The 115,343-nt window shown below is 38.0% G+C and carries 97 protein-coding genes, 4 tRNA genes and 1 riboswitch (1 of these 102 running past the window's edge); of the genes, 54 read left to right on the top strand and 47 right to left on the bottom strand.

Going from position 1 to position 115,343, the window contains the following annotated elements:
- The 7 genes from DXB63_RS07725 to DXB63_RS07695 form a co-directional block, all read left to right on the top strand.
- Positions 1–229: the 3' end of a S41 family peptidase gene (locus tag DXB63_RS07725; RefSeq protein ID WP_122125828.1), read on the top strand. 2,045 nt of this gene lie to the left of the window's left edge; the window shows 229 of its 2,274 coding nt (coding positions 2,046–2,274); its start codon lies beyond the left edge, outside the window; it ends in the stop codon at positions 227–229.
- Positions 230–376: 147 nt separating this feature from the next.
- A complete protein-coding gene (locus tag DXB63_RS07720; RefSeq protein WP_122125827.1) occupies positions 377–1,216 on the top strand; it encodes a hypothetical protein in 840 nt (279 codons plus the stop codon).
- A 625-nt stretch (positions 1,217–1,841) separates the two neighbouring features.
- Positions 1,842–5,264, top strand: a complete 3,423-nt coding sequence (gene ileS / locus DXB63_RS07715; protein WP_122125826.1) for an isoleucine--tRNA ligase — start codon at positions 1,842–1,844, stop codon at positions 5,262–5,264.
- Between the two features lie 24 nt (positions 5,265–5,288).
- Positions 5,289–5,669, top strand: a complete 381-nt coding sequence (locus DXB63_RS07710; protein WP_122125825.1) for a TraR/DksA C4-type zinc finger protein — start codon at positions 5,289–5,291, stop codon at positions 5,667–5,669.
- A 79-nt stretch (positions 5,670–5,748) separates the two neighbouring features.
- Positions 5,749–6,396, top strand: a complete 648-nt coding sequence (locus DXB63_RS07705) for a lipoprotein signal peptidase (protein WP_122125824.1) — start codon at positions 5,749–5,751, stop codon at positions 6,394–6,396.
- Positions 6,389–7,294: a DUF4296 domain-containing protein gene (locus DXB63_RS07700; RefSeq protein WP_158563653.1), complete on the top strand. Its 906-nt coding sequence runs from the start codon at positions 6,389–6,391 to the stop codon at positions 7,292–7,294. Before DXB63_RS07705 ends, DXB63_RS07700 begins: the two co-directional genes overlap by 8 nt.
- A gap of 4 nt (positions 7,295–7,298) precedes the next feature.
- Positions 7,299–7,613, top strand: coding sequence for a hypothetical protein (locus tag DXB63_RS07695; RefSeq protein ID WP_122125822.1), 315 nt, complete (start codon positions 7,299–7,301; stop codon positions 7,611–7,613).
- Here the strand turns inward: DXB63_RS07695 and DXB63_RS07690 are convergent.
- Complete coding sequence (locus DXB63_RS07690; protein WP_122125821.1) at positions 7,608–8,360, bottom strand: RNA methyltransferase; 753 nt, start codon at positions 8,358–8,360, stop codon at positions 7,608–7,610. The genes DXB63_RS07695 and DXB63_RS07690 overlap by 6 nt on opposite strands.
- A 103-nt stretch (positions 8,361–8,463) precedes the next feature.
- On the opposite strand from DXB63_RS07690, the gene DXB63_RS07685 reads away from it, so the two are divergent.
- Entirely contained in the window at positions 8,464–10,776 is a 2,313-nt protein-coding gene (locus DXB63_RS07685) for a BamA/TamA family outer membrane protein (RefSeq protein WP_122125820.1), read from the top strand.
- A 60-nt stretch (positions 10,777–10,836) separates the two neighbouring features.
- Here DXB63_RS07685 and DXB63_RS07680 read toward each other — a convergent pair whose 3' ends face one another.
- Together DXB63_RS07680 and DXB63_RS07675 are read right to left on the bottom strand one after the other, a co-directional pair.
- The gene (locus tag DXB63_RS07680; RefSeq protein WP_122125819.1) at positions 10,837–11,253 is read right to left on the bottom strand and encodes a hypothetical protein; all 417 of its coding nucleotides are present in this window, start codon (positions 11,251–11,253) and stop codon (positions 10,837–10,839) included.
- Positions 11,254–11,257: 4 nt separating this feature from the next.
- Positions 11,258–11,809: a DUF3332 domain-containing protein gene (locus tag DXB63_RS07675; protein ID WP_122125880.1), complete on the bottom strand. Its 552-nt coding sequence runs from the start codon at positions 11,807–11,809 to the stop codon at positions 11,258–11,260.
- A gap of 169 nt (positions 11,810–11,978) precedes the next feature.
- Between DXB63_RS07675 and cls the strand changes: the two genes are divergently transcribed.
- The 3 genes from cls (at position 11,979) to DXB63_RS07660 (ending at position 13,645) form a co-directional block, all read left to right on the top strand.
- Positions 11,979–13,244: a cardiolipin synthase gene (gene cls, locus DXB63_RS07670; protein ID WP_122125818.1), complete on the top strand. Its 1,266-nt coding sequence runs from the start codon at positions 11,979–11,981 to the stop codon at positions 13,242–13,244.
- 27 nt (positions 13,245–13,271) lie between these two features.
- A complete protein-coding gene (locus DXB63_RS07665; RefSeq protein ID WP_122125817.1) occupies positions 13,272–13,499 on the top strand; it encodes a hypothetical protein in 228 nt (75 codons plus the stop codon).
- 73 nt (positions 13,500–13,572) lie between these two features.
- Positions 13,573–13,645: transfer RNA gene (locus DXB63_RS07660), tRNA-Lys, on the top strand.
- 85 nt (positions 13,646–13,730) lie between these two features.
- Here DXB63_RS07660 and DXB63_RS07655 read toward each other — a convergent pair.
- Positions 13,731–14,327 (bottom strand): hypothetical protein, encoded by a 597-nt coding sequence (locus tag DXB63_RS07655; protein WP_233522819.1) that lies wholly within the window; start codon positions 14,325–14,327, stop codon positions 13,731–13,733.
- 172 nt (positions 14,328–14,499) lie between these two features.
- On the opposite strand from DXB63_RS07655, the gene DXB63_RS07650 reads away from it, so the two are divergent.
- Entirely contained in the window at positions 14,500–15,132 is a 633-nt protein-coding gene (locus DXB63_RS07650; RefSeq protein WP_122125816.1) for a lactate utilization protein, read from the top strand.
- Here DXB63_RS07650 and DXB63_RS07645 read toward each other — a convergent pair whose 3' ends face one another.
- The 6 genes from DXB63_RS07645 to mgtE form a co-directional block, all read right to left on the bottom strand.
- Positions 15,133–15,516: a DUF3037 domain-containing protein gene (locus DXB63_RS07645; protein WP_122125815.1), complete on the bottom strand. Its 384-nt coding sequence runs from the start codon at positions 15,514–15,516 to the stop codon at positions 15,133–15,135.
- Positions 15,494–16,276, bottom strand: a complete 783-nt coding sequence (locus tag DXB63_RS07640; RefSeq protein WP_122125814.1) for a HipA family kinase — start codon at positions 16,274–16,276, stop codon at positions 15,494–15,496. The genes DXB63_RS07645 and DXB63_RS07640 overlap by 23 nt, the downstream gene beginning before the upstream one ends.
- A 123-nt stretch (positions 16,277–16,399) precedes the next feature.
- The gene (locus DXB63_RS07635) at positions 16,400–19,525 is read right to left on the bottom strand and encodes an efflux RND transporter permease subunit (protein WP_122125813.1); all 3,126 of its coding nucleotides are present in this window, start codon (positions 19,523–19,525) and stop codon (positions 16,400–16,402) included.
- Positions 19,526–19,530: 5 nt separating this feature from the next.
- Positions 19,531–20,649 carry an efflux RND transporter periplasmic adaptor subunit gene (locus tag DXB63_RS07630; RefSeq protein ID WP_122125812.1) on the bottom strand — a complete coding sequence of 373 codons (1,119 nt, stop codon included), beginning with the start codon at positions 20,647–20,649 and terminating at the stop codon, positions 19,531–19,533.
- A gap of 27 nt (positions 20,650–20,676) precedes the next feature.
- The gene (locus tag DXB63_RS07625; RefSeq protein WP_122125811.1) at positions 20,677–22,071 is read right to left on the bottom strand and encodes an efflux transporter outer membrane subunit; all 1,395 of its coding nucleotides are present in this window, start codon (positions 22,069–22,071) and stop codon (positions 20,677–20,679) included.
- Positions 22,072–22,267: 196 nt separating this feature from the next.
- Positions 22,268–23,653: a magnesium transporter gene (gene mgtE / locus DXB63_RS07620; protein ID WP_122125810.1), complete on the bottom strand. Its 1,386-nt coding sequence runs from the start codon at positions 23,651–23,653 to the stop codon at positions 22,268–22,270.
- 456 nt (positions 23,654–24,109) lie between these two features.
- Here mgtE and DXB63_RS07615 point away from each other — a divergent pair, with 456 nt between their 5' ends.
- From DXB63_RS07615 to DXB63_RS07595, 5 genes are all read left to right on the top strand, one after another.
- Positions 24,110–25,537 carry a site-specific integrase gene (locus tag DXB63_RS07615; protein WP_122125809.1) on the top strand — a complete coding sequence of 476 codons (1,428 nt, stop codon included), beginning with the start codon at positions 24,110–24,112 and terminating at the stop codon, positions 25,535–25,537.
- A gap of 230 nt (positions 25,538–25,767) precedes the next feature.
- Entirely contained in the window at positions 25,768–26,073 is a 306-nt protein-coding gene (locus DXB63_RS07610) for a DUF3853 family protein (RefSeq protein WP_122125808.1), read from the top strand.
- A 505-nt stretch (positions 26,074–26,578) separates the two neighbouring features.
- Positions 26,579–27,085 (top strand): hypothetical protein, encoded by a 507-nt coding sequence (locus tag DXB63_RS07605; RefSeq protein ID WP_122125807.1) that lies wholly within the window; start codon positions 26,579–26,581, stop codon positions 27,083–27,085.
- Between the two features lie 100 nt (positions 27,086–27,185).
- The gene (locus tag DXB63_RS07600; protein WP_122125806.1) at positions 27,186–27,602 is read left to right on the top strand and encodes a lipocalin family protein; all 417 of its coding nucleotides are present in this window, start codon (positions 27,186–27,188) and stop codon (positions 27,600–27,602) included.
- A 666-nt stretch (positions 27,603–28,268) separates the two neighbouring features.
- Positions 28,269–29,300: a DUF3871 family protein gene (locus tag DXB63_RS07595; RefSeq protein WP_122125805.1), complete on the top strand. Its 1,032-nt coding sequence runs from the start codon at positions 28,269–28,271 to the stop codon at positions 29,298–29,300.
- A gap of 254 nt (positions 29,301–29,554) precedes the next feature.
- Here DXB63_RS07595 and DXB63_RS07590 read toward each other — a convergent pair whose 3' ends face one another.
- The 4 genes from DXB63_RS07590 to DXB63_RS07575 all read right to left on the bottom strand — a co-directional run bounded on the left by DXB63_RS07590 (position 29,555) and on the right by DXB63_RS07575 (position 33,302).
- On the bottom strand, positions 29,555–30,553 hold the full coding sequence (locus DXB63_RS07590; RefSeq protein ID WP_122125804.1) for a phage/plasmid replication protein: 999 nt from the start codon (positions 30,551–30,553) through the stop codon (positions 29,555–29,557).
- 311 nt (positions 30,554–30,864) lie between these two features.
- Positions 30,865–30,937 (bottom strand) — tRNA-Lys (locus DXB63_RS07585).
- 90 nt (positions 30,938–31,027) lie between these two features.
- The gene (locus tag DXB63_RS07580) at positions 31,028–31,831 is read right to left on the bottom strand and encodes an MBL fold metallo-hydrolase (protein ID WP_122125803.1); all 804 of its coding nucleotides are present in this window, start codon (positions 31,829–31,831) and stop codon (positions 31,028–31,030) included.
- An 82-nt stretch (positions 31,832–31,913) separates the two neighbouring features.
- Positions 31,914–33,302, bottom strand: coding sequence for an MFS transporter (locus DXB63_RS07575; protein ID WP_122125802.1), 1,389 nt, complete (start codon positions 33,300–33,302; stop codon positions 31,914–31,916).
- A 112-nt stretch (positions 33,303–33,414) separates the two neighbouring features.
- Between DXB63_RS07575 and coaW the strand changes: the two genes are divergently transcribed.
- Positions 33,415–34,275, top strand: a complete 861-nt coding sequence (gene coaW / locus DXB63_RS07570) for a type II pantothenate kinase (protein WP_122125801.1) — start codon at positions 33,415–33,417, stop codon at positions 34,273–34,275.
- A 63-nt stretch (positions 34,276–34,338) separates the two neighbouring features.
- On the opposite strand, the gene DXB63_RS07565 is transcribed toward coaW, so the two are convergent.
- The 4 genes from DXB63_RS07565 to DXB63_RS07550 form a co-directional block, all read right to left on the bottom strand.
- Entirely contained in the window at positions 34,339–34,932 is a 594-nt protein-coding gene (locus DXB63_RS07565; protein ID WP_122125878.1) for a DUF4251 domain-containing protein, read from the bottom strand.
- Positions 34,933–35,607: 675 nt separating this feature from the next.
- Positions 35,608–36,492 carry a carbon-nitrogen hydrolase gene (locus DXB63_RS07560; RefSeq protein WP_122125800.1) on the bottom strand — a complete coding sequence of 295 codons (885 nt, stop codon included), beginning with the start codon at positions 36,490–36,492 and terminating at the stop codon, positions 35,608–35,610.
- Positions 36,492–37,607, bottom strand: a complete 1,116-nt coding sequence (locus DXB63_RS07555) for an agmatine deiminase family protein (protein WP_122125799.1) — start codon at positions 37,605–37,607, stop codon at positions 36,492–36,494. The genes DXB63_RS07560 and DXB63_RS07555 overlap by 1 nt, the downstream gene beginning before the upstream one ends.
- Position 37,608: 1 nt before the next feature.
- On the bottom strand, positions 37,609–38,145 hold the full coding sequence (locus DXB63_RS07550; protein WP_122125798.1) for a ferredoxin domain-containing protein: 537 nt from the start codon (positions 38,143–38,145) through the stop codon (positions 37,609–37,611).
- A gap of 272 nt (positions 38,146–38,417) precedes the next feature.
- Here DXB63_RS07550 and DXB63_RS07545 point away from each other — a divergent pair, with 272 nt between their 5' ends.
- On the top strand, positions 38,418–38,636 hold the full coding sequence (locus DXB63_RS07545; protein WP_122125797.1) for a winged helix-turn-helix domain-containing protein: 219 nt from the start codon (positions 38,418–38,420) through the stop codon (positions 38,634–38,636).
- Positions 38,637–38,678: 42 nt separating this feature from the next.
- Here DXB63_RS07545 and DXB63_RS07540 read toward each other — a convergent pair whose 3' ends face one another.
- From DXB63_RS07540 to DXB63_RS07530, 3 genes are all read right to left on the bottom strand, one after another.
- Positions 38,679–39,911 carry a DEAD/DEAH box helicase gene (locus DXB63_RS07540; RefSeq protein WP_122125796.1) on the bottom strand — a complete coding sequence of 411 codons (1,233 nt, stop codon included), beginning with the start codon at positions 39,909–39,911 and terminating at the stop codon, positions 38,679–38,681.
- A 283-nt stretch (positions 39,912–40,194) separates the two neighbouring features.
- The gene (locus tag DXB63_RS07535; RefSeq protein ID WP_122125795.1) at positions 40,195–42,918 is read right to left on the bottom strand and encodes a response regulator; all 2,724 of its coding nucleotides are present in this window, start codon (positions 42,916–42,918) and stop codon (positions 40,195–40,197) included.
- Positions 42,919–42,956: 38 nt separating this feature from the next.
- The gene (locus DXB63_RS07530; RefSeq protein WP_122125794.1) at positions 42,957–43,778 is read right to left on the bottom strand and encodes an AraC family transcriptional regulator; all 822 of its coding nucleotides are present in this window, start codon (positions 43,776–43,778) and stop codon (positions 42,957–42,959) included.
- A gap of 522 nt (positions 43,779–44,300) precedes the next feature.
- On the opposite strand from DXB63_RS07530, the gene DXB63_RS07520 reads away from it, so the two are divergent.
- Positions 44,301–44,795 (top strand): thioredoxin family protein, encoded by a 495-nt coding sequence (locus DXB63_RS07520; protein ID WP_122125793.1) that lies wholly within the window; start codon positions 44,301–44,303, stop codon positions 44,793–44,795.
- Between the two features lie 122 nt (positions 44,796–44,917).
- Here DXB63_RS07520 and DXB63_RS07515 read toward each other — a convergent pair whose 3' ends face one another.
- The 4 genes from DXB63_RS07515 to lon form a co-directional block, all read right to left on the bottom strand.
- Positions 44,918–46,567 (bottom strand): choice-of-anchor J domain-containing protein, encoded by a 1,650-nt coding sequence (locus DXB63_RS07515; protein WP_122125792.1) that lies wholly within the window; start codon positions 46,565–46,567, stop codon positions 44,918–44,920.
- A gap of 168 nt (positions 46,568–46,735) precedes the next feature.
- Positions 46,736–47,842, bottom strand: a complete 1,107-nt coding sequence (locus DXB63_RS07510; protein WP_122125791.1) for an LptF/LptG family permease — start codon at positions 47,840–47,842, stop codon at positions 46,736–46,738.
- A 10-nt stretch (positions 47,843–47,852) separates the two neighbouring features.
- Positions 47,853–48,983 carry a tRNA guanosine(34) transglycosylase Tgt gene (gene tgt / locus DXB63_RS07505; RefSeq protein ID WP_122125790.1) on the bottom strand — a complete coding sequence of 377 codons (1,131 nt, stop codon included), beginning with the start codon at positions 48,981–48,983 and terminating at the stop codon, positions 47,853–47,855.
- A 19-nt stretch (positions 48,984–49,002) separates the two neighbouring features.
- Positions 49,003–51,453: an endopeptidase La gene (gene lon, locus DXB63_RS07500; protein ID WP_122125877.1), complete on the bottom strand. Its 2,451-nt coding sequence runs from the start codon at positions 51,451–51,453 to the stop codon at positions 49,003–49,005.
- Between the two features lie 192 nt (positions 51,454–51,645).
- On the opposite strand from lon, the gene DXB63_RS07495 reads away from it, so the two are divergent.
- Entirely contained in the window at positions 51,646–52,353 is a 708-nt protein-coding gene (locus tag DXB63_RS07495; protein WP_122125789.1) for a tRNA1(Val) (adenine(37)-N6)-methyltransferase, read from the top strand.
- A gap of 239 nt (positions 52,354–52,592) precedes the next feature.
- On the opposite strand, the gene DXB63_RS07490 is transcribed toward DXB63_RS07495, so the two are convergent.
- Positions 52,593–53,642, bottom strand: a complete 1,050-nt coding sequence (locus DXB63_RS07490) for a diacylglycerol kinase family protein (RefSeq protein WP_122125788.1) — start codon at positions 53,640–53,642, stop codon at positions 52,593–52,595.
- Positions 53,643–53,871: 229 nt separating this feature from the next.
- On the opposite strand from DXB63_RS07490, the gene DXB63_RS07480 reads away from it, so the two are divergent.
- The 6 genes from DXB63_RS07480 to DXB63_RS07455 all read left to right on the top strand — a co-directional run bounded on the left by DXB63_RS07480 (position 53,872) and on the right by DXB63_RS07455 (position 58,318).
- Complete coding sequence (locus DXB63_RS07480) at positions 53,872–55,059, top strand: aminotransferase class I/II-fold pyridoxal phosphate-dependent enzyme (RefSeq protein WP_122125786.1); 1,188 nt, start codon at positions 53,872–53,874, stop codon at positions 55,057–55,059.
- 172 nt (positions 55,060–55,231) lie between these two features.
- Positions 55,232–55,306: transfer RNA gene (locus DXB63_RS07475), tRNA-Pro, on the top strand.
- Between the two features lie 32 nt (positions 55,307–55,338).
- Positions 55,339–55,413: transfer RNA gene (locus DXB63_RS07470), tRNA-Pro, on the top strand.
- 301 nt (positions 55,414–55,714) lie between these two features.
- Positions 55,715–55,960: an RNA-binding protein gene (locus tag DXB63_RS07465; RefSeq protein ID WP_122125785.1), complete on the top strand. Its 246-nt coding sequence runs from the start codon at positions 55,715–55,717 to the stop codon at positions 55,958–55,960.
- 164 nt (positions 55,961–56,124) lie between these two features.
- Positions 56,125–57,888 carry an aspartate--tRNA ligase gene (aspS, locus tag DXB63_RS07460; RefSeq protein WP_122125784.1) on the top strand — a complete coding sequence of 588 codons (1,764 nt, stop codon included), beginning with the start codon at positions 56,125–56,127 and terminating at the stop codon, positions 57,886–57,888.
- A 46-nt stretch (positions 57,889–57,934) separates the two neighbouring features.
- On the top strand, positions 57,935–58,318 hold the full coding sequence (locus tag DXB63_RS07455; RefSeq protein ID WP_122125783.1) for a GtrA family protein: 384 nt from the start codon (positions 57,935–57,937) through the stop codon (positions 58,316–58,318).
- A 69-nt stretch (positions 58,319–58,387) separates the two neighbouring features.
- On the opposite strand, the gene uxaC is transcribed toward DXB63_RS07455, so the two are convergent.
- Positions 58,388–59,794, bottom strand: a complete 1,407-nt coding sequence (uxaC, locus tag DXB63_RS07450) for a glucuronate isomerase (protein WP_122125782.1) — start codon at positions 59,792–59,794, stop codon at positions 58,388–58,390.
- A 228-nt stretch (positions 59,795–60,022) separates the two neighbouring features.
- On the opposite strand from uxaC, the gene DXB63_RS07445 reads away from it, so the two are divergent.
- On the top strand, positions 60,023–61,084 hold the full coding sequence (locus DXB63_RS07445; protein ID WP_122125781.1) for a substrate-binding domain-containing protein: 1,062 nt from the start codon (positions 60,023–60,025) through the stop codon (positions 61,082–61,084).
- Positions 61,085–61,102: 18 nt separating this feature from the next.
- A complete protein-coding gene (locus tag DXB63_RS07440; protein WP_122125780.1) occupies positions 61,103–62,542 on the top strand; it encodes a tagaturonate reductase in 1,440 nt (479 codons plus the stop codon).
- Positions 62,543–62,630: 88 nt separating this feature from the next.
- On the opposite strand, the gene DXB63_RS07435 is transcribed toward DXB63_RS07440, so the two are convergent.
- On the bottom strand, positions 62,631–63,305 hold the full coding sequence (locus DXB63_RS07435) for a DUF4396 domain-containing protein (RefSeq protein WP_122125779.1): 675 nt from the start codon (positions 63,303–63,305) through the stop codon (positions 62,631–62,633).
- 180 nt (positions 63,306–63,485) lie between these two features.
- On the opposite strand from DXB63_RS07435, the gene DXB63_RS07430 reads away from it, so the two are divergent.
- The 4 genes from DXB63_RS07430 (at position 63,486) to DXB63_RS07415 (ending at position 66,369) form a co-directional block, all read left to right on the top strand.
- Positions 63,486–63,965 carry a DUF456 domain-containing protein gene (locus tag DXB63_RS07430; RefSeq protein WP_122125778.1) on the top strand — a complete coding sequence of 160 codons (480 nt, stop codon included), beginning with the start codon at positions 63,486–63,488 and terminating at the stop codon, positions 63,963–63,965.
- A gap of 124 nt (positions 63,966–64,089) precedes the next feature.
- A complete protein-coding gene (locus tag DXB63_RS07425) occupies positions 64,090–65,343 on the top strand; it encodes an Nramp family divalent metal transporter (RefSeq protein WP_122125777.1) in 1,254 nt (417 codons plus the stop codon).
- A gap of 214 nt (positions 65,344–65,557) precedes the next feature.
- A complete protein-coding gene (locus DXB63_RS07420) occupies positions 65,558–66,019 on the top strand; it encodes a C-GCAxxG-C-C family protein (RefSeq protein ID WP_122125776.1) in 462 nt (153 codons plus the stop codon).
- 149 nt (positions 66,020–66,168) lie between these two features.
- Positions 66,169–66,369: a winged helix-turn-helix domain-containing protein gene (locus tag DXB63_RS07415; RefSeq protein WP_122125775.1), complete on the top strand. Its 201-nt coding sequence runs from the start codon at positions 66,169–66,171 to the stop codon at positions 66,367–66,369.
- Between the two features lie 64 nt (positions 66,370–66,433).
- On the opposite strand, the gene DXB63_RS07410 is transcribed toward DXB63_RS07415, so the two are convergent.
- Positions 66,434–67,864 carry a hypothetical protein gene (locus DXB63_RS07410; protein WP_178300756.1) on the bottom strand — a complete coding sequence of 477 codons (1,431 nt, stop codon included), beginning with the start codon at positions 67,862–67,864 and terminating at the stop codon, positions 66,434–66,436.
- Between the two features lie 329 nt (positions 67,865–68,193).
- On the opposite strand from DXB63_RS07410, the gene lepA reads away from it, so the two are divergent.
- The 3 genes from lepA to nhaA all read left to right on the top strand — a co-directional run bounded on the left by lepA (position 68,194) and on the right by nhaA (position 72,644).
- Positions 68,194–69,975, top strand: coding sequence for a translation elongation factor 4 (gene lepA / locus DXB63_RS07405; RefSeq protein WP_122125774.1), 1,782 nt, complete (start codon positions 68,194–68,196; stop codon positions 69,973–69,975).
- Between the two features lie 129 nt (positions 69,976–70,104).
- Entirely contained in the window at positions 70,105–71,286 is a 1,182-nt protein-coding gene (locus DXB63_RS07400) for a sodium:proton antiporter (RefSeq protein WP_122125773.1), read from the top strand.
- 29 nt (positions 71,287–71,315) lie between these two features.
- A complete protein-coding gene (nhaA, locus tag DXB63_RS07395; RefSeq protein WP_122125875.1) occupies positions 71,316–72,644 on the top strand; it encodes a Na+/H+ antiporter NhaA in 1,329 nt (442 codons plus the stop codon).
- Between the two features lie 35 nt (positions 72,645–72,679).
- Here the strand turns inward: nhaA and DXB63_RS07390 are convergent, their stop codons facing one another.
- Complete coding sequence (locus DXB63_RS07390; protein WP_122125772.1) at positions 72,680–73,939, bottom strand: DNA recombination protein RmuC; 1,260 nt, start codon at positions 73,937–73,939, stop codon at positions 72,680–72,682.
- A gap of 122 nt (positions 73,940–74,061) precedes the next feature.
- Here DXB63_RS07390 and DXB63_RS07385 point away from each other — a divergent pair, with 122 nt between their 5' ends.
- Positions 74,062–74,445 carry a hypothetical protein gene (locus tag DXB63_RS07385; RefSeq protein WP_122348298.1) on the top strand — a complete coding sequence of 128 codons (384 nt, stop codon included), beginning with the start codon at positions 74,062–74,064 and terminating at the stop codon, positions 74,443–74,445.
- 537 nt (positions 74,446–74,982) lie between these two features.
- Here the strand turns inward: DXB63_RS07385 and DXB63_RS07380 are convergent.
- The 5 genes from DXB63_RS07380 to rlmD form a co-directional block, all read right to left on the bottom strand.
- Positions 74,983–75,873, bottom strand: coding sequence for a PHP domain-containing protein (locus DXB63_RS07380; protein WP_122125770.1), 891 nt, complete (start codon positions 75,871–75,873; stop codon positions 74,983–74,985).
- Between the two features lie 90 nt (positions 75,874–75,963).
- Positions 75,964–76,815: a DUF3078 domain-containing protein gene (locus DXB63_RS07375; RefSeq protein WP_233522822.1), complete on the bottom strand. Its 852-nt coding sequence runs from the start codon at positions 76,813–76,815 to the stop codon at positions 75,964–75,966.
- Between the two features lie 141 nt (positions 76,816–76,956).
- On the bottom strand, positions 76,957–77,493 hold the full coding sequence (locus DXB63_RS07370) for a porin family protein (protein ID WP_122125874.1): 537 nt from the start codon (positions 77,491–77,493) through the stop codon (positions 76,957–76,959).
- Positions 77,494–77,580: 87 nt separating this feature from the next.
- A complete protein-coding gene (locus tag DXB63_RS07365; protein ID WP_122125768.1) occupies positions 77,581–78,519 on the bottom strand; it encodes an RluA family pseudouridine synthase in 939 nt (312 codons plus the stop codon).
- A 9-nt stretch (positions 78,520–78,528) separates the two neighbouring features.
- On the bottom strand, positions 78,529–79,947 hold the full coding sequence (gene rlmD, locus DXB63_RS07360; RefSeq protein WP_122125767.1) for a 23S rRNA (uracil(1939)-C(5))-methyltransferase RlmD: 1,419 nt from the start codon (positions 79,945–79,947) through the stop codon (positions 78,529–78,531).
- A gap of 195 nt (positions 79,948–80,142) precedes the next feature.
- On the opposite strand from rlmD, the gene ppdK reads away from it, so the two are divergent.
- The 4 genes from ppdK (at position 80,143) to DXB63_RS07345 (ending at position 84,370) form a co-directional block, all read left to right on the top strand.
- On the top strand, positions 80,143–82,863 hold the full coding sequence (gene ppdK, locus DXB63_RS07355) for a pyruvate, phosphate dikinase (RefSeq protein ID WP_122125766.1): 2,721 nt from the start codon (positions 80,143–80,145) through the stop codon (positions 82,861–82,863).
- An 86-nt stretch (positions 82,864–82,949) separates the two neighbouring features.
- Positions 82,950–83,543 carry a hypothetical protein gene (locus tag DXB63_RS07350; RefSeq protein ID WP_122125765.1) on the top strand — a complete coding sequence of 198 codons (594 nt, stop codon included), beginning with the start codon at positions 82,950–82,952 and terminating at the stop codon, positions 83,541–83,543.
- Positions 83,544–83,959: 416 nt separating this feature from the next.
- The gene (locus DXB63_RS18105; RefSeq protein WP_178300583.1) at positions 83,960–84,133 is read left to right on the top strand and encodes a hypothetical protein; all 174 of its coding nucleotides are present in this window, start codon (positions 83,960–83,962) and stop codon (positions 84,131–84,133) included.
- A gap of 12 nt (positions 84,134–84,145) precedes the next feature.
- Positions 84,146–84,370, top strand: coding sequence for a hypothetical protein (locus DXB63_RS07345; protein ID WP_122125764.1), 225 nt, complete (start codon positions 84,146–84,148; stop codon positions 84,368–84,370).
- A gap of 109 nt (positions 84,371–84,479) precedes the next feature.
- On the opposite strand, the gene DXB63_RS07340 is transcribed toward DXB63_RS07345, so the two are convergent.
- The 3 genes from DXB63_RS07340 to DXB63_RS07330 all read right to left on the bottom strand — a co-directional run bounded on the left by DXB63_RS07340 (position 84,480) and on the right by DXB63_RS07330 (position 87,530).
- On the bottom strand, positions 84,480–85,073 hold the full coding sequence (locus DXB63_RS07340) for a lipocalin family protein (RefSeq protein WP_122125763.1): 594 nt from the start codon (positions 85,071–85,073) through the stop codon (positions 84,480–84,482).
- Positions 85,074–85,096: 23 nt separating this feature from the next.
- Entirely contained in the window at positions 85,097–85,753 is a 657-nt protein-coding gene (gene fsa / locus DXB63_RS07335) for a fructose-6-phosphate aldolase (RefSeq protein ID WP_122125762.1), read from the bottom strand.
- Positions 85,754–85,838: 85 nt separating this feature from the next.
- Complete coding sequence (locus tag DXB63_RS07330; protein ID WP_122125761.1) at positions 85,839–87,530, bottom strand: response regulator transcription factor; 1,692 nt, start codon at positions 87,528–87,530, stop codon at positions 85,839–85,841.
- A gap of 179 nt (positions 87,531–87,709) precedes the next feature.
- Between DXB63_RS07330 and DXB63_RS07325 the strand changes: the two genes are divergently transcribed.
- Complete coding sequence (locus DXB63_RS07325; protein ID WP_122125760.1) at positions 87,710–89,488, top strand: T9SS type A sorting domain-containing protein; 1,779 nt, start codon at positions 87,710–87,712, stop codon at positions 89,486–89,488.
- Positions 89,489–89,658: 170 nt separating this feature from the next.
- Positions 89,659–90,171, top strand: coding sequence for a ferritin-like domain-containing protein (locus tag DXB63_RS07320; RefSeq protein ID WP_122125759.1), 513 nt, complete (start codon positions 89,659–89,661; stop codon positions 90,169–90,171).
- Positions 90,172–90,252: 81 nt separating this feature from the next.
- On the opposite strand, the gene DXB63_RS07315 is transcribed toward DXB63_RS07320, so the two are convergent.
- The 9 genes from DXB63_RS07315 to thiS all read right to left on the bottom strand — a co-directional run bounded on the left by DXB63_RS07315 (position 90,253) and on the right by thiS (position 103,031).
- Complete coding sequence (locus DXB63_RS07315; protein WP_147332269.1) at positions 90,253–96,243, bottom strand: hypothetical protein; 5,991 nt, start codon at positions 96,241–96,243, stop codon at positions 90,253–90,255.
- A gap of 350 nt (positions 96,244–96,593) precedes the next feature.
- On the bottom strand, positions 96,594–97,202 hold the full coding sequence (locus DXB63_RS07310; RefSeq protein ID WP_122125757.1) for a thiamine phosphate synthase: 609 nt from the start codon (positions 97,200–97,202) through the stop codon (positions 96,594–96,596).
- A 61-nt stretch (positions 97,203–97,263) separates the two neighbouring features.
- Positions 97,264–97,953, bottom strand: a complete 690-nt coding sequence (locus tag DXB63_RS07305; protein WP_122125756.1) for a HesA/MoeB/ThiF family protein — start codon at positions 97,951–97,953, stop codon at positions 97,264–97,266.
- A gap of 1 nt (position 97,954) precedes the next feature.
- Positions 97,955–99,085, bottom strand: a complete 1,131-nt coding sequence (thiH, locus tag DXB63_RS07300; protein ID WP_122125755.1) for a 2-iminoacetate synthase ThiH — start codon at positions 99,083–99,085, stop codon at positions 97,955–97,957.
- Between the two features lie 13 nt (positions 99,086–99,098).
- Positions 99,099–99,650, bottom strand: coding sequence for a hypothetical protein (locus DXB63_RS07295; RefSeq protein WP_122125754.1), 552 nt, complete (start codon positions 99,648–99,650; stop codon positions 99,099–99,101).
- A gap of 1 nt (position 99,651) precedes the next feature.
- Positions 99,652–101,352, bottom strand: a complete 1,701-nt coding sequence (thiC, locus tag DXB63_RS07290; RefSeq protein ID WP_122125753.1) for a phosphomethylpyrimidine synthase ThiC — start codon at positions 101,350–101,352, stop codon at positions 99,652–99,654.
- Positions 101,353–101,364: 12 nt separating this feature from the next.
- The gene (locus DXB63_RS07285) at positions 101,365–102,132 is read right to left on the bottom strand and encodes a thiazole synthase (RefSeq protein ID WP_122125752.1); all 768 of its coding nucleotides are present in this window, start codon (positions 102,130–102,132) and stop codon (positions 101,365–101,367) included.
- 11 nt (positions 102,133–102,143) lie between these two features.
- Positions 102,144–102,824, bottom strand: coding sequence for a thiamine phosphate synthase (locus DXB63_RS07280; protein WP_122125751.1), 681 nt, complete (start codon positions 102,822–102,824; stop codon positions 102,144–102,146).
- A 6-nt stretch (positions 102,825–102,830) separates the two neighbouring features.
- Positions 102,831–103,031: a sulfur carrier protein ThiS gene (gene thiS, locus DXB63_RS07275; protein WP_122125750.1), complete on the bottom strand. Its 201-nt coding sequence runs from the start codon at positions 103,029–103,031 to the stop codon at positions 102,831–102,833.
- A gap of 62 nt (positions 103,032–103,093) precedes the next feature.
- A riboswitch (TPP riboswitch) is annotated at positions 103,094–103,185 on the bottom strand.
- A 479-nt stretch (positions 103,186–103,664) separates the two neighbouring features.
- Here thiS and DXB63_RS07270 point away from each other — a divergent pair.
- The 11 genes from DXB63_RS07270 to DXB63_RS07220 all read left to right on the top strand — a co-directional run bounded on the left by DXB63_RS07270 (position 103,665) and on the right by DXB63_RS07220 (position 115,048).
- Positions 103,665–104,216: a UpxY family transcription antiterminator gene (locus DXB63_RS07270; RefSeq protein WP_122125749.1), complete on the top strand. Its 552-nt coding sequence runs from the start codon at positions 103,665–103,667 to the stop codon at positions 104,214–104,216.
- A 12-nt stretch (positions 104,217–104,228) separates the two neighbouring features.
- On the top strand, positions 104,229–104,693 hold the full coding sequence (locus DXB63_RS07265) for a UpxZ family transcription anti-terminator antagonist (protein ID WP_122125748.1): 465 nt from the start codon (positions 104,229–104,231) through the stop codon (positions 104,691–104,693).
- Entirely contained in the window at positions 104,668–106,203 is a 1,536-nt protein-coding gene (locus tag DXB63_RS07260; protein ID WP_122125747.1) for an MATE family efflux transporter, read from the top strand. Before DXB63_RS07265 ends, DXB63_RS07260 begins: the two co-directional genes overlap by 26 nt.
- On the top strand, positions 106,190–107,215 hold the full coding sequence (locus DXB63_RS07255) for an acyltransferase family protein (protein ID WP_122125746.1): 1,026 nt from the start codon (positions 106,190–106,192) through the stop codon (positions 107,213–107,215). Before DXB63_RS07260 ends, DXB63_RS07255 begins: the two co-directional genes overlap by 14 nt.
- Positions 107,212–108,342 carry a UDP-galactopyranose mutase gene (glf, locus tag DXB63_RS07250; RefSeq protein ID WP_122125745.1) on the top strand — a complete coding sequence of 377 codons (1,131 nt, stop codon included), beginning with the start codon at positions 107,212–107,214 and terminating at the stop codon, positions 108,340–108,342. The genes DXB63_RS07255 and glf overlap by 4 nt, the downstream gene beginning before the upstream one ends.
- 407 nt (positions 108,343–108,749) lie before the next feature.
- Positions 108,750–109,352 (top strand): hypothetical protein, encoded by a 603-nt coding sequence (locus DXB63_RS17785; RefSeq protein ID WP_147332268.1) that lies wholly within the window; start codon positions 108,750–108,752, stop codon positions 109,350–109,352.
- Positions 109,353–109,425: 73 nt separating this feature from the next.
- The gene (locus tag DXB63_RS07240; protein WP_147332267.1) at positions 109,426–110,223 is read left to right on the top strand and encodes a hypothetical protein; all 798 of its coding nucleotides are present in this window, start codon (positions 109,426–109,428) and stop codon (positions 110,221–110,223) included.
- Positions 110,224–110,459: 236 nt separating this feature from the next.
- Positions 110,460–111,494 carry a hypothetical protein gene (locus DXB63_RS07235; RefSeq protein ID WP_233522818.1) on the top strand — a complete coding sequence of 345 codons (1,035 nt, stop codon included), beginning with the start codon at positions 110,460–110,462 and terminating at the stop codon, positions 111,492–111,494.
- Between the two features lie 15 nt (positions 111,495–111,509).
- Positions 111,510–112,823 (top strand): UDP-glucose/GDP-mannose dehydrogenase family protein, encoded by a 1,314-nt coding sequence (locus DXB63_RS07230; protein ID WP_122125741.1) that lies wholly within the window; start codon positions 111,510–111,512, stop codon positions 112,821–112,823.
- Complete coding sequence (locus DXB63_RS07225; protein ID WP_122125740.1) at positions 112,820–114,007, top strand: glycosyltransferase family 4 protein; 1,188 nt, start codon at positions 112,820–112,822, stop codon at positions 114,005–114,007. The genes DXB63_RS07230 and DXB63_RS07225 overlap by 4 nt, the downstream gene beginning before the upstream one ends.
- A 210-nt stretch (positions 114,008–114,217) precedes the next feature.
- Complete coding sequence (locus DXB63_RS07220; RefSeq protein ID WP_122125739.1) at positions 114,218–115,048, top strand: glycosyltransferase family 2 protein; 831 nt, start codon at positions 114,218–114,220, stop codon at positions 115,046–115,048.
- The last annotated feature ends 295 nt before the right edge of the window (positions 115,049–115,343 follow it).

Here is a 115,343-nt window from a genome sequence, read left to right as displayed (position 1 = left end):
AGTTGTGGGCACTATGACACGTGGTGTATTGGGGAATGTTTGTTACATTCCTTTTATCGGTGGATATGGTACTCGCATGACCGGTATTGGAGTTTATTACCCTGATGGAGAATGTACTTATCCAAATGGAGTCAGATTAGATTATCCCGTTCAGATTATGCCTGAAGATATATACAATAAACAGGACTATATATTGAATAAAGCTCTTGAATTAATAAATACTCATTAGTTCAATTTTAATGTTTATTTATAATAGGTCACACTGGAAAGATTCTTCTCTTTTTTATTAAATAAAAAGATGCAATAATTTGTTTATATATTTAAATAAACTACATTTGTATCGATATTACTGATTATTAATCTAAATATTCTATTTATGAAAAATCTCACATTAGTTCTCACTGCAGCTGCATTAATTGCAGTAAGTTCCTCTTCTTTTGGACAAATTAAACCCGAAGCCGGCTCATTCGGTACGGAAGTTCAGTTTAATCCTTTTGACCAAAAAGGTCATACTTTTCAGTTGGATGGCTTGAAATTTCGCTATTTTATTACGAAGAATGATGCCTTGAGATTGAAATTGGGATTTGGTATGAACAGTACTAAGTTTACGGATGAAGATGAAAAAGAAGTGCCTTTGACTGGAACAACAGGGTCTAGTTTAGGTACCGGTAAATATAAATATAAAGATGAATATAGCTCTAAATCCGGAGATTTCTCATTCGAATTGGGCTATGAACGTCATTTTGATATTGCAAAAAGATTGAATTTATATGTAGGAGGTGCTTTGGGCATCAGTAAACATTTTGTTTCAACCGATATTGAAGGAAGTGCTACAACTTATAGAAATGGTAATAAAGCTTCGTCTAATTCTTATTCAGGAAAAATAACCAATGGCGGATTTTCTTCAATAGATGATATTGATGATGATATATATCCGTCAGATGATCCGCTTGATTATGTCAATGATAGAGCTAATCTGGGTTTTAATGCTTCGGTTTTCACTGGATTGGACTTCTATGTATATAAAGGATTATATGTTGGTACGGAATTAGGTCTACGTTTCAAAACTTATAAGACCAATAAAATGAAATATACTTATGAAACTGTTGAAGACCATGATATAACGAAAGAGGAAAGCGAATCAACCAATAATGTGCGTTATAGCAATGCCGGTTTCTATATCGAACCGGTTCTCCGTCTAGGATGGACATTTTAGAGTAATAGTTTCTCAGATTTAAAGGTACGGTCGTTTGTTTGCAATCAAGTATCGTTTGCAAACAAACGACCGTATCTTTGAAGCCAAACTCCTATCTGTTTTTTATCCAACCAAAGCTGCATTTTACTGCCGATAAACTCCTATTTAAATAGAGTTGCTTGAAAATATCTTTCAATCCTTCATTATAGCCATACTCTATTTGATTATCAGACTATTAACCTGAAACAGACAGATAAAAAAGATTCAGTATAGAAAAAAGCAAATGAAGCTTTCTTTTCTTTTTCTGAAACATTCATGGAATTTATATCATTCAGCCTAAATAATTGATTATCAAATACGAATTAATTAAACTGAAGGATGAATCCATTCGCGTTGATTGGGTTTGTAAGTGAATTGCAGTACCTTTTTAATCACCTCGGTGATTTTAAAAAACATCAGGTTGATTGCAGACAAACATCAAGGTGTTTTTTTAAATCATCTCGATGTTTGTCGCAATTCCGGGAAAGTCCATTTTAAAGCAATAACCACTAATTTCTCAAAAAAGACTATACAATAGTTTCCATCTACTTATTTTTTTGTAAATTTGCATCTTATTTTTAGGAAGTAAGAAAAAACACATAATAATATGAGTAAGAAGTTTGCTGAACACTCTCAGTTTGACCTCTCACAGATAAACAAAGAGGTACTAAAGAAATGGGACGAAAACAATGTTTTCGCCAAGAGTATGACGGAACGTGAAGGCTGTCCATCGTTTGTATTTTATGAAGGTCCTCCTTCTGCAAACGGTATGCCGGGTATTCACCATGTGATGGCACGTTCTATTAAAGACATATTCTGCCGTTATAAGACCATGAAAGGCTATCAGGTGAAGCGTAAAGCCGGATGGGATACGCATGGACTTCCCGTAGAATTGGGTGTAGAAAAATCTTTAGGAATTACTAAGGAAGATATCGGCAAGACTATCTCCGTTGCTGAATACAATGCTGCCTGCCGTAAGGATGTGATGAAATATACACAGGAATGGGTTGATCTTACTCATAAGATGGGATACTGGGTGGATATGGAAAATCCTTATATCACTTATGACAACCGTTATATCGAAACACTTTGGTGGCTTCTTAAACAATTGTATAATAAAGGATTACTATATAAAGGATATACTATCCAACCTTATTCGCCGGCTGCCGGAACAGGATTGAGTTCACATGAGCTTAACCAACCGGGATGTTATCGGGATGTAAAGGATACCACGGTCGTAGCACAGTTTAAGATGAAGAATCCTAAACCGGAGATGGCAGAGTGGGGGACTCCTTATTTTATAGCATGGACAACCACTCCCTGGACATTGCCTTCCAACACAGCTCTTTGTGTTGGTCCTAAAATAGATTATGTAGCCGTACAATCATACAATGCCTACACGGGTGAACCGATTACGGTGGTATTGGCAAAAGCGTTGCTTAATGCTCACTTTAATCCGAAAGCAGCAGAACTGAAATTGGAAGATTACAAGCCAGGAGATAAGTTGGTTCCTTTCAAAGTTATTGCCGAATATAAAGGTACCGATCTTGTGGGTATGGAATACGAACAGTTGATTCCTTGGGTAAATCCGGGTGAAGGTGCTTTCCGTGTAATTCTGGGAGATTATGTTACTACAGAAGATGGTACGGGTATCGTACACATTGCCCCGACTTTCGGTGCGGATGATGCATTGGTTGCGAAAGCTGCCGGTGTGCCTCCTTTGCAGTTGGTTAATAAGAAAGGTGAACTTCGTCCGATGGTTGATTTGACCGGTAAATTCTATACATTAGATGAATTGGATGAAGAATTTGTAAAAGAGCGTGTTAATGTAGAATTATATAAGGAATATGCAGGACGTTTTGTGAAGAATGACTATGATCCGAATCTCACCGACAAGGATGAGTCTTTGGACGTTAGCATCTGTATGATGATGAAGGCTTCCAACAAGGCGTTTAAGATAGAAAAGCACGTTCACAACTATCCGCACTGCTGGCGTACGGACAAACCGGTACTGTACTATCCATTGGATAGCTGGTTTATCAGATCGACGGCTGCTAAAGATGAAATGATTAAGTTGAACAAAACGATTAACTGGAAACCGGAGTCTACCGGAACCGGGCGTTTTGGTAAATGGTTGGAAAATCTGAATGACTGGAACCTAAGCCGTTCCCGTTATTGGGGAACTCCACTTCCTATTTGGCGCAGTGAAGACGGAGCGGAGAAGTGTATCGGTTCTGTGGAAGAGCTTTATAATGAAATAGAGAAATCCGTTGCTGCGGGCTTCATGACGTCCAATCCTTATAAGGAAAGAGGTTTTGTTCCCGGTGAATATAATGGGGAGAATTACGAAAAGATTGATTTACACCGTCCATACGTGGATGATATTATCCTTGTATCGGAAGATGGCAAACCGATGAAACGTGAAACAGACCTTATCGACGTTTGGTTCGATTCCGGTGCAATGCCTTATGCACAAATCCATTATCCGTTTGAGAACAAAGAATTACTGGATTCACGTGAGGTATATCCGGCCGATTTCATTGCAGAAGGTGTAGACCAGACTCGTGGTTGGTTCTTTACTTTGCACGCCATTGCTACGATGGTATTTGATAGTGTGGCCTATAAAGCGGTTATTTCCAACGGATTGGTATTGGATAAGAACGGAAATAAGATGTCCAAGCGTTTGGGCAATGCAGTCGATCCGTTTGGAGCTATTGAAAAATATGGTTCAGACCCTCTGCGTTGGTATATGATTACCAATTCATCCCCTTGGGATAATTTGAAATTTGATACGGATGGAGTAGAAGAGGTGCGTCGTAAATTCTTCGGTACGCTTTACAATACATATTCATTCTTTGCATTATATGCTAATGTAGATGGATTTACATATAAAGAAGCAGATATTCCGGTGAATGAACGTCCGGAGATCGATCGCTGGATTTTATCTGTACTTAATACCTTGATTAAAGAAGTAGATACTTGTTATAATGAATACGAGCCAACGAAGGCCGGACGTTTGATTTCTGATTTTGTGAACGATAACTTATCTAACTGGTATGTTCGTTTAAATCGTAAACGTTTCTGGGGTGGCGGTTATACACAAGATAAGTTATCTGCTTATCAGACACTTTATACTTGTTTGGAAACAGTCGCTAAATTGATGGCTCCGATAGCTCCGTTCTATTCAGACCGTTTATATACTGACCTGATTTCAACGACCGGACGTGACAATGTGGTATCCATCCATCTTGCTAAATTCCCGGTAAGTAATGAGACACTGGTTGACAAAGAGCTGGAAGCGCAGATGCAAATGGCACAAGACGTTACGTCCATGGTACTTGCATTGCGTCGTAAAGTGAATATAAAAGTACGTCAGCCATTGCAGTGTATCATGATTCCTGTGGCTGACGAAGAACAACGCGCGCACATAGAAGCAGTGAAGTCGCTTATCATGAATGAAGTGAATGTAAAAGAAGTCAGGTTTGTGGATGGTGCAGCCGGAGTGCTGGTAAAGAAAGTAAAATGTGATTTCAAGAAACTTGGTCCGAAGTTTGGCAAGCAGATGAAAGCCGTAGCTGCCGCTGTATCCGAAATGTCGCAAGATGCTATTGCAGAACTGGAAAAGAACGGTAAGTACACATTAAACTTGGATGGCGCAGAAGCTGTCATCGAATCCGGTGATGTAGAAATATTCAGTGAAGATATTCCGGGATGGTTGGTTGCCAATGAAGGAAAACTTACTGTTGCATTGGAAGTGACTGTTACGGAAGAACTTCGTCGTGAAGGTATTGCACGTGAGTTAGTAAACCGTATTCAAAATATCCGTAAGTCAAATGGTTTTGAAATAACAGATAAAATAAAGATTACTTTATCTAAAAATCCTCAGACAGATGATGCGGTAAATGAATATAATGCTTATATTCGCAACCAAGTTTTAGCTAATTCTCTTGATTTAGCAGATGAAGTGAAGGAAGGAACCGAACTTGATTTCGATGACTTTACTTTACAGATAAATGTAGTAAAAGAATAATAATAACCTCTAAAAACAATAGTTATGGCAGAAAAGACGAGATATTCGGATGCGGAACTTGAAGAATTCCGTGCCATTATTATGGAGAAACTGGAAAAAGCGCAACGTGATTATGATCAGTTGAAGTTGAGTATCATGAACCAGGATGGCAATGATACAGATGATACATCTCCTACATATAAAGTATTGGAAGAAGGCGCCAGCACATTATCAAAGGAAGAAACAACAAGATTGGCACAGCGTCAATTAAAATTCATCCAAAGTTTGCAAGCTGCATTAGTGCGTATTGAAAACAAAACTTATGGCATTTGCCGTGAGACAGGTAAACTGATTCCGGCAGAACGCCTTCGTGCTGTTCCTCATGCTACATTGAGTATCGAAGCAAAAGAAGGTTCAAAACGATAATCTTATTATTTAATTGAGAATTGAAAGTTCGGAATCTGTAGGCTTCCGGATTTTCAGTTCTCAATTCTTAATTACTAAAATGAAGAAACTACTCTCCAAAGGTCAATTGGCCATCTTAATTATTTTCTCGGTATTAATAATCGATCAAGTCATAAAAATTTTGGTAAAGACCAAGATGTATTGGCATGAAAGTATTCGTGTTACGGATTGGTTCTACATTTATTTCACGGAAAACAACGGAATGGCATTCGGCATGGAAATATTTGGAAAACTGTTTTTGACAACTTTCCGTATTGTTGCCGTAGCTCTGATTATTTACTATTTGGTGAAAATTATTAAGAAAGGGTATAAGACCGGTTATATCGTATGTATGTCCATGATATTGGCCGGTGCTGTGGGAAATATTATAGATAGTGTGTTTTATGGCGTATTCTTTAATGAAAGCACTACATCCACACTTGCCACATTTATGCCTGAAGGCGGAGGTTATTCCACTTGGTTTTATGGAAAGGTAGTGGATATGTTTTATTTCCCGATTATAGACACGACATGGCCGCATTGGATGCCGTTTGTGGGAGGAGAACATTTTATATTCTTCAGTCCGATATTTAATTTTGCGGATGCATCCATCAGTTGTGGCATTATCGCCTTACTGCTTTTTTATAGTAAATATATGAATGAGAGTTTACATCATTCGGAACATAAGTCAGATAAAAAAGATGCTTAATAGGTTCTTCATAGGTGGAATTATCTTTTCATGTCTGCTTTTGGGTGGATGCAAGAAAGGGATTCCTAAAGATATTATCAAACCGGCAAAGATGGAGCAATTGTTGTATGACTATCATATGGCAAAAGCTATGGCGGATGAATTATCTTATGAAGAAAAATACAAGCAACCTCTATACATTAATTATGTATTAGAGAAACATCATACTACTCAAGCGGAATTTGATTCTTCAATGGTGTGGTATACCCGCCATACGGATGAACTGTCTAAAATCTATGAGAATATCAATAAGCGTTATAAAAAAGAGCAGGAGACTATCAATCATTTAATTGCTATCCGAGATAATAAACCTAAAGAAACCCAGCCGGGAGATTCGATCAATGTGTGGTATGGCAACCCACTGAATATGCTTACCAATTACATTACATCCAACAAACTGAAGTTTGACATACCTGCCGATACTAATTTCAAGCAGCATGATGAACTGGTATGGAAGATGCGCTATACTTTCCTGTCTAATAAACATATACCGGATACGGCAGTAATGGCAATGTATATGAGATATGAAAACGATTCGTTGATACAGGTTGTTAAGAAAGTAGTACGGCCAAGAGTTGATTCGTTAGTCCTTAAATCGGATTCCGCATATCAGATGAAAGAGCTGAAAGGTTTCATTTATTATCCAGGTAATGATGAGAAGAAAGTATTATTGATAGACAATGTTACTTTGATGCGTTATCATCACCCGCAAACAGACAGTATTTCTGTTTCAAAGTCTGACTCTATCAAAGACGATAACGATTTGAAGCAGCTGGAAATATCTGTAAACAATCGTCATCGTTCTGCTGCTGCAAAAGATATACAGAAAAAGGATGAAATTCAATTGCAACAGCGCTAGATTTATGAAACGATATGCGGCTCCACTTTTATATTTATCGCCGGAACGGTCTTATAAACAATACGTCGTTGAATTAGCAGGGGGGAAGGTTACCAATTTTTTCCCGTTGACAGAAGAAATCGAATCTACTGTTTGGTTGAACGGGATTATCATATTATCCTCTATACCACAATATACACTATCAAAAGATACTTCTTTTGAAATCATCATAGCAGATCTATGTTGTAAATCTACTGATGGAAATATTGCTTATTATCTTTCCGGCATTGATTTGACAACAAAGACATTACTGCCTGATGCTTCGTTAGTGCGATTATAATGCTTGCCTGCGGAATTCGGAACAGACGATAGCAGTGGCTATCGCAACGTTTAGAGATTCGGATGTTTCTCTGCTTTGAGGATAATTAGGTATATATAATCGTTTGTTGATTAATTGTTCCACTTCCTGACTTATTCCGTTGCCTTCATTTCCCATGATAATTAGACCATTGGAAGATAGTTTTTGTGTATAAATATCTTCCCCATCCAAAAAAGTTCCATAAACAGGAACGTCCTTTAAATTAGATATCAATTCGTAAAGAGAACAATAATGCAACTTTACCCTTGCAATAGCTCCCATCGTCGCTTGAATTGTTTTAGGATTAAAAGCATCCACCGTATTATTAGAACAAAAGATATGTTCGATGCCAAACCAGTCTGCAAGGCGGATTATTGTTCCCAAATTACCCGGATCTTGTACATCATCCAATGCCAAGCAAAGTGATTGGGAAACCACTGTGGCATCTGTCGTATATTCAGGTTGTTCAAAAACCGCAAGTACTTCTTGAGGCGTTTTTAAGAAACTGGCTTTAAATAAATCATCATTATTTACTTCTATTATCTCGTCTGCTTGGAATGAAAGTTTTTTATCAAACCATTCTTTCGTAGCAATCAAAAGTTTACAAGGGAAGTGTCCCAGTAAATCACCGACAGTCTTGTGCCCTTCAGCAACAAAGACATGTTCTGCTTTTCTGTTTTTTTTAAGTTCTAACGAATGAATATATTTGATTTTATTCTTGCTCAGCATATTTATATCCTTAAAAAACTGAATAATTTGCAGGCAAAGCTAAAAAGATATTTTTAATAAAGCTATATTTGTAGGCGCATTTTTGCCATTTAGACGGATTTGTATGAAAAGAGACTTTCTCAAATATATATATATAACCTTATCACTCACCCTTGCCTCTTGTTCGGTATCCAAATTCATACCGGAGGATCATTATTTATTGGATGAGGTAAAGCTCGTATCTGAGAATAAAGAAGTAAAGCCTTCATCCGTTCGTAGTTATGTACGTCAGAATCCGAATGCAAAATGGTTTAGTTTGGTCAAGGTCCCTTTATATACTTATTGCTTATCCGGAAAAGATTCTACTAAATGGTATAATAAATTCTTTCGTAGGATAGGGGATGCTCCTGTTATTTATGATGAGGAAGCGACAGAACGTTCTGAAGAAGAGCTCACGAAGGCTTTAAATAATATGGGCTATATGAGTGCTTCGGTGTCTGCGGAAAAGAAAATTTCTAAAAAGAAACTGAAACTGACTTATAAGCTGAACCCGGGAAAACCTTATATGATACGCGATGTACATTATGACATAAAAGACCGACAGATAGAACAATATCTCTTGATGGATTCTGCCAATATGAAAATGCACAAAGGGATGATTTTTGATGTGAATGTATTGGATGCGGAACGACAGAGGATTACCGATTATCTATTACGACACGGATATTATAAATTCAATAAGGATTTTATTTATTATACTGCAGATACGGCACGTAACACTTATCTTGTGGATGTAACCTTGCATTTGCAGCCTTATAAGGCATTTCAGAATGATAATCCTAAAGATCACTATCAATATAAGATAAACAAAATTAGTTTTATAACGGATTATGATGTCTTAAAATCGTCTGCTTTGACTAGTATCAATATTAATGATTCGGTACATTACAAGGATTATCCTATTTATTTTAAGGATAAACTTTTTATTCGTCCCAAAGTATTGGTAGATAACCTGCATATCAGTTCGGGTAGTCTGTATAATGAGCAAAATGTCCAAGATACATATGCTTATTTCGGCCGTTTACGTGCACTGAAATATACCAATATACGTTTTGCAGAGATAGAAAATAATGACAGTACAAAATTAAATTGTTATGTCATGCTAACCAAAGGCAAACAGAAATCCGTTTCGGCAGAATTGGAAGGAACAAACTCTGCCGGTGATTTGGGAGCAGCGGCTTCTGTGTCTTTCCAGCATAGGAACCTATTTAAAGGATCAGAGATATTTACTATAAAACTGCGTGGTGCCTATGAAGCTATAACTGGTTTACAAGGATACAGTAATGACAATTATACGGAATATGGAGTGGAAACGAGCTTGAACTTCCCTTGTTTCCTTTTTCCTTTTCTTTCTTCAGAATTCAAGCGTAATATTCGTGCCACATCGGAAGTAAGCATACAATACAATTCCCAGATACGTCCGGAGTTTGCTCGCACTGTAGCTTCCGCAACATGGAGTTATAAGTGGACAATGCGTAAGAAAGCACAGCACAAAGTAGATTTATTAGATATAAACTATGTTTATATGCCTCGTATAGAGAAAAAATTTAAGGAAGAATATTTGGATAGCATGAGTAATTCTATTCTAAAATACAATTATGAGAACTTGCTTATTGTAAAAATGGGATATAGTTACCATTATAATAGTATTGGTGGAGCGTTTGTCAATAATACGGCATCAAAAAATTCCTATTCAATCCGCCTTAACCTAGAATCGGCCGGGAATATATTTTATGGTATATCCAAACTGATAAAACAACGAAAAATGGATAATAGATATGCTATTTGGAATATTGCTTATGCACAATATGTCAAAGGTGATTTTGATTTTTCTAAAAATATAGCCATAGATAATCGCAATTCATTCGCTTTCCATGTAGGACTTGGTATTGCTTATCCTTATGGCAATTCAGATATGTTACCATTTGAGAAAAGATATTTCTCCGGAGGTGCTAATAGTGTTAGAGGCTGGGGGGTACGAACTTTAGGCCCGGGTAGTTTTAAAGGGGAAGACAAAAATATTGACTTTATGAATCAATCCGGTGATGTAAAGTTGGATTTAAACGTTGAATATAGAACGCGCTTGTTTTGGAAACTGCATGGAGCGGCTTTTGTTGATGCCGGTAACATTTGGACAATCCGTGATTATAAAGAACAACCTGGTGGTCAATTCCGTTTCAATACTTTCTATAAACAAATAGCAGTGGCTTATGGCTTAGGAATACGTTTTGATTTCGATTTTGTTGTACTTCGTTTCGATGGAGGGATGAAAGCAGTTAATCCGGCTTATGTAACTCAAAAAGAACATTTTCCACTTATACATCCTAAATTTAGCAGAGATTTTGCTTTTCATTTTGCCGTTGGTTATCCATTCTGATAATTTTACTGCAATTTTAAGACATAAAGAAAGGCTACCCTTGAGTAGCCTTTATCTTTTTTAGTGTAAGTCTATAAGCCAATCTTTACCTGATTTTTTCAAATTATAAATCTTCTCAGATTGTTTTTCAACAATAGAAGCACCTTCTATCGGATTTATTTTCAGACAATTAGTAACTCTACATTTTACTCTTGCAGATAAACTTTCATTGTTTATATTTATATCTAATATTTCTACTTGTACTTCTCCTGCTTTTTTCAGAGCATCTATACTTTCTTGCGTTATGTTAGAAACATAGTAATCAAATTCCGGGGATGTACCCGATATGCAATACTTTTTTGCTTCTTGGAAATTTAAAGAATAAAAAGCTCGTGCAAAATTTATGGTTGAACTCTTAACTTCATTTTCCGGAGATCGACCGCAGGAAATACATATAATCAGAGTAATCTGTAAAAATACAAACTTATAGGCCATCATTTAATTATCTGACCGCATAGGTATTGCTCATAAGAGTCTCACATGCAGCAATTTTACCTTGTTGATCAAGTGTAACGTTCATTGTTGTACCATCCGGCATATATAAAGAAGCCGTTCCGTCATTATTCATTTTAAGCAATGGAGCATCAACACCTTCGGATACTACACTCCAAGTTTGATTATCCTGATTGAAAATCAAATCCATGCTTGCTGTTTCACCTTCTTTGGTAATAGAATATCCGTTTTCTAGGGTTTTAACATAATAATTACCATTCTCACCTTGAACTTTTTTAATATTGCCAATGCTGGCAATAGGGTTAGAACCACTCCAGAATTCAATAGAGTTGATAACTAAAATATCTGCCATATAGCAAACTTCGTAAACTGGAACAACATGCAAAGCGAAGAAGACAAGCTCATTAACAAATTTATTGCTGACTCCTTGATTCCACTTGATCATGTGATTGAACAGTCCGAAAGAACCGATACATGAACTAAACATAACACTTCCGCCCAAAAGGACAGCTAAAGCAATAGTCAATTTACTTTTTTTCATTACGATAATTTTTAATTTGATAATTGTCATGCAAATATATGTTTTTTCTCGAAAGATAAAAATATTTTAGTTAACAAAATTCTATTTTTGCCGATGATTTGACTTGATTATGAGGTTTACTTCACATTTTTTTTGTAATTTCGTAACCGAATTTTTTAAATTGTAAACATTGAAAACATATATATTACTTTTTCTATGTGTCTTTTGTGGAAGTATACATAGTCAAAATAAGGACAGCATATCTGCAATAACGGTAAATGAACACTCTCCAAGTGATTCAATTTTAATAGCTTATTTGCAGGATGAAGGTATTTCTATAACAAGTAACAATCATATTAAGTTACTGAAATCCGGTACTGAAAAGTTTGAAGATCTGTTTGATGCTATCCGGCAAGCAAAACATCATATCCATTTGGAATATTTTAATTTTCGAAATGATTCTATAGCAAATGCACTTTTTGATTTATTGGCAATAAAAGCGAAAGAGGGAGTTGAAGTTAGAGCCTTGTTTGATGCTTTTGGTAATTGGTCTAATAGCCGTCCTTTAAAGAAGAAACATTTGAAAAGAATACGTGCTAAGGGAATTGAAATCTATCATTTTGATCCATTGCACTTTCCTTATATAAATCATGTTTTTCATCGTGACCATCGTAAAATAGCCATTATAGATGGTAAGATCGCTTATACTGGTGGTATGAATATTGCGGATTATTATATAAAAGGTTTACCAAAGATCGGTGCATGGAGAGATATGCATGCTTGTATAGAAGGAGATGCGGTAGGTTATTTGCAAGAAATATTTCTCACTATTTGGAATAAGACAACAAAGCAGGAAATAGGAGGAGAGGCATATTTCCCATTGCCTGAGGATTCACTGAACGGATATGATAAGGCTATTGCAATAGTGGATCGTGCTCCAAAGAAAACACCGAAGCAAATGCGTAGGACATATGCAAAAGCGATCCAAGCGGCAAAATATAAGATACAAATAGTAAACCCTTACTTTTTGCCGACACATTCGGTAAAAAAAGCGTTGAAGAATGCATTAGAACGTGGTGTAAGAATGGAGATTATGCTTTCCTCAAAAGCTGATATAGGTTTTACTCCAGACGGTTCAGTACATGTAGCTCACCGTTTAATGAAACGAGGTGCAAACGTTTATTTGTATAATGGAGGGTTTCATCATTCAAAGATAATGATGGTGGATGATTTATTCTGTACTATCGGAACAACCAACTTGGATAGCAGAAGTCTACGTTATGATTATGAAGTAAATGCCTTCATTTTTGATAGAGGAATAACTCACGAATTAAGCAATATCTTTGAAAAAGATAAAACTAACAGTACCGTATTAACTTCCAAAAACTGGAAAAAACGTTCTATATGGAAACGTTTTGTCGGTTGGTTTGCTAATGTGCTCACGCCTTTCTTGTAAATTAGATTATATAACATCCTAATAATTATGGAATATAAAGATAAATATTCATTGGAAGAAGTTCAGGAATTAGTAAATTGGTTTAAAGGCCGAGAACTTCCTAAATCTCTTCAAATAGATCAAGCAACGCTTTGTCTAAATTTAAAGGAAACAGTCGAAGCATTATCAGAGCAATCCATTTTGCATTATGAAAATCCTACTTTTAACTATGCAATTAATCTCTTATATAAGATCAAAGAAAGATTAGAGGATTAAATTTATACATAAAAACGATGTGATATTTTGGTATTCTCAAATTTAACCGTACATTTGCATCCGATTCAAAAATGCACTCTTAGCTCAGTTGGTAGAGCAACTGACTCTTAATCAGTGGGTCCAGGGTTCGAATCCCTGAGGGTGTACTTGATAAAGAATAAAAGCCTTGATTTTCAGGGCTTTTCTATTTTACAAGGCAAGGTCAACAATTATTTTCAGGTTATTGCTATCCTAAAACACAAGTCCAACACCAAACGACAACGAATGACGAATGCTACTTTTCTCCCCTATATATGTAGTCTCCCAAGTTTCGTTATTGACTTTATAAGAAGGAATACCACTAAACTCTTTTAAATTATACCCTAACTGGAAGTTCAACCCGAAATGCTTACGGAACATTTTGGTATAGCCAATACCTACATCCCACATCCAACCGGGATTTATGCTCTCATTTTTAAAGATTCCATAACCAAGGTTTGTAAAGATATAGCCATTGGGTATTTTAGATATAGGTTTGTATCGAAAAGTTCCATAAATAGGAAATGTATTGTACCCTGGTTCTTCATAACGATCTGCACCAATACCAATTCCAACAGCCATTTTCTTTGGGATGTCATAAAGTGCAGTTAGGTGGAATGAATTGCCGTGCATTTTATAATTACTCCGATTGAAAGTTGTGTTCCAATATCTTTCATTCAAGCCTAAATTATAATGATAATCCAATACAATATGGAATTTGCTTTGGGCTTTTATAACAGATGCTGTTGTGCAAAAGAGCAATAACATCGCCAATAGATAATATCTTTTTATTGTCGTTTTATTATTCATTTGTTTCATGTTTAATTAAATATATTCTTATTCACCTATAAACTTACAACTTTTATTTTATTGAAAAATATAAAAGTTGGGTACAAAATTAGTATAATATATAGAATAGTAGGATGAAATCATTAATTTAAGATATAAATCGTATATTTGCTTGCAACAAAGGTGAATACTTATGAATGAATTATCATTAGATGTCTGTGCCAAGAATTTAGGTAAACATGGTTTTGAAATAGAAATCGTTTCTTCTTTGGAAGAAGCCGGGAACAGACTAAGAGAAGAAATAGAAAAGATACATCCACAAACGGTATCTTATGGTGATTCGATAACAGTGCGGAAAACCGGTATCGTAGAGGAGCTCAGACAACGAAAGGATTTAATGTTTCATGATGGATTTAATCCTGATTTGTCACGTGAAGAAAATATGGAAGAACGTAGAAAGGGATTAATTGCCGACTTATTTTTTACCGGTATTAATGCTGTGAGTGTAACAGGTAGTTTGCATTGGCTTGACATGGTGGGTAATAGAATTGCTCCGTTGTCTTTCGGACCTAAACGAGTTGTATTGTTGACAGGTAAGAATAAATTAGTCTCCACTCCGGAAGATGCTGTCAAACGAATTAAGGAAATAGCAGCTCCGCAGAATGTTGCACGTCATCCGGGATTTAACACACCATGTGCAAAGACCGGCAAATGTCATGATTGTAACTCTCCTCAACGAATATGTAATGCTTGGTTGACTATAGAACGCTGTTTCCCAAAAGGAAGAATTTTAGTGATCTTAATTGATGAAGAATTGGGACTTTAATTACAGTACCAATTCTTTAAACAGTTTATCTAAAGTTGCATCTAAATTCATAGAAAAGCCGGGATGCGGACGGGAAACTTGAATACATGAACTCTTCACAGCTGTCAGCCATCTAAATCTGTCCGGGATATCCATTGCCGCTATCAATCCTCCTTCTTTTGTGCCTTGACAGACTTTATCAAATACCCGTAAACCATCTTTCAGGCAGTACAGCTCCAACTCTGTAGAGAACATCCTTAATTTATTCTCATCTAAGATATAACGTGCACTAAGATAGTTAGCCTGTTTTGAAAACAGAACAATACCGACATTAATAAATTCTTCTCGTTCCACTTTCGGAACAAAACGAATTACAGCGTATTCATATAAGTGTTGCTCTTGCATTTTGCGCTTCTTTTACAAATAATTCGAAATGCTTTATCCTTTCTTCTAAAAATTGAATGTATATTTCTCTCAAATCCTGAGGCGTTTCATTATCTTTTGTCCAATTTAACCAATCGTCCGGAACAGTATCGACAATATCCCGTATTTTATCGGAAGTTAACAGTTGTCTGAATTCCTGATCAACTTCGTCAAGTCTATCAGCGAATGATAAAAGAACATGATCTTTAATCGGTGCGAACGGATTTAATGCTTGTTTCTGCCAGTTTTCCCATGAATGATGGAAATAGAGAGCAGCACCATGATCAATTAACCATAGTTCTTTATGCCACATTAACATATTTGTATTCTTAATAGTGCGGTCTACATTTGTAAGTAAAGCATCCAACCACACCACCTGAGATGCTGTTTTTGAATCCACTGCATGTACGATGGGGTCAAATGTTAATGCACCGGATAAAAAATGTAATCCCAGATTTAAACCTCTGCTCCATTGGAGCAAGTCTTGTATCTCTTCATCGGCTTCGGTACGTCCAAAGGCTTCATCTAAATTTAAAAACACAATTTCAGGTACACGAAAGCCCAAGGTCCTTGCTATTTCACCTCCTATCAATTCAGCTATCAAAGCCTTCGTGCCATGACCTGCCCCTCGGAATTTTACGACATACTTAAACTCATCATCGGCTTCAACCAAAGCCGGCAATGACCCACCTTCTCGTAAAGGCAGAATATATCTTGTTACATTTGCTGTGCGTAAATCCATATAATTCCTTTCTAATAAAGAATAAAGATACGACAAATTAAATAAAAAACAAAGCTGCTTTAAAATGAAATAATATATCACATCTTAGAACAGCTTTAAAGAGATTATAAATAAACGGCAAGTTTATTCCTGTTTTTTAGGAGGTTGTATCTTCTCCTGTATCTTTTGCATCAGTTCATAAAAATTAGGAATATAGATAGTTGCAAAAATTGTATTCATTGCCATTCCGAATACGACGGCTGCTCCCAACGATATTCTACTGGCGGCTCCGGCTCCTGCTGCGAATAACAAAGGCATTACACCAAGTACAAAAGCGAAAGAGGTCATTAGGATAGGACGTAAACGAACATGCCCTGCTTCGTAGGCTGCTTCCCGGATAGAATTTCCTTGTGCATGAAAATCGCGGGCAAATTCTACTATTAATATTCCGTTTTTAGCAGAAAGAGCAATTAATAAGATAATACCGATTTGGGTATAAATACTGACCGGTACTCCCATAATCCAGCATCCCATAAGGGCTCCTAATAATGCTACCGGAATACCCATAACGGCAGCGACCGGGCTTGTCCAACTTTCATATTGTGCAGCCAATACCAAAAATGCCACCAACATTGCCATTATTAGAATAATGGTCGTTGTAGATCCTGCTTGTGTCTCTTGATAAGCAACAGAAGTCCATTCAAAACCGAATTCATCACCTAACTCTTTTTTTATTAAAGATTCCATTGCTGCAATGCCTTCACTAGAACTGCTACCGGGTGCCACATTACAAGTGATGGAAGCCGTTGAATACATATTATATCGATTAATTTGATCCATGCCCAATTTCTCTTCTATTTTGGTAAAGGATGAAAAAGGAACCATTTCACCGGAACTATTGCTTACACTCAATACTAAAACATCGTCAATTACTTTTTGAGCTTGTTCTCCCGCCTCTATTTTTACTTGATAAATATGTCCGAACTGAACATAGTCATTCACGTAAGCGGCCCCCATATAATAACTTAATGTAGAAAATACATCGCTTATCTGAAGTCCCATAAATTGTACTTTGTCACGGTCTATATTCAGGAAATACTGTGGAACATTGGCTTGATACATACAAGATAATCCCGCAATGGCAGGCTCAGTACGATAATTAGCCAAAAGCGTTTCTACAGCTCTCTGCATTTCTGTGGAACCCAGATTTTTCCGGTCTTCCAATTGAAGTTGCAGACCTCCGGATGCTCCCAAACCGGGAATAGCAGGTGGTACCATACCAAATACTTGTGCCTCTTGTATGCCATAGGCCATCTCATTAAAGCGATTGACTATCGCCTGAGCTGTATGTTCTTTACCTTTACGTTCATCCCAGTTTTTCAATACGACAAAATAGGTTGCAGCATTAGGTAATTCACCTCCTCCCATAATGGAGAAACCGTTTACCCCCAAATATGTTTTAACTTCCGGATAACTCGACAGTATCTTTTCTACTTGTTTACCTACGTTTTGCGTACGTTCCAGACTAGATGCCGGGGGAAGTTGTACAACTGCGATAAAGTATCCGTCATCCTCTTCCGGAATAAAGGTAGTAGGCCATTTCATGAAAAGCAATATTGCGATTATCGTTATTATGGCGTAAGACAAGAAAGCAGGAAAAGGACGTTTCAATAACCATCCTACCGTCTTGTCATAGATTTCCTGTACTTTATTATATCCTTTATTAAATCCTTTGAACAGAAAGAAGTTAGAAGGTTTATTCTTTTTAAGAAATAAAGCACAAAGAGCTGGTGTTAATGTCAAAGAATTAAATCCACTCAATATGGTAGAAGCGGCGATAGTCAATGCAAATTGTTTGTAAAGCTGCCCTGAAATGCCACTGATTAAAGTTGTTGGAACAAATACGGCCAGCAATACTAGAACCGTACCGACAATTGGTCCGGTAATTTCTCCCATAGCTTTGACCACAGCTTCTTTCGGATCAGTGTATTCTCCTGTATCCAGTAATCGAGTGGCATTTTCGACAACGACTATTGCATCATCCACGACTATTGCAATAGCCAGTATCAACCCGAAAAGTGTCAATGTATTAATTGAAAATCCCATTGCCGCCATTACCGCCAACGTACCAATCAGAGAAACAGGAATGGTAATGAACGGGATAATTACTGCACGGAAATTCTGCAAGAATAAAAAGATAACAAGTACAACCAAAGCTGTAGTCTCCAAAAAAGTAACCAAGACTTCATCAATAGAGGCATCCACCACATCTGTTGTATCCAACGTTACCTGATAACCTACTCCAACAGGAAAATTGGCAGATAATTCTTCCATCTTTTGTTTTACTCCTTTTGATACATCCAGAGAGTTGGAACCCGGTAATTGATAAATAGCAATGGCAGCGGTAGGTTTACCCTCCAGCTTGGATACAACACCATAAGAAGCACTTCCTAAATCAATCTTTGCAATATCCTTTAAGCGAAGCATCTTCCCGCCATTTTCTACACGCAAGATAATATTCCCAAATTCTTCAGGAGAGGATAAACGTCCTTGTACGGAAAGCGTATATTGATAAGGATTATCATTATCTTTACCTATTGGTTGTCCTACATACCCCGGAGATACTTCGATATTTTGAGAAGCAATGGCCTGATAGACTTGCTGAGGTGTCAAATTGCGAATACGCATTGCTTCCGGATCAAGCCATATACGCATACTGTAATTACCTGCCCCCATCACATTGACAGCTCCTACACCCGGTACTCTGGTTAATTGGTCTACCAAGTTTAATTTAGCGTAATTGGTCAGATAAAGCCCGTCATACATGGATTCGTTTCCGGTCATAGTAAGAAACATAACAATGTTGGAAGATTGTTTTTGCACGGTTACTCCTTGTACAATAACGGGTTCCGGTAAATTAATTTGAGCTACACTGACTCTGTTTTGTACTTGAACGGTAGCCATATCAATGTCTGTTCCAACAGCAAACGTTATTGTCAATGAATAAGCTCCGGAACTTGATGAATTAGAACTCATATACAACATACCGTCCACTCCGTTTACCTGCTGTTCGATAGGAATACCCACTGTCTGTGCCACGGTTTCGGCATTCGCTCCGGGATAAAAAGCTGAAACTTGCACGGTAGGTGGAGTTATCTCCGGATATTGTGCAATCGGTAATATATTTAATGTAATCAATCCCGCCACCACAAAGAGCAAGGCAAGCACTGTGGCGAATATAGGCCGGTTGATGAAGAATTTAGAAAACATATCGGTTACGGTTTAGAATTTGTAATGACAGGCTTTATCTCCATTCCATCTCTAACTTTGATTAAAGCTTTTGTTACATAACACTCCTGAGGCATAAGACCTTTTGTTACCAACCGAAGAGTGTCATTAATCAGTTGCCCCGTAGATATATGTCTATACTTTACGATATTGGAATCATTTACAACATATAAGAATTTGCCCAACTGGTCTGTACCGATAGATGCATCCGATACAAGAATTGCCTGTTTCTGTTCTCCGTAAGGTAATGTAATACTTACATAAAGCCCGCTCTTTAAAAGTCCTTTCGGATTCTCTAAGTTCGCTCGTATATTCAGTGTCCCGGTGGAAAGATTCACGTTGGGTGACAGATAATCCAATTTTCCCGTATATATCCTTGTGCCGTCTTTCCCTAATTTCACCTCCACTTCACTTGGTAGTTGGGCACTTTCACCGGATTCATCCAATAACATACTCAACCATTGATTATCCGCAACATTAAAGTAAGCATACATACTGTCATCCTTGTATATAGTGGATAGGGTGACGGGTTGAAGAGAACCGCTGATGTAACTTCCCACATCATATTGGGAACGATCAACCGTTCCGTCGAAAGGAGCTCTTACATAACAATAAGCCAGATTAGTACGTGCCGTATTCAATGCGGCTTTAGCATTATCCACAGCCGCCACCCCCTCTGCAACGGAAGATTCTGCCTGCACTAATTGTATTTTACTGACTGCATCGCTTTTGATTGCTTCTTTCATTCGCTCATAACTGTTTCGGGCATATTCCAATTGTGCCTGACTCGTTTTTAATTCTGCTTCAGCCTGTGATACGGCATTTTGGTATAAAGTAGGCTCTATCACAAATAGTAATTGTCCCTGTTTAACACGATTTCCCGGCTGAAAGTTAATGGATTGCAGTGTACCATTTACTCTTGCTACCAGATTTACGGTTTTATCAGCCGTAAGATATCCCGGATAATCTTTGGTCAGGGTAACATCTCTCACTTCCGGATAAGCTACACTGATTTCAGGAACCGGCATTGCAACTGTTGTTTCCTTTTTACCCTTACAGGATAGTAAGAAAAACAATGAAATAGTTATATATAGTATTGGTTTCATATAGAAAGTTTTTATGTTTATAGTCTTTTATTCTTGCCATCCTCCTCCAAGTGCCTGATACATTTGTATCAGACAAAGTAAAGAATTACCTTTGGCTTCCACTAACGAGTTCTCATAGGAAAGAAGCGAACGTTGTGCATCCAGCACATTTTGAAAAGGGGTCAGTCCTTGCTTATAAAGTTCTAAAGAGAGTTTCAGCGTTTGCTGTCCCTGATTAAGAACTTCCCGTAAAGCTACAATTTGTTTGATGGAGTTTTGGTAGGTACTCATTGCATTATCCACCTCTTGTACAGCCGTCAGCACGGTTTGATTGTATTGATTGATAGCTTCATCCAATTGTGCACGGGCAAGTTTTGTTGCATTAACCAGCTTTGTGCCGTTAAATAAAGTCCAGGTAAATGAAGGAGCGATTTCATAAGTCAGACTTTTCTTTTCCGCAAAGTTTTTCATATCCTTGGATGCATATCCCACAGAACCTTTCAAGAAGAATTGAGGAAGCCAATCAGATTTGGATGCTCCCAACAGAGCGGCTTGTGCATTGACCGTTCTTTCGGCTCCGCGCACATCCGGACGGCGACGAAGTAAGTTTGCCGGAATTCCAACGCTCACCAACTCCATATAATCAGGTAAAGGCCCTATCTTTTCTAATGAAGGACGAAGATCGGCAGGATAAACACCTAAAAGTACAGCCAATGAGTTTATATATTGAATGATACCTGCTTCGATAGTCGGAATAGAGGCTTTAGTGCTATAATACACTGATTTAGCCTGCAATACGTCCAATTTAGATACCAATCCCGTATTGTATCTTACTTCTGTAATCTTTAACACCTCTTCTTGAGAAGCACAGTTCTTTTTGACTACGTCCAGTTCCTGCTGTAGTTGCCTCAGATTGATATAACCGGAAGCAACTTGTGCGCACAAAGAAACCATTGTTGCATTATATTCTTCTTGTGACGCCATAAATGTTTCCTTCTGAGCTTTAACCCGATTACGGATGCTTCCGAAAATATCAGCTTCCCAACTCGTACTGAGTGCAGCATTAAAATAATGTTCTTTAGCCTGCGGAATGCTACTTGTATTTCCGCTCGTTTGCTGTTTGGTCCATCCACCGGACAAAGCCAATGAAGGGTAATAACTTCCTCTCTCTATCCGTAAGTTTGCCTTCGCCATATCCATACGGTTTATGGCAGTAAGTACAGAATAATTCTGTTTCACAGCAACACTGATGAGTGAGTCTAACATAGGGTCTTCAAACGCCTTCCACCAATGATCATCTATCGGTAGAATTTGCTGGAATACTGTATCTGCCTCTGTCCATGAAACGGGCAAAGGATGTACCAGATATTTATTCGCCTTCTGTGAAAAGGCGGATAAAGAAAGAAATAAAATGAGCGTAAAGCTCCATATTCGTAAATTCATAAGCTTAGGTCTTTATTTACACGAATAACAAGACCTTACTTATTTTGTTTATTAAATGAAGTATTGATTTAAATGAATCGAGTGGAAATATTCATAGAAAACGTTCCCTTAAAAAGAACATACGGTCGATTGATTTTAAAGGTACGGTCCTTTGTTTACAAACTCCTATCGTTTGCAGACAAAGGACCGTATGTTCTTAAAGTAACTTTCCGCCCAGGAATAAAGCGGCGACAGTGAAGTAAATTATTAATCCCGTTACATCCACTAAGGTTGCAACAAATGGAGCTGAAGCAGTAGCCGGATCTAATCCGCATCGCTTCAGAATAAAAGGAATCATAGAACCGGATATTGTTCCCCACAATACAATAAAAATAAGCGAAACGGAAACACTGGCTCCTATCCATAACCAATATTCTCCATAATCGTATATTCCTGTTTTTTGCCAGATAAGAATGCGAATGAATCCTATCACGGCAAGTATTGTACCTAAGAGCAGTCCGGATAATATCTCTTTTTTCATTACATACCACCAATTCTTCAGTCTTAATTCGTCAAGTGCTAATGAACGGATAATTAAACTGGCAGCCTGTGAACCGGAATTTCCTCCACTGGAGATAATTAACGGGACAAAAAGAGCAAGCACTACCGCTTTGGATATTTCCTCATCAAAATATCCCATGGCAGAAGCCGTAAGCATTTCCCCTATAAAGAGAAGGACGAGCCATCCTGCACGCTTCTTTACCATTTCACCTAAAGATGTTTTGGTGTAAGATAAATCCAATCCTTCCGTTCCACCAAACTTTTGGAAGTCTTCCGTATTTTCTTCTTCTACTACGTCCAACACATCATCGACTGTAACAATACCTAATAGTGTACCGCTTAAATCCGTCACAGGCAATACCATTCTGTCATAGTCCTGAAACATTTTCACGGCACGTTCTTGATCCTCGTATGCATTCAAAGCTACGAAACGATTATCACACAGTTCCGAAACCTGTTGAGATGGTGATGCTAAAATCAACTCTTTGATTCGGATGTCATCAATGAGTTTCCAGCGTTCATCTACAATGTAGATGACGTCTAATGTTTCAGAATCACGTCCGAATTTACGAATATGATCCAATGCTTGCTGTACCGTAAAATAGGATTTTACTGCCACGTATTCGGGTGTCATCAAACGGCCGATGCTATCTTTAGGATAACCCAATAATCGGGTAGTAATCTCGCGCTCTTCATCTGATAGTAATTGTACCAAACGCTGACTGACTTCTCCCGGAAGTTCTTCGAAGAAGGCAGTTCTGTCATCCGGTTCCAAATCATTAAGCAGATTCGTAATTTTATCGACATTAGCGGCAAGACCTGTTACAATATCCTTTTGTCTGTCTTGCGGCAGATATTCAAACGTTTCTTTTGCCAGCTTACGCGGTAAGAGGCGAAATAGTAATATCTGATCTGATTTTGATAACTCATCGAAAACATCTGCTATGTGAAGAGGTTCCAGACAGTTCAGCTCTTCTTTTAGCAGTTTCCAGTTCTTTTCATTAAGAAGTTGTTGGAAACGAACATTGATTTCATTTGTCATATCCTTACAATTTACTCTTGTAAGGATACTGTTAAAGCCCTTACAAGATGGTTAATACTTGTGATTTACTGTAACTATACGGGCCTTCGTCCATGAGATTAAATATTAAATTCGTATTTTTAATTTTTTCGGCGGTAAAGATAATGATTCCGATTAAGAGATAAAGTTATCAGGCTGATTATTTTACCTATTTTAGCTTTTCCCTTATATAAAAAGAAAAAAGCCTTGAAAATCAAGGCTTTTATTCTTTATCAAGTACACCCTCAGGGAGTAGAACTGATATTTAAACTAATGACATTAAATACTTAACAGCACTCAATATCAGCATATTATATTATATATCCATATATTACATATTCACGAATTCTTAATAAATAGCATCAAAAAGAGGGGTAAAAACAACTTTTACCCCTCTTTCTTGTTGCTCCATTGTTTAATTTAAAATTTAATAGAAACATGAACATTAAAAAGAATCTACGGGTTTTCATTAAAGCCCGTAACAAGCAAATTATTTGCCGTGTTAAGTGGATGCAAGGTGAGATAGACTTCTATATTGGTTACTATGGTGACGAAGTAAAATGGGACAAAGCAAATCAAATACCGTTAAGAAATACCACCCATACGGTAGGGAAGCATAAAGCGACCGCATCAGAGATAAGCCGTGCTATTGGAAGCTATAAAAATGCAATAGAGGATGTTTTCAAATATTATGAAGGCATCCAGCATATACCGACAAAGGAGGAAGTCAAACTAATGGTTAATGAAAGGCTTGGAAAAGTCAAGGTATTAGTAGAAAACAAAAGCTTCTTTACGGTATGGGATGAATACATAGAAGCTCAAAAGAAGCAAAAGAACTGGGTGCCGAATGTGACAAAGAAATTCATCTCCTTAAAAAACATTTTGCGAAGGTTTTCTCCTGACCTCTCATTTCAGAACCTTACAGAAAACAAACTGCTGGCTCTCCGAGATTGGTTTGTTGAATATCGTACGGAAGATAAAAACGGAAAATTACAACATAAATACCGCAATACGACTATTAATAAGTACTTTGATTTTTTAGAATGGTTTCTGCGGTGGGCTGACGAGAACGGACTACTGATTCATCAGGAAACCTTGAAATTCAATACTTGTCTCAAAGAAATTCCGACCTCCGTTTCCTTCTTGACTTGGAAGGAGTTGATGCAATTCTATGATTTTCAATATCCGAGAAACAAGAAGAACTTGGAACTGGCAAGGGATTTATTCTGCTTCATGGCGTTTACATCATTACGTTACAGTGACTTGACATCACTCCGCTGGAGCGATATAGAAGGGAAGAATATGAATATCGTAACGGAAAAGACAGATGACCGACTACAAATAGCTTTGAACGACTGTGCTTTGTCTATCCTCAAGAAATACAAAAAAACAGAACAAGAAGGAGAACGGGTGTTTCCATCTTTATCAAATCAGAAACTGAATGACTACCTAAAGGAAGCTGCATTACTGGCTCAATTAAAAAAGAAGTGGGTTGATGAGTATTATATTGGAAACGAACGGAGGAGAGTTGAATACAAGTTCTATCAAATTATCTCCTGTCATGATGCACGTCGCACCTTTATCTGTTGCTCACTTGTTTTGGGAATCCCTCCCGCGGTTGTGATGAAATGGACGGGGCACCGTGATTACGCATCAATGAAGCCATATATAGAGATTTCAGAGGAGGCTAAGGCTGATTACATGAAAAGGTGGAATAAGCCGAAGGAGGACGTAAAAAGCCGTTTAATTAGTACATTGGAGGAATTGCTATCAGACAATGAAGCGATAGAAAAAGTCGAATGTCTTATGAACAGCTTACTGAATGATAGTAGCTCATGCTCTCACAAAGTGTCGGCAGGAATATAATCTAATATAGTGAATATTCCTGCCTATTATTTGGCTCTTAATCGATTCTATTTTATCTTTGCATTCAGAAAATGAAAGGTATTGTGACCGTGTAAAATCAGGGCTTTTTTATAGAGCCATGTTCGCATCATAGGTCTACTAAGACAGATTATACAGAAGGACTGCACCATACTCTTCTATAGTTGTAAATGCGGTGCAGAGATGAACGTAAATTTATTAAATGTTAAATAATGGACATTAACAAGCCCGTGGGGGCACTTACGGTTCAAGAACTTCTTGACATCTTACAACCAATTATTTCCAATCAGAATCCCATTCAGCCTGAAAGAACAGAGAATGTAAAACATCGTGTTTACGGGTTGAAAGGGCTTGCAGAGCTACTTCATTGCTCCATAGCAACCGCCAACCGAATAAAGCAGGAAGGTTGCATTGACAAAGCTATATCGCAGGTCGGACGGAAAATAGTTATTGATGCCGACCTCGCTTTGGAACTGATGAAAAGTAGTCGGAAAGCATATCTCCGAGCCAAGAGGTAAGATAGTCAAAATGGGAAGATAAAGCCGTTTCTCGGGTTTTGGGAAGCGGCTTTATACTTTTATCCCCCACGTAAAAAAGTGCCTATAAGCGTCTGAAATGTGGCTTACTGGCGTTTTTTCTATCTAAGAAAATATCTCCCCCCAATACATGTTGCTGTATATGCAAAAAACAAAGGCTTTTTTCTTGGCTGATTAGCTTTAATAAAGTAATTTTGCATTGCATTTCGTTTACGAGGTGCAGACATATTATAATAAAGAGCGTTTAAGATATTATCTTGTACTGGAATCTCGACAATTCTTTTACCCAAGATAATAAGCAAGAACGCTCACGCTGATGTTATATATCTGCTCTGCTTGGAGCAGTCTATATATCGTTTGGCGTGGGCTATTGTTTATTATTGGGTAAGGGCAGTCGAGAGCCTCAGTACAGTAATATTCAATGTTCCCACGCCTCTTCATTTTTAACAGCTTACAAGGGAGCAGGTAAGCATCAATCTAAAATGAAATGAAAACTTCAAGATTAATCGGTATGCTTCTTGTTTCTGTAACAGTGAGCATGAACTCTCTAACGTGCAACGCCCAAAGCTATAAAGGCTCTATTGAAGGCGGTAGAACTTTCCATACTGATGATATAGGAATGTTCAGTACTACTGATATTTACACCACGCATGGGGTTCAGCTTGGCTCCCACTTTTATATCGGTGCAGGTGCAGGTGTGCGTTTAGGTGACGACTACACTTCCATACCGCTGTATGGTAGCGTGAGATACACCTTCCTTAAAAAGAAAATCTCTCCGTTTGTTGATGCGAAAATAGGCTATAGTCTACTTGATGCGGCAGGATTCTATGCAAATCCGGGAGCTGGTGTGAATTGGAATTTTTATAAGACGTTATCTGTGTTTCTGAAAGTTGGGTATACTTATAATTCTAAGGCATACGGAGAAGCTTGGAACAAAGACGGTGATGATGTTTATCCGCATGGTGTGTCTGCTTCTGTAGGATTTAGTTTCTGATTAAAAAAGCATGCGACTTCATGTCGTGTTCCTCATGCCTTATTATTTGATAACGCTCCGAAAAGGAACATAGGAGCAAGAATAACAATCTATTAATAAAATGAAAACATTAAGAGTTATCGGAATGGCTTTGATAGCCGTAATTATGTGTGTGAACTTCGCAGCTTGTAGTGATGACGATGAAGATGATAAAAGTGGTGACGCTGCAAGTCTTGTCGGAAAGTGGAAGATAGAAACGACAGCAACAAATGGAGTAGCAGAAGAATGGGATGGCTATCCTTATTATGTTGTTACCGATACACATTTCTATTTTACAGATGAGGACGGAACAAAGTCTGATTACTGTACTTATACTTATAATGAAAGTTCAAAGGTGATGCATGGTAAATATGTAAATCAAGATACGAACTGGGATATGAAAGTGATATCTCTTTCTACTTCCACTGCGTCTTTCCAATGGGATGAAGAAGGAGACGGAAGAAAGATGATTACTATCAACTGTAAACGTGTACAATAAAGTTTTATAGCGTACAGCTTTTAAGTTAATACTCACTTGAAATAAAAAGAAAGTCGTAATGGAATGCTCTGTTACGACTCTTTTATTTTAGAGTAAGATTTTAAATTCATTCTACGAATTATCCTGAATGAATAAAAGATAAACTCATTAACAGACAGCCCACCTTGAAATACAATTTTCTTATACCTATAAGCACAAGAAGCCTATCCTTTAATATCCCCCCGCACTATTCGCTTTTAAAATTTTAATCCTCCCCCTTCCTAAAATCAATCTTGGCAAGACGATTCAAATTAACAGGCTTTTAACAAAAACTACATTATGGTTTCTGCGTATCTCATTCATTTTCCTTCAATACTACAACACTATTTATCAGGCTATCTTCTGTGAAATAACACAAAATAGAAAAAGACTAACGATAGCTGAAAAGCCCCGATACTTCAAGCATTGGTTATTAACCTGATTTTAAGAGAATGAAGCGATGAAAAAGCACTACTTTACTTTTTCATCGCTATACCTGATGAATTAATTCTCCCAATCCGTTCCAATATACTCCCAAGTCCATTTTATAACCCTGTCTGTATTCAGATAGGAACAATATACGGACGAGATACCGTTTAGCATACTTTCTATCCGTAAACCAATCAATAACCATTAATATTTATCAACATGGAAGCAGTAACCATTTTGCCGAATATGGCACAGCAAGAACCGAGAAAGACCTTAGGGCTAAACAGCTACGCAGACGATGCAGAAATCCTCTTAGACGAGCCGAAAACCGTCAAGAAGACAAATCACTTTATCGAAGCGAACACCTCGGAAATCGACCTGAAATCCCTCAAATCGGAATGTATCATTCCCGTCTTTGCGAAGGATAACGAACTCACAATTTCACACCCTGCATTCATTGAAACCGCCTATGATGCAGCCACTTCCTTCTTCAATGGAGAACGCATAGAGACGCCTGCTATTCAGGTTTCTCATGTAGTGAAAGGAAGAACACCCGAAGCGATACACAAGCCCGCAAATCAACTCTTAGAAAGCGACAAGACCATTTATTATGAACGGTGTGCATTCGCCATTGATATTCCTACAATATTCGAGACAGTAGGCGGCAACAAACTGAATCTCTCCATTGTAGGGGTACGTGCGTACAATCGTGAAAACCTGTACAGCAGAAAGACATTGGAACGGTTCAGCGTAGCTATCGGCTTTGTGAATCAAGTGTGTTGCAATATGTGCGTGTTTACTGACGGCTACCGTTCTCAAATAGAGGTCAGCAGTACAAAAGACTTGTACCGTGCTTTATTGGAATTGTTTAACCAGTACAACCCTGCAAAGCATCTGCATCTGATGCAGTCTCTTGGTAATACAGTGATGACCGAACACCAGTTCGTTACCTTGCTGGGGCGAATGCGGCTGTATCAGTGCTTACCACAAGGCTATCAAAAACGACTACCAAGAATGCTGCTGACCGATACGCAGATAAACTCCGTAGCAAGAACATACATCAGTGACGAGAATTTCGGTAGCTTCGGTAGTGAACTGGATATGTGGCGGTTCTACAACCTTCTGACTGGAGCTAACAAGTCAAGTTATATCGACAGCTTCTTAGACAGAAGTCTGAACGCTACTGAAATGGCGGTAGGAATAAGCAGCGCATTACATGGTGATGAACGATATAAGTGGTTCATTGATTGATGAACTCGATTGGGAGGAAAGAAGGGGCATGCTTTATGCGATGTCCTTTCTTTTAATCCTGATACTGATATGAAGTTCTGTTATGCAATCAGGCTGTTACCTGAACAAATTATACAGGATTGAAGATGTATGTAAATAAAGAAAGGATGATATGACATGAAAATTCACATCATATCACCCTTCCAAACTGATAGAGAACTAAGTAATTGAAGTCCTCTGAAATAAAGGAAACTTTCGCTTACTATAGAAGTTCTTTAAAAACCGTACATTTTCCTCATCAGTTCAAATGCTGCATCCAGTTCTTCAATATGACTGCTTTTCTGAATGAAGGATTGGTCGACACTGTTAGCCTCACTAATCACAGACCGTAGATAGTCAACCTGTCCAGAACTAATCCGTCCAGTCTTCTGTTGTTCGCTTATCATCTTCTCCAAGGGAACATATCCTTGCACCTTCAAGATGTATGCAACCAAAAAAATACGGGCGTCCTTTTTGCCTTTTACAGCTCGCAGGTCTAACTGCACATCATTGACCTTCTCTATTTTCTTGTACCGTCCATAGAGCATTTTAACAAGATTGGTAAAGAAAGTCTCGTTCAGCAACATATCAACTAAAACGGTTTCAGTTCCAAAGCGCTTTTTCCAGTCCTGCTTCCCATAGGAAAACCTTAATTCGATACGCAGTATATTTCCATTGAAACCACAATCGAAAAATTCTCTTTTACGCTTCATCTCTTTATTCTTGTCATATACATGCAAAAGAGTTTTAGACTGTTTGTAATAAAGAGAATCAGGTTCTTCCAGCCTATCATGCCTACTCAAACTCCCAAGTCGATTAAGATACTCCTTAGGTTTTTGAGATACGATAGCATTGTAGGCAACATCAATCCGCATCACACGAGCCAACCTTAAAGGTAAACACAACTTTTGCGAAAGAAAATCAATCGCTTGACGTGTTTCCTCCATGCTAAGACCTTGAACGTTGTTTCCTTTCAAATACTTGCATAGACTACCCATGATAACAATCTTTTCAGGATAGACAGTAATGCGGAGGTTTTCAACTGTTCCACAAATTTTCATATCATCAGAACCATAAGGAAGCGTTTTCAGACTTCCTGTGTCTAAATGTTGCGGAACACTTTTTTGAAAAGAAACATCGCTTTGCTGCTGATACAGCACCATTGTTATGGTATCATACGATACCATGTTCAGAACGGGTTTATCCATCCTGTTTCCAATAATTTTATTAACCATATAAAATGGATTAGATTTATTGAAATCTCTTTCACTGAATCCGTGAAAGTTCACTGAACATCTGCCATACACGCATACGCTTTACGTAGCATGGCTACTTCTGAAGAGTCTAAGAAAGAGAAAATAAAGCCTCACTAATAAGGCGTGAATCCTCTCTCATTGAAGTTTACAAGCGTTTTCAAGGTATCCAGACCATATCCATAACGGTAAGAGCTTGGATTACTCTTAAACAAGAAACCCACTCATCACCCCCATTAGAGGGGTAAATAGAGGGGTAATTCTTATAACTTGCTGGTTTTCAATACCATTTGTACACCCTCAGGGATTCGAACCCTGGACCCACTGATTAAGAGTCAGTTGCTCTACCAACTGAGCTAAGAGTGCATCTGTTTTTGTTTGCGGATGCAAAAGTAGAAGTTTTATTTTATTTTGCAAAACATTTTCTAATCTTTTTAGCAGAAAAAATACCCGGCATTATTCAAACTCATAAAGATCAGAAGGGATACTTCTCTTTAAAGCTATGACTTGCACGTCTTTACCTACAATAATTCCTTTATCCCGGAGTTTCCATTCTACCGTTTTAAATGCCAGTTCTGGATGATTATTGTCTTTACTGAGATGACAAAGCCAAATATATTTTATGTTCTCACAGAAATTTTCGGCAAGAAATTCTGCTGTCTCCATATTACTTAAATGTCCGTTGGGACCGGAAATCCGTTTCTTTAAATATCCGGGATAAGATCCCATCTTCAGCATTTCTTCATCATAGTTGGCTTCAAGGATAAGATAATTTGCCTTGCATATATAACTGGCGGCAGTAGGAGTGATGTGTCCTAAATCAGTAAGAAAAGAGAATGTCTTTCCATCTATTTCTATACAATAACCAATATTATCAGTACCGTCATGTGGAACTTCAAAGGCTGAGATCTTGAAATCTTTGAGGCATAGAGTTTCTCCTTTTTCTATATAATGTGCGCAAGTAGACAACTTTTCTGTCACACAATAGCTACGATTAATGCCCTCATGTACCTTGTGGGTAGAGTAGACAGGTATATTATATTTTTCTCCTAAACAGCCTACACATTTAATATGATCGGCATGATCATGGGTAACAAATACAGCATGAACGCTATCAAGCGATACATTTATATCTTTTAAGCCTTTCTTTATTGTGCGGATACCTATTCCTGCATCGATCAGTATACCGTAATTTTCTGTACCCAGATAATAGCAATTTCCACTACTGCCACTTGCCAGGCTTATAAATCTTATTTTCATCTGTAATAGTCGGATTATGAAAAAACCTTATGTAGCTAAGATGCCGCATAAGGTTTGCAAAAATACTAAAAAGAATGAATATTTAATCTATTTCTTTCTTCTTTTTATCGATGGATTCGGTCACTTTGGCAAATATCAATAAGGCTAAAGCTGCTATCAAACCAATGCCGGCAAAGTAGTACCAAATATAATGTGCATGAACACTGGCCGCTTGCCATGCTTCGTGACTCTCAAATAACATAGGATCCGGACAATACTTGGTCAACAGGATGCCTGATAATCCGAAACCCAGTATGGAGGACAAAAAAGAATCAAGGTGACTGAATCCCAAATACATACCTTCTTCACCTTTAGGAGCTTGCAAAGAGAAATATTCAAGATAGCGCGGAGAGATAAAACATTCCGCCAAAGCCTGTATCACAATACCTGCAACCATCATTAATGTGATATTACTTATCCCTGAAAACAAATCATTTCCCAGCATATTTCCGGCAGCCATCAATAAAGCTGATATCGGTATTAAAAACATTCCGATATTCATGGAAGTGACAGCGCTTCGTTTAGCCATCAGTTTGGTTATGAAACTTACGCAACATACCACAATAAAGGGATTAACATTGGCTATCCATCCCGGTTTTGCCGTTTCGCCGGCCATACGAATTACATATTTGGGCATCGTTGCATAAAGTTGCTGTTGAACCATCCAAAATCCTGTTATAATGAGAATAAGGATAAGCAGTCGCCAATTGCACATAATCCTTAAAAAGCCCCTGCCGATTTCACGCATACTTTTACCTTCTCCGGCATTGTGAGTAGAATTATAAAGTAAGATAACGGCAAGTAAAGCGATTAATGTCATGAATCCGGAGAAATAATTGATATAAATATATGCTTGTTCGCCAATGTAATTACGTAAAGGATCAATAATTGTTTTTCCGGTAAATGCTCCGATATTGACCATCATGTAGAAAATAGAATATCCCCGCGCACGTGTTGCCTCAGTTGTTTCTTTTGCCACTGATGCGGAAATGATAGACTTAATAAAAGAACCGCCTACCATAATAACAAATAAAACCGGTACAATCATCCATTTCTCGGAACTTTGCAAAAGCCCGCTAAAGCGGGTAGTTTCACCATAACTTACCAGCCCTGCGGCTTCCAGTAGTGTAGGCAACACTCCTAATCCAAAATAACCGACGGTAAGTAATGAGAAAGCGACAATCATTGATTTCTTAAAACCAATCTTATCGGCATATGCCCCGGTAAAAATAGGAAGTAGATAGAGTCCACCGGAGAAAAGGCCGGAAATCATGCTTGCTTCAAAATCATTAAAACCAAGAATATTGGAGAGATAAATCGTCAATACGATGAAGATGGCATAGTAAGCCATTCGTTCGAAAAGTTCTACCGTGTTTGCAACGTAAAAAGCTCTGGAAAAGCCTTTTGTGTTGCCTTTCTTTGGATCGTTCATAAATATGTAATTGCTATTTAGATTAAAATAATGAAGCAAAGATAGAAAATTTATTATTGTGAGAACAATAAACTTTTATCTTTGCAGTCAATATAATTAAAAGCATAGCATTATGGGTATTGTAATCGGTATAGATGTAGGAGGGAGTACAACTAAAATAATCGGTGTCGACAAGAAAGAAATAAAGCATCCGATGCTTGTTACTGCCACAGACCCGATAACCTCCTTGTTCGGCGCATTCGGTAAGTACATATATGATAATGGCATTAGTCTGAATGAAATAGAGAAAGTGATGCTGACGGGGGTAGGGAGTGCCTATGTGAACCAACCTTTATATGGATTGCCAACAGCACGTACTGATGAATTTCTCGCAAATGGATTAGGTGCTCATCATGGTTCTCGATTAAAAGACCTAATCGTTGTAAGTATGGGTACAGGAACATCTTTTGTGAAAGTAGAAGGGACGAATATAGAACATATAGGAGGAATAGGTATCGGAGGAGGTACGATTCTGGGACTTTCCCGACTATTACTTAAGACACATGATATTCGTCATGTAGTGGAAATGGCAAAGAAAGGAGCAATAGAAAATATAAATCTGCAAATACAAGACATATGTAATGCCCCTTTACCCGGTCTTCCACTGGACGCTACCGCTTCTACATTCGGCAAAGCAGATGCCAATGCTTCGTCTGAGGATATAGCCACAGGTATTATTCAAATGGTATTGCAAAGTATCGGGCAGTCGGTTATTCTTGCCGCATTGAACAGTTCTATTAAGGATTTTATTTTAATCGGTAATCTGGCTAAATTGCCACAATGTGCCGATATATTCCCAAAGCTGGAAGATATGTATCATTGTCATTTCCATATTCCGAAATATGCTGAATACAGAACCGCATTAGGAGCAGCTCTGGCATTTGTGAATCAACAGAAATATGAAGAAATCCGGGGAGAAAGAGCATTGGGATGATTTAAAAATGAAAAAGCAGAGTATCCGTAAACACTCTGCTTTTGAACAAATTATTATAAAGATTTAGAACAGGGATGTTCCTGTAAATACAGTGGATTGGTCATAAGGAACCAATATTCCACTAAATGTAAGTGTATTACCGCTAAAGTTCGGATTGACTGTCGCACTCACTTGATTTGTGCCTCCGGTCAGAACAAGGTCTACAGTGGCAGAGATAGCTATACCATTGATACTGAAACTATAAAAGATGTTACCATCTTTATCTTTATTCATTCTAACATCGGCAACAGAACCTTTAACAGTAACTCCACCTATACCGTTGGGACTATAAATGAAATTATTAAATGCAGTCTGTACAATACCTTGTCCGTTGTTTACCGAAATAAAGTTTGTATTAGAAGAAACAAAGCGCATAATTCCGTTTTTGAAAATAACATTGTTAGCTTCTACAACGAATGAACCGTCTTTCAGAGCTTGGATAGCATTTTGATACGCTATTGTATCTTGAATGGCTTCCAATGCTTTTTCTTGTTTTCTCTTTTCCTCTCTCGCTTCTTTACGGTCTTTTCTTTCCATGTCTCTTTTTGAAGTCTGAGCTTGTGCAAGTCCTGCAATTCCTACTAGAAACATTGCAGCTAAAAATAATACTTTTCTCATAATTAAGTTGTTTTTAAATATATAGGTAATCATTTTATGGTTAGAACAGAAAAAGAGATGAATTGTTTACATCGCACATTCACTTGTTTGTTATCTTAGTATATTTTTCTTTCTATTTCCGCTTTTAAAGTGGCGTAAAGAGCAGTGAAAATAAATTTGATTCTTTCCCCGAAAAAGGATGGAAAAGTTTGGGCTCACCCGATATTTGTAGGGGATGAACCCGGATATTCCTTTTTTTGTATGCTTTCAGTGCAACAATTACCTATAAGCTTCATCCTTCAGTTTGTCGATTTTGCATTGATACTGAATGAGTTATCCTGAATGATGGAATCATTCAGCAGATATACTCATCATTCATTATCGGCTGAACCTTTTCTCTAAAGAAGGTTCAGGATAACACGCTGATAGTCAAACCTAAATTCGCAAACTGAAAGATTGAAGGTTATTTGAGGGTAATTCGTTTTTTACACTGTATTTCACTTATAAACACCTTGATGTTTTTTAAAAACATCAGGTTGATTGAAAAAAACATCAGGACGTTTGTAGACAAACATACGGTCCTTTGTTCACAAACTCTTATCGTTTGCAAGCAAAGGACCGTATGTTGAAAAACAGATCTTACTATCCCCGATAATTATCGGGTGAGTCAAAGTTTGAAACCGCTTAGGATGCGACTTAATCGATAAAACGTTTGGTTATCTCACCATACTCATCAATACGTCTGTCGCGAAGGAAAGGCCACCAACGACGTACATTCTCGCTTCGGGTAAAATCGATTTCCGTTACTATATTCTGGGCTTCATTGTTTGAGGCCTGAACTAAAATTTCACCTTGTGGACCGGCTACAAAACTGTTTCCCCAGAATTGTATTCCATTCGTTTGTCCGGAAGGGTCCGGCTCGTGCCCTACGCGATTAACTGAAATTACCGGCAATCCATTGGCAACGGCATGTCCTCGTTGAGAAATAATCCATGCATTTAACTGGCGGGATTTTTCTTCTTCCGTATCAGTGCTTTCCCATCCGATAGCAGTGGGGTAGATTAGTACTTCAGCTCCTCGTAAAGCCATCAGACGGGCTGCTTCCGGGTACCATTGGTCCCAGCAAACCAACACGCCCAACTTTCCTAATGACGTTTGAATCGGTTGGAAACCCAAATCACCGGGAGTGAAATAGAATTTCTCATAATAAGCCGGATCATCGGGAATATGCATTTTACGGTATTTTCCTGCTATGCTTCCGTCTGTATCAAAAACTACAGCTGTGTTATGATACAGTCCCGGAGCTCGTTTCTCAAACAAGGATGTTACTAACACAATCTTATAATGAGCAGCAATTTCTCCATAAAATCCTGTAGAAGGGCCGGGAATCGGTTCGGCCAAATCAAAGTTATTTGTATCTTCTACTTGACAGAAATACAGAGAATTATGAAGTTCCTGAAGAACAACCAACTGTGCACCTTGATTGACACAAATTTCTATATTAGCATGCAATCGTTTCAGATTTTCATGTATATCCGCAGTATTAGTTTGCTGTACCAGTCCTACTTTTATTTTCTTCATTATTTCAATATGTTTTTAGGATACTGCATTGTAACACAATGCAAAGAACCGTGTTGTTTAATCAATGTCCGGCAGTCGATACCGATGATTTCTCTGTCAGGAAAAGCTAATGTCAATATATCAGCGGCTTTCATATCATTTCCCGGTTGATTATAAGTAGGGTAGAGCACAGCTCCGTTTATAACCAGGAAATTAGCATAAGTAGCCGGTAGACGCTCATCATTATTCATAATGGTATCCGCCATCGGAAGGGGTAACAAACGATAAGGTCTATCATCCAATGTACGGAAGGTAAGAAGTTGATCTTCCATTCGTCTCAATGCTTCATAATGTTCATCTTCTTTATTACAGCATTGCACATAAACTATCGTATCATTCGGACAAAAACGAGCTAACGTATCCACATGACTATCGGTATCGTCTCCCGATAAATAGCCGTAATCTAACCATAAAACACGCTGCACGTGCAACTTAGAGCGAAGATAGGTTTCTACTTCTACACGATTCATCTTGTCATTGCGATTGTCGGACAATAAACATTCTGATGTCGTCAATAATGTACCTTTGCCATCACTTTCGATAGAGCCTCCTTCTAAAACGTAATCCAAACAATTCATGTATCTTCCTTTAAAAAGACCGGCTTTGAAAAGATTGCGGGTAATGAGATTATCATAATTGGCGGCAAACTTCATTCCCCAACCATTGAAACAAAAATCCAGTAGGAGGGGAGATTCTGCATCTAACAGGGATATTGCACCATGATCACGAGCCCAAGTGTCATTGGTTTCACATTCAAAAAAGCGAATGTTCTCCATCTTTACTTTACCTTCAAGCTGCATTTTTACTGCTTCTGTATCAGGTGCTACGATTAAGACCAATTCCCGTTGGGAGATTGCATTCGCTATATTAATGAAACATTCCTGAACCTCTTCCAACATATAGGCCCAATCAGTTCCGGCATGCGGCCATGTCAATTGCACTCCGCTTTGAGGATACCATTCGGCGGGCAAATGAGTTTCACGTATTTCGGTTATCTCTTCCATCGAAAGTCCAAAGGTGAGCTGCAAATCTTTCTCAGTACCACCCATACCCGGTAAAGTTGCGAATAATCCCATCCTATTTCTTTTCTTTAGATTTACGATCGAAAAATGGACTCTTAGAAGAGGCACTGATAGGAATAGCCATTACACTTTTGCAGTCAATAAGCCAATTCAAACGTTGAGCGGCAAGCCCTGCCGAAAACATAACCCTGCTATCTACACGATTATCGGCAGCCGTGGCGCAAGCCGAACCGATAGCAATTCCCAAATCAATGGAATTAATGGCGCAAGGTACACCTTCAGGCTTAGCAACACAAGTAGGAAACCCACAGTGCCCACAGTTTAAGCCTTGTACCTGCTCTCGCGTACCTATTAATATAATAGCTTCTGCGCTAAGAATATTCTCGGCATCGCGAAGAAAAAACTTCAATCCGGTTTCCTCTGCCATTTGTATCAGTTTCTCTGACAATAGGGTTATCTCTTCGTCAGTTATAGTCGCTGTTTCTATGATATCTATCCCTTTTCCTTTCGGAGCCGTACGGGCGGCTGTCATTATCTGCTTTGCCACATTGAGCAGATGCTCATGGCGGGCGTCTCTTTCATTTAATATCATACTTCATTAATTTAAGTTGTAAGTCGGACAAAGATAATCATTTAACTTTTAAAAGAAAGAAGTACACATACTCTATATATATTCTTTTAAGAAAATATTATTCACTGAAATAGTAATTAAAACGAAGTTACACCCCAATGTTATAAATGTTAATTATATTGATTAATAATGTTATTTATTGCTAGCATTAAAACCAAACAGATTATATTTTGTTATATTTGTAATGATTTGTACGAGCTATTTATTACTAACCTATTTATATTGATAACAAAATGAATAAAGCAACGATTGGTTATAATGCTGGTATTCTATGGAATCTGCTTAGTAATAACTTAAGATGGTCTTATAAAGAGCTACAAAAGAGTTCCGGTTTAAATGATATTGATTTAAACATGGCTGTCGGCTGGTTGGCACGAGAGGACAAAATAGAATTTGAAGAAGAAGATGAAGGTTTATTTCTCTTCCTGAATGTGAATGTATATATCGGTTAATATGAAAGGTGCGACTTCTTGCCACACCTTTTTTTATTACCTTTATTCTTTCTTTCTACGGGAATTGAAGTTTCTTTTTCCGCCCTGCTTACGATAGGGACGTTTTTGCTGGCTCTGAGTTCTGGGATTATATACCGGAGTTTCTCCTAATTCTTCTGGTACAGGAATCTTATAAATATCCTTTTCCAGAAATAGCTCTATCTCCTTGAATTTGCTTTGTTCTTTCTCACTAACAAATGTAATAGCTACACCGTCGTTATTTGCACGGGCAGTACGTCCGATGCGATGAACGTAATCTTCACAGTCATGGGGAACATCATAATTAATGACCAAACGTACATCATCTATATCGATGCCACGAGATACAATATCCGTTGCAACCAATATATTTATTCTCCCGTTTTTAAACTCATGCATGATAAATTCACGTTGCGCTTGTTCCAAATCCGAATGCATATCACCTACATTCAGTTTCATGCGTTTCAAAGCCATCGTTACTTCCTTTACCTTTATCTTAGAAGATGCAAATATGATAACTTTCTCCGGTACTTCATCCTGAAATAAACTTTGGATAACACCCAATTTCTGACGTTCATAACAGATATACGCAGCTTGTATAATCTTCTCGGCAGGTTTGGATACAGCTAATTTAACTTCTACCGGATCACGTAGGATTGTCTTTGCCAATTGCTGTATTTTTGCCGGCATCGTTGCAGAGAACATAATGGTCTGGCGTTCTTTAGGCAAATATTTCACGATTTGCATAATATCGTCAGAGAAACCCATGTCGAGCATACGGTCGGCTTCATCAAGAATAAAATAGGAAACGCGCGACAAATCGACATAACCCAAAGCTAAATGACTGATAAGACGTCCCGGAGTAGCGATTACAACATCCGCACCCAAAGTAAGTCCTTTCTTTTGCTGTTCAAACAATACACCGTCATTTCCACCATATACCGCCACGCTTGAAACTGGTACAAAATAGGCAAACCCTTCCATCTGTTGATCTATCTGCTGTGCCAATTCTCTTGTAGGAGCCATAATAATACAATTAATGGCATCTTCGGGATGATTATCAGATAACAACCGATTAAGAATAGGAAGAAGATAAGCCGCAGTTTTTCCTGTACCGGTTTGGGCTACACCTATTAAATCTTTACCTTCAAGTATAACAGGAATTGTATGTTCTTGCACTGGAGTACACTCCTGAAAGTTCATCGTATCCAATGCTTGTAACACACAATCGTCTAAATTTAACTCCGTAAATTTCATTTGCTCTTATATTTGCCGACAAAGATAATAAATCATTCCAAAGTTTAAACTACTGATTATAGTTTTCCTTGTTCTTCCAAATAAGAATCTTTAAAACCAAGTACATAAAGTACCAAAGTTAAAATTCATATTGAAACAAATTAAATGATGGGAAATAACGTCTGGTAAACGGTCTATAAATAATAATAGACTGGGACAAACCAGTCCATTATTACAAAAAGTTAAGGTTTTGCTAAAAGCTCAATGATTGCATTATATCAAATTCCAAATAAAGGTTATTTTATCATATATTGTTTCTTTGTAAAAAATCAAGCAACTGATCCTTTTTTACAGGTTTTGTTAAGAATGCATCACAACCAGCTTCCATCGCACTAACTCTATCAGAATCGAAAGCATTGGCTGTAAGCGCAATAATAGGTATTTGGGCATTGAATTCCCGAATTTTGCGTGTTGCTTCCAAACCACCCATAATCGGCATATTTATATCCATGATAACAAAGTCGTATTGTCCTTCAAGTACACTTCGTACAGCATCTATTCCATTGGAAACCCGACTAAGATTGAAGTTTTTAAGTATACTCTTGACTAATAAATAGTTACTATCATTATCTTCGGCAAGCAGAATCTTCATATCCTTTTCCTTGATTTCTTTAAAAGCAGGTAATTGCGATAAAGGATCGGAATTATTCTCGTTTTTATCATTTAAATCTTCAATCTCACAAGGTATCCATGCCCAAAAAGTAGACCCTACACCCGGCTCTGAATTAAAGCCTATTTCTCCTTTTGCTCCTTCTATAATAGCTTTGGAAATGGCTAGTCCCAACCCTGTTCCCTGAGCAAAATCATTAAGTTTCTGGAAACGTCCGAAAACTCTATCTTGTAATTCATATGGAATACCTACTCCCGAATCTTCCACGTAAATCCGGATTCCTCCTCTCTCAATGGAATATCCCATTTTTATATATCCGGCTTTCGTACATTTTGCTGCATTAGTTAAAAAATTCATCCACACTTGTTTTAGTCGATTCGGATCTAAAACAACACAGCAATCCGGTCCTGAAACTGATCGGAATTCAACTTTCGGATTAGTGATTTTGGGTTGTATTGTTGCACATAACTCATTACAGACCTTACGTAGATTGAATTTTTCCCGTTTACGTTCAAGGATGCCTGACTCAATCTTTGAAAGATCCAAAATATCATTGATTAAGCGAAGTAGTAATTCATTATTAAATTCAATGATGTCCATATACTCTTTCTTTTCAGCCAGATCATCACAATCCACTAACAGTTCGGAGAATCCAACAATTGCATTTAGAGGCGTACGTATTTCATGGCTCATATTGGCTAGAAAAGCAGACTTTATCCGGTCCGAAAGTTCAGCTTTTTCTTTTAGTTCCTTCAACTCATTGGCCATATTCTCCCACTTCGTATTATTGAATGTAATGCCGGTATAACGAGTTACTTCTCCTTTCTTATTTCTTTCTGCTGGGATTCCTGTTACAATGAGAGTTTGCCATTCCTTATCCCACTTAGTTCTGGATCGATATTGAAAACTGAGTTCTTTATTAACTCCCAAAAGCATTCCTTCAAAATTTTCACGGACTACATCTACATCATCAGGATAAGTAACAAGTAAATAATCTTCTAATGAAATGCTCTTTTCCGAATCATAATTATTAACCGGATCGTTGAAGGCATGAAATTGTTTGGTATCCAAGTCTAGAACCCAATAAGACATACCTACTGTCTTAAATGTAAGTTCCATTCTGTAGTTGCGTTCCCTAAGCTCCTCATCAAGTTGATGCTGCTTGGAAATATTCTGTCGAAGTCCTGTAAAACGAATTACATTTCCTTTATCATCTCTCTCAAATGGAACACCTATTATATTGCAATATTGCCAGGAATCGTCATATTTAGTTTGCATACGACAGACAAGGTCAATATTTGTCTCCTTCCCCATCATCATAGATTGAATGGCATCCAAAGTTGCAGATTGATCTTCGGGATGGATTACATTCAAGTATTCTTTTACAGTTAATAATTGATCCGATACATAATCATTCACCGGGTCATTATAGGCTTCAAAGTATTGGGTTTGTACATCAAAATCCCAATGGACTATATTACTGACTTTCATTGCCATTTCACGTTTGGCAATCAATTCTTGTGTCTCTTTCGCCATTTGTATTCTTTTAGTCACATCCACCTGTGTACCTATAATCAGCAATTTCCCCCGATGTTCGGATGATAGTCGCATCCGGCTTTCATAATAACGATACTGATTTTGTAGCTTATCGAATGCTCGTATTGTTATTTGCCCGTGTTCTATTTCTCTTTTTATCAACTGATTAAAAAGTTCTGTCAATGTAGCATAATCTTGTGGGTGAAGTATTCCCTGCAGTTCTTCTAATTTCATGTCTTTTCTGACAATCGTGTTTCCATGCAACGAACTGAATACATTATTTTGCAAATCATACACCCAAGAGGACATATTTGCCGCCTCCATAGCCATTTCCAAATTCTTCTTACTTTCTTCCGTACGAAAATCGGCTTCTTTAGTAGAGGTCACATCATTAGTAAGCAACATATATCCTAAAATAGTCCTGTTACTATTGCGAATGGGTACTATTTTAACTTCATATATAATCGTTTTTTGATGACTAGAAGAAAAATATTCTCTGTTCATACGGTCAAAGTCGTACTCAAATTCCAAAGTAATATCTTCACCTGCCTGTATACGGGCTTTAAGTTCCTCATCAATATATGGACTATCGAAAAGGTTGAGTTTATTAACAACGGCAGTTTTATCTTCAACTCCATATATTTCCAAGGCACGATTATTTATACCACGTAAAATAGGTATTGTGTCATAGATTTCAATTCCTATCGGTAAATGAACATAGACACTCTCAGGGAACAATATTTGTTCCGTCAGTAGTTCTGACATTTTTTCATCAAAATATTCTTTGTCGCTTTTGCGGGAATCTTCTTTTGTTTGTTCCATATTATAATATGATATTTTTATATAAATACACTATAATCCTACCGTATAGTATGAATCATACGTCGATATTCCGAAGGAGACATACCTGTCTGCTGACGGAAAAAACGACTTAATGCTGATTGACTGGAAAAATTTGTTTGTTGAGCCACATTCTTTATATCAATATGTGAATCCCGAAGTAGTTTTTTTATTTCAATAATAAGATAATCTGCTATCATCTCATGAGGAGACTGTCCGTTCATTTCTTGAATTACCTTTGTCAGATAAATAGGCGATATACATAACTGAGCTGCATAAAAAGAGATTTCCCTGTTACTACGATAATATTCAGAGACCAACATTGCGAATTTAAAAGCTATGTTTTCTTTATTAGAGTTTGTAAGAGGTATTTTCTCACTATTTACCTTTTTTAGAAAAGATACATAATAATCCCAAAAATAAATCTGAAATAAATGTATAATCGTTTTATTACGGAAAACAGGGTCATCATTGTTATTTCGGAAATTGATGACATTACAATAATTAGAGAACCTTCGGACCTCACTATCATTTAAATGATATAGAAAATTCTTTCGCATATAGAAAAAGAAATCTGGAGTTATTTTCCCCAGACCACTCATTATATCAATAAACATAGTCTTGTCAAACTTAAAAAATGTCATGGAAAAATCATCGCTAATCTCTCGTATTGCTGCTAATTGCAATGGTAAAATAGTAACAATATCATTTGTAGATATTCGCTGACTGACCGAAAAAACTTCTATAACAGCAGTTCCACCTGTACAGAGCCCCCCAAAACCTTCTTTCAGATATGCCTCATGCCCATTTAAGGGAAGATGTGAAATGTCAGTATATATCATTAAAATATAATATTATTTTATAGTTATAGGTCAATAATTACCTCACAAATTTAAAATGTTTTTATTAGCACATGCCTATTATAATCGTAATTGGATGCAAATGGCAAATTTGGGTATCAAATTTCTGTCTGATTAAAAATAATAAAATCAAAAGGCTATTTTAATTGTTATCCAAGTAATGCTAATCATTTTATATTTAAGAGTAACGGAAATAATAGTAATATATTGGCTATTTAGAGATAAAGAAAATATTGAAAATAAATATTATTCTATATTATCGCTTGTGTTAAATGCCTATTGAATGGATATATTTTATGCTAAATAACATAAAATTAAAGACCAAATAGTTCTTTTTTTACCTTTTTATTTGGATAAGTGAGTAAATTGTACTTACCTTTGCACACGGTTTCTAAAACTAAGCGCTTTGATTATCAATATTTTGATGCAAAGTTTAAGTAATGTTCCGGGAAGAGACCACTGTTTAAGGGCAGTCCCGGATAGTATTAACTAAAGCCTTATTACATGAAATATGTAACGTGGATTTTTGTTGTATTATTTATTAGTTCCTTGACTTCATTTGTAGAAAAAGACAAACCGACAAGTGGTTTGAATGTAGGAGATGTAGCTCCAAGTTTTAAAATCGATGCTACATTCAACGGGCAGCAGCTTGACCTTCAAAACTTGAAAGGAAAATATGTATTGCTCAGCTTTTGGGCAAGTTATGATGCGCAATCCAGAATGCAAAATGTCAGTCTAAACAATGCGCTTCAAAACTTATCTAAAGATGTAAAAATGGTTTCAGTATCTTTTGACGACTACCAATCGGTGTTCAGCGAAACCATAAGAAAAGACAAGGTACAGTCTTCTGACTGTTACTTGGAAACAAAAGGAGAAGCTTCTTCTATATTTAAAAAGTATAATTTAGATAGAGGCTTCAAAAATTATTTATTGGATGATAGAGGTGTGATCGTAGCTAAGAACATATCCGCATCCCAGCTTTCTTCTTATTTCAATTAAGAGAAAGAGTTCCAGAGAGGACATCAATACAACAAAAATAAAAAGGGCTGTCTAATAAATCAAGACCTAAAATATGGTAGATTTATATGACAGCCCCTTTTTTATAAAATCAATCCTAACTTTCAAAACACTATTTTGTAGGTTTCATTTGCAAATTTGAAAATATAGATTTGCCCTTTCTGCAAACCATTAATATAATTGAAACCTTTAACGGCAGTTCGCATCATTACTTTTTGTCCCATTACATCATAAACCTCTATTATTGCTGTCTGAGTTGCGTTAATTACAACGATATCACCAGAGACATAAATCGTGTTGGCTTTTTTGGTCGATTGAATAGAAGAAGACGATTTGGCTCTTCCTACTGTCAGTTTTATATTCTTTATCTCCCAAATAGCTGATTCCTTATCTGTCGATTTATATCGGAATGCAAAACCGAAATTTTGAGTTAAATACTTAGCAGGAATTTCAATCTCAACCGGACTGTATACCCACTTCACATTATCAGGGTAAGTCGGAATAGTTACTTCTTCCCATGAAGCAACAGGTACTCTGTTTTCTTCTTCCAATTGAGGCACATCATAATCGGAAGCAAACATTAGTGAATAATTTCCTTTTTCTATTTCTAAACTAGTTGGACCAATGGCATGTTCAAAAGAAAGCATTGCCTTTGTTATACCTCCTAAATTCAAGCTCGGTGACAAAAGCCAATCTTCATTGGCATAAGACTCTGCTTCTTCACGATTATAACCGGACATACCGGCACCATACTTATTACTAAAATACCAGGTTTCATCACCTATAACATTTTCTTTATAGAATTTATTAAAACTTTCTTCAGTCAACAAACTTTCATCCAGTATTACATTGGAACTTTGTACCACTCCATTTCCTTTTAGAGGAACTATTATGGGTGGATTAAAACCAGCACCCACCACGGTTAATTTGGCTTCATCTGTATAAGTCCCCGTAGGAGTATATGTTATCGTTGCTGATAACGTTCCCTTATTTTTATCAATAATAGAAAGAGGAGATAAAGTGAAAGTCGAGGTTGCAGGAGAAATATCTATAATCAAATCATCTGTTTCATAAAGAGGAGTTATTCTTATTTCCCTTGTAGCAGAAGAACCTACTTCGACGTTACCAAAGTCTACGAATAAAGGTTCAACCGTTCCGGTAGGAAGATCAGTTTTTTTATCACCTACCACCTTCACGTTCTTTATCTTCCAAGTAGGTGCGGCTTCTTTCGTACTTTTGTATTTAAAGTAGATAAAAACATGCTTTTTTCCTATCACAAACGATAAGTCAATTTTTCCGGAAGACACAAATTCTTGGTTACCATCACTAGGATAAACAGGAACTGTCAGCTGATGCCAGTCAGGAAATGCCGAAGAATAGGGCTCCTGAGTCCCTACCCACACAGTTAATTCATCTGTTACTTCTGCAAAATCTTTTGCAGCATGATCAAAAGTTAATGTTGCAGATGTTACATCTGTAAAATCCAATTCAGGAGATACTAACCAACTTTGGGCCTCATATTTGATTGAATTGACAAAAGCGCTTGCCTTCATCTGCTTGTTTGTAACATCATATTTCCAAATTGCACTTAATCCGTCAGGTAAACGTGAACCATATTGTATAATTGAGAAGCCTCCCTGACTTGTTTCAAAAGTTTCGGAAAGAAGAACTGTTTCAACTGCTTTTACATTACTTCCTAACAGAAATAAGACTGTTATAAGTAAACTCAATCCTAATGAAGTAACACTTTTCATAAGCTCATTGATTTAAAATTAATATATTGAGTGATAGTTACTTAAGAATATTTTCAAATATAAACATTTAGTAAACAAAAATCAAGCATTATTTAGCTTTTTGCATAAAATATGTTTTATATTATCAAAAACTATACAAAACTAATATGAAAAGTATAAAAGTTTTTTTTATTTTGGTGCTTTGGTATACAGATAAATAGCTATGAAAGTATAGAGTATGTTAGGTATCCATACCGCTATAATGGAAGGCATACTACCATTGATGGCAAACGTAGAAGAAACTGTTTGGAACATGATATAAGAGAAACTCAATGCCAATCCCAGACCAAGATGCAATCCCATACCTCCTTTAGTTTTCCTAGAAGAAAGGGCTAGGCCGATGGTGGTCAGGATAAAAGAGGCAAAAGACATCGCAATGCGTCGGTAATACTCTATTTCAAATTCTTTGATATTGGCAAAACCTCTCTGTTTCTGCTTGAGAATATACTCTTTCAGGACCGGACTGGTCATCATTTCCTGTTGCTTACGTGCTATCAGGAAGTCAGACGGTTCCATTACAATAATGCTGTCCATCTTATCGCCTTTGGTTATATGCTCCTTATTACCTTTCAATTCTCTTATCATGTAATCCTTGATTGTCCATCGGTATTCGGACAAAGTGTCATACGTAATACTTCGGGCTGTCATGTGAGACACTAATTTCTTGTTCTCAAACTTATCAAGTGAGAAGCGATAACCGGTTTTATTATAATCTTCATATCTCTCTATATAGGCTATAACTCCGCTATCTACTTCCAACTGTACGTTGCGTACATAATCTATTTTCTTCTTCTTTATGTATTTATTCTCAAAATCAAGTCGTGTGACATTGCCTTCGGGAATTACATAAGAACCCAAACAGAAGGTTACGATAGAAATGATGGCTGCGGAAATCATGTAAGGACGCATCAAACGCTTAAAGCTCATTCCGGTAGAGAACATGGCGATAATCTCCGAATTCTCCGCCATTTTGGAAGTAAAAAAGATAACAGCAATGAAGACAAATAAGGGACTGAAAAGATTAGCAAAGTAGGGGACAAAATTCATGTAGTAGTCAAAGATAATGGCTTTTAACGGCGCATCATTCGTCATGAACTTATCCATTTTCTCATTAATATCAAATACTACGGCAATTGATATAATCAGAGCAATGGCAAAAACGTATGTTCCCAAGAACTTGACAATAATATATTTATCAAGCTTCTTTATTAACTTCCATCTAAACAACTTCTTCATTGCCCAATGGTTATAATCTTGTGGATAAACGTTTTACCATCATAGGCTTCCATGTAGAAAAATCTCCGGCAATAATATGTTTGCGAGCTTCACCCACCAACCATAAATAAAAAGCAAGATTATGGATAGAGGCTATCTGCATGGCAAGTAATTCCTGTGCATGAAATAAATGACGAAGATAAGCCTTACTATAAAGTGTATCCACATAAGAAGCGCCATCCGGCTCGATAGGAGAATAATCATCTTCCCATTTCTTATTCCTCATGTTCATAATACCCTCTTTGGTGAAAAGCATTCCGTTACGTCCGTTACGTGTCGGCATAACGCAGTCAAACATATCTACTCCTCTTTCTATTCCTTCGAGAAGATTGACCGGTGTGCCGACCCCCATTAAATAACGCGGTTTATCTTTCGGCAGTATCTCATTGACAAGTTCTATCATTTCATACATCTTATCCACGGGTTCGCCTACAGCCAAACCTCCGATCGCATTTCCGTCACACCCTTTAGAAGCAATAAATTCTGCAGACTGCTTACGTAAATCCGGATAAACACACCCTTGTACAATCGGGAAGAGGGATTGATTATAGCCATACTTAGGTTCCGTCTCATTAAAACGTTTTACACAACGATCTAACCAACGATGGGTCAATCCTAATGATTTCCTTGCATATTCATAATCCGAATCTCCGGGAGGACATTCATCAAACGCCATCATTATATCGGCTCCTATAGTACGCTCGATATCCATCACTTTTTCGGGCGTAAAGATATGTTTTGAACCATCTATGTGCGAGCGGAATTCTGCTCCTTCCTCCCGTAACTTGCGAATACCGGAAAGAGAGAAAACCTGAAAACCGCCACTATCCGTCAGAATCGGGCGGTCCCAGCCATTGAATTTATGCAAACCTCCGGCTCTTTCCAAGATATCCAGTCCCGGACGGAGATAAAGATGATAGGTATTCCCCAGAATAATCTGTGCTTTTATATCATTTTTAAGCTCAGTCAGATGCACTGCCTTCACAGAACCCACCGTTCCCACAGGCATAAAAATAGGAGTTTCTATCTGTCCGTGGTCGGTCGTGATGAGTCCGGCTCGTGCATTTGATTTCGGGTCAGTATATTGTAAGTCAAAAGTCATTCGGTCAATTGCTTGTTATTCATTTACTAAAGTCTATCGCATCCGCCACTTTTTCTTCTGTCAAAGCCAATGCAAATACTTCTTTGATATCTTTTACATAATGGAAAGTCAGACCTTTCAAATAAATATCCTGAATTTCCTCAATGTTCTTTCTGTTCTCTTCGCATAAGATTATCTCTTTAATACCGGCACGTTTGGCAGCCAATATCTTTTCTTTAATACCACCTACGGGAAGCACCTTACCACGAAGAGTTATTTCTCCGGTCATTGCCAGATTCTTCTTCACTTTACGCTGTGTCAATGCCGAAGCAAGAGAAGTAGCCATCGTAATACCTGCCGACGGGCCATCCTTCGGTATAGCTCCTTCAGGCACATGGATGTGTATATTCCAATTGTCGAAGATATTTTCATCAATATTCAATAATCCTGCATGTGCTTTAATGTATTCCAAAGCCAGCATGGCGGATTCTTTCATCACATCTCCCAGATTACCTGTTAATGTAAGTCTGCCTCCTTTTCCTTTGCTCAGGCTGGTTTCCACAAACAGAATCTCTCCGCCTACGGCTGTCCATGCCAATCCTGTCACTACTCCGGCATATTCGTTACCTTGATATTTATCACGGGTATATTCCGGCGAACCCAAATATTCATTCAAATCTGCCGGTTTTATTTCACTCTTGGCAAAATAACCATCAGTAGCATACTGACGCGCAACCTTTCTTAAAATCTTACCGATTTTCTTTTCCAGTTCACGTACTCCGGATTCACGGGTATATGATTCAATAATGACCTCCAACGTATCTTTAGGTATCTTTAAATCATGTTTATCGATACCGGTAGCTTCCATTTCTTTCGGAAGAAGATGCTTACGGGCTATTTCGATTTTTTCTTCCGTGATGTATCCGCTCACTTCTATCAACTCCATACGGTCGAGTAGGGGCTGAGGAATGGTATTCAGATTATTTGCCGTCGCAATGAACATGACTTTCGACAAGTCATAATCCACATCAAGGAAATTATCATGGAAAGCATTGTTCTGTTCCGGATCAAGTACCTCCAACAGGGCAGACGAAGGGTCTCCCTGACGGTCTGCACCAACCTTATCAATCTCATCCAAAATAAATACGGGATTGGAAGAACCAGCTTTAATCAGGCTTTTAATGATACGTCCCGGCATAGCACCGATATAAGTCTTACGGTGTCCTCGGATTTCAGCTTCATCGTGAACTCCACCCAATGACATACGGATATACTTACGCTTCAAAGCAGCAGCGATAGACTTTCCCAAAGATGTTTTTCCAACTCCCGGGGGGCCGTACAAACAAATAATCGGAGACTTCAAGTCGCCTTTGAGCTTCAATACGGCAAGATGTTCCAAGATACGTTCTTTCACCTTTTCCAAACCGTAATGGTCCTTGTTCAATGTCTTTTCGGCATTTTTCAGATTGAAATTATCCGTTGTATAAACACCCCACGGCAAACTCAACATTGTTTGCAGATAGTTTAACTGAACATTATAATCAGGAGATTGCGGATGCATACGTTCCAGTTTGGAAAGCTCTTTCTTATAGATTTCATGAACTTCATTACTCCATTTCATGCGTGCGCCTTTTTGACGCATCTCTTCTATTTCCTGTTCCTGACCGCCACCGCCCAGTTCATCCTGAATATTCTTGATTTGTTGTTGCAAGAAATACTCACGCTGTTGCTGGTCGATATCTTCCCTTGTACGCAGCTGGATAGATGCTTTTATTTCTGCCAACTGAACTTCACGGTTCAGTATTTCCAACAATTTATAAGCTCTACTCTGAAGAGAAGAAATCTGCAATAGTGCAATTTTCTCATCTTTCGACAATGGAAGGTTACTACAAATAAAGTTAATCAAAAACATACGGTTCGTGATGTTCTTGATAGCGAATGCAGCTTCCTGATGCATTGAATCCGAAGTCTTTATATAACGGATTGTTAAATCCTTGCAGGCTTCAACCAATGCTTCAAATTCCTTGTTTTCTTTAGGTGGCAGCTTTTCGTCTTTCGCTTCGATCGTACCCTTCAAATACGGATAAGTCTCTGTTATTTCCTTTAGCTCCAGACGTTTTATACCTTGAAGAATAACCGTCGTTGTCTGATCCGGCATTTCCAATATACGAACTACTTTGGCAACCGTGCCGATAGGGTGTAAATCAGAGAAACCAGGTGTTTCCGTTTCCGACGATTTCTGGCAAACAACGGCTATATAACTGCTATTTTTATAGGCATCGTTTACTAATTTCAAAGAAGAAGTTCTTCCTACGGTAACAGGAAGTACTACACTGGGAAACAACACCATATTTCGTAAAGGTAATACCGGAAGGCTTTCTTCTACTTTAACGTCAAACAACTGTTCTTCATTTCCTTCAAAATCAGCAATCAAAGAAAATGCATTGTCGTTTGACTCTTCCATTTCGCTTAGGTATTTACTATTTTTTATCATTCTAATGTGTGTATTGAGTTTATGCCAAAACTGACAGTCACAAAAAAGCGACTGCAAAGTTAATTCATTATTCACTAAAAATAAAGTTCTACCTAAGAAATATACAATAGTTGTGCCAATTTATTTGATAATAGTTTATATCTTCGCCCCGATTTACCTATTTTTGACGAAAATATTCGTTTAGTAACAATGCCGAATCCTTATTTTCAATTCAAAAGATTCACTGTATGGCATGACAAATGTGCCATGAAAGTGGGTACGGACGGAGTCCTGTTAGGCGCGTGGGCGGATGTATCTCATGCCCGTAAAATCCTCGATATAGGTGCCGGAACAGGTTTGCTTTCATTAATGATGGCCCAGCGTAATGAATCGGCAAATATCACGGCAATAGAGATGGATAAGAATGCTGTACTGCAAGCGCAGGAGAATGTAGCCCGTTCGCCATGGAAAGACAAAATCAATGTCATTCATGCTGACTTCAAAAAATATGTTTTTCACGAAACTTTTGACCTTATCGTGTCCAATCCTCCTTATTTTTCCGATTCTCTGAAATCCGGGAATAATCAGCGGGATATGGCACGACATACGGAAGAACTGACCTATGAAGATTTAATCTGCAAGTCAGCTTTACTCCTGAATCCTGACGGGCTTTTTTCGGTAGTCATTCCTGCCGATGTTATGGAGAGGGTAGTAAGTATTGCAGAAAACAACCATTTATATTCCATACACCGAACAATGATTCACACCACTCCGAATGCAATACCCAAAAGAGCTCTGCTTGCATTTTCTTATCAAGACAAAGTTTGCGAAACCGATGAACTGACCATCGAGCTTTCCCGGCACACTTATACTGAGGAGTACATTGAATTGACCAAAGATTATTATCTGAAGATGTAACCGGTTATATCTTTTATCCGTTTACCCTTGCTGAAACGACAGGATAGGCAAGGGTAAACGCAAGGCTTCCCATGCTCAAACGAATTGCTCATCCTGATAAAACAATTCAATTTTCCAATACATTATTCTCATTCGATAAGGAGTATTTATTAGATGTTTTTACCCATATATATTTATATAAATATATATGGGTAAATTTAACTCTATAAAATGATTGGAAATTCCGCTCTTTTAAGCGACTATTTTTTACTGCTTTTTCCTTTAAGTTTCTTGATTAATGCTTTGTTCTTATCCAACAGTAACCGATTTCTGTTGGTTATATCTTCTACAATGGCATCGCCTATCGGTTTTAATCCTCCGATATAGCCAGAGGCCTTTTGAAGAACATTATAGTCTTTTCTGTCATTGTGAGGTACACAGACATTTAATCCCTGGCTAATGATCTTTACTTCAATTTTATCACCTGCCATAATCGGATCTCCGTCGAAATGAATCACTCCGGGCTTACTTCTGGTGATGGTTATCTTTTTACATTTGAATGTTTTAATCCGGCTGTTTTGGTCGATAGTCTTGTTAAACAGTTGAAAAGCAAGAGCGGGAACGTCGAGTACGGTAAACGGTTCGAGGATGGTGACATCCATCAAGCCATCGCTTAAAGATGCCTGCGGAGCAATATAAGCATTATTGCCATATTGGGAAGCATTGGCACAGGCTATCAAAAACGCCTTGTACTTCATTGTACCGTCTTCATTCTCTATCTCATACGTCTCAGGCTTATAATTCAGGCTCTCATGGAGCGTATTTTCTAAATAGGTGAGGAGTCCTCGTTTTCCTGACTTGGAGAATTTAAGACTGACAAAAGCGTCAAAACCCACTCCACAGGTACAAAAGAAAGGTATATCGTTAATCTTTCCATAATCAATGCACTCAATATTACCTTTATTAATAATATCAATTGCTTTTTTAGGCTCCATTGGTATTTGCAGATGTCGTGCAAGCCCGTTGCCTGACCCGCAAGGTATAATGCCGAGAGCTGTTTGCGTATGAATCAGCGCACGGGCGATTTCATTAATCGTACCGTCTCCTCCGATAGCTACAGCCATATAAGTATCTTCAGTAGCAGCCTGGGATGCTATTTCTGCTGCATGACCTGCATATTCAGTTCGCACAATTTTATACTCATACAACTCCCTATCAATCCTTTCTTCCAAAAGATTTAATATTTGTTCCTTATTTTGCGTGCCTGATATCGGATTAACGATGAAAATTAGTTTCTTTTTCCCCTCCATGCCATCATTATTAATACTGTTGACAAAAATAGTACATTTATACAATAACAATGAAATTTATGGATTAGTTTTCACCCTAAAGATGTATTTTTTCAGAAAAAGGATACTTAGAGTTACATATTTTATTATCTTTGCAGCCTGTTTTTTAGAAAAAGATAAAAAGAGGGAAACAGAATGTATTGAAAAAGTATATACATTAATATAGGCGAGAGCTTATTAAAACATTGTTATGGGATTATTACAAGACAAGTTAGCAAAGTACACACTTCCACAAGAAGTAAAGGCGAAGGGTGTATATCCTTATTTTCGTGAAATAGACAGTGCCCAAGACACAGAGGTACTGATGGACGGAAAAAAGGTACTGATGTTCGGATCAAACTCTTATATGGGTCTCACTTATGATCAAAGAATTATCAATGCGGCAATAGCTGCAACACGTAAATACGGTACCGGATGTGCCGGTTCGCGTTTTTTAAACGGCACATTGGATCTTCACGTGCAACTAGAACAAGAATTAGCTGAATTTGTAGGTAAAGAAGATGCATTGGTTTATTCAACCGGATTTACAGTCAATGAAGGTGTCGTATCCTGCTTGACCGATCGTAACGACTATATTATATGTGACGACCGCGATCATGCATCTATCGTAGACGGACGCCGTCTTTCTTTCTCCACCCAATTAAAATATAGGCATAACGATATGGCGGCTTTGGAAAAAGAGCTGGCTAAATGTAAACCGGAATCTGTTAAACTGATTGTTGTGGATGGAGTGTTTTCTATGGAAGGTGATTTAGCTAAATTACCGGAAATTGTGAAACTAAGCGAAAAATACAACGGATGTATCATGGTGGACGAAGCTCACGGATTGGGAGTGTTCGGTAAACAGGGACGTGGTGTTTGTAATCACTTCGGATTAACCGATAAAGTGGATTTGATAATGGGAACATTCTCTAAATCATTAGCATCTATCGGTGGTTTCATTGCTGCCGACAAAGCTACGATCAATTGGTTACGCCATAATTCACGTTCTTATATATTCTCTGCAAGCAATACTCCGGCAGCCACAGCCGCCGCAATGGAAGCTCTACATATCATACAGAATGAACCGGAACGCCAAGAGAATTTGTGGAAAATCACTAATTATGCATTAAAATGTTTCCGTGATGCCGGTTTTGAAATTGGTGATACCGCCAGTCCTATTATTCCGTTATATGTACGTGATATGGAGAAAACTTTCATGATCACTAAAATGGCGTTCGATGAGGGAGTTTTCATTAACCCGGTTATTCCACCGGCTTGTGCACCTCAGGACACATTGGTACGCTTTGCGCTGATGGCTACACATACAAAAGAACAGATTGATTTTGCTGTTGATAAATTAGTGAAATGCTTTAAAAAATTAGATGTTATAAAATAAGAAGTTTACTTTAAATGAAGGAAAGGAGAAATACAATCGTGTTTCTCCTTTTTTATTATTTCAAAATATTTTTCTTAATAAACATAGAAATAAATCCTCAAAGCGTTTGCTTATTCCAAAATTGTTTCTACCTTTGCACTCGCTTTTGAAAACAAAACCTAATCAGAGTTTTCGGGGTGTAGCGCAGTCCGGTTAGCGCACCTGCTTTGGGAGCAGGGGGTCGTGGGTTCGAATCCCGCTACCCCGACGAAATAAGAAGGTTTTGATTGATAGAGTTTTCGGGGTGTAGCGCAGTCCGGTTAGCGCACCTGCTTTGGGAGCAGGGGGTCGTGGGTTCGAATCCCGCTACCCCGACAGAATAAGATGAAGCTGATACTATGTATCGGCTTTTTTCTATTTAAGGCACATTGGTTTCCCAAACAGTTAACGTATGGCTTTATTCTATAAATAAAGATATATTATTAATTAAATATTTAGTTTTATAGTAGATTATCCAAATAGAATCCGTTTCTTTGCATCAACAAACAATAAGAGGTTTATTTCGATCTATTTTCATTATGTATCTCCTCAGTTTAATCATTGAGTAAATCCATCCTGTTCAAAGCTCTCCCCTTAAACGTTATTATTGAATTATTAATTTTTATATTTTTATTTTATGAACATGTATGTAGGAAACCTTAATTACAATGTTAAGGAATCGGATTTGAGACAAGTAATGGAAGAGTACGGAACGGTTGATTCAGTGAAACTTATCACTGACCGCGACACAAGAAGATCAAAAGGATTCGCATTTATTGATATGCCTGAATCTTCTGAAGCTCAAAACGCTATTAAAGAATTGAACGGAGCAGAATATGCAGGCCGTCCGATGGTAGTAAAAGAAGCATTGCCAAGAAACTAATTATATAGATTCTATATAACAATTGAAAGGGGTATCCGGCAAGGGTACCCCTTTTCTATGCTTTCTAAATAAAAGTAGCTGAAAACTATTGAGAATAATATGCTAAATAATCAATAATTATTTAGTAATTTTGCCACCATTGAAAATATTAAACTACAATATATATGTTTAGAACACATACATGTGGAGAATTAAATATCTCCGATGCAGGCAAAAACGTTACACTGTCAGGATGGGTACAGCGTGCGCGTAAAATGGGAGGTATGACTTTCATTGACCTTCGTGACCGTTATGGTATTACTCAACTTGTTTTTAATGAAGAAGTTAATGCGGAGCTTTGCGAACGTGCAAATAAGCTGGGCCGTGAGTTTGTCATTCAGATTACCGGAAGCGTTAGCGAACGTTCTAACAAGAACAAAAATATTCCTACCGGAGATATTGAGATTATTGTAAGCGAGTTGAATATATTAAACGCAGCAATGACTCCTCCGTTCACTATAGAAGATAATACGGACGGTGGTGACGATATACGTATGAAATACCGTTATCTCGATCTCCGCCGTACAGCAGTTCGTCAGAACCTGGAACTTCGCCACCGTATGACGATGGAAGTGCGTCGTTACTTGGATAGTTTGGGATTCCTAGAAGTAGAGACTCCGATGCTTATCGGTTCCACTCCGGAAGGTGCACGTGACTTTGTTGTACCTTCACGTATGAATCCGGGACAGTTTTATGCTTTGCCTCAGTCACCTCAAACACTCAAACAGTTATTGATGGTATCCGGTTTTGACCGTTACTTCCAAATTGTAAAATGTTTCCGTGATGAAGACCTTCGTGCCGACCGTCAACCGGAATTTACACAAATCGACTGTGAAATGAGTTTTGTTGAACAAGAAGATATTATTTCTACTTTTGAAGGAATGACCAAACACTTGTTTAAAGAACTTCGCGGAATTGAGCTGACCGAACCGTTTATACGTATGACATGGAATGACGCCATGAAATATTACGGTAGCGACAAGCCAGATCTTCGTTTTGGCATGAAGTTCGTTGAACTGATGGACGTTCTGAAAGGATATGGTTTCTCCGTATTCGACAACGCAGCCTATATCGGAGGTATTTGTGCTGAAGGTGCAGCAACCTATACCCGTAAGCAACTCGACCAGTTAACCGAATTCGTAAAGAGACCGCAGATTGGTGCAAAGGGGTTGGTATATGCACGTGTTGAAGAAGACGGAAATGTAAAATCAAGCGTAGATAAATTCTATACACAAGAAGTGCTGCAACAAATGAAAGCCGCTTTCGGTGCCAAACCGGGTGATTTGATTCTGATACTTTCAGGAGACGATGCCATGAAGACTCGCAAACAATTATGCGAACTTCGTTTAGAAATGGGTAGCCAATTGGGACTTCGCGATAAAAACAAATTTGCTTGCTTATGGGTGATAGACTTCCCAATGTTTGAATGGAGCGAAGAAGAAGGTCGCTTGATGGCTATGCACCATCCGTTCACACATCCGAAAGATGAAGACATCCCAATGCTTGATACTGATCCGGCAGCTGTCCGTGCGGATGCTTACGATATGGTAGTCAATGGGGTAGAAGTAGGTGGAGGTTCCATCCGTATTCATGACCCGCATCTGCAAGCCAAGATGTTTGAGATTTTGGGATTCACACCGGAAAAGGCACAGGAACAATTCGGATTCTTAATGAATGCGTTTAAGTACGGAGCACCTCCTCACGGTGGTTTGGCTTACGGTCTCGACCGTTGGGTAAGTTTGTTTGCCGGACTGGATTCTATCCGTGACTGCATTGCTTTCCCTAAAAATAATAGCGGACGCGATGTAATGTTGGATGCTCCTGCGGCAATAGACCAGGCACAGTTAGATGAATTGAATTTAATTGTAGACATAAAAGAAAAGAAATAAAATTCCCTATAATGAGGCGGAGCACTAAGTTCCGCCCTTTTATCGAATGTCTCCAAAGAAAAGTACACAAATAGTAAGGTTTGTCATTGTTGGAATGTCCAATGCCCTCATCACTTATATTATATATGTAGCGATGCGATGGATGCATTTTCCTTTAGGGTTATCAAATGCAGTAGGGTATATTGGTGCCTTGATCAACAGTTTTATCTGGAGTAAATTATGGGTGTTCCAAACCCGGAAGACGAATCTCAGACGTGAAATCTGCTATTTTGCTGTAGCTTTCTTAATGGCATACGGGTGTCAGTATGCTTTCTTTAAGACGCTGATAGTCCATGCGGATATAAACGAATATCTGGTACAATTCTTAGGACTGTTTATTTATGGTGCGGTCAATTTCATTATGAACCGAAAAGTTACTTTTAAACACTGAATATAATTATAAAAAAGAAGCCTCCACTCTATAATGAATGAAGGCTTCTTTCTTTATTAAATCTACCCATTAAAACTGAAAGAAATTCTTCGCATTGTTATAGCAAATATCCTCTACCATTTGTTCTATACGTGCCATTTCAGAAGAAGGTATTTCACCATTTTCGATGTCTTTACCGATAAGGTTACATAAAGTACGACGGAAATACTCATGACGCGGATAAGACAAGAAGCTGCGGGAGTCTGTCAACATACCGACAAAACGGCTTAACAAACCAAGAACAGATAGCGCATTCATTTGTTTTTCCATACCGTCTTTTTGATCCAGGAACCACCATCCCGAACCGAATTGAATCTTACCCGGAATTGTGCCATCCTGGAAATTACCAAGCATGGTAGCAATTACCTCGTTAGCACACGGATTCAAATTGTAAAGGATTGTTTTAGTCAGTTTGCCGTTACTGTTCAAGCGGTCAAGATACTTAGCCATTGCTTTAGCAGTTGTAAACTCGCCGATTGAATCGAAACCGGTATCCGGCCCTAACAGTTTAAACATTTTTGAGTTATTGTTACGGATAGCACCATAATGGAACTGTTGGGTCCAACCTTTCTCCCAATCCATCTCACCAAATACAACCAACATGGCCGATTTGAATTTCAGAACTTCTTCATGCGTCAATTCCTGACCGCCATATACCTTATTAAAGATAGCTTTGATTTCTGCATCTGTATAGTCTTCCGCATAGAACTCTTCAATTCCATGATCAGAAAGTTTACAACCTTGTTCTGCAAAGAAATCATGGCGTTTACGCAAAGCAGCCACCATATCATCGAATCCGGAAATCTTCACGCCGCTTACTTCCGATAATTTCTCCATGTAAGCACGGAAATCAGCCGGTACTTCTACTGCCATTGCTTTATCCGGACGCCAAGTAGGAAGCATCTTGATTTCAAAACCACTCTCACGGGTTTTGATGTGATATTCCAAAGAATCCACTGGGTCATCCGTAGTACAAACTACTTCCACATGGTAACGGCGCATCATACCACGAGCCGAATACTCCGGCTGAGCAAGCTTTTCGTTACATTCATCATAGATTTCACGGGCCGTTGTCGGGTTCAGGATTTTATTGATGCCGAAGGCAGTCTTTAACTCTAAATGAGTCCAGTGATAAAGCGGATTGCGCATCGTGTAAGGAACAGTCTCTGCCCATTTCTCAAACTTCTCCCAATCAGTCGTATCTTTTCCCGTACAATAACGTTCATCTACACCGTTGGTGCGCATCGCACGCCATTTATAGTGATCTCCTCCCAGCCAGATTTCTGTTAATGACTTGAATTTATAATCATCGGCCACCATTTGAGGTATCAGATGACAATGATAGTCGATAATAGGCATTTTTGCTGCGTGTTCATGATATAACTTCTGAGCAGTTTCAGTCTGCAAAAGAAAGTTTTCATCCATAAAGTTTTTCATAACCCAATGACGTTTTAAGATTGATAATGTTATTAAAATTTGAAATATTTCGTATTCACTTATAGAACGGCTGAATAATTATCTTCTTTTACTTTTATTAACCGTTTCCGAACACGAAAGTAGATATTTTATTTGGGATAACAAAATTATTCGTATATTTGTGGCGAATATTTAGAATATTTAAACGGTTTATGTAAAGATACTGGTTTGCATTTTAATTCTGATACGATGGAAGATAAGACATATACAATTAAAGATATAGCCCGGATGGCCGGAGTATCTGCCGGAACGGTAGACCGAGTCATGCATAATAGGGGAGAGGTATCCGAAGCAAGCCGGGCTAAAGTGCAAAAGATATTGGATGAAATCAATTATCAGCCCAATATGTTTGCTATCGGGCTTGCTGCCAAAAAGAAGTATAGCATCTACTGTCTTATACCTTATTATAAAGAGAATGATTATTGGTACAGTGTGGCGGAAGGAATAAAAAAAGCGGCATCGGAACTGAAAGCATTCAATGTAAATACTGATTTTATCTTTTATAACCACTCAAGCCGAGAATCATATATAAAGGCTCAACAGGAATTAATAGAAAAACAGCCGGATGCGATATTGCTTGCACCAAATTTCAAAGATGAGACCATCCGGTTCTGCACTTCCTTACATAAAATGAATATTCCGTTTGCGCTTATCGATGTTAACTTGGAAGGAGTAAACGCCCTCAAATACATTGGTCAGGATTCTTATCAAAGCGGATATATTGCAGCAAAGATACTGATGAGGGAGTATAGTGAAGGTAAGGAGTTGATGCTATTTCTGAGCAATTTTCGTGAGAATCCGGCGGAATTTCAGATGCAGAGACGTTTGGAAGGCTTTATGCGCTACCTGAAAGAACATCACATTACTCCCCGAATTCACGAAGTGATACTGGATCGTGATAATCAAGAAGTAACGACAGCTACACTTGATGAGTTCTTTAAATCACACAAAGGTACTTATCTGGGAGCTGTGTTTAATTCACGCATCTACCAGATAGGTAAATATTTAAAAGAATCGGGACGTAGAATGGAAGGGGTGTTAGGATATGATTTACTACCCCAGAATGTGGAGTTCTTAAAAGCCGGAGTCATCAACTTCCTGATTGGCCAGCGACCGGGATTACAAGGTTATTGTGCAGTAAAGACATTAGCAGATAAAATAGTTTTCAAAAGAGAAATAGAACCGGTAAAATATATGCCGATAGACATCCTTATGAAAGAAAATATAGATTATTATTTTGAACTTATATAAACATTTTATTTAACGAATATGAAAGCATTGAACAAAGAAACAGCCGCAAAGGCTCAGCGCCCTGAAAGAATTATTCAGTTTGGTGAAGGTAATTTCCTTCGCGCATTCGTAGATTGGATTATCTACAACATGAACGAAAAAACAGACTTTAATAGTAGTGTAGTAGTCGTTCAACCGATTGACAAAGGTATGGTAGATATGCTGAATGCACAAGATTGTCTGTACCATGTAAACCTTCAGGGATTGGACAAAGGAAATGTAGTAAACAGTTTGACTAAAATTGATGTCATCAGCCGTGCACTCAACCCTTATTCACAAAACGATGAATTTATGAAACTGGCAGAGCAGCCGGAAATGCGTTTTGTGATTTCTAACACAACAGAAGCAGGTATTGCTTTCGATCCTTCTTGTAAACTGACCGACGCTCCCGCTTCTTCTTATCCGGGAAAATTAACTCAACTGCTTTATCATCGTTTTAAAACATTCAATGGAGATAAATCAAAAGGTTTGATCATCTTCCCTTGCGAACTTATCTTCCTGAACGGACACAAGCTGAAAGAAACCATCTATCAGTATATCGAACTATGGAATCTTGGCAACGAGTTCAAGACTTGGTTTGAAGAAGCCTGTGGAGTATATGCTACTTTGGTAGACCGTATCGTTCCGGGATTCCCTCGTAAAGACATCGACGCCATCAAGGAAAAACTGCAATATGACGACAATTTGGTTGTTCAGGCAGAGATATTCCATTTGTGGGTAATCGAAGCTCCGCAGGAAATCGCTAAAGAATTCCCGGCAGATAAGGCAGGTTTGAACGTATTGTTCGTACCGTCCGAAGCTCCTTACCATGAACGTAAAGTAACACTGCTGAACGGTCCTCACACGGTTCTCTCTCCGGTGGCCTACCTTGCAGGATTAAATATTGTACGCGAGGCATGTCAGCACGAAGTGATTGGTAAATATATCCATAAGGTAATGTTTGACGAACTAATGGAGACATTAAACTTGCCGAAAGATGAATTGGAGAAATTCGCTCATGATGTTTTGGAACGCTTCAACAATCCGTTTGTTGACCATGCAGTAACCAGCATTATGCTGAACTCTTTCCCGAAATATGAAACCCGTGATCTTCCGGGATTAAAGACTTACTTGCAGCGTAAGAGAGAACTTCCTAAAGGTTTGGTTTTGGGTCTTGCCGCTATCATCACTTATTATAAGGGTGGCAAACGTGCAGACGGCGCAGATATCGTACCCAACGATGCACCGGAAATCATGAACCTGCTGAAAGAACTTTGGGCTACAGATTGTACCAAGAAAGTAACAGAAGGCGTGTTGAGTGCAGAATTCATTTGGGGTGAGAACCTGAACAATATTCCGGGACTGACAGACACCGTAAAGGGATATCTGGATTCTATTCAGGAAAAGGGAATGATGGAAACAGTGAAGAGTATTCTTTAATTCGGGAAAATATTCTTTTATAATAGATAAGAGGGATGTGTCATGGAGAAGGATACATTCCTCTTTTCTATTATAATTTCACATGATATTACATGCCTTTTTTAACTCCTGATTTTATCAGAAATATATTCATTGGATAAGCGCAAATGAATCCGAAAAACATAGCTATTTGCATCATAAACCAGAATAGCCAGGTATCTTTCTCTACCGAGATACCTTTAAACAAAATAAAATAAACAACGGCCATCCAACCATACATCCCGATTTGCCAGGAAGTAAGAGAAAAGAAATCAGCTTTGAAAGCACGGAATAATCCTTGCGAAACCGAAATCTTTTCCATTTCACGGATAGCATAAAATTGAAAATAAACACCAATAATCAACGCTAAGATAAAGTCAATCACCCAACTGCCTAAAAGTAGATTACCGTTAATATGGACAGGAATACAATATGTAATCCATTCACCTAATATGTCAGCTAATGTACATCCTGCGCCACAATGAAAAGCCGAAAGAGAGACAGATTGCCAAAATGAACGGGGACTTTCCATCATCATTGACCTATCATCCATCTTCATTTGAATCTGCTCCCGCCCAAATTTGTTATAGGCCCATAAGACAAAATAGCCACCCCATAAAGCGGAAAGTACCCATACAGCATTCATTATCTTCATAGACTGCTTATGCCTCGAAAGGTCATAAATAATCCATACGGCAATACCAATGCCAGAGCAAACAAAAAATGCAGCGATCAAATTAAGCATAGCTTTATAATATTATTAAGAATAATCATGAGAAAACATCTTCTATCCGGAATAGTTCACCCTGAGACAGAGGAAAATAGAATTTATAAAAAAAAGCTTTTGTTATCTATTTAAGCAGGATTATCACAAATTGGAAGAAATAGTATATCTTTGTCTTTAAACATTGAAATAGGAATTTTTATGATAGACGCTATTTTAATAATTCTAGGTGTTATTTGCCTAATCACAGGAATGCTGGGCTGTATACTTCCCATGCTTCCAGGACCTCCTTTGGCTTATGCCGGGCTTTTGCTTCTGCATTTCACAGACAAAGTGCAATATACTACTGCTCAATTGTTGGTATGGCTGCTTATCGTGGTAGTAGTGCAAATATTGGATTATCTAACCCCTCTATTAGGAAGTAAATACAGCGGAGGAAGTAAGTGGGGCAACTGGGGATGCGTTATCGGTACGGTCATCGGACTTTTTTTTGCACCCTGGGGGCTGATTGCCGGACCGTTTTTGGGAGCAGTGATAGGAGAGTTGCTTGGTGATAAAGAACTGTCACAAGCACTAAAATCAGGATTCGGGTCTTTAGTAGGCTTTTTATTGGGAACGGTTTTAAAACTTACCGTTTGCGGATATTTCATTTATCAGTTCTTTGCCGGATTTATTCGCTAGCCTTATACATATATCTCAGTATTTATCGTATTATCAATAAATTCGATGAACAGAATCAACCCTAATAACGTTTAGATTTTGTACTTTTGACCAACGTTAATAATAAATAAGAGATAAAACAACTATGTATAACTTCCTGAAAGATTTAAAAAGCAAAGAACATAAACGTTATTTAGGCGGTCTGGATATCTTTAGATATATAGGTCCGGGATTGCTTGTTACGGTAGGTTTCATTGACCCAGGTAACTGGGCCTCCAACTTTGCCGCCGGTTCCGAATTTGGTTACAGCCTGTTGTGGGTAGTCTCATTATCTACCGTTATGCTGATAATCCTGCAACATAACGTAGCACACTTAGGCATCGTCACAGGACTCTGCCTTTCGGAAGCTGCTACGCAATATACTCCGAAATGGGTGTCGCGTCCCATATTGGGTACGGCTGTACTTGCTTCCATCTCCACTTCACTGGCAGAGATACTTGGAGGAGCAATCGCTTTGGAGATGCTCTTGGATATACCTATTATATGGGGATCGATACTAACTACCGTTTTTGTTTTTATTATGTTATTCACCAATTCTTATAAAAGAATAGAAAAATCCATTATCGCTTTCGTATCTGTCATCGGTTTGTCTTTTCTATACGAATTGTTTTTGGTAGACATCGACTGGCCTATGGCGGCACAGGCTTGGGTAACACCAAGCATCCCTAAAGGCAGTATGCTTATTATCATGAGTGTATTGGGTGCAGTAGTTATGCCTCATAATCTGTTCTTGCATTCGGAGGTTATCCAGAGCCATGAATACAATAAGCAGGATGAATCTTCTATCAAGAAAGTGCTGAAATATGAATTCTATGATACGTTGTTTTCCATGATTGTAGGATGGGCCATTAACAGTGCCATGATCCTGCTGGCAGCAGCAACATTTTTCAAGACAAATACTGCGGTGGAAGAGTTACAACAGGCAAAGTCTTTATTGGAACCATTATTGGGTAGCAATGCAGCTATTGTTTTTGCTTTGGCACTGCTGATGGCAGGTATATCTTCGACCATCACCAGCGGAATGGCTGCCGGCTCTATCTTTGCCGGAATCTTCGGAGAATCTTACCATATAAAAGATATTCACTCTAGGATAGGTGTCATTATCTCATTAGGAATTGCACTCCTTTTGATATTCTTCATTGGAGATCCATTCAAGGGACTGATTATTTCTCAGATGATATTAAGCATCCAATTACCGTTCACTGTATTTCTACAAGTAGCCCTGACTTCTTCCAAGAAAGTAATGGGCAGATATGTGAATAGCAAATGGAGTACATTCGTACTTTACACAATAGCAGTTATTGTATCCGTATTAAATATTATGTTGCTATTTTCATAAAAAAAGTCATTAAACAAATAATCAACATGTACAAATCTTAAATCATGTTATGAAGCATACTTTTATTGCTGAAATATTTGCACGTATCTCAAAATACCGTATATTTGCAACGTGTTTTTCATAGTATTAGATTTAAGGTTAACAAAGATTGGTTGCCCGTGACGGGTAGCCTTTTTTTATGCCCTTTCACTTCATAAAATTAAATTTAAGATAAATGGAAGATAAAATACAAAAAGCAGTAGAGCTTTTTAAAAGCGGATATAATTGTTCACAAGCAGTTGTTGCAGCATTTGCCGATATGTACGGATTCACAGAAGAACAAGCATTAAAGATGTCAGCTTCCTTTGGTGGTGGCATTGGAAGAATGCGTGAAACCTGCGGAGCTGCATGTGGCATATTTATGCTTGCAGGGCTCGAAAAAGGTACAATCATTCCGGAAGACCGTGACGGTAAAGCTGCGAATTATGCGCTGGTACAAGAATTAGCAGCCGAATTTAAGCATAGAATGGGGTCTATCAATTGCGGAGAACTGCTCGGATTGAAGAAAACAACTCCGATCGTCTCTACTCCGGAAGAACGAACTTCGCAATATTATGCCAAACGTCCTTGCGTAAAAACGGTAGAAGAAGCAGCAAGAATATGGATTGAATATCTCCAAAAAGAGCATAAAAAGTAAGAAAATGAAACTTTTTTAAGGCCTAAGAATAAATTTTATCCGCAATAATGTGTTGTATAACATAAATTTATATATCTTTGCAGCGATAATAAACACAAACATCCTTTTAGCAAGGATGCGGATAACGTTTAACTAAAAGCAAATTGAAAATGTTAAAAGAAAAAGCAGGTATTATTGCAGGACAGATTTGGTCTGCATTAAATGGTACTGATGGTTTGACTCACAAGCAAATCAAGAAGGTGACTAAACTGGTTGATAAGGATTTCTTCCTTGGTCTGGGATGGTTACTAAGAGAAGACAAAATTTCTACCTCCGAAGTGGAAGGTGAGTTATTTGTCAAACTGAACTAAGAAAGTTACATACTTGATTTATAAAAAATGCGTTGGTACATTTGAAATGTTACCAACGCATTTTTTATTTCACTCTATCTAATAGCTGTTGTTTTTGCTCAGATTCTTTAAGCATATTCACAAAATAAATAGCGTCCGTTTTATTTGATTCATTTGTCTTATCCTCTTCATACTGTTCCACGAAATGTGTAGCATGTTGAAGTAAGAATTTCCGGCAATCAATGTTAAGCATCATTCCATCGGCATAATCCCCATAGGATAGTCCGGTTACCATATTTCCTGATGACACAGTTTTAACATGTTGCATCGTTAAATGATTTAGATTAACCGTAATGGAAGGATAATAAAAATCGCCCTCACTTGGTAACGTAACATATAGCTTTAATTCATTTCCTTTTATTTCCTTTCGAATCGTACTATGAATGCGGTAATAGTTGTATTCATAATATTCCTCCAAACTTGGAAACCAAACAGAATCGTCGCCATCTTTCCCATACATATCATTAATCCAGAGTAGTAAATCTACCCACGGAGAACTTGTAAGGTGTATTCCCATATGAATTGCATTTCTCCTTTCAATAGGAAGATTTAATTGTTCAATTATAGCCGTTTTAACATTTTCCGGGCTTTCATAGAAAATACGTTTTATCAACATTTTCTTTAAATCAGTTTCTTCCCTAAATGGATATATAGTTTTTAGATCACCACCCTGTGCAGTCATGATTTGTATAGGTGAATACATCTTTGCTGCCGTAACATACGTTTTATTCCCATTAGGTTCAGCGAGAAATTTGCACCCTCTTCCCGACATTTCATGACGGATAGAGTCTTGTACAATTGCATAATGTTTCAATATAGTATCCGCATTATTTACATCCTCTACATTTACATCATGAAAAGCAATACCTACACCATAATTGGCCAATTCCGCAACATTATCCCAGTTTAGCCCGGCACTCATAAAAAAGCGATAATAATCTTTCGTATATCCTTTATTGACTTTTGCTCTTTTATTCATCCATTCATATTCAGGAGCCAACGTCGTAGTAAAATTAAAACGTACTTCGTTTCCAACACCGTCGGTACACCCTAATGTTTTTCCTAAGTAATATATATCGGGAGGCAAATCCCCGGCCTTAAGTTGGTTGGCACTATAAAAATACTCGTTAGACAAAGGTTTCCCATTAATTGCAGCCCAAGTGCAACAATAAGCAACTTGTTTACAATCATCTTGGGTTAATAGAAATAGCCATGACTTATTATACTTCAAATACGGTATTTGTGGAGTAATATCATCTAAATCAATATTCCCATCGGTTTGGATGGTTATTTCTGCCGTCACATTGTGATTTTCCTTATCATAAGGATATAGATAAACACTATAATCATCTTGCGTTTTCACATCTGATCCTTTTCCTGTATAAAAATCAATTTGTTCTAAGCAAGAAGTTAATAATAATAGTAGTATTACATAGGTAATTCGTTTCATCGCCATCATTTTGTTATGCAAAAATACAAATAAATAGATGATTGTATTAAATAAAACTGAAAAATATGATATTTTTAGGTTAGCAAAATTAAAATATGTGGAATAGGTGGTAGAAAAATAATCATTCATAAAGTCTTTTATTATCATAAAATTTGGCAGTTCATATACCTCTGCTTATTGAAAAATAGCTTTTAAAACCTCATATTTTTCATTATCTTTGTGCCCGGTAAAGTATTTGGCTATATTGCATATTACTATTTGTTTTACGAACATTTTTAGCGTAAGGCAAATCTTTATATGTAAAGCTCTTATTTACAATTAAATAACTGTTTAAAATGAAAAATATACGCAACTTCTGCATCATAGCTCACATAGACCACGGAAAATCCACACTGGCAGACCGTTTGCTGGAGTATACCAATACGATCCAAGTAACCGGAGGGCAAATGCTGGATGATATGGATTTGGAACGTGAAAGAGGTATTACGATTAAAAGTCATGCCATACAAATGGAATATGAATTTAAGGGCGAAAAATATATTCTGAACTTAATTGACACTCCGGGACATGTGGATTTTTCTTACGAGGTATCCCGTTCTATCGCCGCTTGTGAAGGAGCGTTATTGATTGTTGATGCTTCGCAAGGAGTGCAGGCACAAACAATTTCCAATCTTTACATGGCAATTGAGCATGATTTGGAAATTATACCTGTCATTAATAAATGTGATATGGCAAGTGCGATGCCGGACGAGGTGGAGGATGAAATCATCGAACTTCTCGGGTGCAAGCGTGAAGAAATCATTCGTGCATCCGGTAAAACAGGTATGGGAGTAGAGCAAATACTTCAAGCTGTTATCGAACGGATTCCACATCCGGAAGGTGACGAAGAAGCACCGTTGCAGGCATTGATTTTCGACTCCGTATTCAATTCATTCCGAGGTATCATCGCTTACTTTAAGATAGAAAACGGTGTCATTCGTACCGGTGATAAAGTAAAGTTCTTTAATACGGGAAAAGAGTATGATGCTGATGAAATCGGAGTGCTTAAAATGGATATGATACCTCGTAAAGAACTTCGTACAGGCGATGTTGGCTATATTATCTCAGGTATAAAAACCTCTAAAGAAGTAAAAGTGGGAGACACGATCACTCACGTAGGCCGTCCGTGCAAAGAAGCTATTTCCGGATTTGAAGAAGTAAAGCCTATGGTATTTGCGGGAGTATATCCAATTGAAGCAGAAGACTTTGAGGATTTAAGAGCTTCATTGGAAAAACTTCAATTGAATGACGCTTCTCTAACTTTTCAACCGGAATCATCATTGGCGTTAGGTTTTGGGTTCCGTTGCGGATTCTTAGGATTGCTGCATATGGAAATCGTACAGGAACGTTTGGACCGCGAGTTTGATATGAATGTTATCACTACCGTACCGAATGTTTCGTACGAAATATACGACAAGCAGGGCAATATGACCGAAGTGCACAACCCCGGTGGAATGCCTGACCCAACATTAATCGACCATATCGAAGAACCTTTTATCAAAGCTTCTGTTATTACTACAACGGACTATATCGGTCCTATCATGACATTGTGCTTAGGTAAACGTGGTGAACTTCTGAAGCAAGAATATATATCAGGCAACCGTGTGGAACTTTACTATAATATGCCGTTGGGCGAAATAGTGATAGACTTCTACGATAAACTGAAAAGTATTTCCAAAGGATATGCTTCATTTGATTACCATCCGGCAGGATTCCGTCCTTCAAAACTGATTAAGCTGGATATCTTGCTTAATGGTGAACCGGTCGATGCTCTATCTACCCTGACTCACGTAGACAATGCATACGAACTTGGACGGAGAATGTGTGAGAAGTTGAAGGAATTGATTCCGAGGCAGCAATTTGAAATTGCTATTCAAGCTGCCATCGGTGCCAAAATCATTGCTCGTGAAACCATTAAAGCAGTCAGAAAGGATGTTACTGCAAAATGTTATGGAGGTGATATCAGCCGTAAGCGTAAGCTGCTTGAGAAGCAGAAAAAAGGAAAGAAGCGAATGAAACAAATTGGTAACGTGGAAGTTCCGCAGAAAGCCTTCCTTGCTGTATTGAAACTGGATTAGCGAAAGATTTAATAACCGGCAGTTGTTATGTTTCCGCCCATCCATAACAACTGCATAACCCAATATAAAAATGAGCTCATACCTTAGTACGCTTTTTTTGGTAAATAACTATTTAAAAGCAAGCAATCTATGAAAAAAGTATTGTCTTTTTCTGTATTCTTGATTATAGGTTTGGTAGCGTCACAGTTACTCCCCTCTGCCTTGGGAGATAATTATGCGTCTTTTAAAATAGGCTCCAATACCTTATTATATGTATGCCTGGCATTTATTATGATAAATGTAGGACGGGAATTTGAAGTTGATAAGAGTCATTGGAAATCCTATACGAAAGACTACTTTGTGGCAATGGCTACGGCCGCTTTTCCATGGATATTCATAGCCCTTTATTATATGTATATGCTTCTTCCTCCCGACTATTGGAATAGTTGGGAAGCATGGAAAGAAAATCTGCTATTGAGCCGGTTTGCAGCACCTACTTCCGCAGGCATATTATTTACCATGCTTGCTGCCCTCAAGTTGCAATCCAGTTGGATCTATAAAAAGATACAAGTATTGGCTATCTTCGATGATTTGGATACCATCTTACTGATGATTCCTCTGCAAATCATGATGATAGGAATGCGTTGGCAGCTTATTATTGTAGTACTGATTGTATTCTTGTTGCTGGTCTTCGGATGGAAAAAGATGGGAAGCTATAATATCCGTCAGGACTGGAAAGCTATCGTTCTATATTCCGCTGTCGTTTTCGCCATCACACAGATTGTCTATATTGTTTCTAAAAATCTTTATGGAGAAGATGGCAGTATCCATATTGAAGTGCTATTACCGGCATTCGTTCTCGGTATGATTATCAAGCACAAACATATAGACAGCAAAATTGAGCAGAAAGTATCCACAGGTATATCATTCCTATTTATGTTTTTAGTAGGATTAAGTATGCCTACTTTCATCGGAGTAGAATTTTCAGAAAGTATTGCCGGTACTCATTCCATCACAGGTTCTCAACCGATGATGCCTTGGGGAATTATCATCTTCCATGTGGTGCTTGTATCCATATTATCTAACATCGGTAAACTGTTTCCGGTATTTTTCTATCGTGACAGACAACTTAGCGAGCGATTGGCTCTTTCCATCGGTATGTTTACCCGGGGAGAAGTGGGAGCCGGCATCATCTTTATTGCATTGGGATATAATTTAGGAGGACCCGCTTTGATAATTTCTGTACTTACTATTGTGCTAAATTTACTTTTAACCGGTATATTTGTATTGTGGGTTAAGAATTTATCTCTTAAAGCATATAAGACTCAATAGAAGATTATACTTAAATTTAGTACATAATGATGAAAACAACAAGACCTATCATGCGGTTTATGAGCAGCAACACGAATGCCAGCTTACTATTATTTATAGCTGCTATTCTTGCTGCCATAGTGGCAAATTCACCGTTAGCCGGAATGTACTCATCTTTCTTTGATGCTAAAGTATCGTTTCAGATGGGGCACTTTAATTTACTGTCACACAATGGCGAACCACTCACGGTTTTAGCCTTTGTCAATGATGCGTTAATGACAGTGTTCTTTTTTATGGTGGGATTGGAAATCAAACGCGAATTACTTGTCGGTGAAATCTCCAGTATGCGAAAAGCGGCACTTCCGTTCATTGCAGCGTGTGGAGGAATGATTTTACCTGTTGTGGTATACAGCATTATTTGCAGTCAGGGTGAAGGGGAAGGAGCCAACGGTCTGGCTATCCCGATGGCTACGGATATTGCATTTTCATTAGGTGTGCTCAGCCTTTTAGGTAATCGTGTACCTATCGGCATGAAAATATTTCTAACAGCTTTTGCCGTAATCGACGATATTGGAGGTATTTTGGTCATTGCCTTGTTCTATAGTTCACATTTGGCAGTGGAATATTTGCTTATTTCCCTTATCTTCTTTTTTATCTTGTATTTGGGTAATCGTTATGATGTAAATAACAAGACATTCTATTTCCTGATAGGGATAGCGATATGGTATTTATTTCTACAATCAGGCATACACAGCACTATCGCAGGCGTACTGATCGCCGTTTTCGTTCCGGCACGTCCTAAACTGAAAATAGGAAGATACCTTGAACGCATCAGACGATATATCAAGAAATTCCCTGCCAGTCAGGAGAATAGTATTATACTGACAAATGAGCAAATTGAAACGTTGAAGCGTCTGGAAGCAGCGTCTGACAATGTTATCAGCCCTTTGCAAGCAATGGAAGACGGGCTGCATCGATTTGTAAACTTCTTCATTTTACCGGTCTTTGCATTTACCAACGCAGGCGTCATGCTAAGTGGTGGAAATGGGGAAATAATGGGTGTTGTAACCATTGCAGTCGCTTTAGGATTGATTATAGGTAAATTCTCCGGGATATTCTTATTCACTTTTCTTGCTGTTAAAACCAAGATTGTGGAAATCCCCAAAGGAGTAAACTGGAAAGGTCTTGCGGGTATTTCTTTATTAGGCGGTATCGGATTTACCGTTTCGCTCTTTATTGCCAACCTCTCGTTCGGAGATAACCTTGTATTGCTGAACCAGGCTAAACTGGGTGTAATTCTTGGAACGATTATTTCCGGTATCGCAGGATATATCGTATTACATCTGGCTTTACCAAAGAAAAGAGAAATAATGGAATAATATAAGATAATACGGATAATGCAGATTCTACTATTTTACAGGGAATCTATGTTATCCGTATCTGATTCCAAATCTTCATCTATATCCGACAAAGGAAGAATTTTATTCGAATCTTCTGCCGGAAGAGCTTCTACCTCACGCAGTTTCCGCTCGATGGCACGTGTACGCTTACCCATAACCTCTTCCAGTTGGTCGCCTGCGTTCTGAAGATTCTTCTGAACCTTTTGCAACATACCTCCAAACTTGCCGAACTCGGTTTTTACCGCTCCAAGGATTGTCCACACTTCTCCCGTACGTTTCTGAATGGCAAGCGTGCGGAAACCCATTTGCAGACTGTTCAGTATAGCTCCCAATGTAGTAGGACCTGTCACTACTATCTTATAATCCTTTTGAAGTGTTTCCACCAAACTTGTACGACGTATCACTTCCGCATAAATACTCTCAAAAGGTAGAAACATAATGGCAAAATCTGTTGTAAAGGGTGGATCTATATATTTATCATGGATATCTTTGGCCATTTTTTTGATGGTAATTTCCAGTTGACGAGAAGAAGAATCTATCAGTGATGCTTCTCCGGCTTCAAAAGCATCGTAATATTGCTCGTATACATCTTTAGGAAATTTAGCATCGATGGGTAAATAAACGGTATCGTTAGCATCATCTTTTCCCGGCAATTTGATGGCGTATTCCACAAATTCGGTTCCGCCTCTCTTGTTTTTTACATTGGCATCATATTGTTCCGGGCTCATCATTTGTTCTAATAACGCACCAAGCTGCACTTCTCCGAATGTGCCGCGCATCTTTACGTTACTAAGAACTTTCTTCAAACCGCCTACATCTTGTGCCAGACTCTTCATTTCACCTAACCCTTTCTGTACATTCTCCAACTGCGAACGTACAATCTCAAATGACTGTCCGATACGCTCATTCAAAGTTTTCTGTAACTTTTCTTCTACCATCAGGCGCATATCATCCAAACGTTTTTCTGTGGACTTGATAAGTGCTTCCTGTGTACGTCCCATAGCATCAAACTTTTCTTTTTGCAGTTCATTTCCGGTCATCAGGTTTTTATGCAACGTATCCTGCATTTGCCGGATAGAAAGACTGAAAGTTTGCGTCAGTTCCGTTCTGAATTCCCGAATGCTCTGATTCAACTCCTCACGATTCTCCCTGAATTGTTCCCGCAAAACATTCTCAACCTTTGATGTATCCTCTTTCTTATTTATTTTTAATATAAACAATATCAGCAGAATAACGTTAAAAAGCAGTGATAACAGTAAGAGTGGTAATTCCATTTTCTCTATTTAAATTAGGCATTTTCCTGACAAATATAGGGATTTTCTCCATAAAGAATCGAATTATTTATCTACTTTCGTACACAAGAAAAAGATAGAAGTAGCACTAAAAAAATAAAAAGATGAAAACTAAGATTATAAAACACTTGAGTATATCCGCATTATTCATACTATCCTTGATAAGCCTGTCTTCTTGCGAGATAAATTTTTATGGTTCAAACACCGATCTCTTATGCGGAACAACATGGATAGATTCTTGGGAAGGAGATCATGGCCGTTATTATGAACAACGATTCGTATTTTACCCGGGAGGTAGAGGTGAAGAATACTATTTTGACGGAATAGAGCACATCAATCCTTTTTATTGGCATTGGGAAGATAATGAAAGAACGATTGTAATGGCATATGGACCGAGTAACGTATCATATTTTGATGACGTATATATCGGAAGAGGAACATTAAGCGGATACTTAAACGAAGAATATGTAGAATTTGAAGCATGGTAAAATCAAGCCCTAAAATCGGTTCACCCGATAGGCATTGAGGATAAATATAAGTCGGCTTTTCATAAAATCATGTATTTTTTAATCTATCCTGTTTCATCTTCTTGTAGGTAGGCGGTTCCCCCTGCTGTTCAGCATACGGTCGATTGTCCGCAAACGATAGGAGTTTGTGAACAAAGGACCGTACCTTTGTTTTCAATCGACCGTATGTTTGTTTTCAAACGTCCCGATGTTTTTTTCAATCAACCCTATGTTTTTCAAAAACATCAAGATGTTTTGCCGATAAAACAGTCTAAAAAACAAATTGTCCTGAAATAGCCTTCAATCCTTCAGTTTACCAATTCATGATTGATTATCAGTTCGTTATCCTGAACCTTTCTCCGAAAAAAGATTCAGCCGAGAATTAGATCTTGTAAGCTGGCTGAATGATTCCATCATTCAGGATAACTCGTTAACTATCAATATAAAACAGACAACCTGAAGGATGAAACTTATAGATAATCATACTTATCTCTGATAATTATCGGGTGAGCCCTAAAATCAGCAATCACTTTTTATCCGTAAAATGGAGTTATTTAAATAATCCTCAAAACGATTATCAAACTTAAATTGCCCGATATTTATCAATGGCTTCGTCTTTCCATGAAAGTCACTGCCACAAGTCATTATGCCATTCTGTTGCAAAACCAAACCGGCAAAATAATCAATCTGATTGCCAGTATGATAATTATTAAACACTTCCAAACCTTCCGCTCCGTTATTCAGTAGTTCTTCCGCTATATTTTCTTTACCTTTCAAATTCAGTCCCGGATGTGCAACAACAGGTATACCTCCATTATCTTTAATCATTTCTACCGCATCCTTATAACTCATATAATGGATGGGAACAAATGCCGGTTTATCCTGTGCAAAATAATCCAGATAAAAATTGATATAAGGCATATCACTTCTCTCGCCACCTTCCATATAGGGAGTTAATAATGAAGAATAGTATTTTCTGTCTGACAACATGACCTCGGCTATCAGTTCGCCTGTTGGCAACTTTCCATCAGACTTGGCAAACACTGCATCCGCATCTATTATGAATCCCAACTGACGGAGATTATCAATCATTCCGGCAAACGAGTCCATTACTTTAATAGATATGTCAGTCTCCAATTTTATAAAATCCTCTGATTTCCAGTTAATATTATATCCCAATACATGCAGATTGATTCCTTTATAATTGCAATCTATCTCAATACCGGGAATAAAATCATATCCGGACTGTTGTGCATGGCACACTGCTTCATCAATCCCTTTCACTGAGTTGTGATCCGTAATTGAGAAAGTAGAGATGTTTCGATCCGTACATCTATCTATTATTTGACCGACACTGAACTCACCGTCACTACTGTGCTGTGAATGAATATGTAAATCCGTATTAATCATAACTTTCTTCTTAATCGGACAAAGTTATGAATTTAGTTTCTTATATATATGAAAAAGAGGATACTTTTGATGTATCCTCCTTATTATATCTTAGAAATTAAATTGTACTCCTACGCCCAATACTTCCTTAAACTGTACGCAGGTTTTCTTTGTTCCGTCCTTTTGCAATATCTTCACATCATCATCATAAACCAAATTGGTGGTCAGTGTGGTAGAAAACCATTTATTGATACTCATATTCAGTTGTACCTCCCAATTTACATCAATATTCTGAGGTTTACGGGTATAATCCGAATAGAAATCGGCACGGGAATAGATGGTCATATTTTTCAGAAACTCATATTTACCTTCTACTTTCAGATTCGCCCCCCATTCGGACAAAACTTTATCACCCGGAGTTACACCATAGGCGCCTTCGTCGGAAAGACGGTCATTGAGTACGAAAGTACCACGCCAAGAAATAGGAGAGAGCGTTGCATTGAAATATTTATTAGGAATCCAGCTGATACCCGGACCTACGATGAAATAACCCGGAGCCATAAATTCAGAGATGGAAACATCCTTATTGACCGCATAATCATAACCCGGTGAGAACTGGCTTTGGAAATTAAGCAAAGTACTGAAATATAAGTGTTTTGCCAATTCGTATCCATAGTTCGTATTGATATAAATCTTATCGTTACTTTTTTGCGTTCCTTCACCCTTATTCTTATTCAATCCATAGGCAAGCTCTATTCTGCTGTTCCATATATGTTTGCCTTTTTTCAGATTCGCCTGATAAGCCCCCTGTACATCAAAAGCAACAGCATTATTACCTCCGGCAGCCCAATTCGTCAAACTTACCTGAGTGAACTTCACGCCTATATTTCCATCCGTAGTCCAAATTGAATCTTTTGATACTTTCGCATATAAAGAAGAAGAAATCATTAACATAGCAACCATTGCAAATTGTAGTTTCTGTTTCATGGTATTCAATGTATTAGTTAATATTAAAATTATTATTATGTTGATAATATTACAACAAAAAAGCCGATCCTTTTGTTTAAGAATCGGCTTTTGTATTTATATAAAAAGTTTGACTGTTTAAAACTCATATTTGATACCGAGGCTCAAACTGTTCGGATTAAAGTCCAGTCCGGAAATACTGCCTCTTCCGGCACCCGCACCTGCATATTTATCACGATAACCTAAGAAACCGTATCTGGCTTGCAAACTCAATTTCGGAGTTAAACTAACAGCAATACCCGGTTTGATACCTATTTCAAAGCCATTGTCACTATCTGTACCTTTCACTTTATAAGTAGAAAAACCTACGCCACCGTCAAGGAATAAGCGAACGATATTCTTTTCAAAGAAAGTGTAACGGGCATACGGAGCGATAGAGAAAGCATTTGATTTTGCACTGCTAGTCTTACCGTGTGTATAAGCTAATTCTACTGCCACAGCCCAATCATCGTTCAAATTATAGCCGACTTCAGGAGCGAGTTTGAATTGATTAATATCAGCACCAACATTAGCGTTATCATCATGTGTCCATGCCAATGAACCGCCAACATAAACTTGTGCACTTGCAGAAATTGCTGCGAATAGAATCATAAGTGATAGAATAATCTTTTTCATTTTCTTCAAATTTAATTAATACTACAATCACTGAAAAAACTCCGCAAATATAGAAAAGTTTTATTTGTTATACAAAAAAAACAAAAATTATCCGTTCTGTTTACGAACCACCAAGTTCTTAAAAGGCGTAGGGTAGGGCGTTTCAAACTGCATGACTTCCCCCGTCACCGGATGATAAAAGCAGAGTTTGAAAGCATGAAGAGCCAAACGTCCAATGGGGTCAACCTTTTCGTCACCATATTTTTCATCGCCTACCACCGGATGTCCTAAGTCCTGCATATGTACGCGTATTTGATTTTTTCTACCTGTTTCCAGTTTCAGTTCCACCAATGAATATCCGTTGGCACGCTTTATTGTTTTATAATGAGTAATCGCCAGTCTGCCCGTACCATCATCATACGGACTCGAACTTACATAGAGTTTACGGTCAGTAAGCCAGGATTCAATCTTTCCCGCATCTCTTTCCACTTCCCCTGCAACAACTGCCACATAACGCCTGTCGGTCACAATATCATGCCAGTTATCCCTCAATGTATTCTGCGTCTTCTCATCTTTGGCATACATCATTATTCCCGATGTCTCCCTGTCCAGACGATGAACGACAAATACCCGATTATTCCGATGCGAACGTTTTACGTACTCATTCAAAATGTGCTGTGCGGTACGTTCTTTTTGATTTTCTGTACTGACGGAAAGTAATCCTTCTTTCTTCTCGACAACAATCAGATAGGCATCTTCATATATAATTTTCAACATCTGATGACGAAACTCTTTCTTGTTCTTTTCTTTGCTTATCTGCACTTTCATACCCGGCTTCAACTCAAAATTGTATTGAGTCGTAATCTTATTGTCTACTAAGATTAAACGGTTTGTAAGCAATGTCTTTACTTTATTGCGACTGATACCTGCAATCTTCTGTATTAAAAAATCCATTAACTCAGCAGGTTCATATACATTATATGAAGTATATTTTGCTACAGCTCTCGCCGAAGGACGACCGGAACTCTTCTTTTTCTTTTCTGGCATAACTTTTAATTATCTTTTTTCCAATAAAACCACATTCTCAACATGCTGAGTGTGTGGAAACATATCCACCGGCTGCACTGCCGTCAGTCTGTATTTTGCATCCAACAAGGCCAAATCCCTTGCCTGTGTGGCAGGGTTGCAACTAACGTAAACAATACGTTTAGGCTCGGCAAAGAGAATGACATCTATCACATCCTGATGCATACCTGCACGCGGAGGATCGGTGATTATAACATCCGGACGACCGTATTGGTTGATAAAGTCCTGCGTTAATATATCTTTCATATCTCCGGCAAAGAACATGGTATTCTTAATCCCGTTAATCTCTGCATTGACCTTAGCATCTTCAATGGCTTCCGGTACATACTCGATACCGATAACCTGACGAGCTTGTTTGGAGACAAAGTTCGCAATCGTACCCGTTCCGGTATAAAGGTCGTAAACCAGTTCATCCCCGGTAAGTCCGGCAAAATCCCTTGCCACCTTATATAATATATAGGCTTGTTCAGAATTCGTTTGATAAAAAGACTTCGGACCGATTTTGAATTTCAATCCCTCCATCTCTTCAAAGATATGGTCTTGACCTTTAAATACGTTCACTTCCAAATCATTGAATGTATCATTGCATTTGTTATTGACAACATATAATAAAGAAGTTATCTGTGGAAACTCATCGGCAATGAAAGCCAGCATTTGCTTGAATAATTCCATTTCGTTTTCTTCTACTATCTTACAGATAAGAATAACCATCAATTCCCCGGTAGAAGAGGTACGAATGATGATATTGCGGAGCATACCTTCCTGAGAACGAAGATTGAAGAAAGAGTAATTGTGTGCATAAGCATAGTCACGAACCGCATTACGAATTTGGTTGGAAATATCATCCTGTAACCAGCATTTCTCAATGGCAAGCACTTTATCGAATGCTCCCGGGATATGGAATCCTACCGCATTCATCTGCTCATATACCACATCCTCTTTCACTTCCTGTTCAGTCAGCCAACGCTTGTTGGAGAAAGTAAATTCCAGTTTATTCCGGTAAAACTGCGTTTTCTTAGAACCGAGGATAGGAGAAACGTCCGGCATCTCTATCTTTCCGATGCGGGTAAGATTATCTACTACCTGTTTTTGCTTGTATCTTATTTGCTCCTCATAAGGCAGGCATTGCCATTTGCAACCACCACATACGCCATAATGTTGGCAAAACGGGACGGCCCTGACAGGAGAATATTCGTGGAATTTTACCGCAACGGCTTCCGCATAATGGTTTTTCTTTCTCGTAAGTTTCAAATCAACCACGTCACCCGGCACCACATAGGGAACAAATATTACCAAATCATTCACTTTAGCCAGAGCTTTGCCTTCAGCCGCTACATCTGTTATCGTTATTTCTTCCAGTACAGGAAGTTCTTTTCTTTTACGCGCCACTTTACTTAATATAGTTTATTTCGGTGCAAAATTAATCAATTTAGCCGGAATTCTTAACAATATCCTAAATTAAATATTTTGTAATGTCGAAATTGCATTTTTTACTATATATTTCCTCTAAAATGTTTCATGTTTTATAAAATATGCCTAGATTTGCGAATAATAAAATCACATTTTAACTTTAAAACATATACAATGGACAAAAAGAGAGTTTATACCTTTGGTAACGGGCATGCGGAAGGCAAGGCCGACATGAAAAACCTATTGGGCGGTAAAGGCGCCAATCTGGCGGAAATGAATTTAATCGGTGTACCCGTACCTCCCGGATTTACCATCACGACAGACGTTTGTAACGAATACTTTGAAATTGGAAAAGATAAAGTTGTCGAATTACTGAAAGCTGACGTTGAAAAAGCCATCAAACATATTGAAGCATTGATGAACTCTAAGTTCGGTGATGTAGAAAATCCGTTATTGGTTTCTGTTCGTTCCGGTGCGCGTGCATCTATGCCCGGTATGATGGATACGATTCTTAATCTAGGTTTGAATGACGAAGTAGTGGAAGGAATGATTCGCAAGACAGGCAATGCACGTTTTGCATGGGATTCTTACCGTCGTTTCGTACAGATGTATGGTGACGTCGTATTGGGTATGAAGCCTACAAACAAAGACGATATCGACCCGTTCGAGGCTATCATCGAGAAAGTCAAGAAAGAAAAAGGCGTAAAACTGGACAACGAATTGGACGTAGAAGACCTGAAAGAGTTGGTTAAACGCTTCAAAGCTGCTGTCAAGGAACAAACCGGTCAAGATTTCCCGACTTGTGCTTACGAACAACTTTGGGGAGCTATCTGCTCCGTATTCGATTCATGGATGAACGAACGTGCCATCATCTACAGAAAGATGGAAGGTATCCCGGCAGAGTGGGGAACAGCTGTTAACGTTCAGGCAATGGTATTTGGTAATATGGGCGAGACTTCCGCTACCGGAGTATGTTTCTCTCGTGACGCTGCAACAGGTGAAGATTTGTTTAACGGCGAATATCTTATCAATGCACAAGGAGAAGATGTTGTAGCCGGTATCCGTACACCGCAACAAATCACGAAGATCGGTTCTCAGCGTTGGGCTATTCTGGCAGGAGTATCTGAAATAGAACGAGCAGCCAAATATCCTTCTATGGAAGAAGCAATGCCCGAAATCTACAAGGAACTGGATATGCTTCAGACAAAACTGGAAAACCATTACAAAGATATGCAGGATATGGAGTTCACCGTACAGGAAGGCAAGCTTTGGTTCTTGCAGACCCGTAACGGTAAACGTACCGGTGGTGCTATGGTTAAGATTGCAATGGACTTGCTACGTCAGGGAATGGTGGATGAAAAGACTGCAATTCTTCGTGTAGAACCAAATAAGCTGGATGAACTTCTTCACCCTATCTTCAATAAAGAGGCTTTGAAGAAAGCGAAAGTCTTAACACGTGGTCTTCCGGCTTCTCCGGGTGCTGCTGCCGGACAAATCGTATTCTTCGCAGAAGACGCTGCCGAGTGGCGTGCTGCCGGCAAGAGAGTGATAATGGTTCGTATCGAGACTTCTCCGGAAGACTTGGCAGGTATGGCTGCCGCCGAAGGTATCCTGACAGCTCGTGGAGGTATGACTTCTCACGCAGCCGTTGTTGCCCGCGGTATGGGTAAATGCTGTGTTTCCGGTGCCGGAGCTTTGAATATAGACTATAAGAACCGTACCGTAGAAATAGAAGGTATTGTGCTTAAAGAAGGCGATTTCATTTCTTTGAACGGAAGTACGGGAGAAGTTTACTTAGATAAGGTAGAAACAAAAGCTGCCGAATTGTCCGGTGATTTTGCCGAACTGATGAAGCTGGCAGACAAATATACAAGATTGCAAGTAAGAACGAATGCCGACACTCCGCATGATGCACAAGTTGCACGTGACTTCGGTGCCGTAGGTATCGGTCTTTGCCGTACGGAACATATGTTCTTTGAAGGAGAGAAGATTAAAGCTATGCGTGAAATGATTCTGGCAGAAGATGCAGAAGGCCGCAGCAAAGCATTGGCAAAAATTCTTCCTTATCAGCAAGCCGACTTCAAAGGTATCTTTAAGGCAATGGCCGGTTGTCCGGTAACAGTTCGTTTGCTTGACCCACCTTTGCATGAATTCGTTCCTCACGATTTGAAAGGACAACAGGAAATGGCAGAAGCAATGGGTGTGAGCCTGCATTATATCCAGCAACGTGTAGAATCATTGTGCGAGCACAACCCGATGTTAGGTCACCGTGGTTGCCGCTTGGGAAATACTTACCCGGAAATCACACAGATGCAGACACGTGCTATCTTGGGCGCTGCTCTTGAACTGAAGAAAGAAGGAGTGGAGACACATCCTGAAATCATGGTACCTCTGACCGGTATCCTATATGAGTTCAAGGAACAGGAGAAAGTAATCCGTGAAGAAGCAGAGAAACTGTTTGCAGAATTAGGTGATAGAATCGATTATAAGGTAGGTACGATGATTGAGATTCCTCGTGCAGCACTGACAGCCGACCGTATCGCTTCTTCTGCCGAATTCTTCTCATTCGGAACAAACGACTTGACTCAGATGACCTTCGGTTATTCTCGTGATGACATCGCTTCTTTCTTACCGATTTATTTGGAAAAGAAGATTTTGAAAGTAGACCCATTCCAGGTACTTGACCAAAACGGTGTAGGACAATTAATCCAAATGGCAACAGAGAAAGGTCGCCAAGTTCGTCCGGATTTGAAATGCGGTATTTGTGGCGAGCATGGTGGTGAACCTTCATCCGTGAAGTTCTGTCATCGTGTAGGACTGAACTATGTAAGTTGTTCTCCATTCCGTGTGCCAATCGCAAGACTTGCAGCGGCTCAGGCAGCTATTGAAGAATAATTTGTATCATTATATTTTTTAGGCTGCAACCCTTCATTGATAGGTGGTTGCAGCCTATTTTTATATTAACAACCCAAATACTCTTTATGAAAAAGCTTATCCTCGCAATACTACTGATATTGCTTATACCCGAACCGAGTTCGGCACAAATACCTGAGAACAAACGGCATGAAGTGACCTTTAGTTGGGGCACATTACCGGTTACAGACATATTCAATGCTTACATATTTGTGGGAAATGACTTGATTAATATCTTCTCAAAAGAACGTACGGAGAGTGGTAATATACTGGGAGCATTCAATTTCGGATATAACTATTATGCAAAACCATGGTTGGGAGTAGGAGGTACTTTTACTTACTCGGGATTCCAACAGAAAACCTACGATAAATACGATAATATGTTGCAGAAGGAGCGATATAATTATTATACACTTATGCCTACCGTAAAATTTCTATGGTTTCGTGGTCATGGAAACATCTTGAAGTTTTATTCAAAATTAGGGATAGGAGTGATATTGGCAACAGCTAAAACCAACTCAACCATAAAAAGATCTCAGTGCTTCACGGCATACCAATTATCTCCTATCGGTATGGAGATAGGCAGAACATGGGGCTTTTTTCTGGAATTGGGATGGGGTGAGAATGGCTTTTTACAGACAGGATTGCGCTGTCGGTTTTAGTTGATTGACCAACGTCCTGTCTGTCGAATCGTTTCACCCGGCTCAACCTGTCGTTTAAGCATGGGAAGCCTGTCGTTTCACCATGGTCAAACGAATGACCGACCAAGGCAAAACGATTCAAACGACCTGTCCGTTAAAGACGAATGTACAATTTATTAATTTTACGTTAATATGTTAACATATTAATCGTCATATTAAACCATGTTATAATACAGCGCTTTTCATCCCGATAATTTGCTTATTTACTAGAAATCAGTACCTTTGTTATATGTTTTTCATAGTATTAGATTAAGGTTAACAGAGATTGGCTGCCTGCGACAGGTAGCCTTTTTTTATTTTATGGAAACATTATAGGGTTATATTTGTTATCTATATAACTTATAACAATTAATATAAACCCAATAACACAAAAGATTATGAATCTGCGCAAAAGAATGGAGCATGAAATAAACCTTGCTCAAAAGAGACTCGAAGAAGCACCGGAAAGCACTCCACTAAATATAAAAAAACTTTGGGAACAGGAATTGGTCGATCTGGAAATAGAATTGAATAATCTGGTGGACGACGAGGAAGATAATAACGATTTATAAATTCATTATATTATGGCTAAAATAATAGAAAGAAATGTCCCCATTGCTGAAGAGAATGAAACTCTTTCGGGACAACCGGCAAAGAACATGTTCGAGGATTGGAGTGAAGACATGACAGATAGAGCTGATAATGTTTTTCACGACGATAATGCTCCCATGAGCGAAGCAGAAAGAGAGAAAAGACTAAAAGAAATGGACAAAATTGTCAAAGAAGACATTAAGCACACCAAATCATAAGTCTTTTATAGACACCGTTACAATATATTTCAGGCACGAATTACGCAAATAATTCGTGCCTGAATATTTTTATGATGACAAAGCTATTTTTGAGATATTCCTGTTACTACTACTCTTGTCTTGCCAAACGCCAAATCACCTTTCCGGCTTTATCTGCCAAGACTAATGAATCCGCATTGATTTTAACAATCGTCAATGTGTCCGTACCTTCCAGCGTTTGTCCGTTTCCAATACTTTTATAGTTCATTGTCAGCTCATTATCATCCAAATTCCAGCTCTCATAGAGGAGGGTTGCCATGCCCACAGAGCGTGCCGTACCATCTTGATTTAAAATAAATCCTTGGGCTTCATCCGGTTTTATAGGATTCGGCTCTGTCCAAGTACCTTGTATATAATAATAAGGAGAGTGAACAGTAACAACCAATTCGGCTGCCTGAAGGATTTTCATACCATCGAGCTTCTCCACTTGATAAGTCACCTTCACAGAATCGTCGATAAGTACTCCGTGCACCTTCGCCGGATCTGCATCCATCGTACTGATATTAAGAGTATCACCACTATCGGTAATTATAGTTACATTGTTCATCGAAGCATCCATAACAACCCCATTCACCGTTTTTGATACGGGAGCCTGCTTGCAAGCAACGATACCGAATAAGAACAATGATACAAACAAACCGACTTTTAAAGGCTTTAATCTCATTTTATTTGATTTAAATAAAGTGCCTATTCGTTTACTTTCTTATAGTCGGCCAAGAATTTCTCTAATCCACTATCCGTCAGAGGATGGTTCAACAAACCTTTTATAGCCGCCAGCGGACAGGTTACCACATCTGCGCCCACTTCCGCACATTGCATAATATGTTGGGTATTGCGAATCGATGCTGCCAACACCTTCGTTTTATAGCCATACAAACGATACATATCTACGATTTGAGCAACAAGTCCGACGCCATCACTGCAAATATCATCCAGACGACCGACAAAAGGAGATACATAAGTAGCACCTACCTTAGCTGCCAGCAATGCCTGTCCTGCAGAAAAAACAAGCGTACAATTCGTACGGATACCTTTCTTTGTGAAATATTTAATAGCTTTTATCCCATCCGCAATACAAGGTACTTTTACCACAATATGATCATTCAGTGCAGCAAGTTCTTCGCCCTCACGAATCATGCCTTCATAATCCGTGGAAATTACTTCGGCGCTGACATCACCATGCACAATATTACAAATATCAATATAATGTTTCCGTTGGTTTTCAACTCCCTTAATCCCTTCTTTAGCCATCAGGGAAGGATTTGTCGTTACACCGTCAAGAACACCAAGACTATTCGCTTCTTGGATTTGAGCCAAATTGGCTGTGTCGATAAAGAATTTCATAACATTTTCTTTTAGATTAATAAAAAGGTCATGATGAGAGAATTACCCCGCATCCAGCCCGTAAATATAAACATTTTATTCATATCTAATGTTTTTGGCGGTTATTTCTTTCTTCTTTCAGCAAACGTATATAAATAGACGGAGTCATTCCTGTGATTTCCTTAAAATGCTGTGTGAAACTCCATGAGGACTTATACCCGACACTTTCCGCAATGCTTTGGATAGTCTGATTCGTGTAAATCTCCGCATTCCTCAACAAGTGTTCAGCTTCTTGAATACGATATTTACTGAGTAAGGTACGGAAGTTACAGTCATAAACCTCGTTGATGACTTGTGATATATAAGATGTATTGGAATTAGTCAGGTTAGCCAACTTATCTAAATTAAAATCGGTTTGGCAGAAAGCCTTTGTTTCGTGCAATATGCTGGAGATCTTTTTACTTAATTCATCTTTAACCTGTTCCGGAATAACATTCCGTGAAGGAAACGGGCAGTCTTCTCCGACCGATACAGATTCTTTTGCCGGCAGACTTTGACCTTTCCCTTTTTCCTCCTGCGACAAAAAGTTTTCTTTATACAAGGAAAGTTCTTTATTTTGTTCAAAAAGCTTGCGATAAGTTTGCATCAGCTTTTTTTTCTGGTGATACACATAAAGCAAAAAAGAAATAGCTATCAGCATACCTGAGAAATACAGCCATCCACGACTACGCTGATAGCGTATTTCCTTATCTGCCAATTCATTTTTATGAGTAAGCTGAGCTATTTCCTGATAATTCTTTTTAATCTCATAGGAGAAAAGAGAATTTTTTACTTGAGTAGCCTTTTTTTGATTAAAAAGAGAATCCGACAATTCCCAATACGCCTGTTTATACTCCATGGACCTTTTCAAATTTCCGCGTTGTTTGTAGAATTCGGAAAGATTCAGCAAATTGTTTTTCTGATGGTAAGACAAATGATTTTTACGGGTAAACTCTTCATTCCGTGTCAAATAGTTGAGTACAGAATCAACATTGTTTTTCTTAATATATAGATTTGCAATATAACTATATGCAGAACTGATATTTCCAATGAGATTTCTTTTTATTGCAATGTCTAAAGCAGTTTGGCAATCAGCAATAGCCTGATCGTATTTTCCTTCTTTTTCATGAACTTGGGCAGATATAAATGCTATATAATGACGAAAAGATGCTGTAGTATCCACTTCCGCTTCTTTTCTTAAAAGCATATAATATTTTTGAGCTTTATCCAGTTGATCATTATTGACCAGTTGCATGGTAATATTTATAAGAATCTTCCTATAATCCTCCCAATTACCGATATCCTTTGCTTTTTCTATACCTTTCTTATAACATTGAACTCCCAATTCAGGCTCATTGAAAATGTATAAGATATTACCTATATTATTATAAAATACAGGGATGAGATCTTGGAGATTTTCTTTTTCGGCTATTTGCAACCCTTCCATCCAAAAATTATAAGCAGTTGCATAATCTTCTTGATTGTTATAACTGTTTCCCAGTTCCTTATAAGCCAATGCACAGTATGTTTTATCTTGTTTGCTCATTTTTTCAGAATAAGAACCGGCTAAAACCGTAAAATATTTCATCGCACTGTCCGGCATAGCTATCTGTAAAAAGAGTTCTCCACGTTCGGACAACTCTTGCGGAGATAGCTTCATCAAATCCGGATATGATATTTCAGCATTTACTTCCAAACAGAAAATAATAGAAATCAAGAATAAATAACATGAAAATCTTTTTTCTTTTAATGCTTTCATTGTATTCAGTTTGAAGCAAAAATAGTAAAAAACTTAAAACATTGTTTTGAAATAGCCAATAAAACCACAAAAGAGGGTGCAATCTCCCCAATTTTATCAATCTGGGGAATCTTCATTTGTTTTCTTATAACAAGAAACATACATTTGCCAATGTAATAACCCACTAAAAAAATGTATTTATGAAAAAAAACTATGCAACAATTTTCGCAGTATTAGCCTTTAGTCTATGTTCATTGGCAATACAAGCACAGAGTTCTGACGGAATATTAAAAGATACTCCGGAGTTTTTTATGATGCAAACAGGTGCTATACCTTATTGGTCATCTCCAAACGGACGTTTCCTATGGTTTTCCGATCAGGGCAAAGTAACCATCTATGACAGAATAAAAGACCAAACCTGGGAATACGGAGATGGGGAAACTGAAATTTACTTAATCGCCAAAATTAACAACGATGGTTTAGGAGGAGGTTCCTATCAAGGGGAGGCTGCATACTGGACACCTGAAAAAGGCTGGAATCTTCTTCCCGGCAGCAAAGACGGGGTTCATAAGGGTGCCAGCGTTTATAACATATCTAGTGACGGGAAAATGATAGTAGGAAGACAAGAAAATCATGCAGTGGGAAAAGTAACCTTTGCAGATGAAGCCGCACGTGTTCCGATCGTATGGAAACAGAAATCCGACGGAACATGGGACGAATATGATGTGCTACCTGCATATAACGAAGACCAGGGCGGACGTATTCCGCAAGCTTTTGATGTATTACTTATTTCCGAAGATAATTCCGTTCTTTCCGGTCGTTATATCGACAATTCAGGATACTATTCTTTTCCCATCGTTTATACACGCAACGATAAGGGAGAATACGATTTAAAAATTTGCGGAGAAGAGTGGATGATAAATAAAGATGCAAAAAAGCCAGTATACCCACGCAATATGCCAACAGAACCGGATGTAACGACTTTCATGAACGATAAAGAATTGGAGGCTTATCAAAAAGATCTGAAAGCATTTGACGATTCGGTCAGTGCATATATAAAGGATTTAACTTTACCTTACCCGAAATATGACCCTAAAAAACATTATCAGGATTATTTTGATACGGAAACGGAAGAAGGTGTTACCCGATGGAACAACTATGCAGCAGCTTATCAAGAGTACGGTGATAAAGCAAAAGTATATAATGATTCGCTTAAAACGTATAATAAGGATGAAGAAGCTTACTTCAAACAAGACCGCAAATTCAGTATAGGCGCAGTAAATTATATCCGAATGAGCGACAACGGACGTTATGTAGCTGTTAATGCCGGCTTGCTGAAATCCGGAACATCACTTGCTGATATAAAAATGTATGCCCAACCCGGATTATTTGACCTAAAAACCGGAGAATTCACTTTTCCTGTTATTGAAGATGTGGAGGCAGATTATAGAATCAATTCAGTTCTGAATGACGGTTCTTTACTGTATAAGCCTGACGGTAAATATATCGACTTTATATTGCCTAAAGGAGCGACATCACATATTCCATTGGAAGATTACATACAGGAAAAGTGCCAAGAGGCTTATGAAGACCTTAGTACAATGAATATTAATGATAAGTATGATTTGGGCTATGTACAATGCGACGGTAAAGGAGAAAAATTCTATTCGTTCGCTTATAATACCGAAATAAAAGGTTATTTATACTGGTGCATGGATCTATCATTATATGCAAGCGTTTCCATCAATGAAAATTCGGAAGAGCAAGTTAAATTACAAGTATCTGATGGTGCTTTGAATATCAGAGGAATCGAAACAGGGCAAGTAGCATTATACAATTTATCCGGTCAGTTAGTATTAAATACTTCTTTGGAAGGTAATCCAATACCTTTAAACGGATTGAGTAAAGGCGTATATATTGTGAAAATTAATAATGATAAGAATACATATATAGAGAAAATCCTTGTTTCAGGCATTTAAATATCATATTAAAATTACCAAGTTCTATGGTTTGATCTATAGATAAGAGCATAAAAATTTCTTTAGCCAGTTGTAATTAGCACCAAACGATATGCTTATGAACAAAACTCATTTCTCTTTGTTTGAAGTACATATTATAAACAGAACGTTTAATTCTAAACTTTACAACTATGGCTAAAGAAAGTGTGAAAATTCTAAGAGGTAAAATCGACGTAGACAATCTATTATCACAGCTTAATGCTGCTTTATCAGAAGAGTGGTTGGCTTATTATCAATATTGGGTAGGAGCACAGGTAGTGGAAGGTATATTGCGTCCGGGAGTACAGTCCGAACTTGAGGAACATGCAGAAGAAGAAAAACACCATGCCGATTTAATCGCAAAGCGTATTATTGAATTGGAAGGTGTTCCCGTATTAGATCCAATGAAATGGTTTGAACTTGCCCGTTGCAAATATCTTGCACCGACAGACTTCGATACGATAAATATTCTGCATCAGAATATTGCTTCCGAACGTTGCGCTATCATGCGTTACCAAGAAATCGCCAACTATACCAACGGTATCGACTTTACCACTTGTGATATGGCTAAACATATCCTTGCAGAAGAAGAAGATCATGAACAGGATTTGCAGGATTATCTAAACGACATTGCACGTATGAAACAGGATCTTCTTGAAAAATAAGATTATTTTCGTTTATTCGTAAAGTAAAAAGCCATGGCTATATATCAGCCACGGCTTTTTTATTAATCAGAAGGATAAGAACTATTCAATAATCACTTTACTGATTTCTTCCGTTCCATCATCATACAAGCTCTTTACAATATAAATACCTTTAGACGGTTTGGATATGAGCATACCGCTTACAGTATAATAAGTACGACTTATACATTCCTTCATTCCCATCGTTTCATCAATAGAATTTGCTTTAGTGACATTAACGGAATAAGTCTTTGTCAAATCGTCCGCTGTAACTGTAAGAGTACCTTTACCTACTTTCACCGGTATTACATCATTACCCTCGATAACAAAATGTTCTGAAGCAGTCCAAGTAATACCGGAAGGAGTACCAATCTGGAAATCAGCTGTTACATTATCGAATGTATCTTGTCCATCAAAAACGACCGTAGTTGCATAGAAATTGGCAATCTTATTATCCGTAAAGTTTTTCAGGACAGGGTAGGTAGCCGTTGCATAAACATAATCATCTCCCATACCGGCTTTTGTCATTTCCGCAGTTGTCAATCCCGTACCAATAGAATCCACCGGATAAACAGGATTAACCGACTTGTCAAAATAGACATTCTTTGACTCGATTACAATGCCTTCACTATACGGCATAATGATATTACCTATTTTAGTAGTAGCTGTTGTAACTATCTTACCGCCATTATAACAGTTTGTCATCTTTAATCCATCCAATAAAGCGACACCAATAAATCCGCCGACAAAATCAGGGGCAGTCAAAGTTCCCATATTATAACAGTTCGTTAATTCCGGGTTTCCATATCCCCAGAATCCTCCTACATTCGGGAATCTGCTACCATCACTACCTCCATTGGAAGTAACATTACCTACATTGAAACTGTTAGTAACCGTACCGGAACCGATACCGCTAAATCCTCCTACACCGTAACCATCGGAAGTTACATCACCGGCATTCCAACAATTATTTGCAGGACTGGAACATCCACCACTAAATCCACCGACGAAATTACCTGTAGCTGAAACCGTACCTAAATTATAACAGCTTTCCACCTTAGCACCAGAGGTAATAGTTCCTACTACACCTGCTACATAGGTTCCATTACTGCACGTCACATTTCCTTTATTATAGCAATTAATCAGATTCGTTTCATAATCCGTTGCGCCTCCAAGACTTGCCGCTATACCACCGGCATTAGCTTTAGTAGAAGTTATATTACCTGTATTATAACAATTTTGTATATCATTGCCACCTTGTACCTTACCGGCAATTCCACCGATAGTTCCTCCACCGGAAATATCGCCCGTATTATAACAATTATCAATCAAAGTTTTCACTTTACTTGCTGTAGTAGCAATAATACCGCCTACAGTTCCTGATGTTCCGGATATCTCTGCTGTATTGTAACAATTCATAATCGTACAGCCATCGGCATGACTGGCTACAATACCTGCCATATAAGTAACACCGCTTACTTTTCCGGTATTATAACTATTCTGCACCGTACCTTTACTAAGAGCAGCAATTCCGGCTCCATAATTCTTGGTCGGAGCAATTTCTCCACTATTGAAACATCCGTCTACAACAGCGCCAGCACTAAGACTACCAACGATACCTGCCGCATAATCACTCTTGGTAACAATCTTTCCGTAGTTTGAAGAGTTCTTAATCGTTGCTCCTTCATAAGCGATAGAAGCTATACCTGCCGCATAAGTAGAATTGGAAGTTTCTATATCTGCTTTATTAATACAATTATCAATCGTACCATATAAACGTCCCACTAATCCGGCAGCATAGCTATAAACTTTAATAAAGCCACTTTCAAAAGTAAGATTGCTGATTGTTCCACTCTCACCCACAGTACCAAACAAACCGATATATTTGCTGGAAGAGGTGGTCTTTTCATAATTTACATTAGAAATCTTCTTTCCGTTACCATTAAAGTATCCTTGGAATTTGATACTACCGGTAGCTGACACCGGCACATATTCCTTATCTGTATAATCCAGATCATTGACCAACAAGAAATGACTTCCGCTATATTCCATCTTAGACTTTTCGATAAAGTTAGCAAGTTTGGTCATATCCTCTGTCGTCTCAATGAGGAATGGACTTTTCTCTGTACCCGTACCTTTCAATATTTCCGGTATAGCCATAATAGGATATGCCTTTTGATAATTATCATATACTGCGACCAAAGTATCATAAGCTACTGTTTCGTCCGTAGGAATAGTCACCATGAGCTTACGTCCGGAAATCTGGAAATTCTTATTCTGCTTCAATGTCCATGTCAAGGAAGAACGATTGGAAAGTGTAGCTTCCGTTTTGACAGCGGAACGTGATTCTTCATCTGCAAAAGCAACGTAAATATTACGTGCAGCAATCGCAGCTTCTTCATTGGCAAATAATTTCAAGACAGGATATCCGTTAGCAACAAAAGACCAGACATCATCAGACAAATTGGTTAATACTGTACCTTTGGTCAGTTCTTTCGTCGTTAATCCGTTAATACCACTTACTTTAGCATTATTAGCGCCACCGGATGTGTTGATCTGTGCGTCATAATAATTGTCTGCAATAACGTTCTTACCGGCTAAATTACCAATGATACCGCCTTTGGTAATCTCATCACTAAGACAATCCACTAAAGCCGTATTCACGCACGATGTCACATTACCTGCTTCTTTTGCATTCGAGTTTCCTCCGACAATACCACCTACATTTTTATAGGAAGCAACATATCCGTTATTAGAAGAACTATTGATTGTCCCGTAATTCAACCCTACAATACCTCCGGCAGTACTTTGAGTTCCTTTCTTTTTATATGCATTAAAGAAATCGGCAAGAACTTCTCCGTCATTTTGTGAGAATTCAATGGTACCTATATTATATCCTACAATACCACCGGCACCGGTTTCTCCCGCTAGAATCTTACCTGCATTATAACAATTACTGATAACAGCAGTCTCACCCGTCATTCCGGCTATACCGGCAATATAACCACTAACCGCATTTACATCAGAATAGTTAAAACAGTTCTCAATACGTCCTTCAGTATATCCTGCAATCGGTCCTCCATAAGCCCAAAAAGTGAAATCACAATCATCTGCCACAACTATATTCTTGATAACACTAGTTTGCGTGCACAGCCCGAATAATCCCGGATACAAATAAGCACCGGTTGTAATGGCCGTGCCTTTATCATCAAATCCGGTTGCAACAATTTTCAATTTATGAATAGCATATCCGTCTCCATCAAATATACCTGCAAATGCATACGAACTGTTTCCATTTGCTGCAACTCCTGAAAAGTCCTCACCATATCCGAAATCAATGTCATTCGTCATCTTAAAATAATCTCCTTCATGAGGCTGACCGTGTACCGTAGTTGCTTTATTCAGATTTATAAAATCTTCTTTTGATTTTATCAGATAAGGCGATTCTTCCGTTCCTTCACCGTCAAACATCTTAGCTACGAGAGCTAAAGAATAGAACTTGAAACTTTTTTGATCCGGTGTGAAAGCACAAAGCAATTCTGTGGAATATATATTCTTTAAAGTAACATCACTTCCGCTAATAGAAAGGCCATCATCACTATCCACAAAATTCTTATTAAAGAATACTTTCCAAATTATATTATTAGCAGTGCTGACTTTAAAGTTTTTCTTCACTTTCTTAATCGTTTCATTTCCGTTGAGCGTCATAGCGGCAGCGGATAAATAAGCGGCATCCACATTGTCTATCCCTTTCAGGCGTGGATAGAGTCCTTTAGTAAAGGTCCAAATACTTGAATCAAATCCGGAAAGACCATTTTCACCGGTCATATCAACCGTAGACATTTCTCCGATTTTAGCACTAAGTCCTGTTACCTGTTTATCAAAATAAGCATTTTGAAGAATATCTTCCGAATAAATTTCTCCATACAAAGCTTTCTGTCCATTCATGGATGCAGAATTTACCATACCGGAATTATAGATATTCTTAATGACAGTCGGATCAGGTTCTCCACCACCCATATCTACACCTTTCATTATATATCCGATAACACCACCAACCCATAGGCCATTATTGCTATTTACTACAGTACCTGCATTGTAGCAATCCGTAACCGTTAACTCTAATGTAAAACCGATAACACCACCGGCAGAACCGTGCACCTCTTCAGATGTCATGGTACTAACCGAACCAACATTGAAACAACGGGTTACTTTTCCTTTCAATGCTTCTCCTACAACGCCACCGATATAACCATATCCGTATGTATCAGAGACACTCCCGACAAAATAACAATCTGCTGTCTGGCAATCTGTTCTATTACCGGCCACTTGAGAACCAACTACACCTCCCGTAGCTCTATTCATACTTGAGATATATCCGTCCATCGTAACACTTGCATTCGCCCAACATTTTAGAACCTGCCCGTAATTTGCTCCCGCAACGCCACCGGTATCACCAAATCCGGAAATTGATCCGCTGAATGAAGAATTCTTCAGAATACCATAAACATAACCGGCTACACCACCGGCAATTACATTTTTAACAGCAATTTTACCTTCTACAGTACAATTTTCCAAATTTCCAATACACTTTCCTACAATACCACCAATATAACTACCACTGGCAACGTAGTTTATACCTTTCATATTTAGGTTCTTAATTGTTCCGGCAGCATCAAGTACACCGAATAATCCAACAAAATTATCACCTCCTGTCTCCAATTCCAAATTGGAGATGGTCTTACCGTTTCCATCAAAAGTTCCGGCAAAGGCATGCGATTCGGAATCACCTATCGTACGGAAACGGGAAGTCATCGTAGATATATCCAAATCATTCATTAATTTGAAATACTTTCCTTTATAATTCGTCCCTTTATTGACTTGCTGAGATAACATTTGCAGATTTTCCACCGTTTTAATCTGATAAGGTGCACTGGCAGTTCCACTTCCTTCAAAATCAACAGTCAATTCTTTAGGATAGCGAATAGTAATAGAAGTAGTTATCGAAGTGGATAATACTTGCATTGCACAAAGAGAACTCTGTATCCGGTTAAAAACGCCCCAACTTCCTAGCGTTAAGGAATTTGCTGTACCGGTTCCCTGAATAGGACCTTCAATTAACCCGGAAGTACTCCAATCAGCCGCACTGCAATAAAAATCACCATAAGTACCATTAGTAAATATGTATTGCGGAGATATTGAAAGTGATTTATCAGCATTCAATGTCACATTAACCGCCCTTCCGTTATTCGCAAAATTAATGATAGACAATTCATTATCATATTTTTGCTCAATCAATGCACCATACTTTTCTGTTTCTTTAGGCAAAACATTAGATATAACAGCATTCGTAAGAACCAATTCCGTCTTATCCATTGCATCAAAACAACTTCCGGCATACTTCCCTTCTGCAACAAATACTCCCCATGAAGCAAGTGTCACAACTCCATTTGCATCAATAATACCTGTTATCGGATCAGTAGTACTATATTTCATTGTATTCAGATCCACTGGATAAATAAAAACAGGACCGTAAGTTTGATGATTGGTTATCATCTGAGGAGCTATACTGATTGTATTTGCACCAGCATCAATTGTTGCTGTTATTTCACTGTTCATTCCCCAGAAATTCAATATTTTCAGCGTTGTATCATCTACTTTGGAAATAGCAATACAAGTGTAACTAACTTCATCCGGAGTATAATGACTATAATCCTTTTGGATATATACACCACTCATATCGGCAACAGCTTTTTTAATCACATTCTTTTTATTATTTTGCTGCTTCACAAAAGATTGTTCAGTATTCAGTATCCAATTCCCTTTCTTTAATGACAACTCTTTCTTCTTGACGAACTCGACTTTCGTATCCGAAGAAATTGTTGGTTGTTGAGGTAGGTTAGGTGAAGGCTGCTGGCCTTGTTGCATCTCTCCAGGCTTTAAAGCCAATTTAGGATTCGTCACCAGCTTTTCAAGCGAAATGTTCTGTGCATTACTATTCCATGATAGTGCACATAAGCAGAACAAATACAAAAAAAATGTAGTTCTCCGCATAGTGATAAGGTTTTAAACGTCTATTGCTTTCCCTTCAGAAATCAATAAGAGCTATTAAGGATTCTTTGATAATTATTTTAATTCTATACTTGATAACAAGAATCCTATTTATTATCAAATCAGAATATAAATTCCTTAGTACAATATTGAATAATAAACATTTAATAAATTTGAGTGACGATTTATAATAACTTATGTATAATTTCAAATATATAGGATTAATAGTATTTGTAAATATTTTATATTTTATTTTTAATATTATTTAATTATAGAATTGCATATCTGCATTTTTATACAAAAAAAGGATGACCGATTAGGGACATCCTTTTAATAGAACTAAAAATATCTTTTTAATCCGCCATTTCTTTCAATTTAATAAAATGCTGTACAATGCGATGGTAATCCTGATCTTTGCAATCATCAAACTTATTCCATAAATCACCTAAAATAACAGCACCACCAAAACCATAATCCTTTATCTGTAGTATATTATCGGGATTAATGCCTCCTAATGCCATTACATTTTTATCTATTATTCCTTCCTTAGCAGCTTGTCGAAGTTCTTCGGGGGTATATGCGGAGTTATAATCTTTCTTAGAAATACTATCGAATATCGGACTCATAAAAACGTAATCATAATAACGCTTTTTCGCTTTTACTTCTTCTATGGAATGACAAGAGCAACTTACATGACCGGAAAAACCTTTGGGCTCTTGCGAATTTCGTGCATTGAGATGGATTCCCATCAAACCAAACTCTTCCTTCAAATAGAAATGTTCATGCGTAACAATATATCGATGATATTTTTCCGGAATCAACGTTAACAAACGCTCTGAATACATAGCGGCTGTCTCTGGTTTCCTTAAATGAAGAATATCCAGACCTTCTTCAAACAAGGCTGTGATAATCTTATCTTCCTCAATGAAGAACGTTGGTTTGGTTATTACGATTAGTTTCATGATCTATTGAATATGTGATTGCAGAGCAAAGTTAATGATTAACATCTATGCTACAAAGGTTTTACAACAAAATTATATTCGTTTGCATTGTACGTAAATCGATTGTCCACAATTTACCAGCCAAGACATCACCAAAACCGCAAATAACCTTTATTGCTTCATTCGCTTCTACACTGCCTACCACGGCGGGAGTTACTCCTAATACTCCTTTTGACGGGACTGGCATTTCCGTCATTTCTTTTTCATCGGGATAAAGCGTCCGGTAATTCGTACTCCCTTGATAATTGAATACGGAAACTTGCCCTTCAAAACCACCTATTGCTCCGTAAACATACACTTTACCCAGTTCAAGGCAACAGTCATTTATCAAATAACGGGTGGCAAAATTATCGCATCCGTCTATCACAATATCATATTGACCGATTAATTCTTTCGCATTTTCTTCTGTCAAACGGGTTGAGTAGGGGATTACTTTAACATCTCCGTTTAGTGCAGCCAACCGTTTTGCTGCACATTCTGCTTTCTTCATACCCAGTTCCGATTCCGAATAAAGTACCTGTCTCTGAAGATTGGTAATACTAACCACATCATCATCCACCAGTCCGATAGTACCCACACCTGCGCCTGTCAAGTACAAGGAAATGGGAGAGCCTAATCCACCGACGCCGACTATCAAGATTTTATTTTGGGCAAGTTTACGCTGTCCTTCTTCACCTATTTCCGGAAGAATAAGTTGTCTGTCATAACGCATATCACACTGCTTTTACATGATCAAAGGATTCATCCCAATCTTTCCAAACCGGTTCTCGTCCTAAAGACTTCAATACAGCTGCTATCTCTTTTGCCGTACGCTCATCACTTACGTGGAATTGTTCCAAAGTCTGCGGATAGCTATAATATCCTCCCGGTTCCGTTTTACTTTCTGCACTCATGGTAGTCACTCCAAGCGTAGCCATATGATCCCGAATCTTTGCCGGTTCACGGGTTGAATAAGAGATATCCACATCATGGTCAAAGATACGCATGGCAAAAGTCACCTGTGCCAATTGCTTATCATTCATAATCACATTCGGCTGGAACCCACCATTTTCAGACGGGCGCATACGAGGAAAGTTCACGCTATATTTGGTTTTCCAATAACGCTTCTGAAGATAGCGTAGATGATAAGCCATCATCGTAATATCCGTACGCCAATCCTTTTCTAACCCGATAAGCACTCCCATACCGATAGAATGTACTCCCGCCATCCCCATACGGTCAAAACCGTTTACACGCCAATCAAACTTAGACTTCATTCCGCGAGGATGATAAATATTATAATTCGCTTTGTGATAAGTCTCTTGAAAACAGATAACACCATTCAGACCGTGATGCGTAAGTTCCTCATACTCTTCTACATCAAGAGGCATAACCTCTATTTTAAGATTAGAAAAATAAGGTTTTGCCAAGTCAAGCGCACGAGCAATATACGGTACTCCGGCTTTGGCAGGATTTTCACCCGTCACCAACAACAGATTCTCAAACGGAGCCAGTTTCTTGATTGCCTTATATTCATTGACAATCTCTTCCTCGGTCAAGATAGTACGCTTCATCGGATTGCTGATATGAAATCCGCAATATACGCAAGAGTTAGTACAAGAATTTGTTATATACAAAGGGATGAACATCGACATGGTTTTTCCGAAACGTTCCAACGTATATTTACGGCTTAATTGCGCCATCGTCTCCAGATAGGGTTCGGCAGCAGGAGAGAGCAATGCCATAAAATCATCCACATCGCAACGTGACTTTCCGAGCGCACGTCGCACATCGGCATCAGTCTTGGAGTAGATGGCTTTGGTCGTCTCCTCCCAATTTATTTTTTCAAGTTCTTCTGAAAACATTGTATTTGCTATTTTAAAGTTCTGATAAACTATTATTTCTCCCTTTTCTTATCTTTTTAAGAATCGTTCTTCGTGTGCACTGTACGGCCGTAGAAAGATATTCCGGTTCCGCATTCTCCAAATAAGCCTGAAGTTCACCCATTAATTCTGGTTCTTTCAGACATAGGGAATATGCCAACTTCATACAAACCGCCTGCACGGCAACACTTTCATTAGGAGATAACATCGCTGAAAGACAAAAGTCCAGAAACATCACAGAAATGGGTTCGTACACGGGAAGCAGATAAACCATATTTAATAACAGGCGTTTTTGACCGTCATGCATACACCGCACTGCCCGTTCCATCAACTCTTCGCGTTTGGGCAAAAAGAATTCAGGATACTTCAGGCATAGCTTTTCACATGCCCAAGCAGCTCTCCATGAAATCTTTGAGTCTTCATCATCCAATAAAGAATAGAGTTCGGAAAAGCGGGCAGGTGTTTCTTCCACCTGCCTCACAATACCGTCTACCATCTGCCTGCCCAGTTTTCCTGATAATGTTTCTTTAAAACTTCCGGCTTCCATTTTATTTATTTTCCACGTCTTTCAAATCACGGCTCAATTTCATTGCACAGAAATTAGGTCCGCACATGGTACAATACTCGCCGTCTGTGTGACGTCCTTCCTGGAAGAATTCCAAAGCACGGTCCGGATCCAGACTCAAATGGAACTGATCACGCCAACGGAATTCATAGCGTGCCTTGCTCAATGCATTATCACGCACCTGCGCGCCCGGATGACCTTTTGCCAAATCCGCAGCGTGAGCAGCAATTTTGTAAGTAATCACTCCCGTGCGCACATCTTCCTTATTAGGCAATCCCAAATGTTCTTTCGGAGTAACATAACAAAGCATAGCAGTACCCAGCCAACCTATTTGAGCCGCACCGATAGCCGATGTGATATGATCGTATGCCGGAGCAATATCCGTCACTAACGGACCGAGCGTATAGAAAGGCGCATTATGGCAATGAGAAATCTGACGTTCCATATTCTCTTTAATCTTATGCAAAGGCACATGACCCGGCCCCTCTATGAATGCCTGTACATTCTTATCCCACGCACGAACAACCAATTCTCCCATCGTATCCAATTCTGCAAACTGGGCTTCGTCATTGGCATCGGCAATACATCCCGGGCGAAGTCCGTCACCCAAAGAAATAGCGACATCATACTGAGCGAGAATATCACAAATATCATCAAAATGCTCATAAAGAAAACTTTCCTGGTTATGAATCAAGCACCATTTACTCATAATGCTACCGCCCCGGCTCACAATACCGCACAGACGTTTATCAGCCAAATGTACATTGTGTCGACGTATCCCGGCATGAATCGTAAAGTAATCCACCCCTTGTTCACATTGCTCAATCAAGGTATCTTTATAAATCTCCCAACTAAGGTCTTCCACCTTGCCGTTTACTTTCTCCAATGCCTGATAGATAGGTACAGTACCTACCGGAACAGGACAATTACGTACAATCCATTCACGGGTTTCATGGATATTATCTCCCGTAGATAAATCCATCAACGTATCACCTCCCCATTGGCAGCTCCATACAGCCTTATCCACCTCTTCTTCAATCGTGGAAGTTGTGGCAGAGTTCCCTATATTTGTATTAATCTTCACTAAGAAATTACGTCCGATAATCATCGGTTCACTCTCCGGATGATTGATATTGGCAGGAAGAACAGCACGTCCGGCAGCAATCTCGTCACGTACAAACTCGGGAGTAATATGCGTATCGATACCCAATTCTTTACAATTCATATTCTCACGGATAGCCACATATTCCATTTCAGGAGTTACAACACCCGCTTTGGCATACGCCATTTGTGTAATCGCTTTTCCCGATTTAGCCCGATAAGGCAATGCAATATGCTCAAAACGCAAATGATCCAAACTCTTGTCATCTCTGCGCATCTTACCATATTCGGAAGTAATAGAAGGCAATTGCTCCACATCTCCACGACCTGTAATCCAGCTTTCACGCATATGCGGCAAGCCTTTCTTCAAATCAATCTTCACGTCCGGGTCACTGAACGGACCACTTGTATCATATATATAAACAGGAGCATTGGGGGTAGTTATCTTTTCACCGTTTACCGTAGTCACGGTAGGAGTAAGGTTCACTTTTTGCATGCCTACCTTTATAAAAGGAAACATTGTACCTTGTATATATGCCTTTTCCCGATGTGCGTAAGGCTTATCTTTTTTGTTATCTTCCATAATTGTTTTTATTTAGTCAAGGAATGAAGTTAAAGGAGAAGAAGCGGAAGCAGTGAAGCCCACTGATCCCAAACCGGCTTCATAAGCCATTCGTCCGGATTCTACCGCCAATTTAAAGGCTTTTGCCATCTCTACCGGATTTCCGGCCACAGCAATCGCCGTATTTACCAACACTGCGGATGCGCCCAGTTCCATTGCTTCTGCGGCGTGACTCGGAGCACCGATACCGGCATCCACTACAACAGGTACATTTGCTTGTTCTATTATAATACGCAGAAAGTCCCTCGTTTGCAAACCTTTATTTGTTCCGATAGGAGCACCCAAAGGCATTACTGTGGCAGCTCCGGCTTCCTCCAAACGTTTACACAGCGTAGGATCCGCCTGGCAATAAGGCAATACCACAAATCCCAACTTCACCAACTGCTCAGTCGCTTTCAGTGTTTCAATCGAATCGGGTAGGAGGTAACGGGGATCCGGATGAATCTCCAGTTTCAACCAATTTGTACCAAAAGCCTCGCGTGCCATCTGAGCGGCAAAAACAGCCTCTTCCGCATCGCGAACGCCCGAAGTATTCGGTAAAAGCCGGATATTCGGATGAACGATATGCTTCAACATATCATCTTCTTTATCATCCAAATCGACACGTTTCATGGCTACAGTCACCATTTCACAGCCGGATGCAAGAATAGAATCTTCCATCAGCTGATTGGAACTGAATTTTCCCGTTCCAAGGAATAGGCGGGAGTTAAATTCCTTTCCCGCAATAATCAATTTCTCCATATTCGTATATTCTACTTCTTATTATATTTTTCGTCTTTAAAATATTCCATCTGCCAATCCGATTCCACTCCCAACTGTCGGGTCATCTCTACCAATTCCCTCATTTCCCGAACCGGATCATCCGCTCTCAGCACCGTTCCGGATAGAGCGATACCAACCACTCCCGTTTCCGCAATAACCGGAATATCTTCTTTCGTAATACCTCCGATGGCGACTAACGGCATCGCTATATTCTCCGCTTTCAGTCGGGAAATAATATTCCTATATCCCTCCAAACCAAGTATCGGACTTAGATTCTTCTTCGTAGTCGTATATCTGAAAGGACCGCATCCCACATAGTTAGCTCCGGCTTCATAATGCATTTTCACATCCTCGAAAGTATTTGCCGTACCTCCGATAATGAAATTATTCCCCAATATACGACGGGCTTCTGCCACCGGCATATCCATCTTTCCTAAATGCACCCCGTCGACATGCAGTCGTTTCACCAACTCCACATGGTCATCAATGATAAACACCGCATGATATTCCCGGCATAATGCCCGTACCTTTACCGCTTCCTGTTCCAATTCTTCCGAAGAAGCATCTTTCATTCGCAATTGTATCCAGCGGCAACCACCTTCCAGTGCCATCCGTGCCGAATCATAATACGAATATCTATCCGTGAAATGTGTAATAAACTGTAAATCCATTTAGATTTATCCTCCGCAAGCTGCTTTAATAATTACTATGTTATCGTTCTCTTTCAAGACAAAACCATCCCATTCCGTACGGGAAACCATACGGTTGTTTACAGCGATAGCAATCCCTTTTTCCGGCAATTGCAACGATTGTGCCAACGTGGAAACAGAAGTGTCGGAAGTAACTTCCTGTTCTTTGTTATTTACCAATACTTTCATAGCATTTTATGTTCATAAATAAAATAAGTAATGTGTAAATACAAAGAGCTGCGGATGCAGGAAAAGAAAAGAGTAACAATCCCTTCGGCAGTACTAACTGCATCAGGTTCTCAGGGTATAATCTCAGCCCACCGGGGCACCCCTTTGTTTTACAGCAGACAAAAGTAAAAATAAAGTTTGAGATACGAGCACCTTTTCCCGATTATTTATGATAAATATGAAATATAGATGAAATACACTGAAATATTCTTTGACAAGATTAGTCCTACCTCTATATAAGAGGTTGTACTCACAGAGGTATGGACAGAGTACTAAAACGCCGCAAAGATAAGCTAAAACAATAATATAAAGCAATTTTTATAGCAGTTAATTTCTTGCATTTAACTGCTTATTTTGACATTTTTTTGATGAAGAGTTATAAGTATCGAGCTTGAGATGTTACATAATATACAGAAAGACAATCATGTAGGGGTGTTATTCTACCTCTTATATAGAGGTAGGACAAAAAGGCTATTTCCTTTTGGGCATTTCTTATTGACTCACAGACACATAACACTGTAGAGAGTCAGGAAGGTTTATCCCTAAGAGAAACGCTTATTAAAGTAAAAAATAATATTTTACCTAATAAATGAGATGGAAGAGCCAGACGAGAAAGAGCAAAAAGAAACGCGCGTATGGTATGCCGTCCGCACTTTCTATTGCAAAGAAAAGTTTGTAGCCGATTTCTTTACCCAAAAAGGACTAAATTCTTTCATCCCCATGCGTTATGAAGAGCGCATCACACCTGATGGTAAAAAACATCGGGTTCAGATACCCGCAGTTCATAATCTGTTATTTCTGGAAAAGACACAGAGTGAAAAACAAATTAGCAAAGCAACGAGTGATTGCCCTGTGCCTATCTTTTTTATCCGTAATCGTGATACACAAAGTTATTATGAGATACGTGATAAAGAAATGATCGAATTTCGCGCCATCTGTGATCCCAATTACGAAGGCACACTCTATGTAGATGCTGCTATGGCGGAAGCTAAAAAAGGTCAGAGAGTTCGCGTCACACATGGTCCTTTCAAAGGTTTGGAAGGGAAGTTAGTCCGTTACAAAAATCGCTTTTACGTGGTCATTACCATTGTCACACTGGGAGTTATGATACACATCCCTAAATGGTACTGCACCAAAATAGAATAATTCAAAACATACATGGATACCTTACAGGTACAGGTCGAGAAACTGCAACGCTTAGCACGTCAGCAGCTTTTCCTCGACTATATTGACGAACCTGTTTATGCCGATGACATTAGCCGTGTGAATACGGAAATCCGTCATTTGGTTGATGCACTTTTTCCCGTCAGAGGAAAAGATGCAGAGCAGGAGGCTGCCCTATGCCTATCCCTCTTAATGGGTTATAACGCCGTCATATATGGTCAGGATGACGATAAAAAGAAACAAATCATCTTGGATCGTATCTTTCGGATACTAAACCAATTGTCTCCATCCTTATTGAAATGCCAACTCCTTATCTATTGTTACGGAGAAGTCCTTGATGAAGCATTGGCCGATGAAGCAAATGAGATTATCAATAGCTGGCAGGAGAGGGGATTGACAAAAGAAGAACAAAAAATTGCAGAGACTTTAGAATATGTCCACAGCCAACCGTGTAATTAAAAACACAGGTTATCTATATGCTAAGATGGGTGTAACGATGTTCATATCGTTATACACTACCCGTCTGATTCTTAATTCCTTAGGAGCAACCGACTTCGGTATTTTCAATATCGTAGGCGGAGCTATTGCCATGCTGGGATTTCTAAATGCGGCAATGGCAGGTGCCACTCAACGGTTCATGTCCTATACCGAAGGAGAAGGGAATAAAGAAAAACAGAAAAGTATATTCAATGTCAGTGTAGTTCTGCACCTTCTCATTTCATTACTCGTTGGAGTAGTATTATTGATAGCTGGCTATTTCTTTTTTAATGGAATCCTCAACATTCCGACAGACAGAGTTTTTGCAGCACAAGTTGTTTATGGAAGTCTGATCGTCAGCACGATGTTTACCGTAATGACTGTGCCATACGATGCTGTGCTTAATGCACATGAGAATATGCTCTATTATTCCATTGTAGGGATTATCGAATCTGTTTTAAAACTAATAGTAGCCTTTATTGTTGTCTATACCCTTTCGGATAAACTGATTGTTTATGGAATATTGATGGCATGTATTCCATTGATAACCATGAGTATCATGCGGGTATATTGCCATAAGCACTATGAAGAATGTATTATACAGCTTCGCAAATATTGGCATAAAGGGTTGATGAAAGAGATGAGTAGCTTTGCAGGCTGGAACTTATTAGGAAGTACTTCAACGATTTTATCCGGCTACGGTTTGGGATTGGTCTTGAATCATTTCTACGGCACTATAGCCAATGCAGCGCAAGGTATTGCCAACCAAGTATCCGGGCAGTTAGGTACTTTCGGTTCAAGCATAAAAAAAGCTCTAAACCCGGTTATTACCAAAAGCGCAGGCGCTAAAGATAATACATTGATGCTCCGTGCCGCTATAACAGGTTCAAAAATAACTTTTTTCATTGTTACCATCTTCTTTATACCTGTTTTGGTAGATGCGGACTATATACTAAAACTTTGGTTAAAAACGCCACCACAATATAGCAATTCATTTTGTATATTGCTGTTAATAACAAATATACTGCAGAATCTCACTTTATTCATACCACAAGCAATAGCCTCCGTCGGTAAAATTAAAAAGTATTCGCTTTGGAGTTCAATCATTAACTTCCTGCCGGTTCTGCTGACCATCATTGGATTTATATTAGGTATGAGCCCCGAATTCTTATATATCTCTATGATAATCGGTACAATTATCAAAATCATTTGTGACTTATATTTCGGTCAGATTTTATGTAAAATTAATGCCTTTAGTTATACAAAGAGTGTAATATTCAGCATGTTGTTCTGTGTAAGTTTGGGCATTTTAGTCGGGGAAATAATTAAGCAGACAATGCAGCCGTCTTTTATCCGGTTCATTATTATCGCGATTGTCAGTATGCTTTCCTACCTATATTTCTTTTATATCATTTCATTTAATAAAGAAGAAAAAAATATGACATACGCAATGTTCCTAAAACTCAAACAGAAAATATATGCAAAGAGATAAATCCGTAGATATAGCTAAGGGTATAGGTATTATTTTAGTCGTATGGGGACATACATTCGGTTGTTGTCCAATCCTCAATTGGATATTATTATTTCACATGGCCCTATTTTTCTTGTTATCAGGCTGTTTTATCAATCCAAACGATTCATATCGTGTCTTTTTTTATAAAAAATGGAGAACTTTGTTAGTCCCATTAATTAGTTTCTATCTGATATGCTTGAGTATAAAGCTCATACTCAAAGTATTTTTAAAAGGAAATTATAAGCCTCTCACTGATTTAACATTCTACATGACTAGAAACATAGATTATCCTTTATGGTTCATTTTCTGCCTTTTCTTTGCCGTATCTTTTTATTACCTTATTAAGAAGAATTTTAAGAATCCGTTTCTTCCAATTTTTCTTTTAACCGTAATAGGTTTAATCTTTTTCTATTTTCAGATAGAGTTACCCTTATGGTTATCACAAGCGTTTTTAGTAACTTCTTTTCTATACCTGGGTGATTTATACTATCACAGCAATAATAGAAAACGATTGGATATTACTATACTGGTTTTAACGTTACCGGTCTTTATCTATGCAGGAATAATGAATTTTAAAGTTGATATAGGAGATCTATCTATTATTCCAAATCCGTTTATATTCTTTGCTTCAAGTATCGGTGGTATAGCGTTTGTTGTAATAATAAGTAAATTGATTAGCCGTTTTAGGTTTAGCATAGTATTTGAAAAATTAGGAATTTATTCACTTTTCATTTTTGCATTGCATGCAAATGCTTCCTATCTAAACCCAATAGCACAAAAGCTAACACTATTTTCTTACAAATTATTAGGTACATCGCCTATTGATATTAATAATATTCAACAATCAGATATCCTGTTTGGCATTTATAAAACCATTTTATCACTGTGCTTATTCTACATAGTTGGTGTTTTGTTGAAAAAGCATATACCCATGCTATGGAGTTATAACAAATCCACAGATAATTTCTTAAACAAAAGCTATAGTCTATGAAAGCATATAATTATCTAATTGTCGGTTCAGGATTATTCGGCGCCACTTTCTCCTATCGCGCCAAACAAGCCGGCCAAAAAGTTCTTATCATTGATAAACGCCCACAATTAGGGGGTAATATATATTGCGAAAAGATAGAGGGCATCAATGTTCATAAATATGGCGCTCATATCTTCCATACATCCAATAAAGAAGTATGGGATTTTGTAAACTCGATTGTCCCATTTAACAGATATACCAATTGTCCGGTTGCCAACTATAAAGGAAAGTTGTATAACCTGCCTTTCAATATGAACACTTTTTATCAGATGTGGGGCGTGACTACCCCGGCTGAAGCATTAGCTAAGATAGAAGAGCAAAAGCAAGAAGCTGTCGTAAAAATGAGAGCTGACGGCATCACCGAGCCCCGGAATTTAGAAGAACAAGCTATTTGTCTGATTGGCAAAGATATTTATGAAAAACTGATAAAAGGCTATACTGAAAAACAATGGGGAAGAGCCTGCACGGAACTTCCGGCATTTATCATCAAGAGATTACCGGTTCGTATGGTATTTGACAATAACTATTTCAATGATAAATACCAAGGGATACCTATCGGTGGCTACAACAAATTGATTGAAGGTCTTTTGTCCGGTATAGAAACCATGTCCGATAAAGATTTCTTTGAAAACCGTCCTTATTGGGAATCATTAGCGGAGAAAATAGTGTTCACCGGAAAAATAGATGAATATTATGATTACCGCTATGGCAAGCTAGAATACCGCACAGTACGCTTTGAAGAAGAAATTCATAATATCACCAACTATCAAGGCAATGCCGTAATAAACTATACGGAACGGGAAATTCCTTATACGCGAATCATCGAACACAAACATTTTGAAATGTTTGGCGCAGAAGTTGACACTCACCCCAAAACGGTCGTTTCAAAAGAATATTCCACAGAATGGAAAGACGGGATGGAGCCATACTATCCGGTAAATAATGAAACAAACAATAAGCTCTATTTAAAGTATAAGGCTTTAGCTGATAAGGAGACAAATGTTATTTTCGGCGGACGTCTCGCTGAATATAAATATTATGACATGGCACCGATCATAGAACAAGTCTTAAATATGCAAACGATATGAAGTATATCATAGAAGAATATGTCCTGAATGAATATAATGCTTCGTCAAAAGCACGAAAGGATATCTCTCATTTCGTCTTACAAAATGGATTTCAATCATTAGGGAAAAATGATAAAACCAAAATCAGGCACAATAAATTGGCGAAAACGATACTGGCATTTAAACTCTTTATGCGAATTTTCAGCCTGGGAAAAGAAGACACTCTATTTTTACAAACATCCAATGTACTGTTAAAACAAATTTTAAGAATAAAAAGAATCAAGAATTTTAAGATTATATTTTTAATACACGATTTATATTGTTTAAGATACTCTGAACCGGAAAGTATCCGAATAAATGAAAGTGAAATAAACACAGATATCAAATTAATGTCGCAATGTGATTATATAATAGCACATAATCCCATTATGGTCGACAGACTCAAACTATTCGGTTGTACTTCAAATATTATCTCATTAAATATATTCGATTATATCTACAACCTGCCTGTACGACGTACAAAAACAAGAACACCCGATCAACGCATACAAGTTGTCTTTGCCGGTAACCTAAGTAAATCCAAATTTCTTCAAAATATGGATAATAAGCCACATAATTATAATTTAATCATATACGGAGGGCCGGAAATGAAATTCAGAAATTCAATTTACAAAGGATGTGTCGATGCAGACATATTACCTAATATTATTGAAGGACATTTCGGACTAATCTGGGAGGGGGATTTCATTGCCAAAGAAACGGACAATTATCTATGTGTCAATAATCCCCATAAAATGTCAATGTACATTGTTGCCGGACTTCCGATTATTGTATGGAGAAAAAGTGCAGCAGCCAAATTTGTAGAAGAAAATAAAATAGGCATAACAATTGAATCATTAGACGAAATAGATACGATTGCGGATAAACTAACGACAGAACAATACTCTATAATGGTTGAAAATTGTCACAAAATACGGCAATCATTAGTTCACGGAGAACATATCTATAAGGCATTGTCCTCTTGCCAATGAATCTATATAAGCCATTCAAAGAGGATTAATATTACAATACAAATAGCAACTACAATCTCATAAAGTATTTAATATGCAAATAACATTAGTTCCAACAGCAGGATTATGCAACCGAATGAATGCTATATTAAGCGCTATTGCATTAAATCAACATTATCATTACCCGATTAATATATACTGGGAAAAAACATCCGATTGTTGTGCCGAATACACGGATTTATTTCAACCTATAGAAATCGAAGACATTACAATTTCTTCATTACACAAATTTTATTTGAAGCCTGGTGGGAAAAATAATTTATTTATACCTAATATTTGGCGTTCTATGTTATTTGATGCTTCCTATAAAGGAAATAAAATATTAGATATGGATTTCAATAACTTAATAAAAGGTAAGGATAAAATTTACATAACAGCCTATAATCGTTTTTGCCCACTAAAAATACAACATTCTATCGGAAGATTTTTCAGACCAATAGAATCAATAGAAAATATAATTAATGAAATAACTCAAAAATATGAATCTAACATAATTGGGGTTCATATACGTAGAACTGATAATATAGCGGCAATAGCAGAAAATCCAATAGAAAAATTTATTTCCTTAATGAACAAAGAAATAGAGGTAAATCCTTTATGTAAATTCTATCTAGCTTCTGACGACTACCAAATTAAAGAAATTTTTCTTGAAAAATTTCCAAACAGAATTATTTCCCCTAAATGGGAATTATCAAGAAACACAGTAAAAGGAATGAAAAATGCTGTCACTGAATTATATTGTCTTAGTAGAACAAAAAAAATTATAGGTTGCACAAACTCAACTTACTCTAATACAGCTTCTCGCTTATATAATATTCCACTTATTCTTTAAAACAAGATAGTCCGTTAATAATGTTTATGAGTAAAAAAAATACATTTTTCTCTTTTTTTATACTTCTAATTACTTTTATGTCTGTTTCCCAATGGAGTATAATACCGATAGGAAATACTGTCATATATTGGATCTTTTGTTTTTTAACTATTTTTTTATTATTCCATATTAAAAAAAAGAATTTTCATCCATCCAATCATAAAGATTATCTTATTATCTTCATTTATCTCATCTGGATGACTATAGGTTGTATTAGAGGTATATTGATTGCAGATGGATACTGGGAATGGAAACAATTAATCACCGGAGCATTAGCTTTGTCATTACCTGTTTTTGCATATGTTTTTTCTATACCCAAAATATCGCATGATGTACTTCACGTATGGATTAAATACGCAATTCCTCTATTTTTTCTATTATTCATATGGATAATAGGAACTGCGAGCTATCAATTTTATTTAAGTCCAATATTTTTGATTGCCTGTTTTTTACCCATCATTCCTAAAAAATGGAGATATATTTTTATCTTGCTATTATTATTAATGCTATTTGCTAATTTGGGAGCACGAAGTCAGGTTTTAAAATCATTCTTTACTTTATGTATGAGTGCCTGCATATTATTTCACAAGTTCTTTGCCAATAAAATATTAAAGCTTCTGCACTGGACATTTTATATCTTACCTATAATCTTATTATTTCTAGGAATTAGCGGACAGTTTAACATTTTTGAAGATTTATCCAAAAATGAAGGAAAGATAGTTGAACGAAAAATGGTTAATGGTCAATGGGTTGAGGAAGATTTATCTGCAGATACACGCACTTTCATTTATGAAGAAGTTATAAGTTCGGCTATCAGACATAATTACATATGGTTTGGGCGTACTCCTGCAAGAGGCAATGATTCTATGTCTTTTGGCAGTTATAGTGCAGAAAATCTAAAAACAGGAAAATATGAACGACATTCCAATGAAGTATGTCACCCCAATATTTTCACATGGTTGGGACTGGTCGGAGTTATTTTGTACAGTCTTATCTACTTAAAAAGTTCATATTTGGCAGTTTATAAATCAAACAATATTTATATTAAAATTCTAGGTGTATTTATAGCCTTCAGATGGGCTTACGGATGGGTTGAAGATTTTAATAGATTTGACATAATGAACATTTCATTATGGATGATGATTGCCATGGGATTCTCCGAACAATTCCGCGATATGACTGATCGGGATTTCAAAATATGGATCAGAAGTATTTTCTGGAAGCAAAGATAATTAAAAAAAACAATTATGAATATCGCAATTGTAGGTACAGGTTATGTAGGACTTGTATCCGGTACTTGTTTTGCCGAAATGGGCGTAAACGTCACTTGTGTAGACGTCAATGAAGAAAAAATCAAGAATCTCCTGAATGGAAAGATTCCTATCTATGAGCCTGAATTGGATGAAATGGTACTCCGAAATCACCGAGAAGGACGCCTGAACTTTACAACTGACCTCACCTCCTGCCTAGATAATGTGGAAATCGTATTCAGCGCTGTAGGCACACCGCCCGACGAAGACGGAAGCGCAGACCTAAAGTATGTGCTAGAAGTAGCAAAAACTATCGGGCAAAACATGAATAAATATCTGGTAGTAGTTACCAAATCGACCGTTCCCGTTGGAACAGCCCGTAGAGTGCGAGCCGTTATTCAGGAAGAACTGGATAAACGCGGTGTACACATTGAATTTGATGTGGCATCAAATCCCGAATTTCTGAAAGAGGGTGCAGCCATCAAGGACTTCATGAGTCCTGACCGTGTAGTGGTCGGTGTTGAATCCGAAAAGGCACAGGAACTAATGAGTAAACTCTATCGCCCTTTCTTGCTGAACAACTTTCGGGTAATCTTCACGGACATCCCATCCGCAGAGATGATAAAATATGCAGCAAATTCCATGCTCGCTACCCGTATCAGTTTCATGAACGACATTGCCAACCTATGCGAACTAGTAGGTGCAGATGTGAATATGGTACGTAAAGGTATTGGTTCGGACAGCCGAATCGGTAACAAATTCCTATATCCGGGATGCGGATATGGCGGCAGTTGTTTCCCTAAAGATGTAAAAGCACTGATAAAAACCGCGGAAAAGAATGGCTACAGTATGAAAGTTCTGAAAGCGGTAGAGGAAGTGAACGAAAATCAAAAAAGCATTCTGTTCTACAAACTGAATAACTATTACGGTGGAGCCCTCCAGGGAAAGACAATCGCTCTTTGGGGACTGGCTTTCAAACCGGAGACGGATGATATGCGTGAAGCTACGGCACTGGTCACCATTGATCTATTGCTAAAAGCCGGATGTAAAGTCCGTGTGTATGATCCGGTTGCCATGGACGAATGCCACCGTCGAATTGGTAATGCAGTGGAATATGCCGCAGACATGTACGACACCGTACTCAATGCCGACGCCCTACTGCTACTTACCGAATGGAAACAGTTCCGCCTGCCAAGTTGGGGAGTCGTGATGAAAGCCATGAACAAACCATTGGTTATAGACGGAAGGAATATTTATGACGCGCAGGAAATGAAAAATTTAGGAGTCGAATATTATTGTATCGGGAAATGAGAATAGGAATTATTTCAATGGTGGATATCAGCACCTTTCTCCCATTCTTCGAAGAGAAAGAAGATAAAATACTACTAGAAAGCAACTGTTATCCCAATGCTGCTCCGGCTGTAAATACACTAATATTATCTTTCTTAAAAGCCGGTCATTTTGTCCGTATTTTTACAATCGCGAATAACAGTTTTAAAATACAGAGTCAAAACCTTGAAATTCATACAGTAACTGCATACCAAAAATATCCTTGGAAATACTTATGGGGAGTTTACAAAAATGCTTACTCGTTAAAAGTATTATTAAAAGATCGGTTAGATGATTTAGATGTTTTACATGCACACTGGACTTATGATTTCGCTTATGCAGCTTCATATTACAGCAAGCAAATTCCTGTTATATGTACAGTAAGGGATTGGGCTTCTTATATATGGAAAATTGAGTCAGCCAAAAACAAAATAACGTGGTGTTTTAAATATATAATAAATGAAATGGTTTTTCAACAAGAAGACATTCATTTTGTAGCAAACTCTCCTTATACCGCTCAATTAATAGAAAAAAAATATCATAAAACCGTTCCCATAATTCCAAATTCCATAAAATCATCTTTCATCAGAACAGATTCACATTTACAATCCAATAAATTAAATATTCTATGTATATCTTCCAGTAATGACAAAAGAAAGAATATAAAAAATCTATTGAAAGCCTTTGGACTTTTCAGACAAAAGTTTCCTAATGCTATTTTACAATTAGTAGGAGCACCTTTCATTGAAGGAGAACCGATTATAGAAAAATGGAAAAGGCAGAATCTACTACAACAAGTTATTCTTGTAGGATCAGTAAAACATGATAAACTTATAGAATATATTGACCAAGCAACTTTATTTATAACTCCTTCATTAGAAGAAACTTTTGGAAATACATTACTTGAAAGCATCGTCAGAAAAGTCCCGGTCATAGGCGGAATAAATTCAGGGGCTGTTCCATACGTCTTACAATACGGAGAAGCAGGTTTCCTTTGTGACGTTTCTAATCCTAACTCTATTTGCAGTACTTTAGAATATGTATGTACAAATCCGCAAGAAGTCAATAAAGTTGTTCAAAGAGCATATCAGATAATAACTACTAAGTACAACGATTCGACAATCTGCGACCAATATATTTCTCTATATACAAAATCCATTAAATAATAAATCTCATGCTTAAATCTCTTATAAAAAACGATTTCATTCTGAGTATAACAATATCAATTTACAACCTCATCCATTTTAATAACAGTTGAAAATATCGTTTCTCTAACTTTTTTCGTTTAAAGGTGTATTTCTGAAATGCTATGTATACCGGAATCCCTTGTAAAATAATTAAAGAAAATATTGATTGGAACAGATCTAAATTGTAACATGCAATCCTTAGCCATCCTCCTAACCGTCTTCAACCGCAAGGCAAAAACCCTACAATGCCTGCAAAACCTATACGCTCAGCTCCCGATAGAAGGATACACCGTAGACGTCTACCTGACAGATGACGGCTGTACCGACGGAACTCCCGAAGCTGTCAAAGAACAATTCCCTGATGTCAACATCCTTCACGCAGATGGGAATCTGTTTTGGAACAGAGGAATGTATAGGGCTTGGAGTAGGGCTGCTGAAACGAACGACTATGATTTCTATATGTGGCTGAATGATGATACTACCATTTATCCGGATGCATTAAGCGTTTTATTACAAACATCAAATGCTTATAAGGATAAGTGTATTATTGTAGGAAAGACCTGTGCCGTAGGAAATCAGGCTATTATCACTTATGGTGGAAGAACGGAGAAGAAAGGATTAATGCATCCATCGGATAAAACACAACAGTGCGATTTCTTTAACGGTAATATTGTATTGTTCCCTAAAAGCGTTCTCGAAAAAGTTGGAATGAACGATTATCGTTTCCGTCATGCTTTAGGGGATTTTGATTATGGCATGCGTGCAAGGAAATTGGGAGTACAGTCGGTCGTTGCTCCGGGTATTTTGGGAGAGTGTGACGAACATGATTCATTGCCCGTATGGTGCAATCCGAAGAAACCTTTCAATAAGCGGTGGAAAGCTTTTCGTTCACCATTAGGACACAACCCCGAAGAGTTTTTCATTTACGAAAACCGCCACCACGGGATTGTGATGGCGTGTTTCCACTATTTCACCAATCATCTACGGGTAATGTGTCCGTGGATATGGAGAAAGGATTAATTAGGTTTTAGTTCTCCATAAATAAAAATAGTTATCAAGACATTAAAAAAATCAACCTATATGTTTTTTTCAATCAACCCGATGTTTTTTAAAATCAACCTATATGTTTTTTAAAAACATAAGGGTGATTGAAAACAAACATTAAGGTGTTTTTTTAAAAACATCGGGTGCGGCATTTGTGACACTTGTGACACCTACTTTCAAACCTTATATATACATAGTAATAATATAAGTGATTGTATCGTCCTGTTTTTGGTTGACTGGTTAAACTTAATAATCCTACTATAGGTTGTCT

Source organism: Bacteroides sp. OM05-12, from assembly GCF_003438995.1.
Lineage (GTDB): Bacteria > Bacteroidota > Bacteroidia > Bacteroidales > Bacteroidaceae > Bacteroides.
The sequence above is the reverse complement of the archived record's forward strand: the minus strand, read 5'-3'. Positions and strand labels throughout refer to the sequence as shown.

Bases quoted from the DNA above. Each gene is read 5' to 3' on its own strand.
- DXB63_RS07720 (WP_122125827.1), top strand. From the start codon at position 377: ATGAAAAATCTCACATTAGTTCTCACTGCAGCTGCATTAATTGCAGTA.
- ileS (WP_122125826.1), top strand. From the start codon at position 1,842: ATGAGTAAGAAGTTTGCTGAACACTCTCAGTTTGACCTCTCACAGATA.
- DXB63_RS07710 (WP_122125825.1), top strand. From the start codon at position 5,289: ATGGCAGAAAAGACGAGATATTCGGATGCGGAACTTGAAGAATTCCGT.
- DXB63_RS07705 (WP_122125824.1), top strand. From the start codon at position 5,749: ATGAAGAAACTACTCTCCAAAGGTCAATTGGCCATCTTAATTATTTTC.
- DXB63_RS07700 (WP_158563653.1), top strand. From the start codon at position 6,389: ATGCTTAATAGGTTCTTCATAGGTGGAATTATCTTTTCATGTCTGCTT.
- DXB63_RS07695 (WP_122125822.1), top strand. From the start codon at position 7,299: ATGAAACGATATGCGGCTCCACTTTTATATTTATCGCCGGAACGGTCT.
- DXB63_RS07690 (WP_122125821.1), bottom strand. From the start codon at position 8,360: ATGCTGAGCAAGAATAAAATCAAATATATTCATTCGTTAGAACTTAAA.
- DXB63_RS07685 (WP_122125820.1), top strand. From the start codon at position 8,464: ATGAAAAGAGACTTTCTCAAATATATATATATAACCTTATCACTCACC.
- DXB63_RS07680 (WP_122125819.1), bottom strand. From the start codon at position 11,253: ATGATGGCCTATAAGTTTGTATTTTTACAGATTACTCTGATTATATGT.
- DXB63_RS07675 (WP_122125880.1), bottom strand. From the start codon at position 11,809: ATGAAAAAAAGTAAATTGACTATTGCTTTAGCTGTCCTTTTGGGCGGA.
- DXB63_RS07665 (WP_122125817.1), top strand. From the start codon at position 13,272: ATGGAATATAAAGATAAATATTCATTGGAAGAAGTTCAGGAATTAGTA.
- DXB63_RS07655 (WP_233522819.1), bottom strand. From the start codon at position 14,327: ATGAATAATAAAACGACAATAAAAAGATATTATCTATTGGCGATGTTA.
- DXB63_RS07650 (WP_122125816.1), top strand. From the start codon at position 14,500: ATGAATGAATTATCATTAGATGTCTGTGCCAAGAATTTAGGTAAACAT.
- DXB63_RS07645 (WP_122125815.1), bottom strand. From the start codon at position 15,516: ATGCAAGAGCAACACTTATATGAATACGCTGTAATTCGTTTTGTTCCG.
- DXB63_RS07640 (WP_122125814.1), bottom strand. From the start codon at position 16,276: ATGGATTTACGCACAGCAAATGTAACAAGATATATTCTGCCTTTACGA.
- DXB63_RS07635 (WP_122125813.1), bottom strand. From the start codon at position 19,525: ATGTTTTCTAAATTCTTCATCAACCGGCCTATATTCGCCACAGTGCTT.
- DXB63_RS07630 (WP_122125812.1), bottom strand. From the start codon at position 20,649: ATGAAACCAATACTATATATAACTATTTCATTGTTTTTCTTACTATCC.
- DXB63_RS07625 (WP_122125811.1), bottom strand. From the start codon at position 22,071: ATGAATTTACGAATATGGAGCTTTACGCTCATTTTATTTCTTTCTTTA.
- mgtE (WP_122125810.1), bottom strand. From the start codon at position 23,653: ATGACAAATGAAATCAATGTTCGTTTCCAACAACTTCTTAATGAAAAG.
- DXB63_RS07615 (WP_122125809.1), top strand. From the start codon at position 24,110: ATGAACATTAAAAAGAATCTACGGGTTTTCATTAAAGCCCGTAACAAG.
- DXB63_RS07610 (WP_122125808.1), top strand. From the start codon at position 25,768: ATGGACATTAACAAGCCCGTGGGGGCACTTACGGTTCAAGAACTTCTT.
- DXB63_RS07605 (WP_122125807.1), top strand. From the start codon at position 26,579: ATGAAAACTTCAAGATTAATCGGTATGCTTCTTGTTTCTGTAACAGTG.
- DXB63_RS07600 (WP_122125806.1), top strand. From the start codon at position 27,186: ATGAAAACATTAAGAGTTATCGGAATGGCTTTGATAGCCGTAATTATG.
- DXB63_RS07595 (WP_122125805.1), top strand. From the start codon at position 28,269: ATGGAAGCAGTAACCATTTTGCCGAATATGGCACAGCAAGAACCGAGA.
- DXB63_RS07590 (WP_122125804.1), bottom strand. From the start codon at position 30,553: ATGGTTAATAAAATTATTGGAAACAGGATGGATAAACCCGTTCTGAAC.
- DXB63_RS07580 (WP_122125803.1), bottom strand. From the start codon at position 31,831: ATGAAAATAAGATTTATAAGCCTGGCAAGTGGCAGTAGTGGAAATTGC.
- DXB63_RS07575 (WP_122125802.1), bottom strand. From the start codon at position 33,302: ATGAACGATCCAAAGAAAGGCAACACAAAAGGCTTTTCCAGAGCTTTT.
- coaW (WP_122125801.1), top strand. From the start codon at position 33,415: ATGGGTATTGTAATCGGTATAGATGTAGGAGGGAGTACAACTAAAATA.
- DXB63_RS07565 (WP_122125878.1), bottom strand. From the start codon at position 34,932: ATGAGAAAAGTATTATTTTTAGCTGCAATGTTTCTAGTAGGAATTGCA.
- DXB63_RS07560 (WP_122125800.1), bottom strand. From the start codon at position 36,492: ATGAAGAAAATAAAAGTAGGACTGGTACAGCAAACTAATACTGCGGAT.
- DXB63_RS07555 (WP_122125799.1), bottom strand. From the start codon at position 37,607: ATGGGATTATTCGCAACTTTACCGGGTATGGGTGGTACTGAGAAAGAT.
- DXB63_RS07550 (WP_122125798.1), bottom strand. From the start codon at position 38,145: ATGATATTAAATGAAAGAGACGCCCGCCATGAGCATCTGCTCAATGTG.
- DXB63_RS07545 (WP_122125797.1), top strand. From the start codon at position 38,418: ATGAATAAAGCAACGATTGGTTATAATGCTGGTATTCTATGGAATCTG.
- DXB63_RS07540 (WP_122125796.1), bottom strand. From the start codon at position 39,911: ATGAAATTTACGGAGTTAAATTTAGACGATTGTGTGTTACAAGCATTG.
- DXB63_RS07535 (WP_122125795.1), bottom strand. From the start codon at position 42,918: ATGGAACAAACAAAAGAAGATTCCCGCAAAAGCGACAAAGAATATTTT.
- DXB63_RS07530 (WP_122125794.1), bottom strand. From the start codon at position 43,778: ATGATATATACTGACATTTCACATCTTCCCTTAAATGGGCATGAGGCA.
- DXB63_RS07520 (WP_122125793.1), top strand. From the start codon at position 44,301: ATGAAATATGTAACGTGGATTTTTGTTGTATTATTTATTAGTTCCTTG.
- DXB63_RS07515 (WP_122125792.1), bottom strand. From the start codon at position 46,567: ATGAAAAGTGTTACTTCATTAGGATTGAGTTTACTTATAACAGTCTTA.
- DXB63_RS07510 (WP_122125791.1), bottom strand. From the start codon at position 47,842: ATGAAGAAGTTGTTTAGATGGAAGTTAATAAAGAAGCTTGATAAATAT.
- tgt (WP_122125790.1), bottom strand. From the start codon at position 48,983: ATGACTTTTGACTTACAATATACTGACCCGAAATCAAATGCACGAGCC.
- DXB63_RS07495 (WP_122125789.1), top strand. From the start codon at position 51,646: ATGCCGAATCCTTATTTTCAATTCAAAAGATTCACTGTATGGCATGAC.
- DXB63_RS07490 (WP_122125788.1), bottom strand. From the start codon at position 53,642: ATGGAGGGGAAAAAGAAACTAATTTTCATCGTTAATCCGATATCAGGC.
- DXB63_RS07480 (WP_122125786.1), top strand. From the start codon at position 53,872: ATGGGATTATTACAAGACAAGTTAGCAAAGTACACACTTCCACAAGAA.
- DXB63_RS07465 (WP_122125785.1), top strand. From the start codon at position 55,715: ATGAACATGTATGTAGGAAACCTTAATTACAATGTTAAGGAATCGGAT.
- aspS (WP_122125784.1), top strand. From the start codon at position 56,125: ATGTTTAGAACACATACATGTGGAGAATTAAATATCTCCGATGCAGGC.
- DXB63_RS07455 (WP_122125783.1), top strand. From the start codon at position 57,935: ATGTCTCCAAAGAAAAGTACACAAATAGTAAGGTTTGTCATTGTTGGA.
- uxaC (WP_122125782.1), bottom strand. From the start codon at position 59,794: ATGAAAAACTTTATGGATGAAAACTTTCTTTTGCAGACTGAAACTGCT.
- DXB63_RS07445 (WP_122125781.1), top strand. From the start codon at position 60,023: ATGGAAGATAAGACATATACAATTAAAGATATAGCCCGGATGGCCGGA.
- DXB63_RS07440 (WP_122125780.1), top strand. From the start codon at position 61,103: ATGAAAGCATTGAACAAAGAAACAGCCGCAAAGGCTCAGCGCCCTGAA.
- DXB63_RS07435 (WP_122125779.1), bottom strand. From the start codon at position 63,305: ATGCTTAATTTGATCGCTGCATTTTTTGTTTGCTCTGGCATTGGTATT.
- DXB63_RS07430 (WP_122125778.1), top strand. From the start codon at position 63,486: ATGATAGACGCTATTTTAATAATTCTAGGTGTTATTTGCCTAATCACA.
- DXB63_RS07425 (WP_122125777.1), top strand. From the start codon at position 64,090: ATGTATAACTTCCTGAAAGATTTAAAAAGCAAAGAACATAAACGTTAT.
- DXB63_RS07420 (WP_122125776.1), top strand. From the start codon at position 65,558: ATGGAAGATAAAATACAAAAAGCAGTAGAGCTTTTTAAAAGCGGATAT.
- DXB63_RS07415 (WP_122125775.1), top strand. From the start codon at position 66,169: ATGTTAAAAGAAAAAGCAGGTATTATTGCAGGACAGATTTGGTCTGCA.
- DXB63_RS07410 (WP_178300756.1), bottom strand. From the start codon at position 67,864: ATGGCGATGAAACGAATTACCTATGTAATACTACTATTATTATTAACT.
- lepA (WP_122125774.1), top strand. From the start codon at position 68,194: ATGAAAAATATACGCAACTTCTGCATCATAGCTCACATAGACCACGGA.
- DXB63_RS07400 (WP_122125773.1), top strand. From the start codon at position 70,105: ATGAAAAAAGTATTGTCTTTTTCTGTATTCTTGATTATAGGTTTGGTA.
- nhaA (WP_122125875.1), top strand. From the start codon at position 71,316: ATGAAAACAACAAGACCTATCATGCGGTTTATGAGCAGCAACACGAAT.
- DXB63_RS07390 (WP_122125772.1), bottom strand. From the start codon at position 73,939: ATGGAATTACCACTCTTACTGTTATCACTGCTTTTTAACGTTATTCTG.
- DXB63_RS07385 (WP_122348298.1), top strand. From the start codon at position 74,062: ATGAAAACTAAGATTATAAAACACTTGAGTATATCCGCATTATTCATA.
- DXB63_RS07380 (WP_122125770.1), bottom strand. From the start codon at position 75,873: ATGATTAATACGGATTTACATATTCATTCACAGCACAGTAGTGACGGT.
- DXB63_RS07375 (WP_233522822.1), bottom strand. From the start codon at position 76,815: ATGGTTGCTATGTTAATGATTTCTTCTTCTTTATATGCGAAAGTATCA.
- DXB63_RS07370 (WP_122125874.1), bottom strand. From the start codon at position 77,493: ATGAAAAAGATTATTCTATCACTTATGATTCTATTCGCAGCAATTTCT.
- DXB63_RS07365 (WP_122125768.1), bottom strand. From the start codon at position 78,519: ATGCCAGAAAAGAAAAAGAAGAGTTCCGGTCGTCCTTCGGCGAGAGCT.
- ppdK (WP_122125766.1), top strand. From the start codon at position 80,143: ATGGACAAAAAGAGAGTTTATACCTTTGGTAACGGGCATGCGGAAGGC.
- DXB63_RS07350 (WP_122125765.1), top strand. From the start codon at position 82,950: ATGAAAAAGCTTATCCTCGCAATACTACTGATATTGCTTATACCCGAA.
- DXB63_RS18105 (WP_178300583.1), top strand. From the start codon at position 83,960: ATGAATCTGCGCAAAAGAATGGAGCATGAAATAAACCTTGCTCAAAAG.
- DXB63_RS07345 (WP_122125764.1), top strand. From the start codon at position 84,146: ATGGCTAAAATAATAGAAAGAAATGTCCCCATTGCTGAAGAGAATGAA.
- DXB63_RS07340 (WP_122125763.1), bottom strand. From the start codon at position 85,073: ATGAGATTAAAGCCTTTAAAAGTCGGTTTGTTTGTATCATTGTTCTTA.
- fsa (WP_122125762.1), bottom strand. From the start codon at position 85,753: ATGAAATTCTTTATCGACACAGCCAATTTGGCTCAAATCCAAGAAGCG.
- DXB63_RS07330 (WP_122125761.1), bottom strand. From the start codon at position 87,530: ATGAAAGCATTAAAAGAAAAAAGATTTTCATGTTATTTATTCTTGATT.
- DXB63_RS07325 (WP_122125760.1), top strand. From the start codon at position 87,710: ATGAAAAAAAACTATGCAACAATTTTCGCAGTATTAGCCTTTAGTCTA.
- DXB63_RS07320 (WP_122125759.1), top strand. From the start codon at position 89,659: ATGGCTAAAGAAAGTGTGAAAATTCTAAGAGGTAAAATCGACGTAGAC.
- DXB63_RS07315 (WP_147332269.1), bottom strand. From the start codon at position 96,243: ATGCGGAGAACTACATTTTTTTTGTATTTGTTCTGCTTATGTGCACTA.
- DXB63_RS07310 (WP_122125757.1), bottom strand. From the start codon at position 97,202: ATGAAACTAATCGTAATAACCAAACCAACGTTCTTCATTGAGGAAGAT.
- DXB63_RS07305 (WP_122125756.1), bottom strand. From the start codon at position 97,953: ATGCGTTATGACAGACAACTTATTCTTCCGGAAATAGGTGAAGAAGGA.
- thiH (WP_122125755.1), bottom strand. From the start codon at position 99,085: ATGTTTTCAGAAGAACTTGAAAAAATAAATTGGGAGGAGACGACCAAA.
- DXB63_RS07295 (WP_122125754.1), bottom strand. From the start codon at position 99,650: ATGGAAGCCGGAAGTTTTAAAGAAACATTATCAGGAAAACTGGGCAGG.
- thiC (WP_122125753.1), bottom strand. From the start codon at position 101,352: ATGGAAGATAACAAAAAAGATAAGCCTTACGCACATCGGGAAAAGGCA.
- DXB63_RS07285 (WP_122125752.1), bottom strand. From the start codon at position 102,132: ATGGAGAAATTGATTATTGCGGGAAAGGAATTTAACTCCCGCCTATTC.
- DXB63_RS07280 (WP_122125751.1), bottom strand. From the start codon at position 102,824: ATGGATTTACAGTTTATTACACATTTCACGGATAGATATTCGTATTAT.
- thiS (WP_122125750.1), bottom strand. From the start codon at position 103,031: ATGAAAGTATTGGTAAATAACAAAGAACAGGAAGTTACTTCCGACACT.
- DXB63_RS07270 (WP_122125749.1), top strand. From the start codon at position 103,665: ATGGAAGAGCCAGACGAGAAAGAGCAAAAAGAAACGCGCGTATGGTAT.
- DXB63_RS07265 (WP_122125748.1), top strand. From the start codon at position 104,229: ATGGATACCTTACAGGTACAGGTCGAGAAACTGCAACGCTTAGCACGT.
- DXB63_RS07260 (WP_122125747.1), top strand. From the start codon at position 104,668: ATGTCCACAGCCAACCGTGTAATTAAAAACACAGGTTATCTATATGCT.
- DXB63_RS07255 (WP_122125746.1), top strand. From the start codon at position 106,190: ATGCAAAGAGATAAATCCGTAGATATAGCTAAGGGTATAGGTATTATT.
- glf (WP_122125745.1), top strand. From the start codon at position 107,212: ATGAAAGCATATAATTATCTAATTGTCGGTTCAGGATTATTCGGCGCC.
- DXB63_RS17785 (WP_147332268.1), top strand. From the start codon at position 108,750: ATGGTCGACAGACTCAAACTATTCGGTTGTACTTCAAATATTATCTCA.
- DXB63_RS07240 (WP_147332267.1), top strand. From the start codon at position 109,426: ATGCAAATAACATTAGTTCCAACAGCAGGATTATGCAACCGAATGAAT.
- DXB63_RS07235 (WP_233522818.1), top strand. From the start codon at position 110,460: ATGACTATAGGTTGTATTAGAGGTATATTGATTGCAGATGGATACTGG.
- DXB63_RS07230 (WP_122125741.1), top strand. From the start codon at position 111,510: ATGAATATCGCAATTGTAGGTACAGGTTATGTAGGACTTGTATCCGGT.
- DXB63_RS07225 (WP_122125740.1), top strand. From the start codon at position 112,820: ATGAGAATAGGAATTATTTCAATGGTGGATATCAGCACCTTTCTCCCA.
- DXB63_RS07220 (WP_122125739.1), top strand. From the start codon at position 114,218: ATGCAATCCTTAGCCATCCTCCTAACCGTCTTCAACCGCAAGGCAAAA.